The sequence below is a fragment of the Aeromonas sp. QDB20 genome, from assembly GCF_027707805.1.
Taxonomy (GTDB): domain Bacteria; phylum Pseudomonadota; class Gammaproteobacteria; order Enterobacterales; family Aeromonadaceae; genus Aeromonas; species Aeromonas dhakensis.
Map to the genome: position 1 here is coordinate 263,687 of NZ_JAPCJC010000002.1, position 115,343 is coordinate 379,029.

General features: G+C 62.7%; 86 protein-coding genes, 1 tRNA gene and 1 pseudogene (2 of these 88 running past the window's edge). 37 read left to right on the forward strand and 51 right to left on the reverse strand.

The window, feature by feature from the left end; genetic code table 11:
- On the forward strand, positions 1-522 hold the 3' portion of the coding sequence (locus PG897_RS03085; RefSeq protein ID WP_005300262.1) for a LysR family transcriptional regulator. It extends 384 nt beyond the left edge of the window; the window shows 522 of its 906 coding nt (coding positions 385-906); its start codon lies off the left edge, out of view; the stop codon is at positions 520-522.
- A 116-nt stretch (positions 523-638) separates the two neighbouring features.
- Here PG897_RS03085 and PG897_RS03090 read toward each other — a convergent pair whose 3' ends face one another.
- Positions 639-1,379 (reverse strand): SDR family oxidoreductase, encoded by a 741-nt coding sequence (locus PG897_RS03090; RefSeq protein ID WP_010634159.1) that lies wholly within the window; start codon positions 1,377-1,379, stop codon positions 639-641.
- A 186-nt stretch (positions 1,380-1,565) separates the two neighbouring features.
- On the opposite strand from PG897_RS03090, the gene PG897_RS03095 reads away from it, so the two are divergent.
- From PG897_RS03095 to PG897_RS03105, 3 genes are all read left to right on the forward strand, one after another.
- Complete coding sequence (locus tag PG897_RS03095) at positions 1,566-2,543, forward strand: AraC family transcriptional regulator (protein ID WP_201880819.1); 978 nt, start codon at positions 1,566-1,568, stop codon at positions 2,541-2,543.
- Between the two features lie 254 nt (positions 2,544-2,797).
- A complete protein-coding gene (locus PG897_RS03100) occupies positions 2,798-4,942 on the forward strand; it encodes a TonB-dependent siderophore receptor (protein WP_201880821.1) in 2,145 nt (714 codons plus the stop codon).
- A gap of 38 nt (positions 4,943-4,980) precedes the next feature.
- Positions 4,981-5,787, forward strand: a complete 807-nt coding sequence (locus PG897_RS03105) for a siderophore ferric iron reductase (protein WP_201880823.1) — start codon at positions 4,981-4,983, stop codon at positions 5,785-5,787.
- 164 nt (positions 5,788-5,951) lie between these two features.
- On the opposite strand, the gene PG897_RS03110 is transcribed toward PG897_RS03105, so the two are convergent.
- Positions 5,952-6,872, reverse strand: a complete 921-nt coding sequence (locus PG897_RS03110) for a LysR substrate-binding domain-containing protein (protein ID WP_017765461.1) — start codon at positions 6,870-6,872, stop codon at positions 5,952-5,954.
- A 182-nt stretch (positions 6,873-7,054) separates the two neighbouring features.
- On the opposite strand from PG897_RS03110, the gene metE reads away from it, so the two are divergent.
- Together metE and PG897_RS03120 are read left to right on the forward strand one after the other, a co-directional pair.
- On the forward strand, positions 7,055-9,319 hold the full coding sequence (gene metE, locus PG897_RS03115; RefSeq protein WP_201880825.1) for a 5-methyltetrahydropteroyltriglutamate--homocysteine S-methyltransferase: 2,265 nt from the start codon (positions 7,055-7,057) through the stop codon (positions 9,317-9,319).
- A gap of 426 nt (positions 9,320-9,745) precedes the next feature.
- Positions 9,746-10,411, forward strand: coding sequence for a substrate-binding periplasmic protein (locus tag PG897_RS03120; RefSeq protein ID WP_080629056.1), 666 nt, complete (start codon positions 9,746-9,748; stop codon positions 10,409-10,411).
- Between the two features lie 72 nt (positions 10,412-10,483).
- Here the strand turns inward: PG897_RS03120 and PG897_RS03125 are convergent, their stop codons facing one another.
- Positions 10,484-11,605: a glycosyltransferase family 9 protein gene (locus PG897_RS03125; RefSeq protein WP_017765458.1), complete on the reverse strand. Its 1,122-nt coding sequence runs from the start codon at positions 11,603-11,605 to the stop codon at positions 10,484-10,486.
- 284 nt (positions 11,606-11,889) lie between these two features.
- Here PG897_RS03125 and PG897_RS03130 point away from each other — a divergent pair, with 284 nt between their 5' ends.
- Positions 11,890-13,017 (forward strand): HPP family protein, encoded by a 1,128-nt coding sequence (locus tag PG897_RS03130; RefSeq protein WP_201880827.1) that lies wholly within the window; start codon positions 11,890-11,892, stop codon positions 13,015-13,017.
- Between the two features lie 131 nt (positions 13,018-13,148).
- Here the strand turns inward: PG897_RS03130 and PG897_RS03135 are convergent, their stop codons facing one another.
- The 3 genes from PG897_RS03135 to PG897_RS03145 all read right to left on the reverse strand — a co-directional run bounded on the left by PG897_RS03135 (position 13,149) and on the right by PG897_RS03145 (position 16,238).
- A complete protein-coding gene (locus PG897_RS03135) occupies positions 13,149-14,402 on the reverse strand; it encodes a D-amino acid dehydrogenase (RefSeq protein WP_017765456.1) in 1,254 nt (417 codons plus the stop codon).
- A 151-nt stretch (positions 14,403-14,553) separates the two neighbouring features.
- Positions 14,554-16,074: a cryptochrome/photolyase family protein gene (locus PG897_RS03140; protein ID WP_024941571.1), complete on the reverse strand. Its 1,521-nt coding sequence runs from the start codon at positions 16,072-16,074 to the stop codon at positions 14,554-14,556.
- Positions 16,074-16,238 (reverse strand): DUF2256 domain-containing protein, encoded by a 165-nt coding sequence (locus PG897_RS03145; protein WP_080689380.1) that lies wholly within the window; start codon positions 16,236-16,238, stop codon positions 16,074-16,076. Before PG897_RS03145 ends, PG897_RS03140 begins: the two co-directional genes overlap by 1 nt.
- A 470-nt stretch (positions 16,239-16,708) precedes the next feature.
- Between PG897_RS03145 and PG897_RS03150 the strand changes: the two genes are divergently transcribed.
- Positions 16,709-18,094 carry a tryptophanase gene (locus PG897_RS03150; protein WP_024941570.1) on the forward strand — a complete coding sequence of 462 codons (1,386 nt, stop codon included), beginning with the start codon at positions 16,709-16,711 and terminating at the stop codon, positions 18,092-18,094.
- 107 nt (positions 18,095-18,201) lie between these two features.
- Here PG897_RS03150 and pbpG read toward each other — a convergent pair whose 3' ends face one another.
- The 9 genes from pbpG to nrfA form a co-directional block, all read right to left on the reverse strand.
- Positions 18,202-19,122: a D-alanyl-D-alanine endopeptidase gene (gene pbpG / locus PG897_RS03155; protein WP_017782682.1), complete on the reverse strand. Its 921-nt coding sequence runs from the start codon at positions 19,120-19,122 to the stop codon at positions 18,202-18,204.
- A 402-nt stretch (positions 19,123-19,524) separates the two neighbouring features.
- A complete protein-coding gene (locus tag PG897_RS03160) occupies positions 19,525-19,980 on the reverse strand; it encodes an NUDIX hydrolase (RefSeq protein WP_024941569.1) in 456 nt (151 codons plus the stop codon).
- A 137-nt stretch (positions 19,981-20,117) separates the two neighbouring features.
- Positions 20,118-21,308: a heme lyase NrfEFG subunit NrfF gene (gene nrfF, locus PG897_RS03165; protein ID WP_041204644.1), complete on the reverse strand. Its 1,191-nt coding sequence runs from the start codon at positions 21,306-21,308 to the stop codon at positions 20,118-20,120.
- Positions 21,305-21,880, reverse strand: a complete 576-nt coding sequence (locus PG897_RS03170) for a DsbE family thiol:disulfide interchange protein (RefSeq protein WP_024941567.1) — start codon at positions 21,878-21,880, stop codon at positions 21,305-21,307. The genes nrfF and PG897_RS03170 overlap by 4 nt, the downstream gene beginning before the upstream one ends.
- Positions 21,877-23,838, reverse strand: a complete 1,962-nt coding sequence (gene nrfE, locus PG897_RS03175) for a heme lyase NrfEFG subunit NrfE (protein ID WP_024941566.1) — start codon at positions 23,836-23,838, stop codon at positions 21,877-21,879. The genes PG897_RS03170 and nrfE overlap by 4 nt, the downstream gene beginning before the upstream one ends.
- Positions 23,839-24,011: 173 nt before the next feature.
- Positions 24,012-24,965 carry a cytochrome c nitrite reductase subunit NrfD gene (gene nrfD, locus PG897_RS03180; protein WP_024941565.1) on the reverse strand — a complete coding sequence of 318 codons (954 nt, stop codon included), beginning with the start codon at positions 24,963-24,965 and terminating at the stop codon, positions 24,012-24,014.
- Between the two features lie 90 nt (positions 24,966-25,055).
- Positions 25,056-25,748, reverse strand: coding sequence for a cytochrome c nitrite reductase Fe-S protein (gene nrfC / locus PG897_RS03185; protein WP_024941564.1), 693 nt, complete (start codon positions 25,746-25,748; stop codon positions 25,056-25,058).
- On the reverse strand, positions 25,745-26,344 hold the full coding sequence (gene nrfB / locus PG897_RS03190; protein WP_024941563.1) for a cytochrome c nitrite reductase pentaheme subunit: 600 nt from the start codon (positions 26,342-26,344) through the stop codon (positions 25,745-25,747). Before nrfB ends, nrfC begins: the two co-directional genes overlap by 4 nt.
- A 51-nt stretch (positions 26,345-26,395) precedes the next feature.
- Entirely contained in the window at positions 26,396-27,841 is a 1,446-nt protein-coding gene (nrfA, locus tag PG897_RS03195; protein WP_024941562.1) for an ammonia-forming nitrite reductase cytochrome c552 subunit, read from the reverse strand.
- Positions 27,842-28,561: 720 nt separating this feature from the next.
- Between nrfA and PG897_RS03200 the strand changes: the two genes are divergently transcribed.
- Positions 28,562-39,229, forward strand: coding sequence for a retention module-containing protein (locus PG897_RS03200; RefSeq protein WP_024941561.1), 10,668 nt, complete (start codon positions 28,562-28,564; stop codon positions 39,227-39,229).
- Between the two features lie 110 nt (positions 39,230-39,339).
- Here the strand turns inward: PG897_RS03200 and glpC are convergent, their stop codons facing one another.
- The 4 genes from glpC to PG897_RS03220 all read right to left on the reverse strand — a co-directional run bounded on the left by glpC (position 39,340) and on the right by PG897_RS03220 (position 44,204).
- Entirely contained in the window at positions 39,340-40,542 is a 1,203-nt protein-coding gene (glpC, locus tag PG897_RS03205) for an anaerobic glycerol-3-phosphate dehydrogenase subunit GlpC (protein WP_201880838.1), read from the reverse strand.
- Between the two features lie 51 nt (positions 40,543-40,593).
- Positions 40,594-41,874: a glycerol-3-phosphate dehydrogenase subunit GlpB gene (gene glpB, locus PG897_RS03210; protein ID WP_024941560.1), complete on the reverse strand. Its 1,281-nt coding sequence runs from the start codon at positions 41,872-41,874 to the stop codon at positions 40,594-40,596.
- On the reverse strand, positions 41,864-43,543 hold the full coding sequence (gene glpA / locus PG897_RS03215; protein WP_270828732.1) for an anaerobic glycerol-3-phosphate dehydrogenase subunit A: 1,680 nt from the start codon (positions 43,541-43,543) through the stop codon (positions 41,864-41,866). Before glpA ends, glpB begins: the two co-directional genes overlap by 11 nt.
- A gap of 193 nt (positions 43,544-43,736) precedes the next feature.
- Entirely contained in the window at positions 43,737-44,204 is a 468-nt protein-coding gene (locus tag PG897_RS03220; RefSeq protein ID WP_322111627.1) for a YchJ family protein, read from the reverse strand.
- A gap of 119 nt (positions 44,205-44,323) precedes the next feature.
- On the opposite strand from PG897_RS03220, the gene PG897_RS03225 reads away from it, so the two are divergent.
- The 4 genes from PG897_RS03225 to PG897_RS03240 all read left to right on the forward strand — a co-directional run bounded on the left by PG897_RS03225 (position 44,324) and on the right by PG897_RS03240 (position 49,579).
- Positions 44,324-45,991 carry a methyl-accepting chemotaxis protein gene (locus PG897_RS03225; protein ID WP_005300314.1) on the forward strand — a complete coding sequence of 556 codons (1,668 nt, stop codon included), beginning with the start codon at positions 44,324-44,326 and terminating at the stop codon, positions 45,989-45,991.
- A gap of 130 nt (positions 45,992-46,121) precedes the next feature.
- Positions 46,122-47,333 carry an ROK family transcriptional regulator gene (locus PG897_RS03230; RefSeq protein ID WP_005300317.1) on the forward strand — a complete coding sequence of 404 codons (1,212 nt, stop codon included), beginning with the start codon at positions 46,122-46,124 and terminating at the stop codon, positions 47,331-47,333.
- Complete coding sequence (locus PG897_RS03235; RefSeq protein ID WP_024941557.1) at positions 47,330-48,913, forward strand: ATP-binding protein; 1,584 nt, start codon at positions 47,330-47,332, stop codon at positions 48,911-48,913. The genes PG897_RS03230 and PG897_RS03235 overlap by 4 nt, the downstream gene beginning before the upstream one ends.
- Positions 48,914-49,579 (forward strand): response regulator, encoded by a 666-nt coding sequence (locus PG897_RS03240; protein ID WP_017780091.1) that lies wholly within the window; start codon positions 48,914-48,916, stop codon positions 49,577-49,579. It begins immediately after the preceding gene.
- Between the two features lie 78 nt (positions 49,580-49,657).
- Here PG897_RS03240 and PG897_RS03245 read toward each other — a convergent pair whose 3' ends face one another.
- From PG897_RS03245 to PG897_RS03270, 6 genes are all read right to left on the reverse strand, one after another.
- A complete protein-coding gene (locus PG897_RS03245) occupies positions 49,658-51,190 on the reverse strand; it encodes a tripartite tricarboxylate transporter permease (RefSeq protein WP_024941556.1) in 1,533 nt (510 codons plus the stop codon).
- A gap of 9 nt (positions 51,191-51,199) precedes the next feature.
- Complete coding sequence (locus PG897_RS03250) at positions 51,200-51,661, reverse strand: tripartite tricarboxylate transporter TctB family protein (protein WP_024941555.1); 462 nt, start codon at positions 51,659-51,661, stop codon at positions 51,200-51,202.
- A gap of 57 nt (positions 51,662-51,718) precedes the next feature.
- Entirely contained in the window at positions 51,719-52,684 is a 966-nt protein-coding gene (locus PG897_RS03255; protein ID WP_024941554.1) for a tripartite tricarboxylate transporter substrate binding protein, read from the reverse strand.
- A gap of 231 nt (positions 52,685-52,915) precedes the next feature.
- Positions 52,916-54,433 carry a lytic transglycosylase F gene (locus tag PG897_RS03260; RefSeq protein ID WP_024941552.1) on the reverse strand — a complete coding sequence of 506 codons (1,518 nt, stop codon included), beginning with the start codon at positions 54,431-54,433 and terminating at the stop codon, positions 52,916-52,918.
- Between the two features lie 196 nt (positions 54,434-54,629).
- On the reverse strand, positions 54,630-56,315 hold the full coding sequence (locus PG897_RS03265) for an aspartate:alanine antiporter (RefSeq protein WP_010634129.1): 1,686 nt from the start codon (positions 56,313-56,315) through the stop codon (positions 54,630-54,632).
- 774 nt (positions 56,316-57,089) lie between these two features.
- A tRNA-Asn gene (locus PG897_RS03270) sits at positions 57,090-57,165 on the reverse strand.
- Positions 57,166-57,300: 135 nt separating this feature from the next.
- Here PG897_RS03270 and uvrB point away from each other — a divergent pair.
- The 3 genes from uvrB to PG897_RS03285 all read left to right on the forward strand — a co-directional run bounded on the left by uvrB (position 57,301) and on the right by PG897_RS03285 (position 60,387).
- The gene (uvrB, locus tag PG897_RS03275) at positions 57,301-59,313 is read left to right on the forward strand and encodes an excinuclease ABC subunit UvrB (protein ID WP_010634128.1); all 2,013 of its coding nucleotides are present in this window, start codon (positions 57,301-57,303) and stop codon (positions 59,311-59,313) included.
- On the forward strand, positions 59,310-59,567 hold the full coding sequence (locus PG897_RS03280) for a YkvA family protein (protein WP_010634127.1): 258 nt from the start codon (positions 59,310-59,312) through the stop codon (positions 59,565-59,567). The genes uvrB and PG897_RS03280 overlap by 4 nt, the downstream gene beginning before the upstream one ends.
- A 166-nt stretch (positions 59,568-59,733) precedes the next feature.
- Positions 59,734-60,387 carry a DedA family protein gene (locus PG897_RS03285; protein ID WP_010634126.1) on the forward strand — a complete coding sequence of 218 codons (654 nt, stop codon included), beginning with the start codon at positions 59,734-59,736 and terminating at the stop codon, positions 60,385-60,387.
- Between the two features lie 249 nt (positions 60,388-60,636).
- On the opposite strand, the gene dsbB is transcribed toward PG897_RS03285, so the two are convergent.
- Both dsbB and nhaB read right to left on the reverse strand, forming a co-directional pair.
- Positions 60,637-61,158 carry a disulfide bond formation protein DsbB gene (gene dsbB / locus PG897_RS03290; protein ID WP_005300350.1) on the reverse strand — a complete coding sequence of 174 codons (522 nt, stop codon included), beginning with the start codon at positions 61,156-61,158 and terminating at the stop codon, positions 60,637-60,639.
- An 86-nt stretch (positions 61,159-61,244) separates the two neighbouring features.
- Entirely contained in the window at positions 61,245-62,825 is a 1,581-nt protein-coding gene (gene nhaB / locus PG897_RS03295; RefSeq protein ID WP_005300353.1) for a Na(+)/H(+) antiporter NhaB, read from the reverse strand.
- 333 nt (positions 62,826-63,158) lie between these two features.
- Between nhaB and fadR the strand changes: the two genes are divergently transcribed.
- On the forward strand, positions 63,159-63,872 hold the full coding sequence (gene fadR / locus PG897_RS03300; RefSeq protein WP_010634125.1) for a fatty acid metabolism transcriptional regulator FadR: 714 nt from the start codon (positions 63,159-63,161) through the stop codon (positions 63,870-63,872).
- Between the two features lie 65 nt (positions 63,873-63,937).
- On the opposite strand, the gene PG897_RS03305 is transcribed toward fadR, so the two are convergent.
- From PG897_RS03305 to PG897_RS03320, 4 genes are all read right to left on the reverse strand, one after another.
- Complete coding sequence (locus PG897_RS03305) at positions 63,938-65,455, reverse strand: SpoVR family protein (RefSeq protein ID WP_010634124.1); 1,518 nt, start codon at positions 65,453-65,455, stop codon at positions 63,938-63,940.
- A 10-nt stretch (positions 65,456-65,465) separates the two neighbouring features.
- Complete coding sequence (locus tag PG897_RS03310) at positions 65,466-66,737, reverse strand: YeaH/YhbH family protein (RefSeq protein WP_270828733.1); 1,272 nt, start codon at positions 66,735-66,737, stop codon at positions 65,466-65,468.
- 23 nt (positions 66,738-66,760) lie between these two features.
- On the reverse strand, positions 66,761-68,683 hold the full coding sequence (locus PG897_RS03315) for a PrkA family serine protein kinase (protein WP_005300364.1): 1,923 nt from the start codon (positions 68,681-68,683) through the stop codon (positions 66,761-66,763).
- Between the two features lie 566 nt (positions 68,684-69,249).
- Positions 69,250-71,178 (reverse strand): RecQ family ATP-dependent DNA helicase, encoded by a 1,929-nt coding sequence (locus tag PG897_RS03320; RefSeq protein WP_024941548.1) that lies wholly within the window; start codon positions 71,176-71,178, stop codon positions 69,250-69,252.
- Positions 71,179-71,517: 339 nt separating this feature from the next.
- Between PG897_RS03320 and sstT the strand changes: the two genes are divergently transcribed.
- Positions 71,518-72,768: a serine/threonine transporter SstT gene (gene sstT / locus PG897_RS03325; RefSeq protein ID WP_010634121.1), complete on the forward strand. Its 1,251-nt coding sequence runs from the start codon at positions 71,518-71,520 to the stop codon at positions 72,766-72,768.
- A 441-nt stretch (positions 72,769-73,209) separates the two neighbouring features.
- Here sstT and PG897_RS03330 read toward each other — a convergent pair whose 3' ends face one another.
- The 3 genes from PG897_RS03330 to pabB all read right to left on the reverse strand — a co-directional run bounded on the left by PG897_RS03330 (position 73,210) and on the right by pabB (position 76,676).
- Positions 73,210-74,508: a serine/threonine transporter gene (locus PG897_RS03330; RefSeq protein WP_024941547.1), complete on the reverse strand. Its 1,299-nt coding sequence runs from the start codon at positions 74,506-74,508 to the stop codon at positions 73,210-73,212.
- A 216-nt stretch (positions 74,509-74,724) separates the two neighbouring features.
- On the reverse strand, positions 74,725-75,291 hold the full coding sequence (locus tag PG897_RS03335; protein WP_005300376.1) for a CoA pyrophosphatase: 567 nt from the start codon (positions 75,289-75,291) through the stop codon (positions 74,725-74,727).
- 50 nt (positions 75,292-75,341) lie between these two features.
- Positions 75,342-76,676 carry an aminodeoxychorismate synthase component 1 gene (gene pabB, locus PG897_RS03340; protein ID WP_201880882.1) on the reverse strand — a complete coding sequence of 445 codons (1,335 nt, stop codon included), beginning with the start codon at positions 76,674-76,676 and terminating at the stop codon, positions 75,342-75,344.
- 248 nt (positions 76,677-76,924) lie between these two features.
- Here pabB and PG897_RS03345 point away from each other — a divergent pair, with 248 nt between their 5' ends.
- Positions 76,925-78,448, forward strand: coding sequence for a fumarate hydratase (locus PG897_RS03345; RefSeq protein WP_270828734.1), 1,524 nt, complete (start codon positions 76,925-76,927; stop codon positions 78,446-78,448).
- Between the two features lie 547 nt (positions 78,449-78,995).
- Here PG897_RS03345 and PG897_RS03350 read toward each other — a convergent pair.
- Positions 78,996-79,481 carry a cell division inhibitor gene (locus tag PG897_RS03350; RefSeq protein ID WP_017765430.1) on the reverse strand — a complete coding sequence of 162 codons (486 nt, stop codon included), beginning with the start codon at positions 79,479-79,481 and terminating at the stop codon, positions 78,996-78,998.
- Positions 79,482-79,714: 233 nt separating this feature from the next.
- On the opposite strand from PG897_RS03350, the gene PG897_RS03355 reads away from it, so the two are divergent.
- A complete protein-coding gene (locus PG897_RS03355; RefSeq protein WP_005300391.1) occupies positions 79,715-79,912 on the forward strand; it encodes a DUF4250 domain-containing protein in 198 nt (65 codons plus the stop codon).
- A gap of 384 nt (positions 79,913-80,296) precedes the next feature.
- On the forward strand, positions 80,297-82,771 hold the full coding sequence (locus PG897_RS03360) for a glycogen/starch/alpha-glucan phosphorylase (protein WP_005300394.1): 2,475 nt from the start codon (positions 80,297-80,299) through the stop codon (positions 82,769-82,771).
- Positions 82,772-83,145: 374 nt separating this feature from the next.
- Here the strand turns inward: PG897_RS03360 and PG897_RS03365 are convergent, their stop codons facing one another.
- A complete protein-coding gene (locus PG897_RS03365; RefSeq protein WP_024942615.1) occupies positions 83,146-84,534 on the reverse strand; it encodes an SLC13 family permease in 1,389 nt (462 codons plus the stop codon).
- 154 nt (positions 84,535-84,688) lie between these two features.
- Positions 84,689-85,129: a thioredoxin TrxC gene (trxC, locus tag PG897_RS03370; protein ID WP_017782654.1), complete on the reverse strand. Its 441-nt coding sequence runs from the start codon at positions 85,127-85,129 to the stop codon at positions 84,689-84,691.
- Between the two features lie 155 nt (positions 85,130-85,284).
- Between trxC and PG897_RS03375 the strand changes: the two genes are divergently transcribed.
- The 4 genes from PG897_RS03375 to PG897_RS03390 all read left to right on the forward strand — a co-directional run bounded on the left by PG897_RS03375 (position 85,285) and on the right by PG897_RS03390 (position 92,447).
- Positions 85,285-88,086 (forward strand): response regulator, encoded by a 2,802-nt coding sequence (locus tag PG897_RS03375; protein WP_024942616.1) that lies wholly within the window; start codon positions 85,285-85,287, stop codon positions 88,084-88,086.
- Between the two features lie 139 nt (positions 88,087-88,225).
- Complete coding sequence (locus tag PG897_RS03380) at positions 88,226-89,962, forward strand: ABC transporter transmembrane domain-containing protein (RefSeq protein WP_226014469.1); 1,737 nt, start codon at positions 88,226-88,228, stop codon at positions 89,960-89,962.
- Positions 89,963-90,071: 109 nt separating this feature from the next.
- A complete protein-coding gene (locus PG897_RS03385; RefSeq protein WP_201880861.1) occupies positions 90,072-91,823 on the forward strand; it encodes an ABC transporter transmembrane domain-containing protein in 1,752 nt (583 codons plus the stop codon).
- Between the two features lie 150 nt (positions 91,824-91,973).
- Positions 91,974-92,447: a DUF4442 domain-containing protein gene (locus PG897_RS03390; protein WP_005300417.1), complete on the forward strand. Its 474-nt coding sequence runs from the start codon at positions 91,974-91,976 to the stop codon at positions 92,445-92,447.
- A 136-nt stretch (positions 92,448-92,583) separates the two neighbouring features.
- On the opposite strand, the gene ybcJ is transcribed toward PG897_RS03390, so the two are convergent.
- The 4 genes from ybcJ to PG897_RS03415 form a co-directional block, all read right to left on the reverse strand.
- A complete protein-coding gene (gene ybcJ, locus PG897_RS03400; protein ID WP_010674882.1) occupies positions 92,584-92,817 on the reverse strand; it encodes a ribosome-associated protein YbcJ in 234 nt (77 codons plus the stop codon).
- A gap of 189 nt (positions 92,818-93,006) precedes the next feature.
- Positions 93,007-93,411: a MaoC family dehydratase gene (locus PG897_RS03405; protein ID WP_076360855.1), complete on the reverse strand. Its 405-nt coding sequence runs from the start codon at positions 93,409-93,411 to the stop codon at positions 93,007-93,009.
- Positions 93,408-95,192, reverse strand: coding sequence for a class I poly(R)-hydroxyalkanoic acid synthase (locus tag PG897_RS03410; protein WP_270828735.1), 1,785 nt, complete (start codon positions 95,190-95,192; stop codon positions 93,408-93,410). The genes PG897_RS03405 and PG897_RS03410 overlap by 4 nt, the downstream gene beginning before the upstream one ends.
- A gap of 93 nt (positions 95,193-95,285) precedes the next feature.
- Positions 95,286-95,636 (reverse strand): phasin family protein, encoded by a 351-nt coding sequence (locus tag PG897_RS03415; RefSeq protein ID WP_011706254.1) that lies wholly within the window; start codon positions 95,634-95,636, stop codon positions 95,286-95,288.
- 316 nt (positions 95,637-95,952) lie between these two features.
- Here PG897_RS03415 and PG897_RS03420 point away from each other — a divergent pair, with 316 nt between their 5' ends.
- From PG897_RS03420 to pdxY, 3 genes are all read left to right on the forward strand, one after another.
- A complete protein-coding gene (locus PG897_RS03420) occupies positions 95,953-96,519 on the forward strand; it encodes a VC2662 family protein (protein WP_146061760.1) in 567 nt (188 codons plus the stop codon).
- A gap of 78 nt (positions 96,520-96,597) precedes the next feature.
- On the forward strand, positions 96,598-97,353 hold the full coding sequence (locus tag PG897_RS03425; RefSeq protein WP_201880866.1) for a DUF429 domain-containing protein: 756 nt from the start codon (positions 96,598-96,600) through the stop codon (positions 97,351-97,353).
- 489 nt (positions 97,354-97,842) lie between these two features.
- Positions 97,843-98,706: a pyridoxal kinase PdxY gene (gene pdxY / locus PG897_RS03430; protein WP_201880868.1), complete on the forward strand. Its 864-nt coding sequence runs from the start codon at positions 97,843-97,845 to the stop codon at positions 98,704-98,706.
- Between the two features lie 175 nt (positions 98,707-98,881).
- Here the strand turns inward: pdxY and PG897_RS03435 are convergent, their stop codons facing one another.
- The 5 genes and pseudogenes from PG897_RS03435 to PG897_RS03455 form a co-directional block, all read right to left on the reverse strand.
- On the reverse strand, positions 98,882-99,214 hold the full coding sequence (locus PG897_RS03435; RefSeq protein WP_201880870.1) for an antibiotic biosynthesis monooxygenase family protein: 333 nt from the start codon (positions 99,212-99,214) through the stop codon (positions 98,882-98,884).
- A 116-nt stretch (positions 99,215-99,330) separates the two neighbouring features.
- On the reverse strand, positions 99,331-100,449 hold the full coding sequence (locus tag PG897_RS03440) for a glycerol dehydrogenase (RefSeq protein ID WP_201880872.1): 1,119 nt from the start codon (positions 100,447-100,449) through the stop codon (positions 99,331-99,333).
- Positions 100,450-100,687: 238 nt separating this feature from the next.
- Positions 100,688-101,194: a GNAT family N-acetyltransferase gene (locus PG897_RS03445; RefSeq protein ID WP_005300445.1), complete on the reverse strand. Its 507-nt coding sequence runs from the start codon at positions 101,192-101,194 to the stop codon at positions 100,688-100,690.
- Positions 101,195-101,362: 168 nt separating this feature from the next.
- Positions 101,363-101,755, reverse strand: a complete 393-nt coding sequence (locus tag PG897_RS03450; protein WP_024943370.1) for an NUDIX hydrolase — start codon at positions 101,753-101,755, stop codon at positions 101,363-101,365.
- Between the two features lie 9 nt (positions 101,756-101,764).
- Positions 101,765-102,331 (reverse strand): annotated as a pseudogene (locus PG897_RS03455) (class IV adenylate cyclase); the annotation flags it as partial.
- A gap of 358 nt (positions 102,332-102,689) precedes the next feature.
- Between PG897_RS03455 and PG897_RS03460 the strand changes: the two are divergent.
- The 3 genes from PG897_RS03460 to PG897_RS03470 all read left to right on the forward strand — a co-directional run bounded on the left by PG897_RS03460 (position 102,690) and on the right by PG897_RS03470 (position 104,593).
- Entirely contained in the window at positions 102,690-103,535 is an 846-nt protein-coding gene (locus PG897_RS03460; protein ID WP_019838804.1) for a DUF5718 family protein, read from the forward strand.
- 94 nt (positions 103,536-103,629) lie between these two features.
- Entirely contained in the window at positions 103,630-104,121 is a 492-nt protein-coding gene (locus PG897_RS03465; RefSeq protein ID WP_201880874.1) for a GNAT family N-acetyltransferase, read from the forward strand.
- 7 nt (positions 104,122-104,128) lie between these two features.
- A complete protein-coding gene (locus tag PG897_RS03470; protein WP_024943372.1) occupies positions 104,129-104,593 on the forward strand; it encodes an acetyltransferase in 465 nt (154 codons plus the stop codon).
- A 51-nt stretch (positions 104,594-104,644) separates the two neighbouring features.
- On the opposite strand, the gene PG897_RS03475 is transcribed toward PG897_RS03470, so the two are convergent.
- Complete coding sequence (locus PG897_RS03475) at positions 104,645-106,024, reverse strand: DEAD/DEAH box helicase (protein ID WP_024943373.1); 1,380 nt, start codon at positions 106,022-106,024, stop codon at positions 104,645-104,647.
- A 160-nt stretch (positions 106,025-106,184) separates the two neighbouring features.
- A complete protein-coding gene (locus tag PG897_RS03480; protein ID WP_010634097.1) occupies positions 106,185-106,661 on the reverse strand; it encodes a glutathione peroxidase in 477 nt (158 codons plus the stop codon).
- A gap of 264 nt (positions 106,662-106,925) precedes the next feature.
- On the opposite strand from PG897_RS03480, the gene PG897_RS03485 reads away from it, so the two are divergent.
- Positions 106,926-107,534 carry a 2OG-Fe(II) oxygenase gene (locus PG897_RS03485; protein WP_024943374.1) on the forward strand — a complete coding sequence of 203 codons (609 nt, stop codon included), beginning with the start codon at positions 106,926-106,928 and terminating at the stop codon, positions 107,532-107,534.
- Positions 107,535-107,734: 200 nt separating this feature from the next.
- Entirely contained in the window at positions 107,735-108,724 is a 990-nt protein-coding gene (locus PG897_RS03490) for a D-alanine--D-alanine ligase (RefSeq protein WP_005300471.1), read from the forward strand.
- Between the two features lie 60 nt (positions 108,725-108,784).
- Here the strand turns inward: PG897_RS03490 and PG897_RS03495 are convergent, their stop codons facing one another.
- The gene (locus PG897_RS03495; RefSeq protein WP_024943375.1) at positions 108,785-109,198 is read right to left on the reverse strand and encodes a VOC family protein; all 414 of its coding nucleotides are present in this window, start codon (positions 109,196-109,198) and stop codon (positions 108,785-108,787) included.
- Positions 109,199-109,364: 166 nt separating this feature from the next.
- On the opposite strand from PG897_RS03495, the gene PG897_RS03500 reads away from it, so the two are divergent.
- Complete coding sequence (locus PG897_RS03500; RefSeq protein ID WP_270828736.1) at positions 109,365-110,129, forward strand: tRNA-uridine aminocarboxypropyltransferase; 765 nt, start codon at positions 109,365-109,367, stop codon at positions 110,127-110,129.
- A gap of 207 nt (positions 110,130-110,336) precedes the next feature.
- Entirely contained in the window at positions 110,337-111,116 is a 780-nt protein-coding gene (locus PG897_RS03505) for a TSUP family transporter (protein ID WP_010634092.1), read from the forward strand.
- Between the two features lie 59 nt (positions 111,117-111,175).
- Here the strand turns inward: PG897_RS03505 and PG897_RS03510 are convergent, their stop codons facing one another.
- Positions 111,176-112,039: a LysR family transcriptional regulator gene (locus PG897_RS03510; protein WP_024943376.1), complete on the reverse strand. Its 864-nt coding sequence runs from the start codon at positions 112,037-112,039 to the stop codon at positions 111,176-111,178.
- Positions 112,040-112,091: 52 nt separating this feature from the next.
- Positions 112,092-113,009 carry a DMT family transporter gene (locus PG897_RS03515; RefSeq protein WP_024943377.1) on the reverse strand — a complete coding sequence of 306 codons (918 nt, stop codon included), beginning with the start codon at positions 113,007-113,009 and terminating at the stop codon, positions 112,092-112,094.
- A 167-nt stretch (positions 113,010-113,176) separates the two neighbouring features.
- Between PG897_RS03515 and PG897_RS03520 the strand changes: the two genes are divergently transcribed.
- Positions 113,177-114,064 (forward strand): helix-turn-helix domain-containing protein, encoded by an 888-nt coding sequence (locus PG897_RS03520; protein ID WP_017780172.1) that lies wholly within the window; start codon positions 113,177-113,179, stop codon positions 114,062-114,064.
- 261 nt (positions 114,065-114,325) lie between these two features.
- On the forward strand, positions 114,326-115,343 hold the 5' portion of the coding sequence (locus tag PG897_RS03525) for an ATP-dependent endonuclease (RefSeq protein WP_017780171.1). The gene runs 620 nt beyond the window's last position; the window shows 1,018 of its 1,638 coding nt (coding positions 1-1,018); the start codon lies at positions 114,326-114,328; the stop codon falls past the right edge of the window.

The following is a 115,343-nucleotide window of genomic DNA, read 5'->3' on the forward strand; positions in this document are numbered from 1 at the left end:
GACGAGAAGCGGGATCTCATTGCCGAGCGCATCGACGTGGCGCTGCGGGTCGGCACGCTCTCGGACTCCACCCTGGTGGCGCGCAAGCTGGGCCAGACCCGAATGCTGCTGTGCGCCTCGCCCGCCTATCTGGCGCGCAAGGGCACCCCGCGCAGCCCGGAGGCGCTGCTGGATCACGACTGGCTGGCCGCCGATATGCTGAGCGGCGGCCTGACCTTCTTCGACGAGAAGGGGCAGGGGCACAGGGTCAAACCCAAGCCGCGGGTGGTGTGCAACAACGTGTTGCCGCTGCGCCAGTTCACCCTGGCGGGGCAGGGGGTGTCGCTGCAGCCGGAGGGGGAGATCGCCGAAGATCTCGCCTCGGGCCGCCTGCTGGAACTGCTGCCGGGCTTTCGGGTGCCACCCATGGAGATCCACGCCATCACCCCGCAGCGGGAGATCCCGGAGAAGGTGCGCCGGGTGATCGCCGCCCTGCGCAGCCACTTCGCCGAACCGGTGGGGGCCGCGGCGACACGTCCGTAGTCCGGGCAAGGAAGAAGGCCGTTCCGGTTGGCCGGAGCAAACCAGGATCAAACAAAGAGGGCAGCCCGCGGGCTGCCCTCTGTCGATGCGCTATGTCGATTAGACAAGGCCAGGCCTCACTTCATGTAGAGACCGCCGTTGATGGCCAGGGTCTCGCCGGTGATATAGGCACCCGCCTCGCTGGCAAGAAACACCACGGCGGCGGCGATCTCTTCCGGCTTGGCCAGCCGGCGCATCGGTATGTCGGCCTTGATGCTGTCGAGGATGTCGGTGCGGATCGCCTCCACCATGGGGGTGGCGGTGTAGCCGGGGGCGATGGCGTTGACCGTCACCCCGAAGCGGGCTCCTTCTGCCGCCAGCGCCTTGGTGAAGCCCAGCATGCCCGCCTTGGCGGCCGAGTAGTTGACCTGGCCGAACTGCCCCTTCTGGCCATTGACCGAGGAGATGTTGATGATGCGGGCATCACGCTGCTCGCACATGGCGTCGAACAGCGGCTGGGTCACGTTGTAGAGGCTGCACAGGTTGGTGTGGATCACCTCGAACCACTGCTCCGGGGTCATCCGCTTGAAGGCCCCGTCCCGGGTGATGCCGGCATTGTTGACCAGCACGTCCACCCGCCCTTCATCCTGCAGCAAGCGGCCCAGGGCCTCGCGGCACATGGCGGTGTCGGCCACGTCCAGCGCCAGCAGCCGCACCTGATCCGGCCTAAAACCCTGCTCTGCATACCAGTCGTGCGCCGCCGCGCCGTTGGCGCTGGAGTGGGTGGCGATGATGCGATACCCCTGGGCCAGCAAGGCGGTGGTGATGGCGGATCCGATGCCGCCACGGGCTCCGGTGATCAAGGCAACTTTCTTCATCTAGGCTCTCCCTGCATAAAAGATTCGAACGAGGACTTTATGGGCTTTTTGGGGTAATTGATATATTTGTTTTCAAACAATCTGACAGGCAAACGCGTCACTTTTGTGACAGCCTGCCAAGCTGGCTTGACGGACCAGCACTCGAGCCACCTGGCAAGAGGGCGGACGTGACCATATCGCCAGCCCTTGCCGCCAAGGTGGCGGCCATGTTTAATGGGGCCCTTGCGCGCAGCGCCTTGCCGACAGCCCAGATCCGATCTCGCCATGACCAGCTTCTCTTCCGCCCCAGAGGTCGAACCCCGGCCGCACAGCCAGCTGACCCGCATCGAACGGGTGCTCGACTACATCCACGCCAACCTGGATCAGCCGCTGGCGCTGGCCGAGCTGGCGGAGCAGAGCTGTTGGTCGCGCTGGCAGTTGCAGCGGGTGTTCCTCCATGAGACGGGGCTGACGGTGGCCCACTATGTGCGCGAGCTCAAGCTGAGCCAGGCGGCAGAGGCCTTGCTGTCTGGCCGCCAGCGGGTGCTGGATCTGGCGCTCTGTTACGGTTTTGGCTCCGAGGTGAGCTTCAGCCGCGCCTTCAAGCAGCAGTTCGGTTGCTCGCCGCTGGCCTATCGCAAGCGGGGCCTACGGCTGGGGCTGCGTACCCCTCTGGTGCGGGCTACCCTGCCGCAGCCCATGCCTGCCAGGCTGGTACAGGTGCGGATCGAGAGCCAGCCGGGCTTTATCCTGCAAGGGGTGAAGGGGCAGATCCGCGGGCTGTTTGCCGCCGCCCCCGACTTTCAGCAGACGGTGCCCGCCATCTGGCGTGCCCTGCGCACGGCGGGCGCTTTGCCACCCGGGCAGGAGCGGGTGGGGGTGGTGGATGTTTCTGGCGCCGGCGAGTCGCTCCCCTACTGGGCGGGCAGCGTGATGGAGGAGGGGGCCAGCTTGCCTGCCGGTCTGGCGCGCCTCCCGGTACCGGCCCAGACCTACGCGGTGCTAAGCCACGTGGGCCCCGTCAGTCAGCTGGGGCAGACCCTCAACTGGTTTATCCTGCACTGGTTGCCGAGCTCCGGCTATCGCGGGCTGGACGGTTTCGAGCTGGAGCGTTACGCCCCCGATTTTGACGGTAACCAGCCGGATGCCCGCATGGAGTATTGGCTGCCCGTCGACCCTCTCTGACACGGCTATTCCCTTGCCCGGCGGATGCCGGGCGCTGCTATCCCTCTTTCCCTTTTGATTGCGCCAGGCTTTGCTATCCATTCGACATCGCCTGCGTGTCTGCCGTCAGTTGAGGTTGCCGGATGGGGCCAGCTTGGCCGCATTTTCTCCCTCTTTCGCGCCAACATGCCCCAAATTGTTAATTCAAGGGCAAAATGACCCAATAAAATGCAAATGAGATTTGTTACTATTCGCTCATTGCATTCGAGGATCAGATGTACGCCACTCACCCCCCTTTGACCCTGGTCGCCGCGACTATCTGCGCCCTGTTGGCTGGCCCTGTGCAGGCAGCCGCTGCCGAGCGCTCGACACAGACGCGGGCCGACGAGACCCTGACCGTGCTCGGCGAGACCTATCGCAACACCGCGACCAAGACCCGGCTCGACCCCCTGGAGACGCCCCAGGCCATCTCGGTGGTGGAGGGTGACACCCTGGAACAGCGCGGCGTCAGCTCGGTGAGCGAGGCGCTGCGCTACGTGCCCGGCGTCAACACCGAGCTGCGGGGCGGGGCGGTCAACCGGCTGGATCTGTTCAACATCCGCGGCTTTGACAACTACCAGAACTTCTACGACGGCCTGCTGCTGCAGTACAACGACTGGAACCTGCAGCCCCAGATCGATCCGGTGGCCATCGAGCAGCTGGAGGTGTTCAAGGGGCCCACCTCCGTGCTTTACGGCAGCATGCCCCCCGGCGGCATGGTGAACCTCATCGCCAAGCGCCCCCAGCGGGAGGCCAGCCACAGCGTGAGCCTGGCGAGTGGCACCGGTAATCTCAAGGAGCTGACCCTCGACAGCACCGGCGTCCTCAACGATCAGTTTGCCTATCGGCTGGTGGGGCTGGCCCGCCAGAAAGAGGGCCAGGCGGTGACCTCAGAGGAGGAGCGCTACGTGCTGGCGCCCTCTCTCGACTGGCAGTTGAGTGAGCGCACCCTGCTAAACCTCAACCTCTATTACCAGAAAGACCCGCAAGCCGGCATCTACACCACGGTACCGGCCAGCGGCTCGGTCAAGTCCAACCCGCTGGGCCAGCTGGGTAGCGATACCTTCCTTGGCGATGAAAACTGGAACCAATACAGCCGGGAGGTGACCCTGCTTGGCTACAAGCTGAGCCACGACTTCAACGCCAGCTGGCAACTGCTGCAAAACGCCCGCTACATGGATGCCTCGGCCAACCAGCAGAACACCTACAACGCGGCATTGGCGGCCGACCACCGCACCCTGGCCCGCAACGCCTACCTGACCGATGAAGAGTCCCGCGGTTTTGTCATCGACAACCAGCTGGCGGGCAAGGTGCAGACCGGCAAGGCCCAGCACAACCTGCTGCTGGGGGTCGATTACCAGTATCTGGATGCGCGCATTCTCTACCGGGATACCCTCGACTATTCCGCTCCCGCCATCGACATCTTCAACCCGAACCACCAGCAGATAGTGCCGGCAAACCTGGCCTTCAACTATCAGGACAACCGAACCATCCGCCAGTACCAGAGCGGCCTCTATCTGCAGGATCAGGTGCGTCTCGATCGGCTGGTGGCCATCGGCGGCGCCCGCTACGACCGCTACCGGATGGACACCGACAGCCGGACCCTCTATCAGGGGGCGGCGAGCAACACCCTGGCCCAGATCGATCAGGACAACCTCTCGCTGCGCCTCGGCGCCCTCTACGAGCTGGATCACGGCCTCTCGCCCTATGTGAGTTATGCCGAGAGTTTCGAGCCGGTGGCGGGGGCAGACAAGCAGGGCCAGGCGTTCAAACCGGCCACCGGCCGGCAGTGGGAGGGGGGGCTCAAGTTCCTCTCCGAAGACATGAGCAAGACCGCCACTCTCTCGGCGTTCCACATCACCAAGCAAAATTCCCTGGTGACGGATCCGGACAACGTCTACGGGCCCAAGCTGCAGACCGGCGAGATGGTCTCCAAGGGGGTCGAGCTGGAGGGGCGACTCGATCTCACCAGCCGCTGGGGTCTGGCGCTGAGCTATACCCGTCAGCAGATGGAGATCACCCGCGACACCACCAGCCTGCAGGGCAAGACGCCGGTCTGGGTACCCAAGCAAATGGCTTCGCTGTGGAGCAACTACCTGCCGGCCGGCCCGCTGGAAGGGGCGCGCCTGGGGGCTGGCCTGCGCTACGTGGGGGAGGCCCAGCTTGATGCCGCCAACACGGATACGGTGCCGGATTACCTGCTGATGGACATGGCCGCCTCCTACGATCTGGCCCAGCTCAGCCAGCGTCTGCAAGGGGTGGAGGTGTCACTCAGCGCCAGCAACCTGTTCAACAAGACCTACTACTCCTGCTACGACCAGAACAACTGCTGGTTCGGCGCCGAGCGCAGCATGGAGGCGCGACTCAAATACGTATTCTGACCCTGCGTCCCGGGCCGCGCCCGGGACTCTCTCACCCCATGACCGGCGCCGGCCGTCGTGCCCGCAGCCCGGGGGGGCGGCGTGAGCCGGATCTGCAGGCGCTGGCGGATCACGGCGCCCTGTTTGCTGCCGCCGCCGGGCTTATCCCGTCCCTCAAGGGGCGGCTGGTGGCTGCCGGCGAGGCTGAGGCGCTGTTGACGACGACCAAGCAGGCCACGCCGGCCGAGGTGGCGGCTACGCTGCACGAGTATTGGCGACTGGCCCATCCGGAGGCGGGCCCCGCCTACTGGCTCACCCGCAGCTGGGGCATGCTCTGCTGGCAATCCATCTATCTGGCCATGGTGGCCGTCTATCGGCTGCGGGCCGTGCCGGCGCTGGAGAGGCTGGGCCAGGGTTATCAGGATGGGCTGGTATCGGGCTTTACCCTGCCGGCCGAGCCCATGATCAAGGGGGAGCTGGAGCTCTTGATCAAGGTGGCGGGTGAGCGGCTGCAGGCCCATTGGCAGGCGCTGTTCACAGCGCTCGGGCAGGTGCAGCGGCTGCGGCCCGGTTTCGTGCGGCCGCTCTTGGCGGACGATCTGCTGGCGGCGCTGGTGCGGGTGCCCGCGTTCTTTGACGAGATAAGCCCCGCCGAGGTGGCGGCCCATGCGCCGCACTGGCTTGCCGCCTGCGGTCTGCCGACCGAACATCTGGCGGGCTGGCAGCCGGCGCCCTGGCCGCCAGCGGCCGGCTTGGTCGGTTACGTGCGCCAGCGCTGCTGCCTGCACTACAAGCGCCGCGATGGTGAGCTGTGCGCAAACTGCCCTCGGCGGCAGGGGGCGGTGAGCTGTGAAGAGGGGGCTTGAATAAGAAGTCCTGCGTGATGACAAGCCGCCCTCTGGCGGCTTTTTACTGCGCTTTGCAGTGTGGATGACTGCGCTCTTACGTCGCCTATCTTGATACGAATGCACTCGAACAGGCTTTGCAGACAGGCTTGATCCCGGTCGGTGCGGCCCCCTGCTCTTACAAGTTACTGCGTTTTTACGTCGCCCATCTTGCTGCGAATACGTTCAAACAGGCTCTGCAGACAGGCTTGATCCCGGTCGGCGGCGCGCACCGCGCCATACATATGACGGCGGACTCCGCCCCCCAGCGGCCTGGCTTCGAGCAAGCCCTGCCGCACGAATTCCTCGCAGGCCCAGCGCGGCAGGGCGGCGACGCCCAGGCCGGCGGCGGCCATCTGCAGCATCACTGAGGTGTTGTCCACCGGCTTGCAGCGGGCGGGCTCGATGCCGGCCGGCTGCAGGAAGCGGCTGAACACGTCCATCCGCGCCCGCTCCACCGGGTAGACCAGCAGCACCTCGGGGCGCAGATCCTCAGGCTTGATGGTCTGCTGCCCACAGAGGGGGTGGTCCGGCGCCATCACCAGCACCAGCTCGAAGGCGAACAGCGGCTCGAAGTGGAGATCGCCGCGCGCCTGCACGTCCGAGGTGAGCAGCAGGTCGAGCTGGCCGCCGAGCAGGGCGCTGATGGCATCAAAGCCCGGCACAGACTCCACTTCCAGGTCAACCCCCGGCCACTGACGGCGAAAATCTGGCAACAGCGGCAGCAGCCACTGGATGCAGCTGTGGCAATCGAGCGCCAGGTGCAGGCGACCGGCGTCGCCGCTGTGCAGGGCCTGCAGCTGTTTCTCGGTCTGGGCCAGCGCCGGCAGCACCTGGCGGGCCAGCCCCAGCAGCTGGTTGCCGGCCGCGGTCAGCACCAGCGGCCGGCTCTTGCGCAGATAGAGCTCCAGGTTGAGGCGGGTCTCCAGCTCCTTGAGCTGGTGGGAGAGGGCGGACTGGGTGAGGTTAAGGCAGAGCGCCGCCCCGGCCAGCGAGCCCTGCTCGGCCAGCGCGCTCACCGTTTTCAGGTGCTTGATGTCGATCCCCGGGTTGTTTGACACCGCCATGGTATCCCTCCTTGTTATGCCTGGGCGGCGGTTTGTTGCCCGCCTTGAGAATTTCTTGAGAGCCAGTTGAAAAGGATTCAATAGCCAACGCCACCTTATCTTGTCATTTTGGATGTGTAAACATCTGGATGGCTAAATCATCCAGTTCACCATCAGATGAATGAGCATAAGGAATGGAACCTATGACCTGCGCACACACCCTGGGCTTTCCCCGTATCGGCGCCAAGCGCGAGCTGAAATTTGCCCTCGAATCTTACTGGCGCGGCGAAACCAGCCAGGCCGAACTCATCGCCACCGGCAAGAGCCTGCGTGAGCGTCACTGGCAGGCCCAGCAACAGGCTGGTGTGACCCTGCTGCCGGTGGGTGACTTCGCCTGGTACGATCAGGTGCTTGGCACCAGCCTGCTGGTGGATGCCATCCCCGCCCGCCACCGCCATGGCGACACCGATCTCGATACCCTGTTCCGGGTCGCCCGTGGTCGTGCGCCGACCGGTCCGGCCGCCGCCGCCGCCGAGATGACCAAGTGGTTCAACACCAACTACCACTACCTGGTGCCCGAGTTCAGCCGCGACCAGCGCTTCAAACTGGGCTGGAGCCAGCTGTTTGACGAAGTGGAAGAGGCCAAGGCGCTGGGTCTGCCGGTCAAGGCGGTACTGCTGGGGCCCGTCTCCTACCTGTGGCTTGGCAAGGAGAAAGAGAGCGGCTTCTCCCGTCTCGAACTGCTCGACCGCCTGCTCATCGTCTACCAGGAGATCCTGGCGAAACTGGCCGCCCAGGGGGTGGAGTGGGTACAAATCGACGAACCGGCGCTGGCGCTGGACTTGCCGGACGAGTGGCGGCTGGCCTACCTCAATGCCTATGAGCGTCTGGCTGGTCCCTGCAAACTGCTGCTCACCACCTATTTTGGCTCTGTTGCCCATCAGCGCGACATCATCACCAGCCTGAAGGTGGATGGCCTGCACCTGGATCTGGTGGCGGCGCCCGAGCAGCTGGAGACCCTGGTCCCGCACCTGCCGGCCCAGTGGGTCATCTCGGCCGGGGTCATCAACGGTCGCAACGTCTGGCGTGCCAATCTGGCCAAGCTGGTACCGACCCTGAAAGCACTGAAGGCCAGGCTCGGCGAGCGGCTCTGGGTCGGTTCTTCCTGCTCCTTGTTGCACAGCCCGGTGGATTTGACCCTGGAGCACGAGCTGGATGCCCAGACCCGCAGCTGGTTCGCCTTTGCCCTGCAAAAATGCTACGAGCTGGGGCTGCTGGCCGACCATCTCAACGGCGGGGAGCTGGACAAGATCAATGCCTACAGCCAGCCCATCGTGGATCGGGAGTCCGACAGCCGGGTGCACAAGAAGGCGGTGCAGTCACGGCTCGCCAGCCTCACCAACAGCGATTTCGAGCGCCACAGCGCCTACCCGGTGCGGGCCGAGGCACAGCGCGCGGATCTCAAGTTGCCGCTGCTGCCGACCACCACCATCGGCTCCTTCCCGCAGACCTCGGAAATTCGGGTGCTGCGCCAGGATTGGCGGGCCGGCCGCATCGACGATGGTGCCTACGAGGCGGGCATTCAGGCCCAGATCAAGGATGCCATCCTGCGCCAGGAGGCCATCGGACTGGACGTGCTGGTGCACGGCGAAGCGGAGCGCAACGACATGGTGGAGTATTTCGGCGAGCTGCTGGATGGCTTTGCCATCACCCGCTTCGGCTGGGTACAGAGCTATGGCTCCCGCTGCGTCAAGCCGCCGGTGATCACCCGCGACATCGACCGGCCGACCCCCATGACCCTGGCGTGGACCCAGTTTGCCCAGAGCCTGACCGACAAGCCGGTCAAGGGTATGCTGACTGGCCCTGTGACCATCCTCTGCTGGTCCTTCCCGCGCGAAGACGTGAGCCGCGAACAGTCAGCCCTGCAGATTGGCCTTGCCATTCGCGACGAGGTGGCAGACCTGGAAGCCGCCGGCATCAAGATCATCCAGATCGACGAACCGGCGATCCGTGAAGGTCTGCCCCTGCGCAAACAGGATCACCAGGCCTATCTCGACTGGGCGGTGCGCGCCTTCCGTCTGAGCGCGAGCCCGGTAGTGGACAGCACCCAGATCCACACCCACATGTGCTACAGCGACTTCAACCTCATCATAGAGGCGGTGGCGGCGCTCGATGCGGACGTCATCACCATCGAGACCAGCCGTAGCCAGATGCAGCTGCTTGGAGCGTTCGAGCGCTTCAACTACCCCAACGAAATCGGCCCGGGCGTCTACGACATCCACTCGCCAAACGTGCCGAGCCAGGGCTGGATTGAGGATCTGATCCGCAAGGCGGCCAAGCAGATCCCGGCAGAGCGGCTGTGGGTCAACCCGGACTGCGGCCTCAAGACCCGCGGCTGGGAAGAGACCGAGGCCGCCCTCAAGGTGATGGTCGATGCCACCAAGGCGCTGCGTGCCGAGCTGGCCTGAAGACCATCTGCAAACAACAAGAGAGTACGGGCATAACGAACGAGGGAAGGCGCAAGCCTTCCCTCTCTTTTTATGCCGGATCAGCCATTGATGTTGGCCGGGGGAGGGGCTGTAGCAATGACGGCGCGGGCAGGCCGGGTGGCACGTCGGTCCCGGAATACTGGACGCAGCCCCCATAACCCCCCGCCATGTTCCCCCTGTTTTGCAAGGCTGGATCCTCGACCAGCAAGCGTGGCAGCTTGACGATATCACCCCGCCTGCGCCGGCGAGGCCTCGCCCATTTTTGCATTCGATGCGCTTGCGCTAGGCTCAGGGCAGGGTGATGACGGCGGGGCTGACATGATGAAAGCGGGTCTCTGGTTCGGGTGTTTATGGGGGCTGTTGTTGGCGGCATCTCCCCAGGCGGTTGCCATCTCCTCGCTCAACATGGTCTATTTCGATGATTTTGCCCCCTACTCATGGCGTGACGAGGAGGGCAAGATGCGCGGCCTCATGGTGGATGTGATGGACAGGGTAGGGCTCGAGCTTGGGGTTCAGGTGCATCATGAGGGATATCCCTGGTTGCGGGCGCAGAAACTGGTCCGTGCCGGTCAAGCCGACGGCTTCGTCACCGTGCCGACCCGGGAGCGGCGAGCCTATACCCGGGTGGTCGAAGCCCCGGTGGCCTTCTCACCCTTGACCCTGTTCACGCAAACCGGGCATCCGGCCCTGGCTCGTCTCAACCAGGCCCGCGCCTTGAGCGATCTCAAGGCGTTCACCATTCTCGACTACATCGGCAATGGCTGGGGCAAGGAGAACCTGGTCGGTTTCAAGGTCCATCTCACCAGCAATGTGGACAATGTCTTCAAGTTGCTGGCGGCCGGTCGGGGGGATCTGATGATCACGGATCCTCTGGTGGCGCGCTTCAAGCTGGCTCAGCTGGGATTGGCGGGAACGATCACGGAAGTCCCCCTGCAACTGGAGCTGACACCGCTTCACCTCTGTATTGCCAACTCATCCCCCTTCGCCGCCAGGGTGGACGAGTTGACTCGCATCTTGGCGCGATTGCGGCAAAGTGGCGAGCTGGCCAAGATGGAGGCTCACTATCGTTGACGCTGATGATGAAAAGAGGAATGGAACGGCAGGACGAGCTGAATCGCCCTGCCGGTGTGGGCGCAGGCTGGATCAGCCCGCAGCAGGGATTGGCAAGGGCGCACCTGACAAGCAAGGGGCCGGGGTTGGCGCAGGTAACCTCTCCTGATTGAGCGGGGTGCGTGCCATGACCCCGGCCAGCCAGTGGTGATCGAGGGGGATGGCATTGCGATCGCCGATCACCAGATTGAGGTGCTGGGCACCGAGGCAGCCGTAGCGGGCGGGATCGGTCTGGGTAAAGAGACCGAGGCAGGGCACGCCGCTGGCGGCGGCCAGGTGCAATGGCCCGGTGTCGCCGCTGACGAAGAGGGAGAGGCCGCCGGCAAAGCGGGCCAGCTCGCTCAGGCTGGAGAGGGAGACCTGCACGTCGCCGAGCTGGGGCTGGGGATCGGCGGGATCCTCGAGCTGGATCAGCAGGGCGGCGGGATAGTGGCGGCGCAGATCCCCGAGCAGCCGCTGCCACTGGGGCAGGGAGAGCCCCTTGCCCTTGCGGGCACCGGTGAAAAAGCCGATGAGCGGCCGTTCCGGGTAGTCCTGCCTGAGCGCCAGCAGCCGTGGGCTGGCGCTGTGCAACAAGCTGCCGAGCTCAATCTGATCGGCGAGATGACCGTGCATGCCGAGCAGTTGCAGCGGCTGGTGGGCGTAGTGGCAGTGATCGTTGGGAGTGAGGGGCTGGGGGAACAGGGCATCCCCCTTGGCATCGTCAAAGCCCAGCTTCTCGCGGGCCTTTACCCAGCCGGCGATGAGGTGATCGGTGCTGGAGGCAAAGGGCACATAGACCCGATCGTAATGCTGACGGCGCAGCTGCCATAGCACCGACAGGGAGGCCAGCAGACGCTTGCCCTGCAACCTGACCGGGTGAATGCGCTGCAGCTGCAGATCGGCCAGGAAGGGGAGCAGCTGGCCGCCGATGCACACCAGCTCTATCTCGGCATGGGGGTGGGCACTGCGTACCTTTTGCAGGAAGGGCAGCAGAAACAGGTTGTTGCCGATGCGGCAGGTGCTGCGAATGACCAGGATCCGCTGGGGAGGCTGGCTGGCTGCCGGCAGTCGGCCTTGACGCGCGAGCCAGGCGAGGGCTGCCCGCTCCAGCCCGGCGGTCCAGCAGCGGCGCTGACCGTCGAAGCGGCGCAGGGCATCTCTGATAGTGCTCATAAGTAGTGGCTCCGTGCATGAATATGGCCTCAAGGTGACACGACATTTCTTAAGCCGAGGTTAAGAAAAGATAAAAATGAGGGGGGGACGCCATTTTTTGTAAAAATTTGTTGCTGAGTCACAGTTTCAGAGTGCTCGGATGGAACAGGGGTGTTTCCGTATGATTCCTGTTTTACTGGGGCGGGATGGTTGAGCGGAGTAGATCGCACCTCCTGGTGGCATTTGGCGGCGGTATGTCGTTAAAATCGCGCATTTGAAATGAATGTTATCCTCGCAGGAGCCCCATGCAGTTCAGGGATTTCTTTCCGGTATCCACCAATACCAGTCTCAAAGAGAGTTGTTACGGCGCCCTGGGCGCCTTCGTCGGGCTGTTGGGCACCGCCCTCTTGTGCCGCTGGGGGCTGGGGCTTGAGGTCCACTGGCTGATCGCCCCCATGGGGGCCTCCGCCGTGCTGCTGTTTGCCGCCCCGGCCAGCCCGCTGGCCCAACCCTGGTCCATCCTGGTGGGCAACGGGGTGTCGGCGCTGATGGGGGTGCTGAGTGCCAGCCTGGTGGCGGATCCGGCGCTGGCTGCGGCTCTTGCCGTGATGCTGGCCATCGCCGCCATGTTGCTCACCCGCAGCCTGCATCCGCCCGGCGGCGCCGTGGCCTTGACCGCTGTCATCGGTGGCGAGGGGATCCGCCAGCTCGGGGTCGGCTATGTGCTGCTGCCGGTGCTGCTCAATTCGCTGTTGTTGCTGCTGCTGGCGCTCTGCTACAACCGGCTGCTGGGGCGCCGTTACCCCAACAGCGGTCAGGCCCGGCCCAACCGCCATCAGACCGCCGATCCCCAGCCGAGCGAGCGGGTGGCGACCCAGGCGGCGGACATCGATTTTGCGCTGGAAAAGCACGGCGAGCTGCTCGACATCAGCCGTCAGGATCTGCAGGCGCTGCTGCAGGAGGCCCAGCTGCACGCCCTGCGGGCCAGGGTGGGCACGGTGCGGGTGCAGGAGGTGATGTCGCGGGATCTGATCCTGATAGCGGCGCAGCAGCCGGCCATGGCGGCCTGGCAACTGCTCTCCCACCATCAGGTCAAGGCGCTGCCGGTGGTGGACGAGGCCGGTCGGCTGACCGGCATCATCACCCTGCACGACCTGATGATCGACCGGGTACTGCAACAGCCGCGGGGCGCCGCGGATCTGGCTGAGCTGCGGGTCGCAGACCTGATGACCCGCAAGCTGTCGACCGCCCGCCACGATCAGCAGCTCTACGATCTGGTGGGTGCCTTCTCTGATGGCGGCCTGCACCACATGCCGGTGGTGGATGGCGAGCAGCTGGTGGGGATCCTGACCCAGTCAGACATGGTCGCTGCGCTGTTCAACCTGGCGCTGCACCCGGCGCAGGGTGAAACCGGTGTACCGGTCAGTACATAAGAAAGGCCCCTCGCGGGGCCTTTTTGTTGTCTGTGCCTTGGCACTGCATGGCTGAACAAACCGAACAAGGTCAAAACAAGAGGGAGTGCTAGGCACTCCCTCGTTGGGATAAGAGAGACGGGGGACAAGGCTCAGCCGTAGCGGGCCAGGGTGAGCCCTTCGTCGCTGATGGCGGTGTCGCTGCCGCTGATGAGATCGCATAGCAACTGGCCCGAGCCTGCCGCCATGGTCCAGCCCAAGGTGCCGTGGCCGGTGTTGAGCCAGAGCCCGGGGATGGGGCTTGGGCCCACCAGCGGGGTGCCGTCCGGCGTCATGGGGCGCAGTCCGGTCCAGAAGTCGGCGCGGCTGATGTCGCCCCCCTCGGGGAAGAGATCACCGACCACCATGGCCAGGGTGTCGTGCCGTTTCGGGTTGAGGGCCAGGTTGTAGCCCGACAGCTCCGCCATGCCTCCGACCCGGATCCGCTCATCGAAACGGGTGATGGCCACCTTGTAGGTTTCGTCCAGCACAGTGCTGCGCGGCGCGGCCTCGGCGTTGATCATCGGCAGGGTGAGGGAGTAGCCCTTGACCGGGTAGACCGGCAGATCGAGCCCGAGCGGGCGCAGAAAGCCGGTGGCATAGCTGCCAAGGGCACAGACGATGGCGTCGGCCTTGAAGCGCTGCTCGCCGGCCCGCACCGCCACGGCGCGTCCCTGCGCCAGCTCGATCTCGTCGATGGCGCAGTTGAACACGAACTTGACCCCCAGTCGCTGCGCTTCTGCTGCCATGGCCTTGGTGAAGCGGAAGCAGTCGCCGGTCTCGTCCCCCGGCAGGCGCAGACCGCCCACTATCTTGCCGCGTACCCGGGCCAGCGCCGGCTCTGCCCCTTCACAGCCATCGGCATCGAGGGACTGATAGGGCACACCGTACTCTTCCAGCACCTCGATGTCGCGCTTGCTGGCATCGAGCTGGGCCTGACTGCGGAACAGTTGCAGGGTGCCGAGCTGGCGCCCCTCGTAGTCCAGTGCCAACTCGTCGCGCAGCAGCTTCATGCAGTCGCGGCTGTATTCGGCCAGACGTACCATGCGCCCCTTGTTGACCGCATAGGCCGCCGGGGTGCAGTTGGCAAACATCTTCAGCATCCAGCGCAGCTGGAAGGGATCCGAGGTCGGCCGCACCGTGAAGGGGGCGTGTTTTTGCAGCAGCCACTTGGCGGCCTTGAGGGGAATGCCGGGAGCCGCCCAGGGGGCCGCGTAACCGGGGGAGATCTGGCCGGCATTGGCGTGGCTGGTTTCAAGGGCCACCCCGTCACGCCGCTCCAGCAGGGTCACCTTGTGACCCGCCTTGGCCAGATACCAGGCGCTAGTCACGCCGACCACGCCACCACCGAGTACCACTATGTCCATCTTGTCTCTCCTTGACTGGGGCCCTCACATTAATCAGCCGCCACAGGATATTCAACTGGTGTAGATATAATTGGGATATATATCTATTTACAATTATTTAACTGGTTTTCAATGTTGAAATTTGTGGACTTGCTGGCATTAGATGTGGCAGTCAGAGCTGCTCCAGCCGGATCAGGTACTGCTCCGCCGTCGCCAGGATGGCGTGCTGCTGGTCGGCGGCCTGGCCATCCCAGTTGGCATAGGGCAGGGCGAGGCGAGGATTGCTGCCAAGTTTGTCCCGGTTGCGCCATAAAAAATGCCAGTAGAGGCTGTTGAAGGGGCAACTCCCGTCGCCGCTGCGGGCCTTCACCTGATAGTGACACCCCTTGCAGTAGTGGCCCATCCGCTCGAGATAGGCGCCACTGCTGGTGTAGGGCTTGCTGCCCATCAGGCCGCCATCGGCAAACTGGCTCATGCCGCGGGTGTTGGGCAGCTCCACCCACTCGATGGCATCCACATAGATACCGAGATACCAGGCATCCACCTCGTCAGGATGGATCCCCGCCAGCAGGGCAAAGTTGCCGGTCACCATCAGCCGCTGGATATGGTGGGCGTAGGCGTGATCCAGAGACTGGCGAATGGCGTGACGCACGCAGGCCATGTTTGTTTCGCCGCTCCAGAAAAAACCGGGCAGCGGCCGCTCAGCCTCGAGAAAATTGCTGCGCTGATAGTCGGGCATCTGCTCCCAGTAGAGGGCGCGCACGAACTCGCGCCAGCCGAGGATCTGGCGAATAAAGCCCTCCACCTGCGCCAGGGTGATAGTGGCCTGATTGGCCTGCCAGTGGGCCTCGGCTGCGCGGATCACCTCGAGGGGGTGGAGCATCTTGCTGTTGAGGGAAAACGACAGGCGGCTATGAAACAGGCTCCAGCCCCGCTCGCTCAGGGCATCCTGATAGCGGCCAAAGTGGGGCAGGCAGTGGGCCAGAAAATGGGCCAGCAGCTCGCGACTCTGGCGCCGGCTGATGGGCCAGGGCAGTCTGCTGGCATCTGCCTCGCCGATGGTGCTGACGCCGTGACGGGTCAGCATGGCATCGATGTCGCTCACCTCATTGGCAAAGGTGAGGGGCGCCGGGATGGGCTGACGCTCCGGCAGCCTGGCGCGGTTCTCGGCATCGAAGTTCCAGTGTCCGCCAAGGGGCTGGCCGTGCTCATCGAGCAGCACCCTGTATTGTTTGCGCAGGGCGCGGTAGAAGAACTCCATCCGGCTGTGGGGGTAGCGCTGCCAGCCATCGCGGGGGGTGAGAAAATGCTCGCTCTCCACCTCGGTGGCAGGGATGGTCAGGCCCGCCGCCCAGCTTTTCAGCTGGCTGGCGAGGCGCCACTCATCCGGGCTCTGCCAGGCGAAGCTGTCAGCCTGATGCGCTTCGAGCTGGGCAGCCAGCAAGCTGGGCAAGTCGGGCCAGCGGGCGCTCTCATCGAGAGTCAGGTAACAGATGCGATGGCCCGCCTTGCCGAGGGCCGCCGCGAAGGCGCGCATGGCGGCAAAGAAGGCCAGCACCTTCTGGCGATGGTGGCGGCAGTAGTCGGTCTCCTGGCGCAGCTCCGCCATCAGGTAGCAGACCGCCGGATCCGGGGTGCGAAACCAGCTGTGTGCGGCGTTCAGCTGATCGCCGAGCACCAGGCGCACTTCCATCAGGCTGGCTCCCCATTATCTTGATGACTGCGGTGACGAGCGCGGCGACAGCGCTCGCTGCAGTAACGAACCTCCTCCCAGCTGTGTGCCCACTTGCGCCGCCAGCTGAAGGGGCGCTGGCAGACGGGGCAGATCTTCTCGGGCAGATGGGTTTTGCGATGCATGGAACTTCCGATGGTTGGCAAGGAGCGGCGTGAACAGGATCAAGTCACCGGGATAACAGCTTAACGAAGCGGGGCACAGGGGGGATCACTGTCGCCGGTATCGAGTCCGCTGAGTGGGCGCTTTGTGAGCAGACGCACAACCCGTTGACACTCGGATTGTTTGCATGGCAACCAGTTGTTAACTTGGCGAGGCTGCCTGCTAGCAGCATCCATCAATGGATCTTATTGGCCACCGACTGGTTACAACCGACATGGAGGGGAGTGATGCCAATCGTGACAGCTACGCCCCGGGCAGCTTGCCTGCTCGCCCACTGGTACACCCGGGATCCCATTCTGACCCTCGACTTTCCTCACCGCTGATTGGCTGCACCCGCCGTTTGAATTTGCCAGCCGGACGACCCTGAGCGTACCGGTCTTTTTGCCAATTCCAATTTCAAACACACTGGCCTTGCGCCGGTGAGGAGTCTTTTATGCGTCGTATACCCGAACCGTTTCGTATCAAGATGGTCGAGCCCATCAAACAGACCACTGGCGCCGAGCGCCGCGCCGCCCTCGAGGCCGCTGGCTGGAACCCCTTCCTGCTGCTGGCCGAGGATGTCTACATCGATCTGCTGACCGACAGTGGCACAGGTGCCATGTCCGATCGTCAGTGGGCGGGCATCATGATGGGGGATGAGGCCTATGCGGGCAGCCGCAACTTCGTCGAGCTGGAGCGCACGGTGCGCGAGATCTTTGGTTACCAGCATGTGATGCCCACCCACCAGGGGCGCGGGGCCGAGCAGATCCTCTTCCCCGAACTGGTCAAGCGTTGCAAGGGCAAGGCGCCGGTCTTTATCTCCAACTACCACTTCGACACCACCAAGGCCCACGTGGAGTTGGCCGGCGCGCGGGCCATCAACCTGCTCACCCCGAAAGCCCTCGACACCACGGCCCCCTACGCTTGGAAGGGGGATTTTGATCTCCCTCGCCTGAGCGACACCATCGAAACCCTGGGGGCCGACAACGTGGCCGGCATCATCATCACGGTCACCTGCAACAGCGCCGGTGGCCAGCCGGTCTCCATGGCCAATATGGAGGCGGTCGCCGAGCTGGCCCGTCGCCACTATATTCCGGTGGTGATCGATGCCGCCCGTTTTGCCGAGAACGCCTGGTTTATCAAGGAGCGGGACCCGGCCTATGCCAAGTGCAGCATCCAGGAGATAGTGCGCCAGATGTTTGCGCTGGGGGACATCTTCACCATGTCGGCCAAGAAGGACGGGCTGGTCAATATCGGCGGGCTCTGCTGCTTTAAAGAGGATCTCGAGCTGTTTCGCGCGGTGCAGGTGCGCTGCGTGGCGATGGAGGGGTTTGTCACCTATGGCGGCCTTGCCGGGCGGGACATGGCGGCGCTCGCCATCGGCCTGCGCGAGGGGATGGATGAAGAGTATCTGACCTATCGCATCAGTCAGGTGGCTTATCTGGGCGAACGGCTGGCCGAGGCAGGCATCCCCATCCAGACTCCCACCGGCGGTCATGCGGTGTTTGTGGACGCCAAGAAGCTGCTGCCCCATATTCCGGCCGAGCAGTTCCCGGCCCATGCGCTCGCCTGCGAGCTCTATCTGGAAGGGGGTGTGCGCGGGGTGGAGATAGGCTCCCTGCTGCTGGGGCGCGATCCCGTCACCGGCAAGCAGGAGGCGGCGGACTTTGAGCTGTTGCGACTCACCATTCCGCGTCGGGTCTACACCCGGGATCACATGGACTATGTGGCCGACTGCCTGATCGCGGTCAAGGCGCGGGCCAGCGACATTCGCGGGCTCACCTTCGACTACGAGCCGCCGCTGCTGCGCCACTTCACCGCGCGGCTCAAGCCGATCTGATCGCCAGCACTTCGGCGCCGTAGCCAGCAGGCTTGACCACAAGGCTCAACAACAAAAGCCCCCGCACCTTGGTGCGGGGGCTTTTTTGAGGATGATCGCCGGGAGCCTTACTGGCTGCTGAACAGCTTGGTCCGGGGGCTGGACTGGGCGGTCAGGCTCATGCGACCGGAAGTCTCCAGCCAGGATTTGATCCGCTTGGCATCGGCCACCCGGGCGTTGGGGGTGTCGGCGTTGAGCAGCACCATGATCACCGGCTCGCGGTTGATCTGGGTGGCCATCACCAGGCAGCGCCCCGCCTCGCGGATGTAGCCGGTCTTGGAGAGGGAGATGGGCCAGCTCCCTTCGCGTACCAGTCGGTTGGAGTTGAGGTAGTGCAGCTGACGCTTGCCGTTGCGCACCATGCGCTCCTCGGTGGAGGAGTACTGGCGAATGAGCGGATAGGTGGATGCCGCCGCTACCAGTTTGGCGAGATCGTGGGCGCTGGAGACATTGCGAGGGGTGAGGCCGGTACTGTCGGAGAACTGGGTGCTCCACATGCCTAGCATGCGGGCCTTGGCATTCATCGCCTCGATGAAGGCGCGCTGGCCACCCGGGTAGTTTCTGGCCAGCGCCGACGCGGCGCGGTTTTCCGACGACATCAGGGCGATGTGCAGCATGTCGGCCCGGCTCAGGCGCGAGCCCACCGCCAGCCGCGACCCGGTGCCCTTGAGTCTGTCCACGTCGGCCATGGTAACGGTCAGCATCTCGGAGAGACGCTGGTTGGCATCGAGCACCACCAGCGCCGTCATCAGCTTGGTGATGGAGGCTATCGGCATCACCCGGTTGGCGTTGCGCTCCGACAGCACTTCACCGGTGCGCGGGTTGGCCACCACGAAGGCGGCGGAGCTCAGCGCCAGATCGTTGCGCTGCTCCAGAAAGCTGTTGGGGGAGTGGGACTGGGCTGAAAACGGATTGGCCTGGGCGCTCTCCATGCTGACGGGAACGAGGAAGGCACCGAGCAACAGGGTAAGAAAAGGGCGAGTAATCATGATTTGACGCTACCGTACGGCTGACAGGGATATTTGGCTAAGTTATATGACGGTAATTGACGCTTCACAACGTCTAATGGCCCGATATTTCAATTTTATGGGATGGCGCACCTTGAAATAACGGTAATGAGCGCTATGGGCGGCTTCATACGAGTAATGATAGGGGTGGTCGGCGTGAGAAACATGGCTGCAGTGTGCGGCTGGTGGCGCCCTCTTGCCGTCAGATGATCGATCTTTTAGCTGTCTCTATTGCCTGCGTCCCTATCTTCACTCATTCCTGGTGATCATCTCTGTTGAAAACGGCCTGATCAGGGGCGGCTACATGTGCTGATGGCGGCCATGGCCGGCGACGGATCACCACAGGATCAAGAAGATAACGAGAGGGCTCCTGGCATTTGCACGCTATGGCGTCATGGCTACCCGCATCAGCGCCGAGGGGCTGTTTTCGACAAAGTAGTGCCAGAGGTGATCATAGAGTGCCTGCTGGCCGGGGAAACTCACCAGTGCCTTGGCCTCGGCCAAGGTGCACCAGCGATATTCGGTGTGCTCATCATTGAGGGTGACCACCTGATTGGGCGGGCAATAGACCACAAAGACCGGCACTACCTCCACCGTATTTGAAACGCTTTCGTAAAATTGTTCCAGATAATGGGCTGTGTATAACTCGCAAACTCTGATACCCGTCTCCTCGCCAAATTCGCGAATAATGGTCTGCCAGCCGGTTTCCCCCGCCTCGACCGTGCCCGCCACATGGCACCAGAAACCACCCTTTACGCGTTTCATCACCAGCAGCTTTGTTTCACCATCAATCGTTGAGAGGGCGACACCGGAGACGGTTTTACAGCGAATGGGGATCATGGGATAGGCTCTAATAACAGGTTCAATGGACGCCTATTGTTCGGCCACCGACGGGAGGCTGGCAAGTGATTTCCTTGCCGATACCACCGGTGCTGGCCAAACGTGACAGGGGCATTCAGCCCCGGTCACGCGTGCGGTCAGCCTCCCATCATGCGGGCGGTCTGGATCGCCTCGATCAGCGCGGCCCGGTTGATGCGGGGGCGCTCCTCGTCCAGCAACTGCTGCCAGAGGGCGATGGCCTGGGAGTAGCGGCCGTGCAGGAAGTGATCGGAGGCGAGCAGCATCAGGGCGCTCACCTCGCCCTTGTCCTGCTTGAGCGCGCTACCCAGCAGGCGCTGCGCCTCCGGGGTCAGCTGCTGGCCTGCCTGGTAGTAGAGCACGGTGGCTTGCGCGGCCTGGGTCGCGGCGCTGGCGCCCCCTTCTTGCAGGGCGAGGCGCTGGTAGGCGAGCAAGGCGTTGTCGTACTCGTCCCGGTAGAGATAGAGCTGACCGAGCGCCGCCCAGCCGTCGAGATCGGCGGGGTTGGTTTGCAGGCGCTGGTGCAGGGCGCCCAGCTCCTTGTCCTGCAGATCCCGCGGGCTCAATCCCGCCAGCGGATCGGGGCGTGACTGATAAGCCTGCCACGCCTGATAGCGGCCGGTGCCGGCATAAATGCCGGCCATCAGCGCCAGCAACAGGGCCCCAAGCAGTATCCATGACCGCAGCCTACGCTGCGGACGAGCGGTGCGGTCCTTGGCCAGCCGCTCGCGCAGGGCCTGCTCGGCAGGTGGGGTGGCGTTGGCGAGGCGGGCCAGCTCCAGCTCCCGGTAGAGGCGGCTGTGGGGGGCAAGACCCGCCTGCTGCTCAGCCATGATGAGGCGGTTCAGCTCAGCCCTGGGGTCGTGGAGACGGGTCCCCTCGGCTCTGTCGCCGACAAGCGGCACCCACGCCGGTTGCCGGCGATGCAGGCTCCTGCGCAGGCGACTGAGCGCCAACAACAGCAAGAGGGCGGGGCCGCCCCACAGCAGGGCCGTGCTGCGCTTGAAGGGGGGATCGTAGCGCACGAAATCGCCGAAGCGCTCCGTCATGCGGGCGATCACCTGCTCATCAGACTGTCCTTCGTCCACCCAGCGATAGACCTCGAGCCGCAGATCCCGGGCAATGGGGGAGTTGGACTCCACCAGGTTCTGGTTCTGGCACTGGGGGCAGCGCAGGGCGCGAGCCAATTCCTGAGCACGGGTCTGCCGCTCTGGGTGGCGAAACTCATAGGTGTCGACCCCACTGGCAAGGGCCCCGAGGCTCAATGTCAGCAAGAGTGGTGCGATCAGGGCGTGGCCGAGACGGCTCATTGCTTGCTCTCCTGCACTTCTTTCTCCACTTCGGGCTGGCTGGCGGTGTTGCTGCGGGCCTTTGCCAGCAAGGGAGCAAACTGGCGTTGCCAGACTTCCCGGGTGAGCTCACCCGTGTGGCGGGTCAGCAGGGTGCCGTCGCCGGCAAAGAGATAGGTCTCCGGCGTGCCGTAGACGCCGAGCTCCAGCGCGAGTCGGCCGTCGGGGTCGGCCAGCACGGCGCGATAGGGGTTGCCCGCCTCGGTGAGCCAGGCGCGGGCGGCGTTCCCCTTGTCCCGGTAGTTGAGGCCGTAGAGGGGCACGGCGCTAGCCAGCTCACCCAGCAGCGGATGCTCGGCGCGGCAGTTGGGGCACCAGCTGGCCCAGACGTTGAGCACGAAGGGCTCCCCCTTGAGCGCAGCAGTGTGGATGGAGGGGCCACCAAGCAGATCGTCACTCTGCCAGGCGGGCAGGGTACGCCCGGCGACGGCCTCATCCTGGCTGTAGGGATTGTTGCCAAGGCCGAGCCAGAGCAGAGCACCGAGCACCAGGGTGAGCACGAGCGGCACGAACAGGCGCAGACGGGCGTTCATAAGGACTCCTGTTCAAGCCGAGGGTAAGGGGCGGTCGCTGGCGCAAGATGGCTAGCCAGCAGCGGTCGGCGGGCGAGCAGACGCAGGGCGCCGCCCGCCATCATCAACAGGCCGCCGAGCCAGATCCAGCGCACCAGCGGCTTATGGTGCAGCCGCATGGCATAGGCGCCGGGCCCCATCTTCTCGCCAAGCACCACGTAGAGGTCGCCAAACAGCCCCCACGCGATGCCGGGCTCGTTCATGTTCATGGTGCGCACGCTGTAGTGGCGCCGCTCCGGGGTGAGCCTGGCCACCTCTTTACCGTTCTTATGCACGCTGAGAGTGATGCGCTCGGCGGTGTAGTTGGGGCCGATGATGGGCTCGCTCCCATCATAGCGAAACTCGAAGGCGCCGAGCCGATAGGGCTGGCCTGCGGCGAGTACGGCGCCCCCCTCCTGGCTGTGGTGACTCACCTGCGCGATGCCGAGGGCGCACACCGCCACCCCGAGGTGGGCCAGCAGGCTGCCGAACCGATTGAGGGTGAGCTCGCGCAGCGACGTCGGTTGCAAGAGCGGGAGCAGCAGGCTGGCCATCAGCCAGAGGCTCAGCACGTTGGCCGCGAGCCCCAGCCAGCTTGCCCGCAGCGGCTCTGGATAGGCGAGGCTCAGCAAGGCGCCCCCCAGCAGGCCGAACAGGCATGGGAGCAGCACCTTGATGCGGCGCTGGGCTGCCAGATGCTGCCAGCGCAGGCGCGGCAGCTGGGTCATCAGCGCCATCAGGCAGAGGGCCAGCGGCACGAAGATGGTATTGAAATAGGGGGCGCCCACCGAGAGTGAACCCAGATGGAGCGACTGGAACACCATGGGGTAGAAGGTGCCGAGCAGCACGCTGGCGCAGGCCACGCTGAGCAGCAGGATGGCGGCGCCGAGCAGCCCCTCTTTTGACAGCAGGCCAAAGCGGGCATAGGGGGCGCGAATGTCCGCCCGCAGGGCAAACAGGGTGAGGGCGCAGGTCAATAGCAAGCCGAGCAGCAACAGCAGGGTGAGGCCGCGGCTGGGGTCCACCGCAAAGGCGTGTACCGAGGTGAGCACCCCGGAGCGCACCACGAAGGTGCCGAGCAGGCTCAAGGAGAAGGTAAAGATGGAGAGCAGCAACACGGCGTGGCCGTAAGCGCCGCGCTTCTCGCACACCACCAGGGCGTGCAGCAGGGCGGTGCCGAGCAGCCAGGGCAAGAGGGAGGCGTTTTCTACCGGATCCCAGAACCACCAGCCGCCCCAGCCGAGCTCGTAATAGGCCCACCAGGAACCCAGCACGATGCCGGCGGTGAGAAAGACCCAGGAGCCGAGCGCCCAGGGGCGGCTCCAGTGGGCCACGGCGCCATCGAGCCGGCCCGAATGCAGCGCCGCCATGGCGAAGGCGAAGTTGACCGCAAAACCGACGTAACCGAGATAGAGCAGGGGCGGGTGGAGGATAAGGCCGATATCCTGCAGCATGGGGTTGAGATCGCGCCCCTCCAGCGGCCCCGGGAACTGGCGGTCAAACGGGCTGGAGAAGATCAGGGTATAGAGGCCGAACAGCCCGACGATCAGCCCCATGATGGCCAATACCCGGGTGCGGATCAGCGGATCGACCCGCTTGGAGCAAAGAGCTACCAAAGCGCCCCACAGCCCCAGCGCAAAGACGAAGAACAGCATGGAGCCCTCGTGGCCGCCCCACACAGCCGCCAGCTTGAAGCCCAGAGGCAGGGCGCTGTTGGCGTGCTGGGCCACATAGACCAGGGTAAAGTCATCCTGGCCAAAACAGCTGGCAAGCAGCAGCAGGGCGGCCCCGAGCAGGAGCGCGACCAGAAGGGCCAGCGGTGTTGCGCAGCCGAGCAGCGGGCGTGAGGCGAGCCGCAGCCCCAGCCAGGGCAGCAGCCCTTGCAGCAGGGCGAGCCCGGTCGCCAGCAACAGTGAGAGATAGCCGAGCTCCGCCAGCACACAACCTCCGTTTCAATCTTTGATGTCATTCATGTCATGCCACACACGCCGCGTCGTCTTCCTTTGGGGAAAAACATTGCCAAGCAACGGGTGTGGCATCACCAGAAATTCATTGGGCCAGCAACAAATCAGCGCCAGTCACCGGAGGGCGGCTGGCGCTGGTGGTCATGCCTTTAAATTACTGTCATCTGGCCGGCGTATAGCACGAAGTAGCGCAGCAGCAGGATCCCTACCAGAGTCAGGCTGCAGACCAGCACCAGATAGCCGTTTTTGGCCCGCAGCGGCGCGGGGGCCAGCAGGGTCAGCAACTGGGGCAGCAGCATGCCGATGCCCACCACCCCGAGCCAGAACACCTGAGCCCAGAAGCCGCTGCCGATGGCGGCCCACATGGCTGCCTCCTTCTGGCCGCCACCGAAGTAGAGGCCGGTAAAGAAGCAGACCAGCAGCAACACCTCCACCGCCAGCACCGGCCGCTCGAAGCGATGGACGAAGCTCACCCCCTGGCTGTGATGGTTCTCCTTGAACAGGGTGACCGCCAGCAAGATGGTGGAGGCGATGCCAGAGCTGACGCCGGAGATGAGGAACAGCACCGGCAGCACCGGGTTGTTCAACAGCGGATAGGTCTTGAGCGCCGACAGCAGAAAGCCGGTGTAGGCACCCAAGAGCACGGCAAGCAGCAGCAAGAGCGGTGCCAGCAGCCGCTCGATGCGGGCGAGCCAGCCAATGAGGCCATCCACAAAGGCGAACTTCTCTTGCAGCAGGTGACTGCGCAAGGTCTCGATCTCGGAGCGAAACACCACCGCCAGCCAGGCGAACAGCACCGCCATGTAGACCTGAAACAGCATGACCCCCATCGACATCACGGAGTCGAACTGGTAGTGGAACATCAGCTTCCAGAAGGTCCAGGGGCGGGCCAGGTGGAAGATGAGGATCAGTAACCCCAGCACCACGCTCACCGGCGCCAGGATGGCGGTCGCCTTGATGATGCCGCTCTCGCTGCCGGCCCCCTTGCGGCGCAACAGCACCGAGAGGGTGGTGGCCCCGGCGGAGATGCCGAGCAGGAACAGATAGATGGCGATCGGCCAGTCCCACACCAGAGAGGGGAAGTGAAATGCGTCATGCCACATGGTCATTCCCTCCATCGGTTATTGCTGTGGTAGATGGCGATGGGGCAAATCCCCACACCAGGGAGGGGAAGTGAAACGCCGCTTGCATGGTCATGACTTTATCTCCCCTTTGGGCACGCGGTACATCTTGGGCGAAGTGCCGAGTGCCTGCTTGTAGCGATAGGTGGTCTCCTTCACCAGCCGTTTGGCGATGGGACTGTCCGGGTCATCCAGATTGCCAAACACCAGCGCCTTGGTGGGGCAGGATTCCACGCAGGCCGGCTCCTTGCCTTGGGCCAGATTGGTCTTGCGGCAAAAGTCGCACTTGTCGGCAACCTTGGTCACAGGGTTGATAAAGCGCACCTGATAGGGGCAGGCGGCCAGACAGTACATGCAGCCAACGCAGAGATCCGGGTTGACGTCGACGATGCCATCCTCCTTGCGGATATGGGAGGCACCGGTCGGGCAGACGTGCACGCAGGGGGCGTTGTCGCAGTGTTGGCAGGACTTCCGAAAGAAGTGGTACTCGGCGTCGGGATACTCGCCGACGGGGCCGGAGCGGATGATCTCGAGGCGCGAGACCCCCTCCGGCACCTGGTTCACTTCCCGGCAGGCGTCCATGCAGGCAGTACAGCCGATGCAGGCCGTCTCGTCGTGGATCATGCCGTAGCGGATCCCGTCGATGGTCTGGCTGTGGGCGAGGGTGGTGGCAAGGGAGCGGGTGTTGGCACGAGCAGCCCCCGTCATCATGATGAGGGCCCCCGCACTCATCCCCGCCATGAATTGACGGCGAGAGCAGCTCATTGTGCCTCCTTGCCCGAGGTTGTGTTCGCCTTGGCCGCCTTGACGGTCTCATGCTGCTTGCTGTGGCAGTCGACGCAAAGCTTGATGCGGGACTTTTCCTGAATCGACTCCATGGGCTCCTTGGCCGGGTGCAGAGCGTGGCAGCTGGTGCAGGTGAGCTTGGTGGCGTGCACATCGTGGGCCCAGAGCGCTTCGCGCAGCACTTTGGGCTCGTGACAGCTCATGCAGACCCCGTTCTGCTCGGCGATGGGGTAGCGCTCGGTACTCTGTTTGTTGTTGAAGCTGTCGCTAAAGCGCATCACATCCTTGACCCCTTCCCGGTGTTTGGGCGAGGGCTGGCCGTGACAGTTGGTGCAGGTCACCGGTTTGAGGTTGTTGGGATTGGTCGCCTGGCCATGCTTGCCGTGCATGACGTCGTCCTGATCCTTATGGCAGTCGGTACAGGCCTTGTCGGCGCTGCGCAAGAATTCCACCTCGTGGGTGGGGGGCACGGCGGCGGGAGCGGTTGTCTGCTCGGCGGCCTGGCCCTGTACGCTGGTCAGCAGCATGGCCGCTATCAGCATCAGTCGTAAGAAATCCATCGTCAAATCACCCATATGAAGCCTCCATCCTGCTGCGGGCCCGACCGGCGGGCCCACAAGCATCGGTTACTGTGCCAGCCGGCCGGCCGCTTTGGCCTCGGCATCCCAGGCGGGAACAGTGGTCTTGAGGAACTGGGCCTTGTCGCTGTTGAACTGCTTCATGTCCATGCCAAGGGCGGCCTGGGCCTTCTCCTTGGTGGAGATGTCAGGAATGGCGATCTCCTGGCTGATCCCCTTGGCGGCCAGGAGGCGTGCCAGCTTGGTGCGGGCGTCGGCGGCCTTGTCGAGGGCACTGCCCAGGACCTTGAGGGCTACTTCCGGGGCATGCATCTGTACCCCGTGGGAGGCGATGGCATAGTCCCAGCGCCACTGGGCGTGCCGGATGTCTTGCAGGATATCTTTCATCTCGGCGTCGGTCGCACCGGCATCCCAGGCAGCCTTGGCTTCAAAGTGGGCGCGCACCAGCTGCTTCTCGACCTTGAGCTTGGTCTCGACAACGGCGTCTTTGCGCTGCTTGACGATGCCTTGCAGCATCTCCTTGCTCTGGGTGTGGCAGTTGCGGCAGGTCTGCTCGAAGCGATCAAACGGGTTGCCAATCTTGTGATCCGTATAGACCTTGCCCTGTTCGTTTTGCACCTTGGGCATGTGGCAGTCGACGCAGGCCACGTTGTTCTGGCCGTGAATGCCGGCGCGCCAGGTTTCGTACTCGGGGTGCTGGGCTTTGAGCATGGGGGTCCTGGAGACGGCGTGGGTCCAGTCGGCGAAGCCCTGCTCGTCGTAGTAGGCCTCCATCTGCTCGACCGAGGTGCCATCATCCCAGGGGAATTTCACCGCCTTGGTGGGGCCGGTGAAGTAGTACTCCACGTGGCACTGGCCGCACACCTGGGACTGCTGATCGAAGCGGCCCTGCTCCTTGAACGGCTTGCCGATGGCGGTCATGGCCCGATCGGCATAGGGACGGGAGAGGTGCAGGGCGGGTTTGCCCTCCTTGAACTCTTTCGAGGCGGTGTCGTGGCAGTCGGCGCAGCCGATGGTGTTGACGATCTCGGGTCCACCTTTTGCCCACATCCCCTTGAAGTAGCCATCCTCACCCTTCTCGTCGATGACGCGGGCCACGTCCGGGCCTTTGCAGCTCCAGCAGGCCATGGGCAGGGGGCCATCCTCGGCGCTCTTGGGGGCGCCGGTGCGCAGGGTTTCCCGCACGTCGGTCAGCGCATAGAAGTGGCCACGCGGCTTGTTGTAATCCTTGGCGAAGGCGTAGCCGGCCCAGAGCACCACCATGTTGGGGTCCTCGGCCAGGGCATCGGTGCGCTCGCGGCTCTCGCCGGTCGCCTTCCAGCTGCTGAACTGATCGGCGTGATCCTTGGCGAACAGCTCGCTGCGCGCCTCTACTTTGCCCTTGGGCTGAGCTTCGTCGGCCGCTTGTGCCCAGCCGCTGGTGCCAAGGCAGGTGGTAAGCAGCAGGGCGGCGAGGCCCAGCCTGGTCTGTCTGTTGTGTGAACTCACGATCATCACTCCCAAATCGATCTCATTGCCAAGCCTGACCGTTCCATCCTGGAGCTGGGCATCAGCCCCCGCGCAAGGCAGGAGCAGGCAGGCCGATTAATTGTTATTAGTGAATAAAACCCATGTATTTATGCGATTGCTCGAGTTGGATATTACCAAATGGGTAAAACGAATGATGATTTATCGGGGGCGGGATTGCGCTAGATCAATTGGCGGAGCCAGCAACAAGCGGAAATGAGATCCCGGTTAAATTATGAGGAAACTCAACTTATTGCACCATTGTTAACGCCGCTGTCTGGCGACAGTGGGCACAGTTGCCCGCCAGCCCGCGTCAGGCAAGGGGACGTCTTCAACGCGGCCGGTTTTCTATCCATTTGGGGATAATAAAATCCATGTGAATAAATATGCTGTATGAGCGGCGCGGAAGAGGGCGTCAAGGTTCCCGTTGGCAGTCCGATTCAATCAGGGGGTGTGGGGGAAGATGCGTCAGCCTTTGCCATACTGGATCCGGCAGGAGAGAGGCAGATCCTGCCTAGTGGTCTTCAATTGGGATCTTGTTTCGGTATTGAAACGTTTTACGTGCAAAAAAGCGGATGGATCCGCTACGTGAGCGCATTTTCTATCGAAATTATGGGGAGATCCGCAAGTAACATGCTTATAAAATAAGCGCTCAAAATTTGACTCGAATTGGCATCCGGGGCCCGCTCACTATTTGCTGGAGGTTGTATGGCCGAGCTGCGTATCGAAAAACCCACCATCATGACCCAATTGGAGGGAACCGTCTTCGTCATTCATGACGATGGCACTGTGGTGCGCGCCAGGGCCGGCGTCTTGTTGCAACCGGGCGACCGGATCCTCAGTGGTGAAGGCAGCTACCAGCTGACCGACGCCATCGAGCTCTTCCATCAGGAGGAGGCTGCGGCTGGTGAGGCGGCGGCGCCCACCGCGCCGCCCGCCGATCCCGCAGCAGCGGCTGACGGCGAGCTGGCCGCCCTGCAGGCGGCGATCCGCGCAGGCACCGATCCCACCGCCCAGTTCGAGGCGAGCGCTGCCGGCAACCCGGCGGCAGGCGGCACCATCGGCGGCGTGGCCGGTTCCAGTTCGGGGGGCTTCGTGGTGGTCGATCGCACCAATGACGCCACCCTGGCCGAGGCCGGCTTCGATACGGATCACGCCGATATGCCGCGGGGCGACGAGCCGCTGCTGGAAGGCGAGCGGGATCTGTTTGCCGCCATCACCATCACCGAGCCGCAGACCGACGACAACATCATCAATGCCGACGAGGTGACCGGCGTCATCATCCGCGGCACCGTGGAGGATGTGGAGGTTGGCCAGCCGGTCACCGTTACCCTGCTGGATCAGGATGGCAACCGGCTCACCGTCACTACTGTGGTGCTGCCCGGCCGGGTCTGGGAGGCAAACTTTGGCGACCTTACCGGCAAGCTGGTGGATGGCCCCCTCATCATTCAGGCCGATACCCAGGATGCCGCCGGCAACCGCGCCAGCGATCTGGGTCAGACCCTGCTCGACACCATCACCACCATTACCCTGGATCTCGCCGATGAGAGCGACACCGGCGCCAGCCAGACCGATGACCTGACCCGCGACAATACCCCGCTGCTGCAGGGCAAGGGGGAGCCCGGCGCCACCGTCACCCTGTCCCTTGGCGGCAAGGTGCTCGCCACTCTCACCGTCGATGGCAACGGCAACTGGCAATATCAGCTGCCCGATGCGCTGGCTGACGGGGCGCATGATTTTCGGGTCGATTCGGTGGATATCGCCGGCAACCGGGCCAGCGACATTCTCACCATCGAGGTCGATACCCAGGCCGCCATCGATATCGATGATCTCGACGCCGCCACCCTCTTTGGCAACGGCAATGCCACCCTGAGCGGCACCACCACCAATGTGGAAGCAGGCCAGAGCGTGACCATCACCCTGGTTGGCAGCAACGGGCAGGCGCTGCTCACAACCTCCGTACTGGTGGGGGCCGATGGCCGCTGGCAGGTATCAGATCTTGATCTCTCTGGTGTCACGCAACCTTTTGAGGTGCGCGCCAGCGTTACCGATCTGGCAGGCAACTCGGCCTTGGACGGGGCGCCGCTGATCGGCCAGAGCGAGACGCTCACGCTCTCCGAAGCCGGACTGGCCGATGGCCCGATCGGCGCGACCGGCAGCCTCAACACCGGCGCCGGCATCGATGGCAACCTGCAGGTCACCTTCGCCGCCGACCAGAGTGCTTTCGAGGGGTTGGGACTCACCAGTCAGGGGGTGGCACTGGATTATGTCTGGGGTGGCCAGACCCTGACCGCCAGCGCCGCTGGCGTCACCGTCTTTACCCTGACCCTTGGCAATGACGGCAGCTATCGCATCGTCTGGCACCAGAGTTTGGATCACACTCAGGATGATGCCCTGCGTCTGCCGTTCAACCTCGAATACCGCGATGGCGACGGTGATCTGGTCAAAGCGCCGCTGGTGATCACTCTGCTGGACAGCAACCCGCCGAGCTTCGAGATCCCGGCCATTACCCTCAACGAGGATGATTTCACCAATGGCGCCGCCGTAGTCGGGGAGAGCCGTTTCGTGGTTGGCCACACCGCCGATCCCCTGCTGGTCGACTCGCTGGTGTTCAGCAACCAGAGTGACACCCTGGCCAGTCTCAACAGTGCAGGCCTTGCCAGCGATGGTCATCCGCTTGCCTTCGAATTTGCCGATGATCGTACCCTGCTGGGTTACTACCCGGGCAGCAATGGTCAACGGGTTGAAGTATTGCGTGCCCAACTGCTGGCCGACCAGCAGGGGAGCGATGTGGGCGGCCGGGTGGTGGTCACCCTCACAGGTCCGCTCGATCATCAGAGCAGCGACAGCCTCTCGCTGGGGTTGCAGGTGAGCGCCAGCGAGATTGATGGTGACACCACCAGTGCCAACCTGACCCTGACCATCGACGACGGCCGCGATCCTTCGCTCGGTCTGGACAAGGGGATCTCGCTGCAAGAGGGGGGCCAGCAGAGCATCGATGGTCAGCTGCCGGTCACGGTGGGCAGCGATCGCCTGGTCTCCCTCAGCTTTGAGGCGAGCCAGCCGGCTCTGGCGGGCCTCACCAGCGGTGGCAAGCCGACCAGCTATCAGGTGAACGGCAACCTCATCACCCTGCTGGACGCAGACGGCAAGGGCATTCTGACCGTTACCCTGGATCTCGATGGCAAGTACCATCTTGAACTCGACGGCGTGCTGGATCAGCCGGTGGCCACCGACAGCGTCAATCTGGGGCTGCAGGTGGTGGGCCGCGACTTTGACGGCGATCGGAGCAACCTCGGCACCCTCAACATCACCATCACCGACGGCGCCTTACCGCAGGTTGACCCTGTTTCCCTGACCCTCACCGAGGACAGCGACTGGCAGCTGGGTCAGACCCTTGGCGGCGAGCTTGCCATCACGGCGGGCAGCGACCCGCTGGTGAGCATCGTGTTTGATGTCAATCAGCCGGGCCTGCAGGGGCTCAGCTCGGGCCAGCAGAGCGTCACGGTCATGGTGGCCGATCACCTTATCGAGGGGCGTACCCCAGATGGCGAGCTGGTCTTTACCCTGACTCTGGGTAACGACGGCAAGTACAGCTTTACCCTCCATCAGCCGCTGGACCAGGGCAGTGCGGATGCACTGCTGACGGCGGGGCTGACCCTGACCGACAGCGACGGTGACAAGGTGGCCACGACCATCACGGTGGCGGTAGGTGATGGCGCCAACCCGACCATCTCCGCCGTCACCGGTACCGCCATCACCGAGATGGCGCAAGGGGAGGCGGCAGCGGTCAGCACCATGAGTTTCGTGGTGACCCACGGCAGCGATGCACTCGATCCTGCCTCCCTCGGTTTTCACATTGCCACCATCCAGCGCACCCTGATCGGGCTCACCAGCCAGGGCAGTCCGGTAAGCTTCTCCCTCGCGGCCGATGGCCAGCTGGTGGGCATCACGGCGGATGGACGCGAGATCCTGCGCGCCGAGTTGAGCCTGGTCGAGCAAAGCGGCAACTGGAGCGTGAGCGCCAGGGTCACCCTCGCGGGTGAGCTGGATCATCTGGGGAGCGATGCCCTCTCGCTGCCGCTGGCGGTGACACTGGCCGACCAGGATGGCGACGAGATCGGCACCACGTTGCCGCTCACCATTCACGATGGCCGCGCCCCCACCTTTGTGGCTGGTAGCGGCGTCACCCTGAATGAAGGGGAGCTGACCGGCAGCAACAGCCTGAGCCAAACCGGCCATTTCGATGTGCAGGCAGGGTCAGATCGGGTGGTCGAAGTGGCCTTTGCCGATGCCGGCCAGCAGCCGGCGCTCACCGCGCTCGGTCAGCCGGTGCAATATCAGCTGGTGGATGGGGATCCGAAGATCCCGGGCAGCCAGCTGCTCAAGGGCTTCGTGATGGTGGATGGCCAGCGGGTCGAGGTGTTTGAGGTGCGGCTGGTCGGCACGCTGGATCAGGCGGGCAAGAACGGCTTTGACTATCAGGTGACCCTCTATCAGGGGCTCCATCAGGGCGTCAACGCCGTGACCGAGCTGCCCATCAAGGTGATCGTCAACGACTACGACAAGGCGGGCGGCAGCAACGACAGCACCAGCGGCACCCTCACCATCCGGATTGGCGAGGGGGATAAACCGACGCTGACGCTGACCGGCGTGACCCTCGGTGAAGGGCGCTTCGATGGCGCCGCCAATAACCAGAGTGCGGACGATCAGCAGGCCACCGGCAAGATCACCATCACCGCCGACTCCGACCCCGTGGTCGATGTGCGTCTGACCTTGGCGGGCCAGGTAGTGGATTCCAATGGCAACCCCATCACCCATAATGGCGAAGCCTTGACCTGGCAGGCGGTGGGCAGCGACGGCCACCGCTTCCAGGCGATCACGGCCGACGGACTGGTGGTGATGACGGTGACCCTGATGCAGGTGCCGGCGACTATCGGCGCTCACACCACTGCGACCCTCGACTATCAGGTGACGGTGCATACCAACCTGGATCACGGCGCCGATGACCAGCTTGAGCTGACACTGCCGGTGCAGGTCACCGACAGCGACGGCAGCCAGAGCCAGGGGTCTGCCACCATCAGGGTGACGGACGGCGTGGATCCCCTCATTTCGGCCATCGACGCGGTCGCGGTGAAGGAGTCTGCCCTCGATGGCTCCGCCAGCCAGCATCCCGGCACCACACCGGCGGATCAGGGCGAGGTGGCCAGCGGCAAGGTGACCATCAGCGCTGGCTCGGATCGGGTCGCCTCCCTCGAGCTTGACGTGGCGGTCTTCAATCAGGCAAACCACCTCACCTCGGGTGGCAAGGAGGTAACCCTGGCGGCCCACAGCCCGGGCTGGTATCTGGCCACGGCAGAGGGTGGCAAACCGGTCTTCTGGGTTCACCTCGACGTCACCGGCAGCTACAGCGTCTATCTGGTGGGGCAGCTCGATCACGGCGTGCAGGGTAAAGATGATCTTGCCATCGAGGTGCCGCTCTTTGTCACCGATCACGATGGCGATCGCAGCCCCAATGTGAGCGTGACCGTGACGGTAGAGGATGACATGCCCATCGGTACCGTGCTGGCGCATACCCTGAACGAGGGGAGTTCCCCCGTCAGCGGCGATCTGCTGCCGGCAGCCAACGAAGGCGCCGATGGTGCCCGGGTCGAGTCGATCACCATCAACGGCCAGACCCATGCCGTCAATGACTCCCTCACTCAGGAGGTGATGAGCCCGGATGGCAAGCAGGTGATGGGCTCTCTCACCATTTCGGCCGATGGCAGCTACTGTTTCACCCCGGCGGCCGGGTTTGATCACGACAATGCACAGCTGAGCCAGGTCATCACCGCCCATCTGGTGGATGGCGACGGTGACCGTGCCGACAGCACCCTGACTCTCCATCTGCAGGATGAGCCGGTGAGCTTTACCGTCACTGCGGCCCTGGGCAACGAAGATCAGGGGGCGCAGGATCCGAGCGCCGGTATCCCCATCCAGATGCAGCTCGACATCGGCGATTTCGACCGGGGCGAGCATGTGGAGCAGCTCCTTGTTCAGGCACCCGCCAATACCCACGGCAGCTTCTATTACAACGGAGTGGCACTCACCACCACGGCCGATGGCAAGTGGTTTATCGTGCCGCCCGAGGCCATGGTCACCAGCGATAACGTGCACTACCGCACCCAGGGGGTGACCTTTGTGCCGGCGGCCGACTGGTCCAGCTGGAGCAATCAGGGCCAGCCGCTCCACTTCCAGGTGCAATTGCAGGTGGGGGTGGCCGAGGGGGATGCCCCTGCGCCGGTCACCGGCGATCTCGCCATCACGGTACGCGGCGTGGCCGACAAGCCGCTGTGGGATACCGACCATACCAGCCAGCACTACGACACCCATGAGGACAGCAGCGGCATCAGGCTCAATGTGCAGGCGGGCCTCACCGATACGGATGGCTCAGAGACCCTGAGCTACCAGATCCGGTGGGAGGCAGGTCAGGGCACCCTCATGCTCAACGGGGCCGAGCTCAAGCCAAACGCCAGCGGCCTCTACAGCGTCTCGGCCGGCAACATCAACAAGGTGAGCGTGGCCCCTGCCAAGGATTTCAGCGGCGACATCAAGCTCTCCATCACCCCGGTCAGTACCGAGAAGGCGCCGGTCGCCAGCGGCCAGAACAAGGCGTTTGGGGATGCCATCGAGCTGGTGATCAACGTCAATCCGCTGGCGGATGACGCCAAGCTGACCGTGCGCGACATTCAGGGCAAGGAGGACACCCTGATCGATCTGGGCAGCAAGATTGGCCTGGCCCACCTGGGGGACACCACAGATGGCTCCGAGCAGCTGTTCGTGCGCATCGGCGGCCTGCCTGCCGGGGCGACCCTGTGGCTCGGCGGGGTGGCGGTCACCCTGGATGCCAACGGCTACTACGAGGTGCCCTTCGATCGCATCAATGACCTCAAGCTGCTGCCGCCAAAAAACAGCAACGTCGACTTCGATCTCACCATCAAGGGGGTAGTGAAGGACACGGCCACCCTGACCGATGCCAACGGCCAGCCCCACACGGTGGTGAACGAGAATGAGACCGGCGCCCAGACCCTGCATGTGGATCTGGTGGGGGTGGTGGACGAGCCCCATTTCGACCTCAATACCTCCGGCTGGAGCCAGGATGGCAACGGCTACACCATCACCATCCAGGAGGATGGTCGGGCACCGCTGGACTTCAAGCTCACCTCCGGGGAGTGGACCGACACCCCGCTGGATCACTCGGAAACCTTGAACCTGGTGCTGGAGGGGCTGCCGGCAGGGGCCAAGGTGTTCGACGGTAATGGCAAGGCGCTGACCCTCACCTTCGCCGGGCTAGACGGCAAGGGCAACCCCCTCTATCAGGTGGATGTGTCGAGCCTTGGCAACCTGCAGATCCAGCCGCCGGCCAACAGCACCGCCGATCTGCACCTCATCGGTCACGTGGTGGTGACCGAGAACGACGGCGACAGCAAGAGTTTCGAGGTGCCGCTCACCATCAAGGTGGAGCCGGCCATCGACGCCACCGACTATGCCAAGACCAGCCATGGCCTGGAGGATCAGTTCACCGTCCTCGACTGGCAGCCTGACCTGACCGACAGCGCCGAGAAGGTGACCCACCTCAGCCTCTCCGGTATCGAGCCCGGGTATGAAGTCTGGATCCGCGTGGGCAGGGTCGAGACCCAGCTGACCGTGAGCGGCGGCGCCGTGGAGTTGAGCGACGGCGAGCTGCAGAGCCTGCTCGGCGGCGGCCAGCTGCTGGTGAAAGGGCCCGAAGACAGCGACAGAGACACCCGCATCCAGAGCCATGTCACGGTGACGCAGGTGGATGTGGACTCCAGCGCCACCGCCCAGAAGGTGATCGAGGGCACCCTGCATCTGGATATCCAGGCAGTGGTGGAGCCCGATGGCAACCTGGTGCAGACCGGCCAACTGGAGAGCCCGGACGGGCACGACATCCCGCTGGACGGCGTCTTCGTGTTCGAGGATCTGGACCCCAGCAGCGTCGAGACCATCGATTATCTGGTGATCAGCGACCTGCCGCCGGGCTTCGTGGTGGTGGGTGGGATCAACGACGGTCAGGGCAACTGGACCATCCCCCACGACGCCCTCGACAGCTATGCCTTGCGCTCGCCGGATGGCTTCACCGGTACCGTCACCTTCAAGGTCAGCGCCAGGGTGATCGACCTTGGTGACAACAACGAGGGGGATGTGAGCGCACCGGCCTATCGGGAGCTCACCGCCAGCGCCGACTTTAATGGCGCGACCCACTCGGGCCAGGTGGCCGCCGACGTCGATTTCGACAACAGTGCCCCCATCACAGGGGTGGAGGATCAGAGCGTCAATTTCGGCAGTCAGCTCAAGCAGATGGTGACCCTGGGCACGGCAGACAGCGGTGACGACGAGCTCAGCATCGTCATCACCGGACTGCCCGCCGGCGTCAACGTGCAGGGGCTCACCTTCGACTTCGTCAACGGCGAGTACCTGATCAAGTTGCCGGGTGGCCTCGATGATCTCGACCGGCTCACCCTGACCTTGCCTGAGGATTACGCCGGCGACGGCCTGGGCTTCAAGGTGCGTCTGGTCAACACAGACACCGTCAGCGGTGACACCAGGATGGTAGAGAAAGAGATCACCCTCTCCATCACCCCGGAGGTGGACATCAATGGCGGGGCGGATGGCCTGCCCGAACTGCAACTGAACGTGAAGGATATGAACGGCGACGGCCAGCCGGACAACCTGGAAGACACCGAGATCCGCCTCGATCTGTCGGTGAAACTGGCCGATATCAGCCCCTCGGTCGCCAACGGCGGTCTGGAAACGGTGGAGCGGGTGGTCGTGACCGTGGATCCCCAATATGGTCACTTCCTCGACAAGCACGGCCAGCCGGTCTCCACCCTCACGGTGAACGACCCGGCGGATCTCAAGGATCTGGTGTTCGTGCCCAAAGAGCACTTCAGCGGTCAGGTGCCGCTCGACGTGACGGTGGATATTCTCGACACCGCCACCACGGGTACGGATCGCGGCAGCTGGAGCGGGCAGGTCGGCTTTGAGGTGCGACCGGTCAACGATCCGGCCGTGCTCACGCTGCACGATGTGGCGGGCGACGAGGATGGCGCCATCAGCCTGGCGGGCCTCGGGGCTGCCCTCATCGACACCGATGGCTCCGAGCAGATAGTGGCGCTGCAGATAAAAGGAGTGCCGGACGGTTTCACCCTCTCGGCCCCGGCGGTCAACAATGGGGGCGGCGTCTGGCAGGTACCGGTAGGCACCGATTTTGCCAAGCTGACCCTGATCCCGCCGGCCGATTTCAGCGGCACCGTGGATCTCACCCTGAGCGCCTTTACCCTCGACCAGGGGTTGACCTTGCCGCTCGAAACCAGCGGTAGCTTCACCGTGACCGTCAATCCGGTGGGGGATGCGCTCATCAGCGATCTGGTGCCCACCGCCAGCGGGGTGGAGGGCGACAGGATCCTGCTCAATCTGGGGCTGGAGACCCGCGATACCCAGGCCACCGGCGGCAGTGCGAGCAATGTGCATGAAAATGGCGCCGAGCAGGTGCGGGTGACCATTCGCAACGTGCCGGAAGGGGCCGCCATCGCCCTGCCAGACGGGGTGGCCGGTGAGGCCATCAGACTGCCGAACGGCGACTGGCAGGTGACCACGGTGGGCGGCAACCTGGCGAGCCTGCTGTTGGTGACCAACGACGTCAATGGCACCCTGAACCTCGAGGTGATCGCCCAGAGCCTGGACAACGGCGCGCTGGGACCAGAGGTGAATGGCAGCATCGATGTCACCATAGCGGCGGTCAACGACGCGCCCGAGAACATTCTGCCCACGACGCCGCTGGTGGCCGAAGAGGATGTGCCCTATCGCATTGACGGTCTGCAGGTCAAAGACGTGGATGCGGGCAACAGCACCATAGAGGTGCGCCTCTCGGTGGAGCACGGCACCCTCACCCTGGCGGATGGCAGCGGCGTGACCCTGACCGGCAACGGTACGGGAACCCTGGTGCTGAGCGGGTCGCTCGATGCCATCAATGCATTGCTGGCGGGCGGCGTGACCTATCTGGGTGAGCAGGACTTCAACGGCCAGGATCGGCTCACCATGGTGACCGATGATCGCGGCAACACCGGCAGCGGCGGCCCCTTGAGCGACACCGACGTAGTGCCCATCGAGGTGCTGGCGGTCAACGATGCGCCGGTCAATCAGCTGCCGGGCAGCATGACGGTGAAAGAGGATGGCTCTCTGTCGCTATCCGGCATCAGCGTGAAGGATGTGGATGCCGGCAGTGCGCCCATGGCCATGGTACTGAGGGTCGAGCACGGGGTGTTGACCCTGCTGGGAGCGGCGGGCGCGGTCTCGGTACAGGGGGCGGGCAGCAACGAGATGACCCTGGTGGGGTCGCTTGCCGATCTCAACCAGCTGCTGGCCGGCAACCTGCACTATGAACCGGCCAGGGATTTCTGGGGTGAGGACAACCTCACCATCACCACCTCGGATCAGGGCAACAGCGGTGCGGGCGGGCCCTTGAGCGACACCGATCAAGTGATCATCACGGTGACGGCCGAACCGGATCTGCCGAGCCTGACGGTGGGGCCCCACGAGCTCCATGCCCTGCAGGGGGCCATGGTGCCGCTCAATCTGACCGCCAGCGTGGTCAATCCGGCACCGGGCGAGCTGTCGCTGCGCATCAGTGGTCTGGCGGGGGCCCAGGTGCTGGATGAACTGGGGCAGCAGGTCGGTCATGCCGATAGCAACGGTGACTGGCTCATTCCGGGTGGCCACTCGCTGCCGTTTTATCTGGACGGCCTGACGGCGGGAGACCATGTGCTGGGACTGAGCGCAGAGTCGAGTCTGGGGGGCACGACCATCAGCTCCCCCCTCGATACCGTGACCATCCATACCCAGGCCGGTCATACGCTGACGGGGTCGGATCAGGGGGATTGGCTGTTTGGCAGCGCGGGGGATGATCGCTTGCTGGGCGGTAAGGGTGACGACATCCTGACCGGCGGCGCCGGCAGCGATCTCTTCGTCTGGCAGCAGGGGGATGCGGGGAGCGCAGGCCAGCCCGCCATCGACACCATCACCGATTTCAGCCCGCAGGCGGGTGACAGGATCGATCTGGCGGACCTGCTCAAGGGGGTGACCGACAGTAGCGTGGACGGCCTGCTGGGCCATCTGCAGGCGTCGGTGACCAGCGCGAGCAACGGCCTGAGCGATGTGAACCTCTCTGTGTCGCCGGCGGGGGATGGCCAGGTGACCCAGCAGATCACCCTGAAGGGGGTGGACTTGAGCAGCTGGCAGCTTGGCGGCACCTCGTCCCACGACATCCTGCAGAGCATGCTGGATCAGCACAGCCTGATCGTCCAGCACCCTTGATGGGGCGGATGTGAATAAAAGAGCCGGCAATTGCCGGCTCTTTTTCTATCTGGTGTTTGCTTGTCGGCCTCTTTGCCGAGCGGGCCGTCTGGCCTAGCGTGGCAAGGGGATCAAGCCAGGGCCCGGGCCAACAGGTGGATGGGGTGTTCGCAGCGGAACGCCGTGCTCATCTCGATCTGCCATTTGCAGGTTTCGCAGTCGGTGATGACCAGATCGGGCTTGAGCCGGTTTATCTGATCAAACAGCCCCTCGCCGATGGCCTGGCTGGTCTGGTAGTTCTCCGACTTGAAGCCGTAGGTGCCGGCGATGCCGCAGCACTGGGAGTCCAGCACGGTCACCTTGACCCCTGGGATGGCGCGCAGCAGCTCCAGGGTATAGATGACGCCCCCCATCTTCTCCATGTGGCAGGGGGTGTGGTAGGCGATGTGCAGATTGAGCGGCTTCATCGCCGGCTTGTTGCCCTGGTAGAACTCGTTCCACAGGAAGCGGGTCACCAGCGAGATGCGATCGCGCACCTTGTGGTTGTCCTGCTCCAGCAGGTGGGGATATTCGTCGCGCAGGGTGAAGCCGCAGGTGGAGGAGGTGGCCAGTAGCGGCATCTCGTTGCCGAGCAGGGTGTTCTCCAACTGCTGGATGTTGAAGGCCGCCTGCTGCTTGGCCTTGTCCATGAAGCCGTTGGCAATCAACGGCACGCCGCAGCACTTCTCCCGCTCCAGCAGTTGGACGCCGATGTTCATGGCGTTGAGCACCTGTACCAGCTCCTTGCCGAGCTGCGGGTGGTTGTAGTTGACGTAGCAGCCGTGGAAGTAGGCGATTTGGCGCGCAAAGCGGGCCTGACTCGCTTTCTGCTTTTTGTACCAGCCGCGGAAGGTGCCCTGGGAGTATTTGGGCAGGTCGCGGTGGGAGGAGACCCCCAGCGCCTTGTCCAGCACCAGTTTCATCGGCTTGAGGCCGGTGGTGAAGTTGACCACAGGGGCCATCAGGGTGGACATGCTGCCCATCAGGTCGGTGTGGGAGAGCACGAACTCGCGGATCCCCGGTTTGAAGCCGCTGTACTGGTGCTTGGCCTTGGTGATGATGTCGCCGATACGCACCCCGCTCGGGCAGGCCACTTCACAGCGCTTGCAGTTGGTGCAGTACTTGAGGGCGCTGTCAAAGAGCTCCGGGCTCTTGATGCGCAGCCGCTCCCCATCCGGGCCCGCCTGCTTGGGGCCTGGGTAGGCCGGGTTGGCCTTGGCCACCGGGCAGTAGGCGGTACAGACGGTGCATTTGATGCACTGATCGAAGGTTTGGTTGGCATGATCCAGTAGCATGTCAGTTCTCCTCCCGTTGGGTGTGAAGGCACGGGATATGGGTCGAAATCATCATTGGGCTGAACTCAAAATGTGACCGGCAGCCTGCCAGCCGGTGGCAACCGCGACACCTGAGCCTGACCCTTCTTTTATGGGGTCATAGTGCGCCAGCACGCTACCGGCGCCGTAGAGGTTGGTGAGTGGCTTGCCGCCACGCAGCACTCTGAGCTTGTCGTCGGTCTTGACCCCGAAGCCCATGAAGGGGTGGTGGTCGAACAGGCGGCGACCGGCCCAGGCGTCACGCTCCGGCAGGCTCAGCACATCGGCGTTGAAGATGGGCTCACGAATGCCGCGCAGACGCGACTCCAGCCCGCGGCTGAAGAAGCTGCCGGAGGCGAGTACAAAGTTATCCGCTTCAAAGAGTTGATCGTCGCCATTCTGGCTGTGCACGCCAATCACCCGATCGCCGTCGTAACGGGCTCCCAGCACCCGCTCGCTGGTGAGGAAGGTGCCGCCAAGGGCCATGAAGCGGCGCTTGAGGGCCTCCTGCATCCGCATGCCGATAAGCGACGGCGGCATGGTGGCCACCTCCTTGATGATGCAGCCAGTGCGCTGCTCCAGCTCCGTCAGGCGCGGGCCGACCAGCCCCAGCGACAGGCAGGCGGGCAGCACCAGGTGGTGGCAGCGCGGCTCGCCGCTCTCCTGCACCATGCGGCTGATCTCGCGGGCCAGATCCGTCAGCAGGTCATGCTGGCCATTGCCCTGCTTGTCAAACAGGCGGGCGATGTCGGCGGAGCGAAACTCGTGGGGATTGCGGCTGAACTCGGCCAGCTGTGGCAGGCGAATTTCCCCGGTCAGGATACGGCAGTGGGCGAAGCGCGCGTGGGTCGCGAGATTCGCTGCCGCGAGCTCGGGGTGAAAGTCGCGAAATCCCTCCAGGGTGGCCAGCAGGATGGCGTCGGGGGCCGGCGCATCGGTCACGCAGGCGCAGGTGTCGGGGGAGAGCCAGGTAGATTTCAGGGTGCCGATGGGGGTCAGCCGCTGGTGGTTGCGCTCCTGGCGAAACAGCGGCAAGCCCTGGGCGGCGCAGTGGCGTTGCAGATCATCGAGGCTCGCCGCGATATGGGCCAGTCCCACCTTGCTGTAGGGGTGTTCGGGGTTGGCGGCCATAAAGGCGGGCAGGGCGGTGCGGGGATCCCCCTCGCTATCCAGCAGATCCACCGAGCCGGAGGAAAAGTGCAGGGCGCTCTGGCCGGAGGCCATCAGCAGGGTCTTCTGGCCGGCCTCGGCCAGACGCAGGGCCGCGGAGAGGCCCGCCATGCCGCCGCCGATAACGATGCTGTCAAATTTCATGGCTGCGCTCCTTGGTGGGATTGGCGGTGCTGGCGTCCTGCGGGAAGGGCGGCTCGGCCACCAGGTGGGGGGCCGTCCACTCGCCAAGGCCGAACAGCCCCTCGTAGATCCAGTAGGTAAATTCGGCTTCGCGCAGGGCATCGCCCCACAGCACCGGCCGAGTACCCTTGTAGCGCTCTTCCAGGAACTGGCGCAGCATGACGCAAGCCTGGCGGCCGTCGGCCTTGCCATACTCCTGCATCAGGCCGGCGGCGCGATAGGCGCACAGCTCCCCCTGACAGGGGCCCATGCCCAGACGGGTGCGGCGGCGCAGATCCACCAGGTTGCCCACGTCGAGCTCGCGCAGGGCGTACTCTATCTCGCCCGCGGTCACCATCTCGCACTCGCAGATGAGGGCGTTGGCCTTGGGATTGTCGCGGAAAAAGGCGATGACCCGCTCGCCGTGACGGTACTGGGCCGAGCCTTCGGCCGGCACCGAGAGACCGGGGGCGGAGACCTTCTCCGGATCCCGCGAGCCGGGCAGGCTCAGTTCGGCGGTGCGGCACGGCTTGCTGTTGCCGAGTTTCTTGGCCAGCAGATCGGTTGCCCATTCGGCCATCAGCCGGTAGGTCATCAGCTTGCCGCCGGTGATGGTGTTGAAACCCTTGAGACCGTCCCGCTCGGCGTGATCCAGCAGCACTATGCCGCGGCTGATGTTGCGGCCCGACTCGTCGCCATCCACCGCCACCAGCGGGCGAACCCCGGCATAGGCGCGCAGCAGACGGGTGCGGGCCATGATGGGGGCCAGTTTTATCCCTTCGCGCAGCAGCACCTCCACCTCTTCGGGCTCGACGGTGAGCTGGTCAATCTTGTGGTAATCGATGCGGCTCGAGGTGGTGCCGATGAGGGAGATGGTATCGCCCGGCACCAGGATGTCCGCATCCGCCGGTTTGCGGCAGCGGTTGAGCACCAGCTGGTTGATGCGGTAATCCATGATGAGCAGGGAACCCTTGGCCGGGAACATGCGGATGCCGAGATCGGCGTATTCGCAGATCTGCTGGCCCCAGATGCCGGCGGCGTTGATCACCTCCTGGCACTCCACCTCGAACGCTTCACCGGTGCGGGTGTTGATCGCCTTGACCCCGTGCACCCTATCCTGGGTGCGCAGCAGCCCCAGCACCTTGCTGTGGGTGAAGATGCGGGCGCCGTGCTCCTTGGCATCCAGCACGTTGGCGGCGGCCAGGCGGAACGGATCGACCGTGCCGTCCGGCACCTGGATGGCACCGATCAGCGCCGGGTTGACGTTGGGTTCGAGGCGCAGCGCATCGGCGGGATCCAGCTGGCGGGCGTCGATGCCCGCCAGGGAGCAGGCGTCCATGAAGGTAGTTTGAAAATGGATGTCATCTTCCGGCAGGGTGATGAAGAGGCCGCCGGTGTCCTCGACGCAGTGGCTGGCGATCCGCTTGAGGATGCGGTTCTCCTGAATGCACTCGCGGGCGGACTCCTGATCCGTCACCGCGTAGCGGGCGCCGGAGTGAAGCAGGCCATGGTTGCGGCCCGTGGTACCGGCGGCGATATCGTCCCGCTCAAGCAGGATGCAGTCGATGCCGCGCAGTGCGCAATCGCGCATGATGCCGGCTCCGGTGGCGCCACCCCCTATGATGACGACTTGTGTGGTTATTCTTTTCATTCTTGCCCGTCTCATCTCTTCCAGATGGTGCCAGTGTGGCCTGTCTCTGGGCAGAAATGTTTGATATGGGCCAAATTAATGTTCGCAAACGCTCATTGGTAGGGGTGTTAATGAGCAAATCGTGATTGTTGTCACACTCTCATAACAGCAGAGGGGACCGCTGGGCCCCCTCTGTCGACACGAGTCACGGCGCTCAGCCGCAGCACTTCTTGAACTTCTTGCCGCTGCCACAGGGACAGGGGTCGTTGCGCCCCACCCGCAGCGGTGCCGGATCCTGTTCGCCATCGGTATAGACCCAGCGCCCCTGATGGCGTACGAAACGGGATCGCTCATGGAGGCAGTGGCGCTCTTCACCCTCCATAAACCAGGCCTTGAACTCCACCATGCCAAGGGTGTCAGCGGGGCCGCCCTGGCTGGCGAGGATCTCGAGCCCGTCCCATTGGGTGTCGGTCTGGGAGAGCTGCTCCGCGGTCAGCCCGTTCAGATAGTCAGGGTGCCAGCTGTGTACCAGATACTCCCCCAGTCCCAGCACGAAGGCGCTGTAGCGCGAGCGCATCAGCTGCTCCGGGGTCTGGGGGGCGGCCCCCTGGTGCAGTGATCCACAGCACAAATCGAGAGAAAGAGTTGAACTGCAAGGGCATTTGTTCATGTGACTGGCCATCTGAGTCGATAGAGATAGAGGGCGGGGATTGTAGCGAAAGCGGGTCCCCGTCGACCAGCATCCTATACTGGTCTGGTAGGAACGGAACACTCATAAAAACAGCTGCAAGGATGTAAAAGATGACGCTAAAGCAGAAAATCCTGTTGTTGGGAGCCGTCCCCGTGCTCCTGATGGCCCTGGTGGTCAATCTCAGCAACTACATGATTGCAAAGAGTGATCTGGAAGCCGATCTGGTGGTGGCGCGGGAGAATGCGATCAAGGATCGCAAGGAACTACTCAGCAGCTATCTGATGCTGGCCAAGACGGCCATCGATGCCGTCTACAGCCAGCCGGACAGCCCGGCGGTGCGCAAGCAGGTGATCGAGATGCTGCGTCCACTGCGCTACAGCAGCGACGGCTACTTCTTCGTCTATGACTTTCAGGGCACGGCGATACTCTTGCCTCCCCGTCCCGAGATGGAGGGCAAGAACCGCTGGCAAGACAAGGATGCCAAGGGCAAGCTGCTGATCCAGGAGATCGTCAAGGCGGCGCGCCAGGGGGATGGTTTCTCCGAATACTGGACCGCCAAGCCCTCCATCGGTCGGGACGCCCCCAAACTCTCCTTCAACCTGGTACTCGACAAATACCAGTGGATCATCGGCACCGGTTTCTATATCGACGACATCGACAACGAGCTGGCGGCGCTGCGTACCGTACGCGAGAGCAACATGCGTGACTCGCTGCAGAGCAGCGTGCTGCTCATTCTGGTCATTCTGGGGGTGACCCTGGCCGCCACCGTGGTGATCGGCAACCGGGTCACCCGGCCGCTGGCGGACGCGGTATCGGCCCTCAACGACATCGCCGACGGGGAGGGGGATCTGACCCAGCGCCTCAAGGTACAGAGCCACGACGAGATTGGTCAGCTGGCCACCGCCTTCAACCGTTTCGTGGCACGGATCCAGTCGGTAGTGAGCCAGGTGGGGGAGACCAGCAATCACCTGTTCAGCGCGGTGGAGAAGCTGCACCACCTGAGCGAGCACTATGACCATCAGATGCACGGCCACAGCCGGGAGACGGATCAGGTGGTTACCGCGGTGACCGAGATGAGCTCCACCGCCCAGGAAGTGGCGGCCAGCGCCTCCAACGCCGCTACCGCCACCAGCGATGCGGCGCGCGAATCCGATGCTGCCCGCGGCGTGGTGGGCACCGCCATCAACAGCATCAACCGGCTGGTGGGCGAGGTGCACACCGCCTCCGGCGTCATCGAGCAGCTGGCGCAGGAGACCGCCAAGATAGGATCCGTGGTTGAGGTCATTCGCGGCATTGCCGAGCAGACCAACCTGCTGGCGCTCAACGCGGCCATCGAGGCGGCCCGGGCCGGCGAGCAGGGACGCGGCTTCGCGGTGGTGGCGGATGAAGTCCGTTCGCTGGCCGGTCGCACCCAGCAGAGCACCAAGGAGATCAACGAGATGCTGCAGCGTCTGCAGGGCGGGGTGAAACAGGCGGTTGACGTGATGCAGGCCAGCGAGGATCGCAGCCAGGAAACGGTGCAGGAGGCGAGCCACATCGCCACCTCCCTCGACAGCATGGTGATGGCGGTCAGCACCATCAACGACATGAACATCCAGATCGCCACCGCCGCCGAGGAGCAGCATGCGGTCTCCGAGGAGATCAACAAGAACCTGGTGGCCATTCAGCAGATCGTCAGCGAGCTGACCGATGCGGCGGTCGAATCCAACAGCACCACCCGCGATCTCGCCAGCACCGGGGACAAGCTACGCAAGCTGGTCTCCCAGTTCCGCTACTGATGGGATGACAAGAGGGAATATCCCTCACAAGATGCGGCCTGACCCCCGGTTCAGACCGCACTTTATTTGGGGATTGATCAATAATGTGTGAAAATTGTCGCCCTCTGTGTCAGCTGTTGCCCCTTACCCTATGAATGAGATCGTGAAAGGCAGTATCGATTTGATCCGTCAGCTCAACTATGGCCTGGTCTACGCCAGCCTGGAGGAGCACAAGGAGCTGTCCCGTACCGATCTCTCCCGCCTGACCGGTCTCTCGCCTGCCAGCATCACCAAGATCACCCGCGAGCTGCTGGACGGCGGTCTGGTGGTCACCTGCGGCGAGAGTTCGGTGGGGCGCGGTCGCCGCCAGACCCTGCTGCGCATCAACGAGCGCCGCTTCCAGTTTCTCTCCATGCGCCTTGGGCGCGGTTATGTGGACATGGCGCTGTTCGACCTGGCCGGTCGCTCCCTCGCTCGCCATCGCCATGTGTTCAGCGAAGGGGAGCGCGCCGACCTGCTGGCCAGCCTGGTGCGGGCCATCGAGGGCTTCTTGCCCAAAAAAGCGCTGCGTCTCGCCTGCATCGCCCTCTGCCTGCCGGGGCAGGTGGAGCGCCACTCCGGCATGGTCAAGCACTTTCCCTTCTACGATCTGCGAAACTGGCCGCTCGGCCCGACCCTGCAGGAGGCTTTCGCGGTGCCGGTGCTGGTGAGCGGCGACGTGCGCACCTGGATCCAGGCCGAGCGTGAGTGGGGAGCCGCCAAGAACTGCGCCGATGCGGTGCTGGTGTTCGTACACAACGACATCGGGGTCGGCATGGTGGTCAACGGCCAGCTCATCGAGAGCGAGAACGCACTGCTCGGCGATCTCAGCCACCTGCAGCTCGAGCCCTACGGTCAGCGCTGCTACTGCGGCGGCTTCGGCTGTGCCTGCACCCTGGTGACCAATCAGGCGCTGGAGGCGCAATACCGGGATCTGCGCGAGCGGATGCAGGAGCACGATTTGCCCGAGAGCGTCACCATTCGCGAGCTGTGCGAGCTGGCGCTGGCGGGCAACAGCCTCTGTCAGGACATCCTCCATCAGGCGGCGGGGCGGCTCTCCCGGGTGCTCTCCAACCTCATCTGTCTGCTCAATCCGGGCAAGTTGCTGCTGGGGGGGGAGATCACCCGCGCCGATCGGCTGCTGTTCCCCATGCTGCACCAGTCGCTGGCCAGCCAGTTGCCGGCCGAATACCTGGTGCGCCTGCAGATCGAATCCACCCACTTCTACGAAGATCCCACCAAGCCCACCTCGGTACAGGTGCACAAGGCCCTGCGCGACGGCAGCCTGCTGCTCGACTTGTTGCGAGGCGACAAGGAGGCATGAGGCTGGGGTTGCAAGGACGCATCCTGCTCATGCTCTGTCTGGTCAGTCTGCTGCAACTGGTGCTGCTGAGCGGGGCCAGTTACTACTATGTGTCCGAGCAGCGCTACCGAGAGGTAGGGGATCAGGCCCTCGACGTGGCGCGACTGGTGGCGCGAGAGTCCGGCGTCATCGCCGGGGTGAAACGGGCCGACACCGCCCGCCTTAACGTGTTGGTGGAGCGGATCCGCGCCGAGGTCGGTGCCAGCTACATCGTCGTCGGCGATAAGGAGGCGCGCCGGTTGGTGCACCCCAATGCGGATCGCATCGGCCAGCCCATGATGGGGGATGACCCGCAACGGGCCTTGCAGGGGGAGTCCTACATCTCCCGCGCTCAAGGATCCCTCGGGGTCTCGGTGCGTGGCAAGAGCCCCATCCGCGATGAGCTCGGCCAGATCATCGGGGTGGTCTCGGTCGGTTATCTGGTGCGGGATATCGAGGCGGATCTGCAGGGTTTTCTGCATTTCGGTCTCGCCATGACCTTGCTCATCGTGCTGCTCAACAGCCTGGCCGCCACCTGGTTGGCACGCCGCTACAAACGGGCGCTGCTCGGCTTCGAGCCCGAACAGATGGGGCGTCTCTACACCGAACTCGACTGCACCCTGCGCACCGTGCGCGAGGGGATCCTCACCATCGACGAGCAGGGGCGGCTCACCTCCCTCAACCCCAATGGCATCCGCTTGCTGCGTCTGGATGAAGCCACCGCCCGGGCCGCCATCGGCCAGCCGGTCACCCGGCTGCTGCCGGAGAGCCGCATGCTCTCCCTCATTCAGGATCCGCGCCCCCAGTTTGATGAAGAAATTGTGCTCAACGGCCAGTCCCTCATCGTCAACCGGCTGCCGCTGGTGCGGGACGGCAAGCTGATCGGCGCGGTGTCGAGCTTTCGGCGCAAGGACGAGCTGGCCGAACTCAGTGCCCAGCTCTCCCAGGTGCAGGCCTACAGCGATCTGCTGCGGGTGCAGACCCACGAACACCACAACCAGCTCGGCACCATCGCCGGGCTCATCGAGCTGGGCGCCACCAGCGAGGCGCTCGCCTTCATCGGACGGGAGGCGGCCACCGAGCAGAGCCTGCTCAACTTCCTGCTGACTGCCATCGCCAAGCCCAAGGTGGCCGGCCTGCTGCTCGGCAAGTACCACAGGGCCCACGAGCTGGGGCTGGTGCTGGAGGTGGACCCGGATTCTCGCCTGCACGACATCCCCCTTCGCGTCAGCGGCTCCCAGCTGGTGACTGTGCTCGGCAACCTCATCGACAATGCCTTCGAGGCGACCCGCCGCCACGGCGCCCCCTACCAGCCGGTGCGGGTGGCCCTGAGCGATCTCGGCCAGGATCTCATTCTGGAGGTGGAAGACGGGGCCGGCGGCATCGATCCTGCGCTGGCGGATCGGCTGTTCGAGCGGGGGGTGAGCAGCAAGGCGGAGCCGGATCACGGCATCGGCCTCTCTCTGGTGCGCAAGACCCTGGATGCCCTGCAGGGGCAGATCACCATCGAAGCCACGGCGCAGGGAAGTTGCGTCGTCTGTTACATTCCCAAGGAGGTGTGAGTGATCAAGATCCTGATCGTCGAGGACGATCCGGCCATCGCCGAGATCCACCGCCGCTTCGTGCAGCGGCTGGCAGGTTTCGAAGTATTGGGGGTGGCGCTCACCCTGTTTGATGCCAGGGAGCAGATCGCCATCCTCAAGCCCGATCTGGTGCTGCTGGATGTCTGGCTGCCCGATGGCGAGGGGTTTGCCCTGTTGCGCGAGCTGCGCCAGGCCGGGGCGAGTCTGGACGTCATCCTGCTCACCGCGGCGCGGGAGGCCGGTGCCCTGCAGGAGGCGATGCGGCTCGGGGTGGTGGATTTCATCTTGAAGCCCGTGGTGTTCGAGCGGCTGCGCGACACCCTCGACAAATATTGCCAGAGCCGCGCCGCCCTGGCGGCCCTGGCGGACATCGATCAGCAGGCGGTGGACGCCCTGTTTGGCACGCCGTTGCAGCAGGTGGCGGCGGGTGGCCTGCCCAAGGGGATCGACGGCCTCACCCTGCAGCGGGTGCTGGCGGCCTTGACCCAGCAAGGAGCCAGCGCCGAGGAGATCGGCGGCCGGGTCGGGGTGAGCCGCACCACGGCGCGCCGCTATCTGGAGTTTCTGGTGGGCCAGCAACTGGCGAGTCCGGAGCTGGAGTACGGCACCGTCGGCCGGCCGGAGCGGCGTTATCGCCAGCCCTGACTGGCGTAACTCCCCATCCTGTCTTGCCAATAAAAAGAGCGCCTGTCGGCGCTCTTTTGCTGTGTGAGATCCGCCAACTCAGCTTGGCTCGGATTGCAGGGTGGCAGCCGGTGCGCGGCGTGCCTGCCACCACTGCCAGAGCGGCAACAGCAGCATCACCAGGGTGATCAGCGTGAAGGCCAGGGTGATGGGGCGCTCCCACAGGAAGCTCAGGGAGCCGTCGTTGATCACCAGGGCGCGGCGCAGGTTGTCCTCCAGCATGCCCCCCAGGATAAAGCCGAGCAGCATGGGGGCCATGGGGAAGGTGAGCAGGCGCAGGCCGATGGCGATCAGCGCCACCAGGGTCATCACATGGATGTCCATGGTGTTGAAGGAGACCAGATAGACCCCGGTCAGGGAGAACAGCAGCACCATGGGGATCAGAACGGGGCGCGGCACCGCCAGTACCTTGGCCAGATAGGGGATGAGGGGGAGGTTCAGGATCAACAGCACCACGTTGCCCAGGTACATGGAGATGATCACCGACCAGAAGACGTCTGGATGCTCCATGAAGAGGCGCGGGCCCGGCTGGATGCCGTAGGCCACCAGGGCGCCCAGGATGAGGGCCGTGGTGCCGGATCCCGGGATCCCCAGGGTCAGCAGGGGCACGAAGGAGCCGGTGGAGGCGGCGTTGTTGGCCGCTTCCGGCGCGGCTAGACCGCGCAGGCTGCCTTGGCCGAACTGCTCCTGGCGCTGCTTGCCGGCGATGTTGCGCTCGGCGCCGTAGGCCATGAAGGCGGCGATGGTGGCGCCGGCCCCCGGCAGCACGCCGATGAGAAAGCCCAGCACCGAGGAGCGGGCGATGGGGGGCGCTATCTCCCTGACCTCCTCCTTGCTGAGCTTGAGGCTGCCGAGCTGCTGCATCTGCCTGGCTTCTTCCTCGCTGTTGTCCTTGCCGGGGCGCAATACCGCCATCAGGATCTCCGCCAGAGCAAAGGTGGCCATGGCCAGCAGCAGGAAGGAGAAGCCGTCACGCAGGTCCGGCAGGCCGAAGGTGAACCTGTCCACCCCGACGCTGCGGTCGATGCCGATGGTGGAGATCATGATGCCAAACAGCGCCATGATCAGCGCCTTGAGCACCTGCCCCTTGCCGGCAAAGGCTGCCACGGCGGAGAGCCCCAGCACCATGAGGGCGAAGTAGTCCGCCGACTGGAAGGAGAGGGAGACCTTGGCCAGCAGGGGCGCTGCCACCATCAGCATGATGGCGGAGAGGGTACCGCCGGTGAAGGAGGCGTAGGCGGCGATGGCCAGCGCCTTGCCCGCCTGTCCCTTGCAGGCCAGGGGGTAGCCGTCGAAGGCGGTGACCACGGTGGCGGAGCAGCCGGGGGCGTTGATCAGGATGGAGGAGGTGGAGCCACCAAAGATGGCGCCGTAATAGACGCCGGCCATCAGGATGATGCCGGAGGAGGGATCCAGGCCATAGGTGATGGGGATCATCAGGGCGATGGCGGTGACGGGGCCAAGGCCCGGCAGCATGCCGATAAAGGTGCCGATGAAGCAGCCAAGCACCACCATCATCAGGTTGACCGGCAGCAGTGCGGTGCCGAGTCCTTGCAAGATTCCGTCTAACATGGTGACTCCTTAGAAACCGAGCAGGGTAAACAGGCGACCCGGCTCCAGATAGACGTTGAGCCCCTTGGTGAGCAGGGTCCAGAAACCGATGGAGAAGGGGACGCTGATCATCAGGCCGTAGCGCAGGCTGGGCTCACCCAGTACCCGGATGCCCACGCTCAGGAAGGCGATGGTCGAGAGCACGAAGCCAAACCAGGTGAGCCCCAGTCCGTAAATGACCATGAGCCCGAGCAGGATAAAGACCCGGCGCCAATCCCCCTCTTCCCGGCGCAGGGGCTCACCCCCGGGAAAGAGCACCAGCAGCAGGGAGAGCAGCGCCCCGATCCCGGCCAGGGCATAGGGCAGGGTACTGGCGGTGAAGGGTTCGTATTCGTCGCCGGGGTAGCCCGGTATCTCGGTGGCGTAATAGCCATAGGCGAGGGAGAGCAGCAGAAACAGCAGGCCCCCCAGTCGCTCCTTGGTGATGTTCATCTCTTGACTCCAACATGAGCGGCGGGCCTGCGCCCGCCTGCGATGTGACAACGAGGGTTACTTGATGAAGCCGAGCTCGCGCATCAGGCCGCCGATCTGCTGTTCCTGGCCGTCGAGGAAGGCGGTGAACTCGGGACCGGACTTGTAGAGGTTGGTCCAGCTGTTGCGGCTGCGGACCACTTCCCACTCCGGCTTGTCGTACATCTGCTTGAGCAGGGCGGCAAACTCGGCGGACTTTTCCGGGCTGATGGTGGGGGAGGCGAAGTAACCGCGCCAGTTGGCGAAGACGGTGGGGTTGTTCTGCTCGCTGAAGGTGGGGATCTGCTCCGCCCCTGGCAGGCGCTTGTCCGAGGTGACCCCGAGGATCCGCATCTGGCCCGACTTGACCGCTTCCATCGCCTCGCCAAAGCCGGTGGAGATGGCCTGGGTCTCCCCGGCCAGCACGGCGGCCATGGCGCTGCCGCCGGCATCGTAGGCGACGTAGCGCAGCTTGCTGGCGTCGGCACCGGCGTTCTTGAAGGTCAGGGCGGCGACCAGGTGATCCAGGCTGCCACGGGCCGAGCCACCGGCGATCTTCACCTTGGCCGGGTTCTCCTCGTAGGCGGCCAGCAGCTGGGCCCAGTTCTGATAAGGGGAGTCCGCCTTGACCGCCAGCGCCTGGTAGTCGGCGATGATGGCGGCCACCGGGGTCAGATCACGGAAGGACTGGGGCAGCTCCTTGGAGAGGGATTTGACGATGATGGGGGTGGAGTTGACCATCAGAGTCTTGTCGGACTGGGCCGAGGTCTCGATGAGGTGGGCGATGGCCTTGGCGCCGCCACCGGCGGACATGTTCTGATAGGAGACGGTCTTGACCAGACCGGACTTGGCCAGCACTTCACCGGTGCCGCGGGCCGTGGTATCCCAGCCGCCGCCGGCGCCACCCGGGATCAGGAAGTGGACTTCGTTGATCTGGGCCTGGGCGCCGAAGCTCAGTGCGAGCAGGCTACCGATCAGGGGGCGCTTGAAGGTTCCTTGCAACATGGTGCTCTCCTTGTGATTGTTGCAGGAAGGTTAATTAATCATGTCTGGCTGGAAAACAATCTGACCGTAATGGCTATTAAGGCTGTTGTGGCCATTTTGTTCATTCTGGTCACGACAGGGAGTACTGCTCGCTCATGGCAGGCCGGAAGGGGGCAGGTTGCACTGCGCCTCCGGCTGAAAAGGCGCGAGGTTCCCCGTCAGAAGGGGAGCCTCGCGAAAGAGGGGGCTGACTTATCCCTGTGATGCGGGGGCGGCGGAGACCTGGTCGCCGCTGGCTCCCTGCTGCTTGAGGGCCTCGCTCGCCTGCTGCTTGCGCTGCAACTGCTCCACTACCAGCTTGTAGGCGATGTAGTACTTGTAGATGTTGCCCACGTAGGTCACGGTCTCGGGCCCTATCTTCTCCGCCGCCACGTACTCGACGTTGTGAAACCAGACGTTGGGATCCAGTCCTCGTTTCTTGGCCTCGGTGCGCAGCCGTGCCACCCGGGCGGGACCGGCATTGTAGGAGGCGAACGAGAAGAGCGCCTTGTCGAGGGCGGTCATGGGCTCGTCCGCATAGTAGTGGTCGATCATCCAGCGCATGTATTTGACGCCGCCATGGATATTGGGCTCAAGCTGGCGGATGTCGCCCACCTTCAGGCCCTTGCCGGTGGCGGGCATGATCTGCATGATGCCGATGGCGCCGACGTGGCTGCGCGCCTGATGGTTGAGGGCCGACTCCTGGTAACCCTGGGCTGCCATCAGCAGCCAGTCCACCTCGTATTTCTCGCCATACGCGCGAAACAGATCCACCACCTGCAGAAACTTCTTGCGCTCGGCCTCGGCGGCGGCGCTCTTGACGAACTTGTTCTGCTTGAGATAACGGGCGAGGAGCTCGTCCCCGGTCGCCTTGCCGCGCAGCGCCTTGATCTGTTCGTTGAGCATGGCCAGCAGTTGCGGGCTCTCCTTGCGCACCGCCCAGGCGATGATGCCCCCCTCCCGGAACACGGGGTCGTCGTGGATGGTGACCTTGGGGAAGATCTTCTGCCAGAACCGGGCCTTGTGCTCGTCCATGACGATGAAAGGGAGCAGGCCGGCGTTGACCATCTCCACCAGATCTTCGTCCTCCAGTGCCTCGGGGGCCGGCTGAATGTCGATGAGCGGCTCTCCCGCCGCCTTGAGTGCCTGGTTGTAGGCCATGAGGCTCTCGAAGTAGCTGGAGGAGGGGCGCACGTAAATGCGCTGGCCGGCCAGGTCGGCGGCACTTTCCACCTTGGGGGAGAGGGGGCCGGAGATGAGCAGCTCCCGCACGTTGTCGAGCAGGGGGGCGGTGAATGCCACGCCCTGCTCCTTGCGCTTGTCCGTGATGGTGAGGTTGGCGGCGGCGATGTCACCCTTGCCCGCGATGAGGGCATCCAGCAGGGCTTCGCGCGCCACCGGGATGAAGATCAGGTGCAGCTTGAGATGGCGCTTGAGGTTCTTTTGCTTGCGCAACTGCTCGTTGAGCCGCTTCTCCAGCAACATGAAGGCGTCGTAGGTGACGCCCCGCTGTATCCCCTTGTCGATGAAGTAACCTGTCTTGTTGTAGGTGGTGAGCACCCGGATGGAGCGCCGTGCCAGCATGGCATCGAGATCGCCAAGCTGGGGCTGGGCCAGCTGGTCGCTGTTGAACGTCAGTGCGGCCGGTTCAGCGTCGGCCTGCGCTGGCGTTGCGGCCTGCAGCGGGCCGCACAGCAGTCCGCACAGGAGGAGGATCCATAACCGCGTCATGATACTGCCCTCGTCTGTTTCATTGAGTGTAAGCGGCATGGGGCGGGCGCTTTAGCTCATTGGGTTTGCTCGGCGGGGGGTGGATAGCACCATAGGCCCTATCCGATGAGAGGGCAGGCAGCGGGGAAGTGGGGAACAGAGCAGAGAATAAAAAGGGGAGCCTCAGTGGCTCCCCTTTGAGGGTACTTGGTCGGCGCTAGAACCAGAAGCCGATGATGAAGGAGCCTGCCAGGGTCAGCATGACGTTGGCCACCGCATAGGTGCCGGCATAGCCGAGCGCCGGGATGGAGCTGTTGGCCGCCTCGTTCACCACGTCCATGGCCGGGGCGCAGGTACGGGCCCCGGTGATGGCGCCGAGCAACAGGGCCGGGTTCATCTTCAGCACCCAGACGCCGAACAGGTAGCCCACCAGCACCGGCAAGGTAGTCACCAGCATGCCGGAGAAGAGCACCACCATCCCCACTTCGCTCAGGTGATCCAGGATGCCGCCCCCCGCCTTGAGGCCGGTGCTCACCATGAAGACGGCAAGGCCGAGATCCTTGGCCAGTCGCAGGGCGCCCGGCGGCACATAACCCACTGTGGGGTGGTTGGCGCGCAGGTAGCCCATCAGGATCCCCGCCAGCAGCAGGCCGACGGCGTTGCCGAGGCCAAACTCCAGCTGGCCGAACACCAGGGAGACGGAGCCAATCAGCAGGCCCAGCACGAAGAAGGTGGTGAAGGCCACCAGATCCGTGGTCTGGCTGTGAATGCTGATGAAGCCGATCTTGTTGGCCAGCAGCTTGACCCGCTGCTTCTCGCCGCTGATCTGCAGCACGTCGCCCTTTTGCAGCATGATGTTGCGATCGAACGGCATCTCGATCTGGGAGCGCACCACCCGATTGAGGAAGCAGCCCTTCTCGGTGAGGTTGAGCTCCACCAGGTGGCGGCCCACCACAGCGTCGTTCTTCACCACGATCTCTTCGGTGACGATCTGCAGGTCAAGCAGGTTGCGGTCGAACACCTCCTTGCCGTTGCGGTAGTTGACGTCGAGCTTCTCGTGACTCTCGGGGTAGCCCACCAGGGCGATCTCGTCCCCTTCCTGGATGACGGCGTCACCATCCGGACTCGCCAGGATGCCGTTGCGGCGGATCCGCTCCACGTAGCAGCCGGTGTGAGGATAGATGCCGGTCTCGCGCAGGGTGCGGCCGCCGATCCAGGCCGCCAGCTCGGGGCCGACCCGGTAGGCGCGGATGATGGGCAGGTAGGTCTTGCGGCTCTCGTTGTCGGAGAGACCGCGCTCGCGGGCGATCTTCTGCGCCTCGGTGTTGAGGTCGAGCCGTGCCAGCGAGGGGAGGTAGCGCACCACCATCATCAGGCCCACCAGTCCTACCAGGTAAGTCAGGGCATAGCCGATGCCCATATTGTCGAGCACCGACTGCATGTCGGTTTGATGGGGGAGGTTGAGCAGGCCGCTGCGCAGGGCATCCTGGGCCCCCACCAGCGCCGGGGTCGAGGTGAGCGAACCGGCCAGGATGCCGGCGGCCATGCCCGGCCCCAGGTTGAAGAACTTGGCCAGTCCCACGGTGAGGAAGAGGGCGGTCAGCAGGATCACCAGGGTCAGGGTGATGTAGTGGATGCCGTCGCGCAGGAAGACGCTGAAGAAGTGCGGCCCCGCTTCGATCCCCACGCAGAAGATGAACAGCATGAAGCCGACGTTCTCCGTGGTGGTGCTGAATTCGAAGCCCATCTGGCCGAACAGCAGGGCGGTGAACAACACGCCTATGGTGTTGCCTATCTGGAAGTTGCCGACCCTGACTTTGCCGAGCAGCAGGCCGAAGGCCAGTACCACGAACAGCAGCAGGGAGTCGCTTTGATGTAGCAGTGTCACGAAATCTATGGTCATGCCCGGAAAAACCGAGGAAAAAAGTGGGGCCGACATTGTGCCGGATCCCTCACCAATAAAGAAGCGTCAAAGGCGCATTAATCGGTACTAACCCGCCACCGCCCTCGGGGTCATGAGGGTAACTGGGGGGCACCTGCGGCAATGACCTCTATTTCCCTCTGCCAGCCCCGCTGTCAATTAGTGATTCCTGCTATCTGTGATCCTCGTCTTTGGGGGCTGCTTGAAATTTTACGCTCTGCTGTTTGGTCGGTCGATTTGGCTCTCTGGCAGCATTTTTGACTAATGGGGATGGGATGAGTCTGGCGGTTGGTCGCGGCCCGCCCGTGCAGGGTGACCCATCTGTGGCGGGATGGCGAAAAGATATCTGTAAAAAGCATCTGATGGGAGCACTGGCGACCCATTCGGGGGGCGCGGCAAAAACAGCAGAAAATGAGGTGGGCGAGTCAAACGTGCCGGCCTTGCCGGCAATGGCCTGCCAGCCTAGGCCGTCATTGGCTTTGGCCTACTTACCCACAGAAACTGTGGATAACCCTGTTCATGAAACTTGGTGATCAGGCTGTAGCCCGCGCCAATACTGGGCTGCAAGGGCTGTTCAAAAAATACCGGATAAAGATTGTTTCTATAAAAATCAAATAGTTACGCGCAGCAGAACAAAACGCTGTCGAGGCGGATGGGGGACAAAAAGGGAGAGGTCACCGCAGGGTGCGGCTTGTGCATTAAAATTGGTAGAGGAAAGCACTAAAGTGGATAACTTGCACCGAGATGGTGAGGAATTGGCTCCCCCGACTGGACTTGAACCAGTGACATACGGATTAACAGTCCGCCGTTCTACCGACTGAACTACGGGGGAACATCAGGCAAGGAGGAGCATCATACAGAGGTCGCATTTCGAGGTCAATAGCCGCTTCTGCTGCCAGAGTGGATACCCAGGCCACCCCATCTCGGAGTACACTTCTGCTCTTGCGTATTTTTGCCGGGAGTCGTCATGAGCAAGTTATTCAAGCTGGCCAGCCAGTTTCAACCCGCCGGGGATCAGCCGAGGGCCATCGCCCAGCTGCTCGACGGTATCGAGTCTGGCCTCGCCCATCAGACCCTGCTCGGGGTGACCGGCTCGGGCAAGACCTTCACCATGGCCAACGTCATCGCGACCCTCAATCGTCCCACCATGATCCTGGCTCCCAACAAGACCCTGGCGGCCCAGCTCTATGGGGAAATGAAGGAGTTCTTCCCCGACAACGCGGTGGAGTATTTCGTCTCTTATTACGACTACTACCAGCCCGAGGCCTATGTGCCGACCACCGACACCTTCATCGAGAAGGATGCCTCCATCAACGATCACATCGAGCAGATGCGGCTGTCGGCCACCAAGGCGCTGCTGGAGCGGCGTGACGTGGTGATCGTTGCCTCGGTGTCGGCCATCTACGGCCTGGGGGATCCGCAAGCCTACCTCAGCATGATGCTGCACCTCAAAGTGGGGGATGTGATCAACCAGCGGGACATATTGCGCCGCCTCGCCGAGCTGCAGTACACCCGCAACGACATGGCCTTCCAGCGCGGCACCTTCCGGGTAAGGGGGGAGGTGATGGACATCTATCCCGCCGAGTCGGACAAGCTGGCCCTGCGGGTAGAGCTGTTTGACGAAGAGGTGGAGCGGCTCTCCCTGTTCGATCCGCTGACCGGCGCCATCGAGCAGACGGTGGTGCGCTACACCATCTACCCCAAGACCCACTACGCCACCCCGCGCGAGACCATCCTGGGGGCCATCGAGCACATCAAGGAGGAGCTCAAGGGGCGGCGCGAGCAGCTGTTGTCCCTCAACAAGCTGGTGGAGGAGCAGCGCATCAGCCAGCGCACCCAGTTCGACATGGAGATGATGCAGGAGCTGGGCTACTGCTCCGGCATCGAGAACTACAGCCGCTACCTCTCCGGCCGCGCGCCGGGGGAGCCGCCGCCCACCCTGTTCGACTATCTGCCGGGGGACGGTCTGCTGATCATCGACGAATCCCACGTTACCGTTCCGCAGATCGGCGCCATGTTCAAAGGGGACAGGTCCCGCAAGGAGACCCTGGTGGAGTACGGCTTCCGGCTGCCGTCGGCGCTGGACAACCGGCCGCTCAAGTTCGACGAGTTCGAGGCCCTGATGCCGCAGACGGTGTTCGTCTCGGCGACCCCGGGCCCCTACGAGCTGGACAAATCCGGCGGCGATGTGGTGCAGCAGGTGGTGCGCCCCACCGGTCTGCTTGACCCCGAGGTGGAAGTGCGGCCGGTCAGCACCCAGGTGGACGATCTGCTCTCCGAGATCCGCAAGCGGGTGGCGGTGGAGGAGCGGGTGCTGGTCACCACTCTCACCAAGCGGATGGCGGAGGACTTGACCGAATACCTGGCGGATCACGAGGTGCGGGTGCGCTATCTGCACTCGGACATCGATACCGTGGAGCGGGTGGAGATCATCCGCGACCTGCGTCTGGGCAAATTCGACGTGCTGGTGGGCATCAACCTGCTGCGCGAAGGCCTCGACATGCCGGAGGTCTCCCTGGTGGCCATCCTGGATGCTGATAAAGAGGGCTTTCTGCGCTCCACCCGTTCGCTTATCCAGACCATAGGCCGGGCGGCGCGCAACCTCAACGGCAAGGTGATCCTCTACGGGGATACCATCACCAACTCCATGAAGGTGGCGATTGAAGAGACTGAACGGCGCCGCGCCCTGCAGCACGCCCATAACCTAGAGCACGGCATCACGCCGAAGGGGCTCAACAAGTCCGTCGGCGATGTGATGGACATGGGGGGCAGCCGCACGGCGGGCAAGGCCGGCAAGGGGAGTCGCAAGGCCGCCGAGCCGCAAGGGGAGTACCACGCCCGCTCCGCCAGCGAGATCGCCAAGGAGATCAAACGGATGGAAGAGCAGATGTTCCAGCATGCGCGAGATCTGGAGTTCGAACAGGCGGCGGCGCTGCGGGATCAGATCCAGCGGCTGCGCGGCGAGCTGATCGAGTCATGAGCGCCCGACGCTGGCTCATCTGGCGGCGCCTGCGTCGCCTCTATCAGGGTTTTCGCCATCCTGCCACTCCCTGGTGGGCCAGGGGGTTGGTGATCCTGGTGCTGCTCTACGGCATCAGCCCGGCGGATCTGGTGCCCGACCTGGTGCCGCTGGTCGGTTGGCTCGATGATGCCACCCTGTTGTTGCTCCTCCTGTGGGGCTGGGAGCGCTGTCTGCCGGCGCCGGTGCGCAAGGATCTGGAGAGCGTCTCCTGAGCGGTCAGGGCACGACAGGTTTGCGATGTCGGGGGGAGGCCGAGGCGGGATAAACGGTTTCATTCGAGCGACGCCAAGCGGCGAGTACAGGAGGCAGTCCACAGCGATTGTGGCTTGCCTGGCATTGGCGTAGACTCCACGCCGTTCACATCATGAGTATGGAAAAATGGATCTGATCCTCTTTGCAATCGACTTTATCCTGCACGTTGACGTGCATCTGAAAGAGCTGTTTGAAAACTACGGTATCTGGGTTTACGCCATCCTGTTTCTTATCATCTTCTGCGAGACCGGACTGGTGGTCACCCCCTTCCTGCCGGGTGACTCCCTGCTGTTTGCCGCCGGTGCCCTCACCGTGGGCAGCGTGCTGGACGTGCACACCCTGGCGGCCGTGTTGATCATCGCCGCCGTGCTCGGCAACGTGGTGAACTACACCATAGGCCACTTCTTCGGTGAGCAGCTGTTTCACAACCCGGACTCCAAGATCTTCCGGCGGGACTATCTGGACAAGACCCACGCCTTCTACGCCAGACACGGCGGCAAGACCATCATCATCACCCGCTTCCTGCCCATAGTGCGCACCTTCGCCCCCTTCGTGGCGGGCATGGGGGCCATGACCTATCCGCGCTTCCTGGCGTTCAATCTGGTGGGGGGGCTCTTGTGGGTGATCTCCTTCGTCTACGCCGGCCACTTTTTCGGCAACCTGCCGGTGGTGCGGCAGAACTTTACCCTGCTCATCTTCGGCATCATCGGCATCTCGCTGCTGCCCATGGTGATCGGCATGGTGAAAGCCAAGCTCAACGCCGGCAAGGTGGCTTCCTGAGTCAGCCTTGTTGGCCGTGTCATGAGAGGGAGCCGCAGGCTCCCTTTTTTGTTTGAGCATGGTTCTGATTGCTGATTTCTCACTGATGAGCCAGGAGAAAAGGCTAGTAGGCGAGCAAGCGGTCACCAGGATGGCTGGCAGGGGAGCGAGACATTGAAGAACGATATCAGGGGGCAAGGTGCCACCCGCTATCTTCATGAAAAAGGGAGCCACTGGCTCCCTTTTCGCGACGGATGATGTTGCTCCGACCTAGTTGCAGCAGCGCCCCTTGACCAGGTTGCCGATGGCCACCACCACGAACACCAGCAGGTAGGCGGCGAAGATGGCCACCAGCCACTGGGGCATGGAGAAGCTCAGGAACTGCCAGCTGACCTCGCTGCAGTCGCCATCCGGGAAGAACATCCAGGGGATCCACTGATCCAGCGGTGCCCAGCTCGGGAAGTCGACAAACCCTTCGCAGACATTGAAGGGAGAGGGGTTTACCTGATAATCCACATGCTTGAGCGCCAGTTTTAGGCCCCAGAAGGCACTGGCGCCCCACATCAGCAGGGCGCTCCAGCGCACATACCATTTCTGCGGAGCCACCATGCCGAGCAGCGCCGCCATGAGGACCCCGAGGGTGGCAAGCCGCTCATAGATACACATGACGCAGGGATGCAGACCCAGCACGTGCTGGAAGAAGAGGGCGCTCAACTCGAGGAACAGGGCGGAGGCTGCAAGCAGGCCCCATGCCAGGCGATGGGCGGCTATACGTCGCAGAAACTCTATCATCTGGTTGATCTCACAGAAAAAACAGTGGCTGAATTAGAGCAGAGCAGGGGCCAAAAAGAAAGGGCCCTGGCGGGCCCTCATGGCACTCAGTAGAGTGCGGACAGTACCGCAGGCGCGGCGTTGTCGAGCGTCAGCCAGCCGGCCTGATAGTACCAGTCGGTGAGCGGGCCGAGCAGAAACTCCACCGAGAAGAAACCCACCAGACCCAGCACCAGGGTATAGGGCAGCGCCATCCACACCATCCGGCCGTAGGAGAGGCGCAGCAGCGGCGCCAGTGCCGACGTCAGCATGAACAGGAAGGCGGCCTGGCCGTTGGGGGTGGCTACCGACGGCAGGTTGGTACCGGTGTTGATGGCCACCGCCAGCAGCTCAAACTGCTCGCGGCTGATGGCATTGTTGAGCAGGGCGGTCTTCACCTCGTTGATGTAGACGGTGCCGACGAAGACGTTGTCACTGACCATGGAGAGCAGGCCGTTGGCCAGATAGAAGAGCGCGAGCTGGGCGTCCGGCTCGGCCGCCAGTACCCATTGGATCACCGGCTTGAACAGCTGCTGATCGATGATAACGGCGACCACGCTGAAGAAGACGGCCAGCAGGGCGGTAAAGGGCAGTGCCTCCTGGAATGCCTTGCCGAGGGAGTGTTCTTCGGTGATGCCGGTGAGGGAGGTGGCCAGTACGATGACCGACAGACCGATGAGACCCACCGCCGCCAGGTGCAGGGCAAGCCCCAGAATGAGCCAGAGGGCGATCACCGCCTGCACGATCAGCTTGGCCTTGTCCTGAGCGGTGCGCTCGGCCTCTTCATAACGGTTGTAATCCTCCATGATGCGACGTACCGCGTCCGGCAATTTGGCGCCATAGCCAAACCAGCGACACTTTTCGACCAGGACGCAGGTCAGCAGACCGCAGATAAACACCGGAACCGTGACCGGAGACATGCGAATGGCGAATTCGACGAAATTCCAGCCGGCCTGTTCACCGATGATCAGGTTCTGGGGCTCTCCCACCAGGGTGCAGACGCCACCGAGGGCAGTACCGATGGCGGCATGCATCATCAGGCTGCGCAGGAAGGCGCGAAAGTCATCCAGGTGCTGACGATTGAGCTCGTTGACGGTGCCATCATCGGTGTAATCGTGGGAGTGGCCAAACTCCTTGCCGGAGGAGACCTTGTGATAGATGGCGTAGAAGCCGGTGGCGACGCTGATCACCACGGCAATCACGGTGAGGGCATCGAGGAAGGCTGACAGGAAGGCGGAGACCAGACAAAACGCCAGGGATAGCATCGTTTTGGAGCGGATCCGGATCAGCAGCTTGGTGAACACGTAGAGCAACAGCTGCTTCATGAAGTAGATGCCGGCCACCATGAAGACAAGCAGCAGCAGCACTTCGATATTGGCGACCAGTTCGTGTTTTACCTGCTGTGCCGAGGTCATGCCGATCAGCACTGCCTCAATGGCCAACAGGCCGCCGGGTTGCAGCGGATAGCACTTGAGGGCCATGGCCAGGGTGAAAATGAACTCGACGACCAGCAGCCAGCCGGCCATGAAGGGATCGAGATAAAAGGCGATCGGGTTGATCAGCAGGAATAGAAGAATAGCGGCCTTGTACCACTGGGGGGCGTTGCCCAGAAAGTTCCTGGCAAAGGCTTGCCCTAAGCTGATTGGCATAATAATGGGTCTCTGTTTTGTGGTTGGTATCTGCGTCTATGCAGTCAAGACAGGCTCGACCAGAACATCCGGATGTTGTCCCTTATCAGATTGATTCCTCATGATTTTAATCAAAAAGAGCATTAACTATAAATAACATAGTCGCGCTTGCCCATGAGTATGGTGGTTTTATGGGCAATCCAGGGGTTGGCTGGCACCTATTGCCGGCTTAAATACATTTTTTTAACAAAATCACCCGCTGATGTGAGCAGAGGACTGACCTTCTGCTTGCCAGCCCTCCCTGCTTTGCTATTATTCGTGAGCCTTTTTTACGTACTACAACAGAGTCACTACATGGTCATAAAAGCGCAGAGCCCCGCAGGGTTTGCCGAGGAATACATCATCGAGTCCATCTGGAACAATCGCTTTCCTCCAGGATCCATCTTGCCGGCCGAGCGCGAGCTGTCCGAGCTGATTGGCGTGACCCGAACCACCTTGCGTGAAGTGCTGCAGCGTCTGGCCCGCGATGGCTGGCTCACCATCCAGCATGGCAAACCGACCAAGGTGAACAACTTCTGGGAGACCTCGGGACTCAACATTCTGGAGACCCTGGCTCGCCTCGATCAGGACAAGGTACCGGATCTGGTGGCTCAGCTGCTGTCGGCGCGTACCAACATCTGCACCATCTTCATTCGTGGCGCGATCCGCAACAACCCGGAGCAGGCCGCCGAGATCCTGCGCGGCGCCGCCGAGGTGGAGAACAGCGCCGAAGCCTATGCCGACTTTGATTACCGGTTGCACCATCAGCTGTCGTTCGCCTCGGGCAACCCCATCTACGCCTTGATCCTGAACGGTTTCAAAGGGCTGTACAGCCGGGTTGGCCGCTACTACTTCTCCGACAAGCAGGCGCGTGAAACCGCGGATGCCTACTACAAGACCCTGCTTAACCTGGCCGAGACCAAGAATCACGAGGCCGTGTTCATGACGGTGCGCCAATACGGCATCGAGTCCGGCAGACTCTGGACCCGCCTGCGCCAGGACATGCCGAGCAATCTGTGCGACAACTGAGCCTGCTCTGATGCAAGAAAAACGCGCCGATTGGCGCGTTTTTTATGGCTGCAAGGTGAGGGGGATCAGAGCGGCTTCTTCTCCGGGCAGCGCCCGATGATGTCGGGAGGCAGTTCGCCATTGTCCTGCTCCAGTATTACGTCGAAACCCCACAGCTGGTGCAGATGCTTGAGCACCTCGTGACGGGAGTCCCCTAGCGGGATCCGGTTGTGTGGCACATAGCGCAGGGTGAGGGAGCGATCCCCCTTCACCGCCACGTTGTAGACCTGGATGTTGGGCTCCAGATTGCTCAGGTTATACTGGGCTGACAGGGTATTGCGCACCTGACGATAGCCTTCATCATTGTGGATGGCCGAGACCTTCAGGTAGTTCTTCAGGTCGTCGTCATCGATAGCGAACAGCTTCATGTCGCGCATCACCTTGGGACTCAGGAACTGGCTGATGAAGCTCTCGTCCTTGAAGTTCTGCATGGCGAAATGCAGCGTCTCCACCCAGTTGCTGCCGGCGTAGTCGGGGAACCAGTATCTGTCCTCCTCGGTCGGGTGCTCGCAGATGCGGCGCAGATCGGTGAACATGGCAAAACCGAGGGCGTAGGGGTTGATCCCCGAGTAGTAGCGACTGTTGTAGGGGGGCTGATAGACCACGTTGGTGTGGCTGTGCAGCACCTCGATCATGAAGCGATCGCTTATCTTGCCCTCGTCATAGAGGTGGTTGAGGATGGTGTAGTGCCAGAAGGTGGCCCACCCTTCGTTCATCACCTGGGTCTGTTTCTGGGGGTAGAAGTACTGGCTGATCTTGCGCACAATGCGCACTATCTCGCGCTGCCAGGGCTCCAGCAGGGGGGCATTCTTCTCGATGAAATAGAGAATGTTCTCCTGTGGCTCGGCAGGGTAGCGGCGGTCTTCCACCCCGGAGGCCTTGTGCTGTTTGGGCAGGGTGCGCCACAGTTCGTTGACCTGGGTTTGCAGATAGTCTTCCCGTGCCTTCTGGCGTCGCTTCTCTTCGGCCATGGAGATCTTCTGAGGCCGCTTGTAACGATCCACCCCGAAGTTCATCAGCGCATGGCAGGAGTCGAGCAGTTTCTCCACCGCGTCGATGCCGTGCTTCTCTTCGCATTCGGTGATGTAGTTCTTGGCAAACAGCAGATAGTCGATGATGGAAGAGGCATCGGTCCAGGCCTTGAACAGGTAGTTGTTCTTGAAGAAGGAGTTGTGGCCGTAGCAGGCGTGGGCCATCACCAGGGCCTGCATCGGCATGGTGTTCTCCTCCATCAGATAGGCGATGCAGGGATCGGAGTTGATGACGATCTCGTAGGCCAGCCCCATCTGGCCACGCTTGTAGTTGCGCTCGGTGTGGATGAAGCGCTTGCCGAATGACCAGTGCTGATAACCGATGGGCATGCCGACGCTGGAGTAGGCATCCATCATCTGCTCCGCCGTGATCACCTCTATCTGGTTGGGGTAGGTGTCCAGTCGATAGAATTTGGCGACCCGGGCTATTTCTTGATGGTAAATGTCCAGCAGGTCGAAGTTCCAGTCCGGGCCATCGTCCAGCGGCGCTACTTTTCTTGCGGTTTCTACCATATGACCTCCCTCAAGCCGCTTGCTTCTTGAACAGCTCCCGGAATACCGGATAGATATCCTCGACCTTGCGAATATGCTCCATCGCAAAGTGGGGGAACTGGCTGGCGACCGACTCATACTCGTGCCACAGGGTCTGGTGGGCGCGGGTGGTGATCTCGATGTAGGAGTAGTACCGCACCCGCGGCATGATGTCCAGCACCAGGATCTCCCGGCACTGCGGCGAGTCGTCGGCCCAGTTGTCACCATCTGACGCCTGTGCCGCGTAGATGTTCCACTGGTTGGCGGGGTAACGTTCGTTAATGATGTCGTTCATCATCTTGAGCGCACTGGAGACGATGGTGCCGCCCGTCTCCTGGGAGTAGAAAAATTCGTGCTCGTCCACTTCCTTGGCCTGGGTGTGGTGACGGATGTAGACCACTTCGACGTTCTTGTAGGTCCGGCTCAGGAACAGATAGAGCAGGATATAGAAACGCTTGGCCATCTCCTTGGTGGCCTGATCCATGGAGCCTGACACGTCCATCAGGCAGAACATCACCGCCTGGCTGGAAGGCACGGGCCGCTTGACGAAGTTGTTGAACTTGAGATCGAAGGTGTCGATAAAGGGCACCGCATCGATCCGTCTCTTCAGCTCACGGATCTCTTTTTCGAGCTGGGCCATCTCCGCAAAGTGTTCGGTAGGATCGGCGGCCAACAGGGCGAGACGATCCTCCAGTTCGTGCAGTTGGCGTTTCTTGCCCGCCTGCAGCGCCATGCGGCGGGCCAGCGAGTTTTGCAGTGAACGCACCACGTTGATGTTGGCGGGCACCCCGTTGGAGGTGTAACCCGCCCGGTAGGTTTTGACTTCCATCAGCTGATTGAGCTGGGTTTTTTGCAGCCTCGGCAGTTCCAGATCTTCAAACAGCAGGTCCAAATACTCATCCTTGGAAATCTGGAAGACGAAGTCGTCCGCCCCCTCTCCCTGATTGGAAGCCTGCCCCTCGCCGGAGCCCTGACCACCACCTCCTCCCTTGGGGCGGTCAATCTTGTCGCCGGAGACAAATTGATCGTTGCCGGGGTGCACCATCTCCCGTTTACCGCCTTGCCCCTGATGGAAATGGGGCTCGCCGATGTCCTTGGTCGGGATGCTGATGCTCTCGCCGGTATCCACGTCCTGAATGCTGCGCTTGGAGACAGCATCAGAGACCGCTTGTTTGATCTGCTTCTTGTAGCGGCGGATGAAGCGCTGCCGATTGACAGCGCTTTTGTTTTTGCCGTTGAGCCTGCGGTCGATAAAATGCGCCATAACTCCCCCTTGAACAGTCAGGGTCAGGATGACTTGCGTACCCTGAGATACCACTCGGAGAGCAGGCGCACCTGTTTGCGGGTGTAGCCTTTCTCCATCATCCGTTCGACAAAGTTATCGTGCTTCTTCTGCTCCTCGGCCGAGGTTTTGCTGTTGAAGGAGATAACCGGCAGCAGCTCTTCCGTGTTGGAGAACATCTTCTTCTCGATCACGGTGCGCAGCTTCTCGTAACTGGTCCAGTTGGGGTTACGGCCTGCATTGTTGGCGCGGGCACGCAGCACGAAGTTGACGATTTCGTTGCGGAAATCCTTCGGATTGCTGATCCCGGCGGGTTTTTCAATTTTCTCCAGCTCGCTGTTGAGGGAGGCGCGGTCAAACAGCTGGCCGGTCTCGGGGTCACGGTACTCCTGATCCTGGATCCAGAAGTCGGCGTAGGTGACATAGCGATCGAAGATGTTCTGACCGTACTCGGAGTAGGACTCGAGGTAGGCGGTCTGGATCTCCTTGCCGATGAACTCCACGTAGCGCGGGGTCAGATAGCCCTTGATGAACTCAAGGTAGCGGTCGTGCAGCTCCTGCGGGAACTGCTCGCGCTCGATCTGCTGCTCCAGCACATAGAAGAGGTGTACCGGGTTGGCCGCCACTTCCGCGTGGTCGAAGTTGAAGACGCGGGAGAGGATCTTGAACGCGAAGCGGGTGGAGAGGCCATTCATCCCCTCGTCGACGCCGGCGTAATCGCGGTACTCCTGATAGCTCTTCGCCTTGGGATCGGTGTCTTTGAGACTCTCGCCATCATAGACCCGCATCTTGGAGTAGATGCTGGAGTTTTCCGGCTCCTTGAGGCGCGACAGCACGGAGAACTGACCCAGCAGCTCCAGGGTTCCCGGCGCGCACTTGGCATCGGTCAGCTCACTGTTGACCAACAGCTTCTCGTAGATCTTCACCTCTTCCGACACCCGCAGGCAGTAAGGCACCTTGACGATGTAGACCCGGTCGAGGAAGGCCTCGTTGTTCTTGTTGTTGCGGAACTGCTGCCACTCGGATTCGTTGGAGTGAGCCAGCAGGATGCCGTCGAAGGGGAGGGCGGAGAGCCCCTCGGTCCCGTTGTAGTTCCCCTCCTGAGTGGCGGTCAGCAGCGGGTGCAGCACCTTGATGGGCGCCTTGAACATCTCGACGAACTCCATGATCCCCTGGTTCGCCTTGCACAGCGCGCCCGAGTAGGAGTAGGCGTCGGCGTCATCCTGGGCGAAGTGCTCCAGCATACGGATGTCCACCTTGCCGACCAGAGAGGAGATGTCCTGGTTGTTGTCATCGCCCGGTTCTGTCTTGGCGATGGCAATCTGGTCGAGGATGGAGGGGTTGACCTTCTCCACCTTGAACTTGGTGATGTCGCCACCAAATTCGTGCAGCCGCTTGGCGACCCAGGGGGACATGATGGGGCGCAGGTAGCGGCGCGGGATGCCGTACTCTTTTTCCAGCAGCTCGCCATCTTCCTCAATGTCGAACAGGCAGAAGGGGTGATCGTTGACCGGTGACCCCTTGATGCGATAGATAGGCACCTTCTGCATCAGGGATTTGAGTTTTTCTGCCAGCGAGGATTTACCGCCGCCGACCGGGCCCAGCAGATAGAGGATCTGTTTCTTCTCTTCCAGCCCCTGGGCGGAGTGTTTGAGATAGGAGACGATCTGCTCGATGGCCTCTTCCATGCCGTAGAAGTCTTTGAAGGCGGGATAGCGTGCCACGACGCGGTTGGAAAAAAGACGACTGAGTCTGGGATTGGCAGAGGTGTCGACCATCTCAGGCTCACCGATGGCGGTCAGCAGACGTTCGGCGGCAGAGGCGTAGCAGGACTTGTCCTGTTTACACATATCCAGGAACTCCTGGATGCTGTATTCCTCTTCCCTGGCTTTCTCATATCGCTGTTGATAATGCTCGAAGATGCCCATAACTTTGCCCTCGTTATAGTCGCTTACCCTGAAAAGAGTGGATCACTACTTTTGTTCTGTTTACCTCATTAAGCCTAGTCAACAGCCCCCAGTAATCCATCACCAACTATTGGTTTAAATTTGCAAGGGTACTTCCCGACCCGATGCGGGAAGGCGCAATCAGTGACACACCTATGTTACTGACTGTTAAATTATTTTTGCCATGATAGTGAGGCAAATGTCAAAGACATAAAAAATAAATGTTTGTCAAAAAATGGAAACTGCACCGCATTGTTCCTGGCCGGCTGCCGCAAGCGCAGTCAGGGCAAGGGGGAGCGCGCCACGCAGCAGAAATGGCATTGCGTTTACGTGCACGTAAAGTTAATTGTTTGGTGTTTTAGCTCTAATTTTTACATTGACGCTACATTGCGACTGCTCTAGATTGGCCTTGTGTCGGGCAGTCAGCGCTTTAGCAAGAGAGTGGCTGGTTGCCGATACAAAGCTCTGTTTAAGCACGTTTCCGTTGGCTTGACCCTCGCAAATGCGAGGGTCTTATTTTTTCAGCGCAATCGGCGCTGCTTGGTGAGCTAGTGATCGTGGTGGACCGGATAAATGCGGGAAACCGCCGCCAGGACGTCGGCGAAGGGGTGGGATGCCAGCTGGCCAAATCCGGCCAGGCTTTTCGCCTTGACCCGGGTGGTGAGCGGCGTGGCGATGCCGCACAGAAAGCGGGTCAGGACGCGCGGATGCCGGGTGTGACACAGGGCAACCAGGGGATCGCACCAGGCTTTTAGCCCCTGTTCATTGGGCAGTGTCCGGCCAGGCAAGGGAGGGAGCTCTGCCACCTCGCCCCGACAGACCGAGCAGTGCCCGCAATGAGTGGGGGCTGCCTGATCGGCAAAGTAGCGCGCCAGTTCATGGCTCAGGCAACTGCTTGAGGTAAAGAAACCCAGCAATGCCTGCAGACGGGCCAGCTCGCTGTGTTCTTTCTTTTCAAACAAGTTGTGCAGCTCATCGGCCAGGGGAGTTACGTCAATCTCCTGGCGCAGCACCCGGTAAACCTCGGTCATCTGCTTGCTTTCCAGTTCGATCCAGCCCTGCTGCTGCAGATAGTCCAAGGCCGCCGCCGCGCGGTGCCGCTCCCCCTGATAGCCTTGCCAGAGCGCATCGAAGTCCATGGTGCACCAGCTGCGGGCCTGCGGGGCGCAGGCGAACAGCTGCTCCAGGAACAGGCGTCGCTCCGGATTGAAGCGGGCCAGGATCTCCGCTTTCTCCAGCACGAATTTGAAACGGTACTCGGCAAAGTAGCTGTAGGCCGGGGCTGTGATGCCCGCCATCTCCAGATAGACCAGCAGGGTCTTGAGAGGCAGTTGGCGGATGTTGGTCTCATTGGACAGACGCAGCAGGCTGAATTCCCACTCGCTGCCGCTTTGCAGCAGGATCTCGAGCAGCGCGACGATGGCCGAGCGATCCGGAGTGTCGCCATAGACGAAATTCTCCAGCACCGGCAACTGGCTGCGATTGGCCAGCACGATGCAGCGGGAAGGCTGGCCGTCGCGGCCGGCACGGCCTATCTCCTGGCTGTAGTTTTCGATGGACTTGGGCAGATCGTAATGGATCACCCGGCGAATATCGGCCTTGTCGATGCCCATGCCAAAGGCGATGGTGGCCACGATGCAATCCAGCTTGCCGGTCATGAAGTCGTGCTGGATCTGGCTGCGCAAGGTGGCGTCGAGCCCGGCATGATAGGCTCGGGCCCTGATCCCGCGCTGCTGCAACTGGGCGGCACAGATTTCGGCAGTGTGTTGCAGGGTGACGTAGATGATGGTAGGGGCGGCGGGATCGCGCGCCAGTTCCCCATGCAGCCAGCTATCGCGCGCCTCGGTGGGCAGGGGGACGACGGCCAGGTCCAGGTTGGCGCGATAAAAGCCGGTGACGATGAGCCCGTCATCCTCGATGTCGAATTTGGCCTGCATGTCGGCCATCACGGCCGGGGTGGCGGTTGCCGTCAGCAGCAGCACCTGGGGAATGGCAAGTTCGCGGCGATAGTCAGGCAGCTTGAGGTAGTCGGGGCGAAAGTTGTGGCCCCATTCCGAAATGCAGTGAGCCTCGTCCACCACCAGCATTGACAGCGGCACCTGCTGGATGAAGCGGCGAAAGCGCTCGTTCTTGAGGCGCTCCACCGAGATCATCAGGATCTTGAGCTGGCCGTCGTTGGCCTGCTGCATCACCCGGCGGCTCTCCTCCGCTGTCAGGCTGGAGTCGAGGGTGGCGGCGGCGATCCCCTTGCTGCGCAAAAAGGCGAGCTGATCGTGCATCAGTGCGATCAGGGGGGAGATCACCAGGGTCAGGTGGGGCAGGGCCAGTGCCGGCAACTGATAGCAGAGGGATTTGCCTGAACCGGTGGGGAAGATGGCGGCGGCGTTCTTGCCCGCCAGCAGCCGGCTGATCACCTCTTCCTGTCCTGGCCTCAACCGATCGAAGCCAAAGTGACGGGTCAACAGGGATGAGATCATGGCAAAGGCTCCGCGGCAAAACCGTCATGATACCACCGCCGGGTGGAGGCTGGCGGCCAATCGGGAGGGAAAATGGCATCCATTTGAGCGTTGTTGATATTGTGTTATCTCGGTGTTGTAGATTTTTTGTGAGGCGAAGCGGATATTTTTCAGTGATTCTGTGGAAAAAAGCGGCTGCAGATGGGATATTCCTTGTCCGCAACCCCGTGTGTTTCCGGACAGGCTCGACAGAAGGCTTGCCGGGGCAGACGACGCCAGCCCGTGACATGGGTGTCGCCTGGTGTAGCGGTTGCCAACAGGACTAATGATTCACGCACTTAGGTGCTCAGGGACTATTTGATGACACAACAACACCCCCTCATAAGACTGGTCAACAGCACCAGCCTGGTTAGCCAGATCCTGGTCGGTCTGGTCTTCGGTATCCTCCTTGCTATGTTCATGCCGGAATGGGCCAAAGCGGCGGGTCTGCTCGGCAGCCTGTTCGTCGGCGCCTTGAAGGCGGTGGCGCCGCTGCTGGTCTTCGTACTGGTGATGGCGGCGATCATCGGCCACAAGCAGGGTCAAAAAACCAACATGAAGCCGATCCTGCTGCTCTATCTGCTGGGAACTTTCCTGGCGGCTGCGGTGGCCGTGGTTGCAAGCTTCCTGTTCCCCACCAACCTGCACCTGGTGGCCAACAGTGCCGAGATCACCCCGCCGGGCGGCATCACCGAGGTACTGCAGACCCTGCTGTTCAACGTGGTGACCAACCCGGTCAAGGCGCTGCTGGACGCCAACTACATCGGCATTCTGGCCTGGGCCATCGGCCTTGGCATCGCCATGCGCCACGCCAGCGAAGGGACCAAAGCGGTGATCACCGACCTGTCCCACGGCGTCTCCACCATTGTGAAAGCGGTGATCCGCTGCGCACCGCTCGGCATTCTGGGTCTGGTAGCCTCCACCCTGGCGGAAACCGGTTTTGAGGCCCTGTTTGGCTATGCCCAACTGCTGGTGGTGCTGATCGGCTGCATGCTGTTCATCGCCTTCGTGGTCAACCCGCTCATCGTGTTCTGGAAGATCCGCCGCAACCCCTATCCGCTGGTGCTGACCTGCCTGAAAGAGAGCGGCGTCACCGCCTTCTTCACCCGCAGCTCAGCCGCCAACATTCCGGTCAACATGACGCTGTGCGAAAAACTGCGTCTCCCAGAGGATACCTACGCGGTCTCCATCCCGCTGGGGGCCACCATCAACATGGCCGGTGCGGCCATCACCATTACCGTGCTCTCCATGGCGGCGGTCCACACCCTGGGGATGGACGTGGATCCGGCGACGGCCATTCTGCTCTCCGTGGTTGCGACCGTCAGTGCCTGCGGCGCCTCCGGTGTGGCCGGCGGCTCCCTGCTGCTGATCCCGCTGGCATGCAGCCTGTTTGGTATCAGCAACGACATCGCCATGCAGGTGGTGGCGGTCGGCTTCATCATCGGCGTGCTGCAGGACTCCGCAGAGACGGCCCTCAACAGCTCCACCGACGTGCTGTTCACCGCCGCGGCCTGCATGGCCGAAGATGAGACCCTGCTGGACATCTCGCCGGTGCCCAACAGCGAAGCCTGATAGCCGTATCTTTCTATTCACAACGACAACGCCCTCATTTGAGGGCGTTTTTTATTGCCGCCCGGATGGGGCGGGTAGCTGTCGTGACTCCTGGCAATCCTCCCGGCAAACAGAGAAGAAGGCTTCACGACCTGAAACCCGGCAGCCGTCACTGGGTCGGGATGAAGGGGTGTGCGAGCGTGGAAGAGGGAGGGCTTTGCCGTCTCGGATGATGCGGGCAGGAGTTGATCGGCTTGACGGCGGCTCGATACACCAGCCCGAGCAGGGTGGGTCGTCAGAGCGAAAACGTGAGCAGGCATGGCCGGGTTGTTGTGGCTTGCCAGCCAACTCGCTCTCAAGGGTTCCTCTCTTTTTGCCTCGCGAAGAACTGCAATCAGCCCTGCACCATAAAAAAATGCCAGCCGGTTACCCGGCTGGCATTGTTGCTGGTCTCTGTCAGCGTCAGCCGATCAGCTGGTAAAGAATGGCGGAGATGGCGGTCATCCCCATCAGGGCCACGAAGACGTTGCTGATGTGGCCCTGATACTTCGCCATGGCCGGCACGCGCTTGATGGCGTACATCGGCATGATGAACAGGATGGTGGCGATGATGGGGCCGCCCATCGACTCGATCATGCCGAGGATGGAGGGGTTGATCACCGCGGTGCCCCACAGGGTCAGGATGAAGAAGGCGATGATGAAGATCTCGACCTTCTTGTGGTTCGGCTCCTTGCCGGACTTGCGCAGGTTCTGGACGATCATCCCCTTCAGGCCTTCACGGGCACCCAGGTAGTGGCCGAAGAAGGAGGAGACGATGGCCACGAACGCCACCAGCGGACCGAAGTAGGAGATGATGGGGCTTGAGTGCTGGTTGGCCAGGTAGGAGAGCACGGCAATGTTCTGGGACTTGGCCTCGGCCAGCTGTGCCGGGGTCAGGCTCATCACGCAGGAGAAGACGAAGAACATCACGAAACCGAGCAGGATGGTCGCGGTGCGCTTGAGGATGGCGTCAGACTTCTCGACCGCCTGCTCGCCGTGATCGCGGCGCTGGGCCAGGGAGAAGCTGGAGATCGCCGGGCTGTGGTTGAAGGAGAACACCAGCACCGGGATGGTCAGCCACAGGGTGATGGCAAAGTCCTTGCCGGACGGTACCTGGGAGAGGGCGGCACCGGTCCAGTCCGGGATCAGGTAGAAGGAGATCCCCACCAGGATGGCGATGAGCGGGTAGACCAGGAACTCGGTCACTTTGAGCATCAGCTTCTCGCCAGCCAGCATCACCGACATCATGCCCATGATCAGCACGATGGAGAGGATCCAGCGCGGCGGCGCCGCCATCTGCAGCTGGTTGACCATGAAGCTTTCCACGGTATTGGTGATGCCCACCCCGTAGATCAGCACGATGGGGTAGATGGCGAAGAAGTAGAGCAGGGTGATTAATTTGCCGGCACCCACGCCGAAGTGCTCTTCCACCACTTCCGTGATGTCTGCATTGGGTTTGCTTGACGAGAGCACGAAGCGGGCGAGGCCGCGGTGTGCCAGATAGGTCATGGGGCCGACCAGCAGCGCCATGACCACCAGCGGCCAGAAGCCGCCCATGCCGGCGTTGATGGGCAGGAACAGGATGCCGGCGCCGACGGCGGTACCGAACAGGCTGATTACCCAGCGAGTGTCTTGTTTGGTCCAACCACGCGATTGGACTGAGCGGGTTCCTTGCTCCTGTGAGGTCGCAACATCCTGTGCGCCGGTGACAGTATTAGACATGTGTCTCACCCCTGAATTGTGGTTTTTATAGAATCGGCGCAAGGATACGGGTTTTTTAATCAAAAATGTTGATCAAATTCACCTTTATGGGACTGAAAACCGCACTCTTTTATGGAAATGTGATCGAAAGAAGAATTAATCAATTATTTTTTATAAAATACCACGTTATTTTAGTGTTAACGCATGAATATTGCACAGGCATTTGTTGGCAATATGTTATCTGGAGAGTTGCCGTGACAGCTGGCGGATCATGCTGGCGGTTGCACCCCAGATAAAATGATCCTGCCAGGGGATCCAATAGATGGTGTGCAGGTGATCGGCTCTAGGAATGGTCAGGGCGATATGGTGGCGCGGATCCAGCAGGTGGTTGAGCGGCACTTCGAAGGCCTGGTCGACCTCGTCCCGGCTCAGGGTGAGCTGATAGTCGGCCGCTACCAGTCCCAGCACCGGCAGCACGTCATATTGTGAGACGGTGTTGAGGGGAGCGAGGGTGCCAAGCACCTCTATCTGGGCCGGGACTATGCCGAGCTCCTCCTGGGTTTCCCGCAGCGCCGTGTGGATCAGATCCCGGTCATCCGGATCCTGTCTGCCACCGGGGAAGCTTATCTGTCCCGCGTGGTGACGCAGGTGCGGACTGCGCCGGGTCAGCAGCAATTGCAGGCCGTCGGCCCGTTCAACCAGCGGCAGCAGCACGGCGGCGGGCTTGAGCCCGGCTACCGTCAGCCGGTGAGCGGGGGCGGGGCGTTGCAACAAAAAGCGGGTCAGCAGTTCTGCTCGTTCCATCTCGATTCTTCTTCACTCCTTCAAGTCGCTGAGATCATTTTGTCAGGTTTTCAACGCAGTGCGTCCAGCAGTGGCAGGATGCGGGCCACCTTGTCATAGGTTTCCTGATATTCGTCGTCCACGTCGGAGTCGGCGATGACGCCGCCGCCGGCCCAGCAGTGGAGCTGGCCCTGTGCGGCGATCAGGGTGCGGATGCAGATGCTGGTGTCCATTCGGCCGTGCTGGCTGAGGTAGCCGATGCTGCCGCAGTAGGCGTTGCGCCGCTGGGGCTCCAGCTCCTCGATGATCTCCATGGCCCGGATCTTGGGGGCGCCTGTGATGGAGCCACCGGGGAAGCAGGCACGCAGCAGATCCACGCCCTGCCAGCGGGCATCCAGTTCGCCGTGAATGGTGGAAACCAGATGGTGCACCGCCGGGAAGGATTCCACCGCAAACAGGCTGGGCACGCTGACCGAACCGGGCCGGCTCACCCGGCCGATGTCGTTGCGCAGCAGATCCACGATCATCAGATTTTCCGATCTGTCCTTGTCGGCCTCCGCCAGCTCGCGGGCACTGGCCTGATCCAGCGCAGGGTCGGCCAGCCGCGGACGAGTGCCCTTGATGGGCTTGGTCTCGATGTGGCGCTGGTCGAGCAGCAGGAAACGCTCGGGCGAGAGGCTCAGGATGGCCCCTTGCGGCAAGCGCAGGAAGGCCGAGAAGGGAGCGCGGTTGGCCCGTGACAACGCCTGGTAGGCTTGCCACTCGTCACCCCGATAGGGGGCGCTGAAACGCTGGGTCAGGTTGATCTGGTAGCAATCCCCTGCCGCCAGATAGGCCTGCACCCGGGCAAATTTGTCGCCATATTCGGCGCGGCTCATGTTGCTGCGCCAGGGGCCAGCAAGGGCGAAGGGGTCTGCGGCAAGCTCGTGCTGCGCCTCCAGCCACTGCAGCCGGCGGGCAAGGCCGGCCTCGTCGCCCCAGTGCACCAGCAGCCATTTGCCTGTTGCCACTTCCCGCAGCAGGGCCCAGTCATAGATGCCGACCGCCATGTCAGGGATGGTGACGTCGCGGGCGGCCAGGTTCGGCAGACGCTCGAAGCGGCGGCCCAGATCATAGCCAAACAGGCCGAGCGCCCCGCCGATGAAGGGCAGGGGGGGCGCTTGACTGGTGATCTCTCCCAACAGATCGCGCTGGTACCGGGCCAGCAGGGTAAGCGGATCATCTTCACTGGACTCGTGTTGATCTCCCTGCTCGATGCGGGTCAGCGCCCCGTCGGTCTGCAGGGTGGCCAGCGGATCGGCGGTGATGATGTCAAAGCGGTTGTCCGCACCCAGCGGGCCGGCGGATCCCAGCAACATGGCCCAGGGCAGGTGGTGAAGGCGGGCGAACAGCGCATGGAGCGCCATCTGGTGTTCAAAATGGTGGATATGCAGCGTTGGTTTCATTTTTTGTTACACAGGCAACAGTTTGCAGCCTGCTCCCTAGCCGGTACGGGGGTGGCAAGCGTATCATAGGCGCCGGAATTTTTAGAAAAAACGCGCCGTTGTCTTATCGGGCAGACAGGCAGACCGCCTGGCATCACCCCACCGAAGCACGGCTCATATGGAAGCCCTTGCTCCAACCAACACGGGAGACAAGGACCAGTGAGGATGATATGAGCATCATTAAAAAACAGGATTTTATCGATTCCATCGCCGACGCCCTGCAGTACATCTCCTACTACCACCCCCTCGATTTCGTGCATGCCGCCAAGGCTGCCTATGACCGGGAGATCAACCCGGCCGCCAAGGATGCCCTGGCCCAGATCCTGATCAACTCCCGCATGTCCGCCGAAGGTCATCGTCCGCTCTGCCAGGATACCGGCATCGTCACCTGCTTCGTCAAGATCGGCATGCAGGTGCAGTGGGACAGCGGCATGACGGTGCAGGAGATGGTGGATGAAGGGACGCGCCGCGCCTACACCAATCCGGACAACCCGCTGCGCGCCTCCGTGCTGGCCGACCCCGCCGGCAGCCGCAAGAACACCAAAGACAACGCCCCGGCCGTGGTACACATCGACATGATCCCGGGCAACAAGGTGGAAGTGAGCATCGCGGCCAAGGGCGGCGGCTCCGAGAACAAATCCAAGATGGTGATGCTCAACCCCTCCGACGACGTCGTCGAGTGGGTGCTCAAGACAGTGCCGACCATGGGGGCCGGCTGGTGTCCGCCCGGCATGCTGGGCATCGGCATCGGTGGTACCGCCGAGAAGGCGGCCGTGCTGGCCAAGGAAGCGCTGATGGAGCACATCGACATCCAGGAGCTGATCGCCCGTGGTCCCGAGACCACAGAGGAGAAGCTGCGGGTCGAGCTCTACGACAAGGTCAACAAGCTCGGCATCGGTGCCCAGGGCCTCGGCGGCCTCACGACCGTGCTGGACGTGAAGGTGAAATCTGCGCCGACCCATGCCGCCTCCAAGCCGGTGGTGATGATCCCCAACTGCGCGGCCACCCGCCATGTCCATTTCGAGCTGGATGGTTCCGGCCCGGCCGAGCTGACCCCGCCGAAACTGGAAGATTGGCCGGAGATCACCCGCTCGGCCGGCGGCAACGTGCGCCGGGTCAATGTCGACGGCATCACCAAGGCAGAGCTTGCCAGCTGGAAGAGCGGGGATACCGTGCTGCTCTCCGGCAAGATCCTCACCGGTCGCGATGCCGCTCACAAGCGCATTGCCGACATGTTGAAAAAAGGTGAGGGGCTGCCGGAAGGGGTCGATTTCACCAACCGCTTCATCTATTACGTGGGCCCGGTCGATGCCGTGCGTGACGAGGTGGTCGGCCCGGCCGGCCCGACCACCTCCACCCGGATGGACAAGTTTACCGACATGATGCTGGGGGAAACCGGCCTCATCGGCATGATCGGCAAGTCCGAGCGGGGCCCCAAGACGGTCGAGAGCATCAAACAGCACCAGGCCGTCTATCTGATGGCCGTCGGTGGTGCCGCCTATCTGGTGGCGAAGGCCATCAAGAAGGCGCGGGTGGTGGCCTTCGCCGATCTGGGCATGGAAGCCATCTATGAGTTCGAAGTCGAGGACATGCCGGTGACCGTGGCGGTCGACTCCCAGGGCAACAATATCCACGAGACTGGGCCGGCCTACTGGTCTGCCAAGATTGCCGAGCTCGATGGCAAGCTGGCGTGAGTTGAAGATGCCTGAGGGCTGTTCACCTACGGTATGGAGCCGGGTCATTATGCCCTGAGTGCATGGGCGCGATGCGCGACTGCCATGGATGTGGCCGTCATGCAGCCTCAGCCATAACAAACAAAACGAAGGCGACCCCAGGGTCGCCTTTTCTTTTCGTCTGCGTGTCTGTCGTGCGAATTTTAACTGCCAACTGCCAACTGCCAACTGCCAACTGCCAACTGCCAACTGCCAACTGCCAACTGCCAACTGCCAACTGCCAACTGCCAACTGCCAACTGCCAACTGCCAACTGCCAACTGCCAACTGCCAACTGCCAACTGCCAACTGCCAACTGCCAACTGCCAACTGACGCTCTCTGTGCGTGGTGCACAAGGCTGTCAACGCTGGATCCCACGTCCGCCAGTTGGCTGGCGCCTATTCACCCTTGCCACTGTTGTCTGGTAGCAAGGGCTTTTATTAATCGGTGATTGGCAAACGATTCATCACCCAATTAAAAAGTCATCATCAATCTACCTGAACAACCCATCTCCTCACACGGTTGGGGGTCAGTGATTGAGATAAACATCCTGTCCGCCATAGACCAGCGAGCCACCATGAGCGGGAGAGGAGGCGACTGGCTCGAAGAAACGGGTCAATACACCACAGCGTTGCCCCAGCGTGCTCAGCTTGGCCCGATCCAGCGTGACCTGTTCCGGCAGCCAGGTCAGCACGGCGGCGCAGCGGCCGTTGCCCAGACTCTGCTCCAGCGTGGATTGCCAGTTCTTGATCTTGGGGCTGTGTACCACCAGTACCCGAGCCGGATTGATCCCCTGTGCCTGCAACTGCTTGGCCACGGGCAGACCGGGTGGCGCAATGAGCAGGATCCAGCCCGTGTCACCCTGGCTCAAGCGCACCAGCTCATCGAGCAGCGGCGGCTCCCGGGTGAGGCTCGCAGAGTGGCGATATTCGTCCTGCTTGCCCTGATGGCGGGTGGGCCAGGGGCTGCTCATGCTGGCGACGGAGACAAGGGTGTGGCTCATGGGCTGGCTCATATGCTTTCCTGTATGAATAACCATGCTGTATGTGTATACAGTAGTTGTTGTTCGCAGCAGTGACAAGCCGTTTGTGGCCAAAAATGTGATCTGAACGGTAATGAAAGAAGTTAACCAATTGATTTTAAAGTATATAAACTTCAATCTTTAAGTGGGTGTTTTTCAGGCTATGGACAAAGCGGGCAGGGGCGCCCATGGTTATACAGTATGTCCTGTACAGAGGAGAGATGAGGATGGACGTCAGCACCTTGCAACGACTGGATGCCAATATCCTGCTCGGGATCATCAATGAGAAGCTGCGGCTGGAGTGCGACGGGCTGGAGGAATTGCTGGCCTATTACGACATGACGGAAGACCAGCTTGCCACTCGCCTGTTGCAGATTGGCTACCACTACGATCCCATGAGCAACCAGTTCAAGGCCCACGGTTGAGCGGCGAACACTCCCCGAATGGCACTGTTCTATTTTTTCATGAATGGCGCACATTGAAATCGTTTTCAATGTGCGCTGAATTTTCAGTTATTTTCATGGATTTTCAGCGCTTGGCAATCGTTGAAAACCTATTCATGAATTTATATTTGCGATATAGACTTAAGATTTTGATTTTAAAGGAAATGATGGGTTTGTATTTGCAGGTTTCAGGAAAGGGTTTTCAAACTTGAACTGTCATTTTTATACGTTAAAGTGTGACTTGCGTTAACTTTTCAAGCTGCGGCTTTAGCTAGTATGCCCACGCCGGAACATATTCTCAGATAACAACAGCACCGGTCCCTGATGGGATAACAATTTATTATTCTGTAACGAAGGAAATGGTTTATGGCTACCAAGAAGAAGACAGACCAGGATCTCCAACTGGATAAAGATCAGCTCAAGGCGAGTATCGTGCGTCACCTGCGTTCTACCTTGGGTACAAGCGAACAGAAAGCCTCGCCAGAAGCGTGGTGGAAAGCGACCGCAGCCGCCGTCAACGAACAGGTGTACGAGCGCCTGACCCGCACTCAGCAGACTCACTTCAAGAAAGATACTCGTGCAATTCACTATCTCTCTGCTGAATTCCTGATGGGGCGCCTGACCTCCAACAACCTGCACAACCTCTCCCTGTACAAGATTTGCGAAGAGGCGTTGGGCGAACTCGGTCTGGAACTGACCGATCTGTGTGAACAAGAGCCCGACATGGCACTCGGCAACGGCGGCCTGGGCCGTCTGGCCGCCTGCTTCATCGATTCGCTGGCGACCCTGAACTACCCGGCGGTCGGCTATGGCATCCACTACGAGCACGGTCTGTTCCGTCAGGAAATTCAGGATGGCCGTCAGATTGAGCGTCCGGACTCCTGGCGCGAATATGGCAACCCCTGGGAGATCTGCCGCCCGGAATCGGTGCAGGAGATCCCGCTCTACGGTTACGTGGAGACCGTCTTTGGTGACAACGGCGGCCTCAAGAAGGTGTGGCACGCCGGTCGCAAGATCAAAGGGGTGCCCTGGGATATTCCGGTAGTCGGTTTTGGCGGTCATACCGTCAACATCCTGCGCCTGTGGGAGTCTCGCGCCTCCGAGTTTTTTGACTGGGACGTGTTCAACGCCGGTGGTTATATCGACTCCCAGGCGGAAAAAGCCCAGGCCGAGACCATCTCCAAGGTGCTCTATCCGAACGACGAGACCGACGCGGGCAAAGAGCTGCGCCTGATCCAGCAGTACTTCTTCTGTGCCTGCTCCATCAAGGACATCATGCGTCGCTACAAGCGGGTGCATGGCGCCGATTTCAGCAACTTTGCCGCCCAGATCGCCATTCAGCTCAACGATACCCACCCCACCGTCGCCATCCCCGAACTGATGCGGGTGCTGGTGGACGAAGAGGGGCTGACCTGGGAAGCGGCCTGGGCCATCAGCTACCAGGTGTTCTCCTACACCAACCACACCCTGCTGCCGGAAGCACTGGAGAAGTGGTCGGTCAGCCTGTTCGAGAAGGTGCTGCCGCGCCATCTCGAGATCATTTACGAAATCAACGCCCGTTTCCTGGGCGAGCTGGTGGAGCCCAAGTGGCCGGGCAACGACGCCATCAAGGCCAAGCTCTCCATTATCGAAGAGGGAGCGGTGCGCAAGGTGCGTATGGGCAACCTGTGTGTCATCGGCTCCTCCAAGGTGAACGGCGTGGCCGAGATCCACTCCAAGCTGGTGAAGGAAGATCTCTTCCCCGAGTATGCCGAGCTGTGGCCAGAGAAAATGTGCAACGTCACCAACGGCGTGACTCCGCGTCGCTGGCTGCTGGCCTGCAACCCGGAACTGGCCGAACTCTACAACGAAGTGGTGGGCAAGGAGTGGCCGCTGCAACTGGACAAGCTGCGCAGCGTCACCAAGTTTGCCGACGACAAGGCCTTCCAGAAGCAGTTCATGACCATCAAGCGCCACAACAAGGAGAAGCTGGTCAAGGTCATCAAGGCGGAAACCGGTATCGAGGTCAGTGCCGAGGCGATCTTCGACGTCCAGATCAAGCGTCTGCACGAGTACAAGCGCCAGCAACTGAACCTCATCCACATCATGGCGCTCTATCGTCGTCTGCTGGCCAACCCCGACTACGACATGCATCCGCGGGTATTCATCTTCGGCTCCAAGGCGGCGCCCGGTTACAAGCTGGCCAAGGACATCATCTACGCCATCAACAAGCTGGCGGAGCGGGTCAACAATGACACCCGCATTCAGGGCAAGCTGAAAGTGGTGTTCATGCCGAACTACCGGGTGAGCCTGGCCGAGAAGCTGATCCCGGCGGCCGACGTCTCCGAGCAGATCTCCACTGCCGGTTATGAAGCCTCTGGTACCGGCAACATGAAGATGGCCCTGAACGGTGCCATCACCATAGGTACCCTGGACGGCGCCAACATCGAGATCGCGGAAGAGGCGGGGGCCGAGAACTGTGCCATCTTCGGTCTGAACGTGGACGAGGTGAAGGCACTGAAGGGGCGCGGTTACAACCCGTATGACTTCTACTACGCCAACTCCGAGCTCAAAGCCGTGCTGGACTGGTTTGATACCGACTACTTCACGCCGGGTCGTCCGGGTGAGCTCTCCTCCATCAAGCGCTCCTTGCTGGAAGGGGGGGATCCCTACCTGACGCTGGCCGATTTTGCTTCCTACTCGGAAGCACACAAGCTGATCGATACCTGGTATCGGGATCCGGCACTGTGGGCCAAGAAGGCCATCATCAACTCGGCCACCATGGGCAAGTTCAACTCCGACCGTTCCATCCAGGACTATGTGGATCGGATCTGGAACCTGAAGCCCTGCAGCATCGGCTGACAAGAGAGCAAACCCAAACCCCCGCCATGCGGGGGTTTTTTATTGGGTGTGGGCGGTGTTGGTTGTGTGAACGCGGGACAAAAGCAAACTGCCCAACTGCCCAACTGCCCAACTGCCCAACTGCCCAACTGCCCAACAGCCCAACTGCCCAACTGCCCAACTGCCCGACTGCCCGACTGCCCGACTGCCCGACTGCCCGACTGCCCATTGCCACCCTCTGCATACAGTTCTGCTATTTGAGGACGTGTGACATCGAATGAGGGGGGGGCTGAGGGCGGGAGAAAAAGGTGTGCACTCGAGAATCGGCAGGCAAGTGAGACAATAAAAAAGGCCCCGTCAGGGGCCTTGGTATTCGGCATATCAGTGAATATGTCTCAGTGCAGTATGTCGCCCATGAAGTAGGCGAGCATGGTCAGAATGACGGTGAAGACCAGGTTCAGCACCAGGCCGGCCCGCATCATCTCACGTTGTTTGATGTAACCGCTGGCGAACACGATGGCGTTGGGCGGGGTGGCCACCGGCAGCATGAAGGCGCAGGAGGCGCCGACGGCGATCAGCACGGAAACGACGATGGGGGAGACACCCAGCGCCTCGGCGACCCCGGCAAACAGCGGCACCAACAGGGCGGCGGTGGCGGTGTTGGAGACCAGTTCGGTCAGGAACACCACGAATGCGGCCAGGCAGAGCAGAATGATGAAGATAGGCATGGTGGCCAGACCGTTGGAGAGGTGTTCCGCCAGGAAGGCGTTGGCGCCGGTCTGCTTCAGGATGGCGCTTAAGGTGAGGCCACCGCCGAACAGCATCAGCACGCCCCAGTCGGTGTTCTGGTTGATGTCATCCCAGCTGGCCACCCGGCTGATGGCAATGGCCACGATGGCGCCCATGGCGATCAGGGTATCGAACTGGGGAATGCCCCCCATTGCCTTGGCGATGGGTTGGGAGCCGATCCACAGCAGTACCGTGGTCAGGAAGATGAGCAGGGTGATCTTGCGTTGACCGGTCCACTGGATGGTCACCTTCTCGGTGCTGACCTGATGGGAGAGGTCGGGGCGCGTCACCATATACAGCAGGCCGATGCCCACCGGCATGAAGATGAGCACAACCGGGATGCCAAACTTCATCCAGTCGGTGAAACCCAGCCCCATCTGGGCGGCCGCGATGGCGTTGGGCGGGCTGCCCACCAGGGTGCCGATGCCGCCGATGCTGGCGCTGTAGGCGACCCCCAGCAGGACGAAGACCAGGGTGCGACGCTCCTTGTGGGCGTCGATGCCTTTGAGCATGCCGAGGGCCAGCGGCATCATCATGGCGGCGGTGGCGGTGTTGCTGATCCACATGGAGAGGGCGGCCGTGATGGTGAAGAGCACGATGGCGGCCCAGCCAAGGTGACCCTTGGCAAGTTGCATCACCTTGGCGGCGATCTGGGTATCCAGCCCTTGTTTGGAGAGGGCTGCAGCCAGTGCGAAGCCGCCGAAGAAGAGAAACAGCACCGGGTTGGCGAAATCCGTCAGGGACTTGCTCATGTCAAACACCCCGAGCAGGGTGGCAAGTACCGGGATGGAGAGGGCCGTGATGGTGATGTTGACTGCTTCGGTCAGCCAGAGAATGGCGATGAAGACCAGTATCCCCAGCCCCTTGTTGACGTTGGGGTCAAACGGCAGCCAGGCGAGCATGGCACAGAGCAGCAGGACATCCAGGATGACGATCCCGGATTTGACGTCCAGCCAGCGTGATGGGGTAGTAGAGGGTACTGCAGATGTGTGCATATCGTTCTCTCGGTTAATTTATGGTTGTTGTTGTGTTGCCGAGATTACATTCATCCCCCCGTTTGAAACAGGGGGATCTGGTCAAAGCATGCCGAGACTCACAGAGTCAAGACAAGTTAAAACATAAATAAAACACAAATTAAACAAATTGGTATCATTTGTGGCTGTTCAGGAAGGAGGCAAGCCACTCCTTGAACAGACTGGGGGGCAGGGAGCCGCTGCGCTGAGCCAGCATCTTGCCCTGCTTGAATACCATCAGGGTGGGAATACTGCGAATGGCGTAGCGGGCCGCGATGGCGGCCTGTTGCTCGGTATCGACCTTGACGAAGCGGATTTTTGGCTCAAGCTCACTGGCAACTTGTTGAAAAACAGGTGAAAATTGAAGGCATGGTCCACACCAGCTGGCCCAGAAGTCGACCACGACCGGGATGTCGGACTGGATCAGGGTATCGAATTGCTGCTCCTGACCGGTGACCGGGGTGGTGGCGAACAGTCCGCTCTTGCAGCGACCACACTTCGCGTTTGAATCCACCTTCTCCTCGGGCAGGCGGTTCCTGGTGAAGCAATGGCTACAATAGGTAGTGATAAATGACATAATTGATTCCTGTATGCATAAGCCCTGCAACATCTTTATTGCACTGTCAGGGCAGAGTAACGGTAACATAGCAGTCAATTATCTTTCACAGCCAGTGATCCCGTAGCGACGTGATGTCGGTGGATGCATGGCCATGACATGAGAATCGAGACGGGATGAATAATGTGACACGGGTCAATCGTGTTGTACTTAGCCTGATCATCGTATCGCTGCTGGCGTTTTCCGGCTATTGCTGGCAACTGCTCAGCCAGCAGCAGAAAGCCTCGGAGCTCAGCGTGGCGGCGGAGTTGATCCTCAACCGGGTCAATACCGATACCGTCTATCTGCTGGGGCGCGAGAAGGCCAACGACGGCAATGTACAGCAGCGTCTCAATCAGCTGTCGAGCAACCTCGACAGTTTCGTACGCCAGGTGCGCAACGACCCCGACTCGGCCGACAATCCCCACTCTCAATCGTTGTTGCACGATATCGACAGCTATCTGCTTGATCTCGCCAAGCTCTACTCCATGGAGATGGCGATCGAGTACATAGAGCAGCCCTTTCAAAAGCAGCTGAACGGCTTGCTGTCAACCCTGCCGGCGGACGCTCCGCTGGCCATCGATCTGACCGAGCTGGCCCAGCTCAGCAATTACCTCAAACGCAGCTGGGACAAGGGCGAGCAACAGCAGTTACAGGCCCTGCAGCGCCGTCTCAAGACGGCCTATCCCGCCTATCCCGAAGTGGTCGGGTTGGCCCAGCTGAGCGAGGATGTCAGCCATCAGGTCGTGGCGTATCACGTGCTGCGCAACCAGGTCATCGACATGCATGAACTGGAGGGATTGTCGCGCTGGAAACAGAGCAAGATGGAGCAGGCCTCCTCCCTCAAGAGTCGCTTCTATCTGATGGTGCTGGGGGGGGCCATGCTCTGCTTCGGACTGGTGGCGGTGACCCTGTGGCGGCGCAACCAGAAGCTGAGCGAGTTGTCGCGTCAGACCGGTTTGCTGGCCCAGGCCAAGAGCGACTTTCTGGCCAACATGAGCCACGAGATCCGCACCCCCATGAACGCCATCATCGGCTTCAGCTCGCTGGCGCTGCAGACCGAGCTGGACCAACAGCAACGGGATTATCTCAGCAAGATCAAATCTTCATCGGATACTTTGCTGCTGCTCATCAACGACATTCTGGATCTGACCAAGGTGGAGTCCGGCAAGCTGACGCTGGAGGAGATCGACTTCGATCTCAGCGAGCAGATCGACTCGCTGGCGGGCATGTTCGCCGATCTGGCCGAGCGCAAGCATGTCGAGGTCATCATCAACAAGTCGCCGGCGGTGCCCGACTTTCTGCGTGGCGACCCGCTGCGTCTCGGTCAGGTGCTGGTCAATCTGGTCAACAACGCCATCAAGTTTACCGAGCGGGGCGAAGTGGAGGTGTCCATCACCCTAGTCAACCCCCATCCCATGCAGGTGCGTTTCAGCGTGCGCGACACCGGCATCGGCATTGCCGAGGAGAAACAGGCCCAGCTGTTCCAGCCCTTCACCCAGCTGGAGGCGGGCAACACTCGCAAATATGGCGGCTCCGGGCTTGGCCTCAACATCTCCCAGCGGCTGGTGGAGCTGATGGGAGGACGGATCACGGTGCAGAGCAAACCGGGTGCGGGCTCGGTGTTCCAGTTCGAGATCCCCATGACCAAGGCGGTGTACGGCGTCTCCGGGCGGCGGGTCTTCTTTGAGAATCAGCCGCTGGTGCTGGTGATGGATGACAACGAGCTGGTGCTTGACCTGGCCAAGGATATCCTGGGCCGGGCCGGGGCCAGGGTGATGGCGGTCAACAGCCTCTCGCGGGCGCGGCAGGTGCTGCGGGAAGAGGGGCAGAACGTCCGGCTGGCCATTCTCGACTGGCGCATGGGGCAGGAGGATGGGCTGGATCTGGCGCTCGAGATGTATCAGCACAGCCAGTGGCGCCGGCTGCCCATCCTGATGACCAGTGCCTGGGCCAAAGAGGGACTGCACGGGCGGATGGAGAGCATGGGGCTGACCCATTTTCTGCCCAAGCCGATGACCGAAAATGCCCTGCTGGCCAAGGTGGACGAGCTGCTCAACGGCAGTTCACACGATCAGCAGTTCCGCCAGGCCGAGGTGCAGGGCGATCAGCAGCATTTTCGCGAGCTGCTGCAAGGCATCCGGGTGCTGCTGGCGGAGGACAATAGGGTCAACCAGCAGCTCATCATCGAATATCTGCGCCGGGTCGATGCCCTGGTGACCGTGGTGGGCAACGGCCGGGAGGCGGTCGAGCGGGTGGCCGAGCAGCCGTTCGACGTGATCCTGATGGACTTGCAGATGCCGGTGCTGGACGGGTTGGATGCCACCCGTCAAATCCGCAAGATGGTCGACAAGCACGATGTGCCCATCATCGCCCTGACGGCCAGCGCCATGCCGGGAGACAGGGAACGCTGTCTCGGCGTGGGGATGAATGGCTATGTCACCAAGCCGGTCAGCAAGCTCGATCTCTACAACAACCTGTTGCAGTGGGTGAAGAGCGCCAGCGGCGAGCGGCTGGTGCCGCTGGAGGTGAAGCCGCCTGATCTGATGGGGGTGCTGGATCTGGAGGATGCCCTTAGACGGCTGGAGCAGGACAAGGAGGCGCTGCAGATCCTCTTCAAGCTGTTCATGTCGGAGCACAAGGACGATCTGTGGGAGATCCGCTCCGCCCTGCGTCGCCAGCAGCCCGACATCGCCTGCCGGTTGCTGCATACCCTCAAGGGGGTTTCCGCCAACATCTCCGCCTCCCGCCTGCAGATCCTCGCCGGTGAGCTGGAGTGGCGACTGCGCCAGCAGGAAGAGCTCACCGAGCAGGATCTGGAGCAGTTGCAGCAGGTCTTCAGTCTGACCCGGGAGGAGGTGTCTCACTTCCTGCTGACCGGAGAACAGCATGAAGCATCGTATGGTGCCTTTGAACAGCGCGATGATCGTTTGTTGTAATAAGTGAAATAGCAATAATTCTCAAGCCTTCTGCTTCAGGCTATCATGACCTCCTCGTATCGCCCCCAGCCGGGGGCGATTGCATTGGGCTTTCCATGACGGGCGGCAGCCTCGGCCTGCCGCGACAAAGGATATCTACGTGAGCGTATTTGCAAGGCTGGGCTGGTTCTTCAAGGAGCAGTGGCAGCGTTACCTGGTTGCCATCTCGCTGTTGATGATGGTGGCCCTGTTGACCGTGATCCCGCCCAAGGTGGTGGGCTGGGTGGTGGATGGTATCGCCAAAGGGTCGCTGGACAGTACCACCCTGACCGGTTATCTGGCCGGCTTGTTCGGCCTGGGTCTGCTCATCTATCTGCTGCGCTACGTGTGGCGGGTCATGCTGTTTGGTGCCTCCTACCGGCTGGCTTATGTGCTGCGCAACCGGCTGTTCAGCCACTTCACCCGCATGAGCCCGGACTTTTATCAGCGTCACCGAACCGGCGATCTGATGGCCCATGCCACCAACGACATCCAGGCGGTGGAGATGACCGCCGGGGAAGGGGTGTTGACCCTGGTGGACTCCATCATCGTCGGGGTGCTGGTGCTCTCCATCATGTGCAGCCAGTACTCCTGGCAGCTGACTCTGCTCTCCCTGTTGCCGTTGCCGGTGATGGCGTTCTTCATGAACCGCTTCGGCACCCAGATCTACAAGGAGTTCAAGGCGGCGCAGGGTGCCTTCTCGCGGCTCAACAACAAGACCCAGGAGGCGCTATCCGGCGTGCGGGTGCTCAAGTCCTATGCGGTAGAGTCGCTCGAAGATCGCGGTTTTGCCGAGCTGACCCGGGAGGCGGGTGCCTGCAACATGGCGGTGGCCCGCATCGATGCCAAGTTCGATCCCGTGATTTACCTGTGCATCGGCTGCTCCTACTTTCTGGCGGTGGCCGGCGGCAGCGCTCTGGTGCTGCGTGACGAGTTGACCCTGGGGGAGCTCACCAGCTTCACCATGTACCTCGGTCAGCTGATCTGGCCCATGTTCGCCATCGCCTGGTTGTTCAACATCATCGAGCGTGGCAGCGCCGCCTATTCACGGATCGAAAGCCTGCTCGGCGAGCGTAGCGACATCGAAGAGCCGGCCCAGCCGGTGGCGCTGGCCTCGGCCTTTCCGCTGCGCGCCGTGGCGCTCAGCTACCAGCTCGAGCTGCGCACTCTGCTGCGCAATGTGGATTTCACCCTGCAAGCCGGTGGCATGCTCGGAGTCGTCGGGCGTACCGGCGCGGGCAAGAGTTCTCTGCTCAAGCTGTTGATGCGACTGGCCAACCCCACTACGGGGGAGATCCGCATGGGAGAGGTGCCCATCTCGCAACTGGCGCTGGGTGAGCTGCGCGGCCAGTTTGCCTATGTGCCGCAGGAGCCGTTTCTTTTCTCCACCACCATTGCCGCCAACATCGCCCTCGGCCGTCCCGATGCCAGCCGGGAGGAGATTGAGCAGGTGGCGCGCATCGCCTGCGTGCACGACGACATCAACCGTTTCCCCAAAGGCTATGAGACCGAAGTGGGGGAGAAGGGGGTGACCCTCTCCGGCGGCCAGAAACAGCGGCTCGCCATCGCCCGTGCCCTGTTGCTGGAGGCGCCCATCCTGGTGCTAGACGATGCCCTCTCGGCGGTGGATGCCCACACCGAGCAGCAGATCCTGCACGCTCTCAAGGCCCACAAGCGTACCCTGATCCTGGTCAGCCACCGGATGACGGCGGTGGAGCAGGCCGACGAGATCCTGGTGCTGGATCAGGGTCATGTCAGTGAGCGGGGTCGCCACGGCGCCCTGATGGCCTACAACGGCTGGTATGCCGACATGGTGCGTTACCAGCGTCTCGAGCAAGACGTGGAGGAGAGCCTGTGAGTCCACTCATCAAGAGTGCCTTCACTCGGTATGGCGCAGAGCCTGAGTGCTGGTATGTCGGCCTGGAGTCTCATCATCAGCGGCTGAAACAAGACGTGGAGGAGCGCCTGTGAACCCGACCATCAAACGACTGCTCGGGTACTGCGCCCGTTACCCGCGCTGGCTCATTCAGGCGGGGATCTGCCTGCTGTTGGCCACCGGCGCCGAAGTGGCCGGTCCCTTGCTCATCAAGCTGTTCATCGACGACTATCTGGCGCCACGCCAGCTGGTGTGGCCCGCCATCGCGGCCATCGCAGCCGGCTATCTCGGCTTGCAGGTATTGTCTGCGGCCGGTTTCTACCTGCAGTCCCTGCGCTTCAACCGCATCGCCCAGGCGGTGGTGCAGCGGCTGCGCGAGCAGGTGTTTGCCACCGCCATCCGGCTGCCGGCCCGTTACTTTGACCAGCATCGCTCCGGCTCGCTCATCTCGCGCATCACCAACGACACCGAGGCGATCATGAACCTCTATGTGCAGGTGATCGGGCTGCTGGTGCAGAAGGTGGTGCTCTTGTGCGGCATCCTCATCTCCATGGCGCTGCTGGATCTGCGGCTGATGCTGGTGTGCGCCTGTCTGTTGCCGGCAGTGGGCGGAGTAATGTGGCTTTATCAGAAACTGAGCGTGCCTGTGGTGCGGGCGACCCGCAGCCTGCTCTCCGACATCAACAGCCGTCTCAACGAGTCGCTGCAGGGGATGCCGGTCATTCAGGCCATGGTGCAGGAGCGCCATTTCGCCAACGCCTTTGCCGAGGTGAATCAGCAGCACTGGGCGGCGCGGCTCAAGAGCCTCAAGATCAACGGCATCCTGCTGCGCCCGCTCATCGATCTCTTCTACATGATGGTGCTGATTGGCCTGTTGGCGCTGTTTGCCCGTGAGGGGCTGAGTGCGGATGGCGCCATCCAGGTGGGGGTGCTCTACGCCTTCATCAGCTATCTGGGGCGGATGATCGAGCCGCTTATCGAGATGACCAACCAGCTCAACCAGTTGCAGCAGGCCATGGTGGCCGGGGAGCGGGTCTTTGCCCTGCTCGATGAAGCGCGCGAGAGCACCGAGGGCGAGATGCGGCCGCTTCAGGGGCAGGTGAGCTTCGAGCGGGTGAGTTTCTCCTACGATGGCGAGCAACAGGTGCTGCGGGATGTGAGCTTTACCGCCAAACCGGGCCAGATGCTGGCGCTGGTGGGTCACACCGGCAGCGGCAAGTCCACCATCATCAGCCTGCTGATGGGCTTCTACCCGCTGGATCAGGGCACCATTCGCTTCGATGATCATCCGATGGCGAGCCTGTCGCTCTCGGCGGTGCGCCGCAGCATCGGGCTGGTCCAGCAAGATCCTTTTATCTTCGTCGGTACCTTGGCGGAAAACCTGCGGCTCGGTCGCGACGGCATCGACGAGGCGCGCCTCTGGCAGGCGCTGACCGAGGTGCAGCTGGCCGAGTTCGTGCTGAGCCTGCCGGAGGGCTTGAACACCCTGATGGAGGAGGGGGGCAAGAACCTCTCCGCCGGCCAGCGCCAGCTGCTCTCCTTTGCCCGCGCCCTGGTGGGGGATCCGCGTATCCTCATTCTGGACGAGGCGACCGCCAGCGTGGACTCCCAGACCGAGCTGGCCCTCTCTTCGGCGCTGGCGGCGGCACGGCGCGGCCGTACCACCATCGCCATCGCCCACCGCCTCTCGACCATCGTCGATGCGGACGAGATCCTGCTGCTCTCTCGCGGTCAGGTGAACGAGCGGGGTACCCATGGCGAGCTGATGGCGCTGGGTGGCCATTATGCCCAGTTGTTCGAGATGCAGAGCCAGGGAGCCTGGCTGGAAGAGAAGCGGGCCTGAGCGACCGCCACAGGAATGAGCAGAGGGAACCCGTGCGGTTCCCTCTTTTTTTGGGTGGTGAAAAGGTGGCAAGCGTGATCCGCGTCCTTGTCGAACGCCAGTCATGCTGGCAACATGCTGTTTACATCAACTCATCGGATCAGTTCGCATATGGATTTGCAACGTTTGAAGGCCAACCTGGCACTACGGCTCTTTGCCTGGCGCTACATCCCCGTCATCGGTTTTTGTGCCCCCGTCATCGAAGAGATGAGCGCCAAGGCGCTGCGCATTCGCATTCCGCTTGGCTGGCGCACCCGCAACCACCTGGGCAGCATGTACTTCGGCGCGCTGGCAACCGGTGCCGATCTGGTTGGCGGTCTGCTGGTGATGGAGAAGGGGCGGCAGCGGCGCAAAAAGGTGCACTTCGCCTTCAAGGATGTGCAGGGGGAGTTTCTGAAACGGCCCGAGGGGGACGTGCAGTTTGACTGCGCGGCTGGGGAGGAGATCGACGCCATGATCGACGAGTCGCTGGCCAGCGGTCAGCGCATCAACCGTCCCATCCAGGTGGTGGCCACCTGTCCGTCACTGAACGGAGATGAGGCGATGGCACGCTTCGTGCTGACCCTGTCGATCAAGGCCAGCTGAATACCAAAGGGCGCGTCGGCGCCCTTATGCAAGCGAGATCAGAGGATCTCGGGGCTGATGCCTTCTTTCACCACGACCTTCATGTCGTTGAAGTTGACCACTTGCTCGGTAGCACTTGCGTGGCAGAGCGTCGGGATCAGAGGATCTCGGGGCTGACGCCTTCTTTCACGACCACTTTCATGCCATTGAAGTTGACTACTTGCTCGGCCACGATCTTGCAGCGTTTGCGGGTCTCGACCTGACCGTCCACCTCTACCAGCCCTTCGGCGACCAGCGCCTTGGCCGCACCGCCACAATCGGCCCAACCCTGATGTTTGATAAGGTCGCACAAGGCAACGAAGGGGTGGCCTTCGAGCAGAAACGTCTCCATGGGAAATCCTCTAGTGGATGAATGGCTGAAACAGCAGGGCGATTATTCTAGGCAGTTCGGGCCGTCAAGGAAAGGGCAAGGGCATCTGTCTGCAGGCAATTGTGGCTTGCAAGACCATTTTTGGGGCACACACCATAGCAGTCAGCCCGGCTGTGGCCGGGCTGACTGAGATCATGGGGCAAACCCTTTTCAGCCGAACTTCACCACGGCTTCACCGCTGACGGCGATGGCGCCGGTGGCCGTCAGGATGCGGGTGGCCAGGGTGATGATGGGCTTGTCGCTGCGCAGGGCGATGATCTCCACCTCTGCCGTCACCTCATCCCCCACAAACACCGGCTGCTTGAAGGCGAGGCTCTGACCGAGGTAGACGGTGCCCTTGCCCGGCAGTTGCTGGCCCAGCAGCCCCGAGAAGAGGCTGGCCAGCAGCATGCCGTGCACGATGGGGCGCTCGAACGGCGTGGTAGCGGCGAAGGCGGGATCCAGGTGCAGCGGATTGAAATCCTCCGACAACCCGGCAAACACCTCGACCTCTGCCGCCCCGAACCGCTTGGTCAGTCTGGCCTTTTGGCCCACCTCGAAGGGGAGTGTGCTCATGCGGGCTCCTCCTCGGGGGTCTGTGCAAAGACCGGGTTGAGCCGAACCTTGACGTAGCTGCCGGGCGCCGCTTCCAGCCCTTCGCTCGGGATGCGGGCAGGGAGGGGGACGGGATCCTCTTCCCGGCTCTGGATGAAGGCGGCCATCTGCGGCCACCAGGAGCCGGAGGTGTGGCTTGCGCCGGCAAGCCACACCTCGGGGCTGGCGGCCTCGGCGTCGTTCTGCCAGAAGCCGTACTTGTTGGCGTCCGGTGGATTGACGATGCCGGCGATGTGGCCCGATTCAGCCAGGATGAAGTGCTGCTCGCCACCGAACAGCTTCATGCCCTGCCAGGTCCCTTGCCAGAGGGCGATGTGATCGTCCATGGCCGAGACCAGCAGCACCGGGGTCTTCACCTTGCCGAGATCGATGCGGGTGTGGCGGATCTTGAGCTCTCCCTTCACCAGCTGGTTCTCCAGATAGAGCCGGCGCAGCAGGCTGCTGTGGGTCTTGCCTGCCACGTTGGTGCTGTCGCTGTTCCAGTGCAGCAGATCGAACGCCACCGGACTCTGCCCCTTGAGGTAGCTGTCGATGTAGTAATTCCAGTAGAGGCTGTTCTCCCGCAGCAGGCTGAAGGAGACCGCCAGCTGGCGCCCGTCCATGATGCCCTTGGCCTCGTTCTGGGCTTCCAGCGCCGCAATGATGGGCTCGTGGATGAAGATGCCAAGTTCCCCCGGTTGGGAGAAGTCGAGCAGGGTGGTGAACAGGGTGGCGGAGCGAACCCGCTGCTTCTGGCGCCTGGCGGCCAGCCAGCCCATGGCCAAGGAGAGGGCGGTGCCGCCGATGCAGTAACCGATGCCGTGCACTTCGCGTTCGCCGGTGGCCGCCTCCACACCATCCAGCGCGGCGATGACCCCGTCCACCACGTAGTCGTCGAGATCGATGTCGGCCTGGGCCGGACCCGGGTTGCGCCAGGAGATCATGAACATCGTCTGGCCCTGGGCGACCAGCCAGGCCACTAGGGAGTTCTGGGGCCGCATGTCCAGGATGTAGTACTTGTTGATGAAGGGCGGCACGATCAGTACCGGCGTCCTGGCCACCGTTTCCGTGGTCGGGCTGTACTGAATGAGCTCATACAGCTCGGTGCGCTGCACCACCCGGCCCGGCGTCAGCGCCAGATCCCGCCCCAGCTCAAAGGCGGACTCGTCGGTCAGCCGGATGTTGAGTTGATCGGCGCTGCGCTCGAGATCTTCGGCCAGCAGCGCCAGCCCGCGCACCAGATTCTGGCCGTCAGACTCCAGGGTCAGCTTGAGCAGCTCCGGGTTGGTGGCCAGAAAGTTGCTTGGCGCCATGGCGTTGATGTACTGGCGGGTAAAAAAACGCAACCGCTCCCGGCTCTTCTGGGGCACCCCCTCGAGGGCATCCACCGAAGCCAGCAGGTGCTTGGCGGTCAGCAGATAGGATTGTTTGAGGTAGTCATAAATGGGCTGCTCGCTCCAGGCGTCGGCCTTGAAGCGGCGATCGCTGCGCTCCGGGGCGATGAGCGGTTCGCTCTGCTGGCCTGCGCTTTTGAGCAGGGTGTGCTGCATCAGCTTGAGCTGATCCTGCCACCAGTTCATCTGGGCATTGATCAGTTGCCAGGGCTGCTGGCTACCCTGCTCCAGCACCTGGCCGAGGTCGTCGAGATTGGTCTGCAGCAGGGCCTGGGCGGTACGCTCGGTCTGCGCCTTGGCCATGTCCAGCAGCTTGTCGTTGTAGTGGGCCAGGGCCTCGAACAGCGGGCCGTAAGATGATTGGCTCATGTTCTCTCCTTCACCCATCCCCGGCGCAGGGCGAGCCTGTCGTGACGGAGCATGGGGAGATGTGGCTGCCCGTCGCGGGCAGCCAGGGGGATATCAGGCCTTGCCCGTGCTCTTTTTGATGCCGTCGGCAGCCAGGGCGTCGAGGTCGTCCTTGAACTGCTGGCCGAGGGTATTGAGCTTCTGGATGTCGTCCAGCATCTGGCGGGAGAGCTGGCTGGCGGTCTCCAGCTGGACGGTGCCGAGGGCCGCCAGGCTCTGGGCATCCTGCACCTTGCCGGCGGCCTGCAGCTGGTTCAGTCCCAGCTCGGCATAGGCGTTGGCGGACGCCAGCTGCAGCCGGGTCAGCTGTTCGATGTTGCTGGCCAGCAGCTGGTTGTAACGGGTGAGGGGGGCGGCAAAGCCTTGCATCTGCTCGGTAAAGGTCTTGATTACGTCCATATTCATCGCGCGTCTCCGTGGTTGGCAGAAGGTATTGCAAAAGGGCCGATGGCCCGGGTTGGGTTACAACTGTGCGACTACATCCTTAAGTCGTTACGTATCATTTGCTCTGTTCAAACGTACGTTTAAGCATTGTGTTATCAAATGAGGCTTGATGTAAATCATATAAATGTTAATTTTGGGCTAAACATTGATTCTGGTCTGTCCAGTTTGATTGGCCCGACTCAGACGAGGGGTGACGCAGCCACGTCCGTTTGGTCTCGTTCCCAGGCCGCGGGGCTGGTAGGCTGACGCCACTCCCTGAGTCTTGAGGAATGCATCGATGAAACCTGCTCGCCTGCTGCTTGCCCTGGGGGCTGCGACCTTTGGTGGCGGCGTTGCCCACGCCAGTACCCCTGTTCAGCTCTCCTTGCCCGGCGTCAATCTGCCCGCGTCCCATCAGGTCGAGGGGGCCAGAGCCTCTGTTCTCTATGGTCGCACCGGTCAGGTGAAGGGGATCGATCTGCCTGTCTTCGCCCTTTCCGACGTGGATCAATTCACCGGTCTGCAGCTTGGCATCTTTCTCGGCGCCAGCCGGGTACGCCACCAGTTTGGCGGGGTGGCGATCAACGCGGTCAACTGGCACGAGGGTCAGGACAAGGGCGTCAACCTTGGCTTCGTCAACCTGACCAACAATGTGCAGGGCCTCAACTGGGGGGCCGTCAACATCGCCAAGGGCAATGCCCTGGCCAACGTCGGCTTCGTCAACTATGCCGAGCGCACCACCTTCCAGCTGGGGTTCATCAACGCCACCAAGCACCTGGACGGTCTGCAGATTGGCCTCGCCAACTACGCCGAGAACGGGGTTTTCCCCATCTTGCCACTGATCAATTTCAAGAAATCCTTCTAAGTCGCGCCGCCAACCTTGCTTTAGGGGCTCCAGCCATTACCCTGTGCTGCATTGATAGCGTGCAGAGGTGACACTGGCATGACAATGGAACACATGGATGCCATCGGCATCGGCTGGGACGTAAGAGGCTGGCAGGGCAGCGCCCAGGCGGTGGCCGTGGTGGGGTGGCAGGCGCGTGAACAGCGGCTGCACTGGTTTGGGGTATCACCCCTGTTTCGACTGAGCTCACGGGTTGCGCCGGATCTGGATGCCTTGCTGCGCCCGGCATTGCACGACGAGATCCACCTGCTGCAGGTGTTGGCCTGCCCGCAGCTGGCGCTGGGGATCGACGCGCCATTGGCGTTTCCTCGCGCTTTGAGCGAGCTGCTGGCGGGGAGGGCGACCGAGTGCGCCGTGCCCCAGCGCGAGATAGACAACCCTTATGCCTACCGGGACTGCGAACGCTGGCTCCATGAGCAATACGGCAAGAAGCCGCTCTCGGCCACTTTCGACCGGCTCGGCAACAACGCGACCCTGGCGCTCGCCATGCTGCCCCGATTGGCCGACTTGCAACTGGTGCCCAGGCAGCAAGCGCAGGCCGATCGCGCCGTGCTGGAGGTCTATCCCGCCCTTGCCAAGGTAGGGGGCAAGGCATCGTCGGTGCGCGCCGAGCTGCTGGCGCATCTGCCGGCCGATGTGACGGCGGGGACCGATCGCTACGATGCCGCCATCTGCGCCCTGATGGCGCTGCAATACGCCGCCAAGGGGAGCGTCTCCCTGTTGCCGGCTCTGGTGGCTCCGCCCGCCGATATGGCTCTGGACGAGGGTTGGGTCTACCACTTCGCTCGCCCCTGATAAACCGGATCGGGCCGATCAGCCCGCTCCGGTGTTTGGTCGGCTGGTGATACCTTCACTTGCACCGACGCCGTTGCCTCCTTCCACAATTGCCTTGCTGCCTTGCTGCCTTGCTGCCTTGCTGCCTTGCTGCCTTGCTGCCTTGCTGCCTTGCTGCCTTGCTGCCTTGCTGGCTGACGGACAAGGCTGCCACAGGTATCTGCCGGTTTACTCGCCATTACATGGCTCTGCGCACAAAAAGCTCACTTGTTAATCTCATATGCCATCAAACAAGAGCCTTGTATCACTTTATCAGGCCATTACAGCCATGCTCGCGGTTGCAAACTACGGCATGCCAGCGAAGAAGGGGCCGGTGATGGTGGTGGCAAGCAGCGCGTCATCGAGGATTTTGCCGACCAAATAAGGGTTTGTGCTGATCAAGGGTGGAAGATCAATATCTTCATCCGATATATTGCGCCTTTCCCCTGACTCTTCTCTGCGGTGATGTTGATGAAACGCATTCTCTCTATCCAGTCCCACGTGGTGTTCGGCTGTGCCGGCAACAGCGCTGCCGTGTTTCCCATGCGCCGTCTTGGTATGGAGGTATGGCCCATCAACACGGTGCAGTTCTCCAACCACACCCAATATATGGCCGGTTGGCAGGGAATGGCGATGCCCGCAGGACATATCAGCGCCCTGTGCGAAGGGCTCTCGAATATCGAGGTGCTGGCCCACTGTGACGCCGTGCTGAGCGGTTATCTGGGCTCGGCGGAGCAGGGAGACGAGATCCTAGCGGTAGTGGCCGCGGTCAAGGCCGCCAATCCTGCCGCCATCTATTTCTGCGATCCCGTGATGGGTCACCCGGAGAAAGGGTGCATCGTCGCTCCTGGGGTGACCCGTTTCTTGACCGAGCAGGCGCTGCCGGCGGCCGACATCATGGCCCCCAATCTGCTGGAGCTGGAGACCCTGTGCGACGTCCATCTGACGGATTTGGCGCAGACGCGGGCCGCCGCTCATCAGCTGCTGGCGCGCGGGGTGAAGATGGTGCTGGTCAAGCATCTTGGACGCGCCGCTCGCGAGCCGGGTCGTTTCGAGATGCTGCTGGCCACCACCGAGGGAGATTATCTGATCGACCGCCCGCTCTACGAGTTTGCCCGCCAGCCGGTGGGCGTGGGGGACCTCATCAGCGCGCTGATGCTGGCCAATCTGCAGGCGGGTTACGATGCCGTCAGCGCGTTCGAGCGCACCAATGCGGCGGTGGATACGGTACTGCTGCACACCTGGCAGGCCGATGCCTATGAGTTGCAGCTGATCGCGGCCCAGGAGGCCTTTGCCTCCCCTATGATCAAGGCGCGGGCCGAACGGTTGGCCTGATCTGGCCATCAGGGGGAGGGCCTGGGCGCGGATGATCCGCGCCCAGCTTGGCCCCCTGATCACTCTTCCTCATCTATCAGTTACCAGCTCCCCGCTGCGCCGCTTATCTGCTTGCACACCGAGCGAGGCAATGCCGCCTCAGCCGTCACCTTGGTCCTGACGCCGGGCATCCGGTTCAGATCTGGCCGTTGCCCTGTTCCCGCTGCTCTGCCTCATCGAATACTACCTGCTGGTAGTGCTCGACCGTGGGGAAGGGATCGTAGAAGTGATGGAGCAGGGCCTTCCACTGCTGGTACTGGGGTGAGCCACGAAAGCCCTGGGTGTGATCTTCGAGGCGCTGCCAGTGGACCAGCAGCAGATAGCGGTGGGGATCGGTCAGCGAGCGCTGGAGCTGGTGTCCGCCGTAGCCCGGCATGGTGCTGATGATGCGCTGGGCCCGGGAGAATGCCAGCTCGAAGGCGGCAGCCTGACCGGGGATGACCTGCAGAGGGGCGACTTCCAATATCATGGTGACTCCTTGTCCCAAGGATAAAGGGGCCATTGCAGCAGGTCGGGCAGGGAATGACAAGGCCGGCCGCTGGGGCCGGCCTTGTCGGCGTGATCACGGCTTTGCTTGAGTGCTGATCAGGCGCGTGGGTGGCGGGCCCGGTAGCGCTCGGCCATGGCGTTGGCCGCGATCATGGCGTGGTAGACATCCTGCTCGCTGACGCTCATCGGCATGTTGCCCATGGTGTCGAGGGGATCGCAGGCAAGTTTGGCCACCTGGCGCCACTCGCTCTCCACGAAACGGCTCAGCCCCATCTCCTGCAGGGTCATGGGCAGGCCGGCCAGCTGGATGATGCGCATCACCTCGTCCAGCTCGACCTGGGGCGCGCGCTCGAGTACCAGCTGGGTGAGCAGGCCAAACACCACCTTCTCGCCGTGCTGGGCCCGGTGCAGATCCGCCACCACCGACATGCCGTTGTTGACCGCATGAGCCGCCGCCAGGCCGCCCGCTTCGGCGCCCACGCCGCTCAGATAGATGGTGGCTTCGATGGTCTGCTCCAGCGCCGGGGTAGTGACATGGTGGCGCACCGCGTCCATCGCCAGCTCGATGTTCTCCCCCAGCAGCTCGTAGCAGAGCCGGGCCAGCCCGAGACCGGTGCGGGAGGGGCGCTTGCCCACGAGATTGATACCGTCCGCCCGGTAACAGGCACGGGCCTCGAAGTAGGTGGCGAGCGCATCGCCCACACCGGCGGCGAAGAAGCGGGCAGGGGCCGCCGCTATGATGGCGGTGTCGGCGATCACCACATCCGGGTTCTGGGGCAGGAACAGATAGCGCTCGAACTCGCCCGCCGGGTTGTAGATCACCGCGAGGGCGGTGCAGGGGGCATCGGTGGAGGCGATGGTGGGAAACAGCACCACGGGGCGGCGCAGGTAGAAGGCGACCGCCTTGGCGACATCCAGAGTCTTGCCGCCGCCGATGCCGACGATGACATTGGCCCCCTGTTGTTCGGCCAGATCACACAGACGGCGGATCTCGATGTCGGTGCATTCGTAGTTGAACTTCTCGACCGCTCCCTTCAGGCCTGCCTGCAGCAAGCCGGCGAGCGCCTCCTCTCGCACTCGCTCCAGAATGAATTCGTCGCTGACGAGCAGGGCATTGTCGCCGAAATCTTTTACGTGATCATGGAGTTGGGGCAGCAGATCGTGGCCGATGATGAACTTTTTGGGGGAGGTGACGGTACGAGGCAGGATAGGCATGCAGTATTCCTCAAGGCAGTGAGCGGCATCCGATTGGTATGCAAACGGGTCTTTCTGCCACACCATACGCCTCGTCTGGCGTGAGGTGAAGGAAAAATGGCGCTCAAATGGGGCTGAAGTTGGATCGGAATTAATCCATCTGACCGATTTGATTGTTTTGGAAGGGCAAAATGCAGGGAAAAACTGCACGCCCTCCATAGGGAGGGCGCGGCAGTTCAGTGGAGGTGTGGTGCGAGCCTCAGAGCTGCTTGTAGAAGAAGAGGGTGGCCGCCAGGGTGCCATCGGCACTGCGGGCAAAGGCGGGGATCTGGCCCGCCTCCTGATAGCCCAGCTGGCGATAGAGGCGGGAGGCGGCATCACCCACCCGGGTGTCGAGCACCAGCAGGCTACGGCCGGCCTCTCTGGCCCCTTGCTCCATGCTGGCCATCAGGGCACGGCCGACCCCCTTGCCACGGTGGAGACTGTGCACCATCAGTTTTTCCACCTCGGCGCGGTGACGGCCATTGGCCTTGGTGCACAGCGAGAGCTGGAGGGCACCGACCAGCTGGTGTTGCTCAAAAGCGACCCAGAGCCGGCGGCTGCCCGCGGCCAGCTCCGTCTCTATGCCCTGCCAATAGACGAGCCCCTGCTCTTCGGTCAGCGGCGGCAGGAAGCCCACCGAGGCCCCACTGGCCACGCTGTCTTGCAGCAAAGTGATGAGGGCAGGCTTGATGCCCTGGGTGGTATCAACCTCAACTATGTCCATCAGAAGTCCTTGTCAACGAAGTTCACGCCGCCGGCCCGGTCTGCCGCGGCGCCTGCCGCCAACGGGACCGGCGGCAGGATGACTGGCTAGACTCGCCGTTTCCGCCGCCACTTTCAAGTCGTTGCCATTCGTCGGGTGCGCCCGATCACGCCACCCGGGCAGTTTCCCCTAGCGCATAAGCTTCTGTTCGACCAGCCAGGCAAACAGCAGCCGGGAAACCGGGGAGATCTCGGCCAGATGGCGGCTGTCGAGCCAGCGCAGCTCGGCGATCTCCGCCGAGGCGACGGGCTTGCCGTCAGCCTCGCCGGTGTAGCAGCGCAGCCTGACGTTGACCCCCTCTGGCTTGCCGTCGGCCTGGGCGCTGAACTCGCAGGCAAACGCCAGGGTGTCGGGCTTGAGGGCCACGGCCAGCTCCTCCTCGATTTCGCGCATCAGCGCCGCCTCGTCGCTCTCTCCCGCTTCGCGCTTGCCGCCGGGAATGTAGTAGATGTGTTTGCCGTGGGAGCGGGCACAGAGCAGTTGCTGATCCTTGAAGGTCAGCCAGGCGAGTTTGTCGATCATGAACGTCTCTCTGGTGATTGGTGATGGGGTGGTGGCTTGTTCGCACAGGGTGCGGTAGGAGCGGGTTTCCAGCCGTTCTGGATCCAGCCCGAGCTGGGCGGCTAGGGCCAGCAGTTGCTGGCGATAGCCCGGCAGCAGGGCCTCGTCATCGGTCATGATGGCCAGCTCGGCAAAATCGCCGAGTTCTGCCAGGTGATCCAGGGTGACATGGAAGGGGCCGACGAAATAGATGCTGCGCACTTTGCGAAGGGTCAGTATCGGCTGGTAACCCAGGGTGTGCAGCATGCTGATGGCCTTGCCGGCGTCGGTGATGTTGACCGCCTCACAGCGATCGGGTTCGGGCCCCTTCACGATCCAGAGCCGGATGCCGGAGGGCTGCATGGCGCGGATCAGCAGGCTCTTGCCCGCCGCGCTCAGGCTGCGGTCCGGGGTGTCGAAGTAGGTGTCCTGCTCCTGGTTGCGCTCCAGCATCACCTCGGGATTGAGGGCGGCGAGGGCCGTGGTGAAGGCCGCGACATCGCTGAGCCTGTATTTGAACTCGACCTCGAAGCGGCCCTGAAAGTGCTGCGCTGACATCGACAGGCATCCTTGAGTGTTGCGGATTGGCATGGCGGGCAGCCTAGCAAAGTTGGTGGGCTGGCCCAAGGGGCAAGGCGGCAGGATGTGGAAACGATCTGTTTCCGGGGCGCAGGGTTGATCAATGCGCCGCATATTGCCGTGATCAAGGGTGGGCGCCGCACATGGTCGAGCCAGTTCGGGCATGGCGGTTGCTCACAAGCTCGCCGAGCGGCCGGCAAAAGTTCGCGCTGGCGCACAGGATGGGGCGTGCAGGCTGGGCGATGGCAGACCCTTGTGTTTTAATCCTCGCCACGTTTGCGGCAGCCGCCCCGTGCCGGGCCGCTGCCTTCGCTTTGGCAAGATGCAGGTGAGCAAGATGCAAGTGACAGCAGAGAGCAAGTTTATCGGACTCGGGGTGGCGGGCAATTTCGCCGGTCATCTGGAGCAGGCCGGCGAGGCCTCGGATTTCGTGGCGGTGGTGGTGCGCGACACCAGCGCCCCCAAGGCGCTGTTCCCCTTCTACGTGCCGGGCCACCCCGGCCAGCTCGGCGTCTTCCCCTTGAGCGGCGATGCCATCTTCTTGCCGGAAGCGGCGGTGAGCGGCGATGAGAAAGTGCAGATAGAGCCGGAAGTGGCGCTCTGGTGCGAGCTGGAGTACGCGGGGGAGCAGGTGGTGGCCATCCATCCGCGCGCCTTTGGCGCCTACAACGACTGCTCCATCCGCCGTCCCAACGCCAAAAAGATCAGCGAGAAGAAGAACTGGGGTGAAGAGAGCAAGGGGCTGGCCCCCGCGTTGCTGCCCCTGTCCCATTTCGCCGCCGGCTGCGAGCTCGATGACTACCGCATCGCCTGCTATCTGGAGCGGGACGGTGAGCTGCACCCCTACGGGGTCGACAGCGCGGCGGTGGATTACAGCTACTTCCACGGCCAGCTGCTGACGTGGGCCATCGACAAGTTCAACCATCAGCAGGACGAGGGGCCGGCAGAGCACATCCAGGGGCTGCTGGCCCAGGCCGGGCGCCCGGCCCATGCCCTCATCAGCATCGGGGCCACCCGCTATACCCCGTTTGGCGAAACCCACTTTCTCAAGCCCGGCGACACCGCTTGCGTGCTGCTCTATCCGGCCAGCCGTTATAGCGAAAGTGATATCCGTGAGGCCATTCGCACCCGTCAGTTTGGGCCGGATCTGTCGGTGCTGCTGCAAGCGGTCAAGACCCGCTGATGCGCGTTTGCCGATTTGCAGGGATGGTGCCCCCGAGGTTTGCGACCCTCGTCCAGGGTGACGACGTGTCGCCATGGTTCAAGGAGAAGGAAGGATGACGCTCATAAGGCGCTGTACTCTGCAGGATATGGCCGGCCTGCTGGTACTCTATCGGGAGTTGCGCCCCCATGACACCGCGCTTGCACCGGATGCTGCCCGCACGGCACTGACGGCCCTGCTGACCCAGCCGCACCTTCACCTGCTGGTGGCGGAGGTGGATGGCCAGCTGGCGGCCACCTGCCAGCTTGGCGTGGTCGCGACCCTGACCAACAGTGGCCGGCCGTTTGGCATCATAGAGCACGTGGTGACGGCCTCTGCGTTTCGGCGCCGGGGCATCAGCCGGCAGTTGCTGAGCCATGCGCTTGAGCTTGCCTGGCAGCAGGATTGCTACAAGGTGATGCTGCTGTCGGGGGAGGGGCGCGATGAAGCCCACCGTCTCTATGAAAAGCTGGGCTTCAAGGCCGGCATCGAGAAGGGGTTTGTCCTCAAGCAGGTCGACGCCATGGCGTCGGCTCGGCAGACCCCGAACAATCAAGCGATTGAGTGAGCACGATATGAGACTGGAGCAGGTATCGCGCGGGGATTATCAGGTCCTGATCGCGCTGTGGGAGGCGTCGGTGCGCGCCACTCACCACTTTTTGCCGGAGAAGGAGATAGCCACCCTGCGCGAGCTCATCCTGGCACACTACTTTGACGCCGTGGCCCTCACCTGCGCCCGCAGCGAGCAGGGGATCGCCGGCTTTTGCGGGGTACAGGAGGGCAACATCGAGATGCTCTTCATCGACCCTGCGCTGCGTGGGGGCGGGGTGGGTCGCCTGCTGGTGGCCGATGCCATCGCCCGGCTGGGGGCGACCCGGGTGGACGTCAACGAGCAAAATGAGCAGGCGCTCGGTTTTTATCGCCACCTGGGCTTCGCGGTGGTGGGCCGCTCGGCGCTGGACGGGCAGGGCAGGCCATATCCGTTGCTGCACATGTCCATTGCGACAGAGGGCACTGACAGGCCAGTGACGCCATCATGAAAAAAACCGCCCTCAGGCGGTTTTTTGTTATGACGGGTTCAGGACTGTGTCTTACTCCTCGTTGGAGTTGTCCTGATAGTCGCCGCGCTGGGCCTTCGGCAGGCGGCGCATGGGGGCAAAGCCGATATCCTCGCCCACCACTTCCCGCTTGCGCGCCGGGGCGGGTTTCTTGGCACCATCCCCCTTGCCTTTGCCGGCGGCGGGCTTGCCCTTGCCACCCTTGGCATTGGCGGCGCCACGGGCGCGCGGCGGGTTTTGCACCGGCTTGCTGCCGGGCAGGGTCTGCCGGCTCGGTTTGCCGCTTGGCTCATAGCCGTCCAGGATCTCGACGGAGAGGGATTGGCCGATCAGCGCCTCGATGGCCTTGAGCTGACCCAGCTCGTCCTGGCTCACCAGCGAGATGGCCTCGCCGCCACGACCGGCGCGGCCGGTGCGGCCGATGCGGTGGATGTAATCCTCCGCCATCTGGGGCAGCTCGAAGTTGATCACGTGGGGCAGCTGATCGATGTCCAGACCTCGGGCGGCGATGTCGGTCGCCACCAGCACTCGCACCTTGCCCTCGCGAAAATCCGCCAGCGCCCGGTTGCGGGCACCCTGGCTCTTGTCGCCGTGAATGGCGACGGTATCCAGGCCATCCTTTTGCATCTGCTGGGCGAGCCTGTCGGCAATCTGCTTGGTGCGTACGAACACCAGCACCCGCTGCCAGTTGCCGCGACCGATCATGTGGGAGAGCAGCTCGCGACGCCGTTCCCGGTCGACCTGGATGATGCGCTGGGTCACCTGTTCGGCGGCGGTGTTGCTGGGGTCGACCTCGATCAGGGCCGGGTCGCTCAGCAGGTCATCCGCCAGCGCCTTGATGTCGTCCGAGAAGGTGGCGGAGAAGAGCAGGGTCTGCCGCTCGGTGGGCAGGGCCTTCATGATGCGGCGGATGTCGTGGATGAAGCCCATGTCGAGCATGCGATCCGCCTCATCCAGCACCAGCACTTCCAGCTCGGTCAGGGTCAGGGCGCCCTGGGTCAGCAGGTCCAGCAAGCGGCCCGGGGTGGCCACCAGGATGTCGATGCCGAGCTTGATGGCGTCCAGATTGGGTTTGATGCTGACACCGCCGTAGGCGATCAGGGTGCGAAACGGCAGGTGGTGGGCATATTTGATGATGCTCTCGCCCACCTGGGCGGCCAGCTCGCGGGTCGGGGTGAGCACCAGGGCGCGCACCTGACGACGGCCACGGCCATGGTTGGCCAGCAGCCGCTGCAGCATGGGCAGGGTGAAGCCGGCCGTCTTGCCTGTGCCTGTCTGGGCGCCGCCGAGCACGTCCTGCCCGGCCAGAATGGCGGGAATGGCTTGCTGCTGGATGGGGGTTGGCTGTTCGTAACCCAGCTCCTTGACGGCCCGCAGGATGTGCGGGGACAGACCCAGTTCGTTGAATGACATGTTCGAGAGAGACTCCTCTGGTGAGCCTTGGGCTCAGCGGGTGACCGGCGCACGGGGCCGGCCACGGGATGAAAGTGATAACGGGGGCGTAATATAGCAAAAGCGCGGCCGCTGCGCAGTAGCTGTCGCACCGGCCGCTCAATTAGGCAGGTTCAGGCAATCAGAGCAGATCGCGGATGGGGGCGACCAGGTTTTCCGGTTTGGTGGTGGGGGCAAAGCGATCCACCACCTGGCCGTCCCGGTCGATCAGGAACTTGGTGAAGTTCCACTTGACGTTCTCCAGCCCCAGCAGACCCGGCTTCTCCTTCTTGAGCCACTGATAGAAGGGGTGGGCCTGTTCGCCGTTGACCTCGCACTTGGCCATGATGGGGAAGCTGACCGGATAGTCGAGGGAGCAGAAACGGGCGATCTCCTCGGCATCGCCCGGCTCCTGGTGGCCGAACTGATCGCAGGGGAAGCCCAGGATGACCAGCCCCTCGGGCCCCAGCTCCCGATAGAGTGCCTCCAGCCCCGTGTATTGAGGGGTAAAGCCGCAGCGGCTGGCCACGTTGACCACCAGAATGACCTGGCCCGCGAGGGAAGCGAGCGGCAGTTCGCTGCCGTCGAGGCGTTGCAGGGTGAGTTCGGGCAAAGACATAAAAGACTCCTTTGAGTGGGCCCATTCAGGGCACATTGCACCACGTTAACGGGGGCGGCGGCGGGGAGCAAGCCGGAGTGCTCCCTTGGTGGGAGCAGATTGAGTGCGCCGGATCACAGAGTGGCAATCGCGCCGAGATAATGGGGGTCTTGGCGGCCCGGATGGCGTATTGATGGTGGGACTTCTCAAGAGAAGCAAACCGGTTTGTGTCTTGGCCGGGAAGTCGCTAAAAAGCGCCCTCTTTCCACTTGTTGCGAGTCAATCTTGGACTATCAAGCCGTCATGGACGCCATATACACCCGGGGATGGGTGATAGTGGATGATTTTTTAACCGCCGCCGAGGTGGATGCCCTCAGGGCCTGTCTGCCGGACGAGTGGCGACCGGCGGGGATCGGCCGCGATACCCTGCATCAGGACAACCGCGACATTCGCCGGGATCAGATCCACTGGCTCGACGCCTCCCTCGGCGCGCCGGTGACCGACTACCTGGCCCGGATGGAGGCGCTGCGCCTGGCCGCCAACCGGATGCTGATGCTGGGGTTGTTCGACTACGAGGCCCACTTTGCCCGCTACCGCAGCGGTGACTTCTATGCCACCCATCGCGACGCCTTCGCCGGGCGCTCCAACCGCCGCCTCACCTCGGTGTTTTACTTGAACAACGACTGGCAGCCAGAGGCGGGCGGGGTGCTGCGCATGTACGGTGACGACGAGCAGTTTCTGATGGACGTCTCCCCCCGGGGCGGGCGACTGGTGCTGTTTCTATCCGAAGAGTTCCCCCACGAGGTGCTGCCCGCCAACCAGGAGCGCTACAGCATCGCCGGCTGGTTTCGGGTCAACGGCAGCGGCAATGGTCGGCTCGATCCGCCGCGCTGAGCTCTTTTCATCCAATTTCTGACACAGGCGGGAATTTTTATGGCTCTTGTCGGCGGATGGGGCGCCCATCGGCTGACAAGGCTCGATCTCCCTTGCTACACTGGCCCGCACTTATCTTCGTATCTGGCTTCGTCCGGTTTTAATGCGGTTGGGTTTTAAATGGTGATGGCGAAGCCGCTTTTCCCAAGGGATCACATCTAATGAAGAACATCCATGTCTTGCTGCTGTGTGGCGGCGGTGGCTCCGAACACGAAGTCTCGCTGCGCAGTGCCAATTTCCTCGAAAAACAGCTATCTCTCCTGCCCGGCGTGGAAGTGACCCGGGTCGAGATGTTTGCCGACCGCTGGCTCAGCGCCGACGGCCGCGAGTGCAAGCTGGGGCTGGACAAGCTGCTCTCTTTCGACAGCGTGGCCCGTCCGGTGGATTACGTGGTGCCCTGCATCCACGGCTACCCGGGTGAGACCGGCGATCTGCAATCCTTCCTCGAGCTGGCCGGCCTGCCTTATCTGGGCTGCGACGCCGAGGCGAGCAAGGTGTGCTTCAACAAGATCACCACCAAGCTGTGGCTCACCGCCCTCGGCATCCCCAACACCCCTTATCTGTTCCTGACCGAGCAGGGCGAGGCGAGCCTGACCGAGGCGAAAGCGGCGCTGGCCAAGTGGGGCAAGGTCTTCATCAAGGCAGCCTCCCAGGGCTCTTCCGTCGGCTGCTACTCCGCCAGCAACGAAGCGGATCTGGTGAAGGGCATTGCCGATGCCTTCGGTTACTCCGAGCAGGTACTGATCGAAAAAGCGGTCAAGCCCCGCGAGCTGGAAGTGGCGGTCTACCAGTACGGTGACGAGCTGGTGGCTACCTACCCGGGCGAGATCTGCGTGCCGCAGGACAAGTTCTACACCTATGAAGAGAAGTACAGCAGCGCCAGCCACACCGAGACCGCGCTGCGTGCCGAGGGGCTGACCCAGGCCCAGGCCGATGCCATCCACGAGTACGCCCTCAAGGCGTTCCGTCAGCTCAAACTGACTCACCTGTCGCGCATCGACTTCTTCCTGACCGAAGAGGGGGAGATCCTGCTGAACGAGATCAACACCTTCCCGGGCATGACCTCCATCTCCATGTTCCCGAAACTGCTGGAGCATCACGGCCACAGCTTCGCGCACTATCTGGAGCAGATCCTGCGCAAGGCGGTCTGATGGCTTGCCGAACGCGACAGAGGGGCCCGCGGGCCCCTCTGTCGTTGTTGCGGTGGGATATCACATGGGGTCGGGGGTGAACAGCCAGATGTGCGCCCCTTGCGGATCCGCAATCAGGGCCATGCGCCCGACCCCCGGGATGTTCATGGCGGGCACCACCACGTTGCCGCCGTGCTGGTTGACCCTGAGCACCCTGGCATCTACGTCATCCACCGCGATATAGGTTGCCCAGTGGGGTGGTATGCCGGCCATCTCGGGATTGCCCCGGGTAGCCTGCACGCCGGCGATCGGCCTGCCATTGGCAACCAGCATGGGGTAGTCGCCGCCTTCCATCGCCATGGTCTGGCTCTCCCAGCCGAGCACCTCGGTGTAGAAACGGATCCCGGCCTCGGCATCGGGGAGATAGAGCTCGTGCCAGGTGAAGGTAGTGCCTTCGGCCAGGGCGTGCTCGCGGGCAATGTCTTGTTCTGCCATCGTCGTCCTCCTGTGTCCCATGCGTGGGTGCATGGATTGACGACCAAGTATCAAAGAGGCGCAGCATCCCGGCTTGCCCCAGATGGGGGGCCTTGCTGCGCAGAGGGCGCGCCGTTACAATCTGCCCCCTTTTGTCCCGCCACAGGCACCGTCAGAGCCGCGTTCCATGAAGCCAATCCCCGATCACGCCGTCAATCGCCTGCGCATCTGGCGCAAGAGCGTCTCGACCCGACCCTTTCTCGCCCGTGGCGGCAGCGTGCCGCGCTGCGAAGCCTGCCAGCTGCGCCACGACTGGTGTGCCTGCGAGTGGCGCCCCGAGCTCAAGGCCGAGGCCGGCTTCTGCCTGCTGATGTACGACAGCGAACCGATGAAGCCCTCCAATACCGGGCGCCTCATCGCCGATGTGCTGCCGCAGACCACCTGGGCGTTTCTCTGGTCGCGCACCCAGCCCCATCCCGAGCTGCTGGCCCTGCTGGCGGATCCCGCCTGGCAACCCTATGTGGTGTTTCCCGCCTGCGAGAAGGAGCCGGCCCGGCTCACTTCTGTGGTGACCCCGGTTCCCGGCAAGAAGCCGCTCTTCATCCTGCTGGACGGCACCTGGCCCGAGGCGCGCAAGATGTTCAACAAGAGCCCCTATCTGGACGGTTTTCCGGTGCTCTCCATCAAGCCGGATGCGCTCTCCACCTATGGCATGCGAGTGGCCCACTGCGACGAGCACCTCTGCACCGCCGAGGTGGCAGCCTGCGTGCTGGAAGTGGCCGGCGAGCTGGCGGCGGGGCAGGCGCTGCAGCTGTGGTTCAATCTCTTCAGCAGCCGCTACATGGTGGGCCGGGTCAGCCGGGCTCCCGGCGAGGATGAGGCCCATCTGCAGCAGGCGCTGGCCGACCTCAAGGCCGATGGAGTGACCTGCTGCGCGCCCGACGCGGCCTGATCAAGGCGGGCGAGGGGACCGCACGCGTGCCAGCCACTTCATGGGGCGGTTGACTGATGAAAATCAGGAATCAATTGCCTGCCACCGTTTCGTTGGCGTCATGAGCCAAGCCCCATTAGGATAGCGACCTGCGGTGTTTATCAGGCTCATGGCGAGCCTGCGCTGTGCGGGCCCTTGCGGGCCCCGGTCAATTTCGCGAGGCGATGGATGGAACTGGAACTCTTTACCCTGCTTGCCCTGTTTGGCGTGGCCCTGGTGGCCGGCTTCATCGATGCCATTGCCGGCGGCGGGGGCCTGCTGACGGTGCCCGCCCTGCTCGCCACCGGCATGCCGCCGGCCCTGGTGCTTGGCACCAACAAGCTGCAGAGCAGTTTCGGCTCCTTCTCCGCCACCTGGTTTTATGCCCGCAAGGGGCTGCTGGAGTGGGCCATCATCTGGCCGGCGGTCATCTGCACCTTCATCGGCGCGGCCATCGGCACCCTGGCGGTGCAGACCATAGATGCCGCCATCCTGGAGCGGCTGCTGCCCTTCCTGCTGATGGCGTTTGCCTGCTACTTCTACTTCTCCCCCCGGGTGAGCGATGCGGAGAGCCAGCGCCGCCTCACTCCCATGGCATTCGCCCTGCTGGTGGGCGGTGGCGTGGGTTTCTATGACGGCTTCTTCGGGCCGGGCACAGGCTCGTTCTTTGCCATCGGCTTCGTGGCTTTGGCGGGCTTTGGCATGGCGCGGGCCACCGCTCACACCAAGCTGCTCAACTTCACCTCCAACATCGCCTCCCTGCTATTCTTCACCCTGGGGGGCAAGGTGGTGTGGAGCGTCGGCCTGTGCATGGCGCTGGGGCAGTTCATCGGGGCCCGCATGGGCTCCAAGCTGGTGCTCAAGAAGGGGGTCAAGCTCATCAAGCCGCTGCTGGTGACCGTCTCCCTCTTGATGTCCGTCAAGCTGGTGTGGAGCCAGTATCCCGAGCTCTTTGCCTGGCTGGGCTGACGCCTTGCACAAGGGATCATAGAGAGGGCCCGATCCGCTGGATCGGGCCCTCTTGTTTTTCAGCCCTGCGCCGTCAGCTGCCGGAAATGGGCCTGCAGGGCCTGCACCAGGCGGGCAATGCGCTCGCGCTTGAGGCTGTTTGGCCGGTAGACCAGGTGGAGCGGGCGCCCCAGCCCCGGCAGGGGACGGGCCTGCGCCCCTTGCTCGCCCACCAGGGCCAGCAGGCCGGCCGGCAGCAGCACGGGGCCTATCCCCGCCTTGGCCAGCTCGATCAGCGCCAGGTAGGAGTCGAGCTCCATGGCCGGGGTCAGGCCAAGGGCCGCCAGCGGCTCACGCAGATAGCGGTTGGAGGGGTTGTCCAGATCCATGGTGAGGATGGGTTGCAGCCGCTCGGCACTCTCTTCTTGGTGCTCGGACGCCGCGTTCCCCACCAGATAGAAGGGCTCCTCCAGCAGCCGCTCGGTGCACAGGCCGTGGCCGGGGGGCAGGCGCCCGGCGCAGATGCCGAGCAGGGCGTCGCCGCCGCGCACCCGGGCCAGGATCACCGGCGTGTGGTGGGTGGAGAGGGCGATATGGGGATCCTGCTCGAGGTAGTCGTGCATGAAGCGGGCGAGGTAGCCCGCCAGCAGGGTCTCGGAGCAGGCGACGGGCAGGGGGGTCTGGTCGGTGAGGATCTGGCTGTCCGTCAGCACCCCCTTCATCTCGGCCAGGCTCGGGGCCACCCGGGTGAGCAGCTCCCTGGCCTGGGGGGTGAGGCGGGTGTGGCGTCCATCCGGCTCGATGAGCTTCTTGCCAAGGCGCTGTTCCAGCTGGGCGATGCGCTTGCTGACCGCCGACTGGCTGATATAGAGGCGGCTGGCCACCTTGGCCATGGTGCCCTCGCTCGCCAGCAGGCAGAGTGTCTCCAGCCCTTCCAGTAACATGCTCTCTCCCGTCCTCGTCTGTTGAAAGCGGTTACCTTAGGGGCTGGTGGCATCAGGGGCAAGTACCGTTTGTAGCCCGTGCCAGCGGCCAGCGCCACGCCTTGACGGGCGGGGCGAAGATCACCAGGTTGCCGATGAGGCTCACCACCACGCCGACCACCGACACCGGCTGCCAGACGAACCCCTCGTAGAAGGTGGACAGGGTCAGCGCCACCAGAGGGAACAGCACGGTGGCGTAGGCCGCCTTGCTGGGGCCGATGCGCCCCACCAGGGTGAGGTAGGCGGTGAAGGCGATGACGGAGCCGAAGATGGCCAGATAGACCATGGCCGCCAGGTAGCGCGGATCGGTGGGCAGCGTCAGCGACTGACCGAGCAGGGTGACCCAGCCCAGCAGCAGCCCCACGCCGTAGACCATGCCCCAGGGCACCATCTGCAGCACGTGATAGCCCTGGCGCTGGCCGCGGGCCGAGACCAGGTTGCCGAGCGAGAAGCAGAGGGTGCCACCGCAGGCAAACAGCAGCCCCTTCCAGCCGTTTGCACCCAGTTGCGCATCCGCCAGCACGGGCCAGAACAGCAACAGGGTGCCGACAAGCCCCAGCAAGGATCCTTGCAACCAGCGCAGGCCGGGTCTTTTACCCTCGAACAGCCAGAGGTTGAGGCCGTTGAAGATGCTGGCGCTGGCGAAGATCACCGCCGACATGCCGCTCGGGATATAGAGGGTGGCGTGGTAGAAGCAGAGAAAGTTGGTGGAAAAAAGCAGGGCGCCGAGCAGGGCGGCATAACGCTGGCCCGCCCAGGGCAGGCGCGGGAACTTGCCGCTCACCGTGAGCAGGGCAAACAGCGCCAGCGCCGCCAGGGCGAAACGATAGAGCACCGAAACCTCGATGGGGATGGGGCCGAGCTGCCAGGCGATGGCGATCCAGGTGCTGCCCCAGATAAGGACGGTGGCAAGATAGAGCATCAGGTTCATGGGGTATCCGGTGAGATGAGTACGACATGGGATCAGCATGCAGCGGGCGGTGGCGGCGGGCTTACACCATCTTGCGGTTTTTTACGGGCAGCCGCAGCCTTTGCCGCCGCGCCGCGTTAAGATGGCGCACAGGGGCCATCAGGCAAGCAACAAGAGGAACAGAGCGGGTGCTGCAGACTAAGCCGGCGGGAGTATTCGATGCACTGGTCAGCACGGGCGCGCGACTGGAGAACGCCTGCTGGCTGGAACCTGGCCTTGGCGTCGCCAGCTGGCGCAACTGTTACGATCAGACCCGCTATCACAAGCCGGGCCACCATACCCTGAGCGTCTACCTGCAGGGGGGCGAGCAGACCGAGCGGCTGGACGGCCCGGGCGGTCACGGCGGTACCGGCAAGGTGTGCATCATGCCGGATCACCACAGGTCCGAGTGGCTGGTGCGCGAGGAGTTTCGCTTCTTCCACCTCTACTTCACCCCGGCCCACCTGACTCGCATCGCCGAAGAGGTGTGCGACAAGGAGGGGCGCCACCTGCTGCTGGAGGACAAGACCTTCATCGACGATCCGCTGGCCGCCAGCCTGGTGCAGGGCCAGCTGATGCAGCTGGACTGGCAGCACCAGGTGGACAGGATGGCGCTCTCTCACGGCGCCTGGATGCTGATGCTGCACGCCTATCGCCACCACACCCGGGAGGCGCCGCCGCTGCCCGAGGTGCGCGGCGGGCTGGCACCGGCGGTGATCCGGCGGGTGCAGGAGTACCTGCTGGCCCATCTGGCGGAGCCTGTCACCCTGGCCGAGCTGGCGCAGGAGGCGGGTCTGAGCGAATACCACTTCGCCCGCATGTTCGGCCAGAGCCTGGGCTGCCCGCCCCACCGCTACCTGCTGGGGCTGCGGCTCAAGCGGGCCAAGCAGCTGCTGGCCGGCGCCGACTCCCTGGCCAGCATCGCCATCCAGTGCGGTTTCTCGTCCCAGGCCCACCTTGGCAACCGCTTTCGCGAGGCGTTTGGTCTCACCCCGGGTCAGTGGCGCAGCCAGCTGTCATCCTCCTGTCACAGATAAGCGGCAGATTGGTTGGCAACGAGGGGGAGCCTCGTTCCTTCAACCCGCACAGGAGATGCCCTTGAATCATCGCAAACGTCAGACTCGCACCCGCCACCTCTGGTTCAGCCACTGGAACGCCCCCCAGGGCCGACTTGCCGGCGCCCCCGTCCCCGAACCGCTCGTTCCTCACAGTTCCCGCTGAAAATCGCCACGACCCGATAGGATTTTCCCGACAACTTTGCCACTATTGCGCCATCAGGATGGACTGGATATGGCCGCATGTTTCTGGAACGCATTGAAGTCAAAGGTTTTCGCGGAATAAATCGCCTCTCGCTCGGGCTGGACCACACCACAGTGCTCATCGGCGAGAACGCCTGGGGCAAGTCCAGCCTGTTGCGCGCCCTCTGGTGTCTGCTAGGCCAGGATGCCGAGCCCTACCAGTTCAGCAGCGATGACTTCCATCAGCCCGAAGATCCCGAGCTCGAGCCGGCCCGCCACCTGCAACTGGTGCTCACCTTCAGCGAGCACAGGCCCCAGATGTGCCTGCATTCCCAGCGACTGGCCCGCCTCGGCGCCGCCTGGATCAAGCACAAGGACAAGTTTCACCGCATTCACTACCGCGCCAGCGCCGAGCTGCAGAGCGACGGCTCCGTCACCACCACCCACGACTTTCTCGATGGCATCGGCAAGAGCCTGGCCATCGACAATGCCCACGAGCTGGTCTGTCTGCTCATCACCATGAACCCGGTGTTCCGGCTGCGAGATGCCCGTACCGCCCGCAACGGGGTGGAGACCCTGCAGTGGGGGGATCTCTCCGAGCTGCGGCTGAGCGAGCTGGCCGACAAGCTGATCGATGAGCCCCAGCGCATCGGCGAGCCCGAGCTCAAGGAGGCGCTGCAGGCGGTACGCCAGCTGATGGATCACTACTTCAACGCGCTGGCCCCCATCAAGAACAAGCCGCGCAGCCAGCGGGAGATCGTCAACCGCCCCATGACCCTGCGCAATCCCGGCAATCTGCAGGCGCTGCTGCGCAATGCCGACAACCGGGCGCTGCAACTGGCGATGGCGGGCATGGCGGCCACCCTGCTGCAGGCGCGGGGCAACCGGGAGCTGGAGCAGGGGGCGCGCCCCATCATGATCCTGGAAGATCCGGAGAGCCGCCTGCACCCCACCATGCTGGCGCTGGCCTGGGGCCTGCTGGAACAGCTGCCGGGGCAGAAGCTGCTCACCACCAATTCGGGGGATCTGCTCTCCTCGCTGCCCCTCAACCAGATCCGCCGGCTGGTGCGCCGCCAGC

Bases quoted from the DNA above. Each gene is read 5' to 3' on its own strand.
- PG897_RS03130 (WP_201880827.1), top strand. From the start codon at position 11,890: ATGCAGTTCAGGGATTTCTTTCCGGTATCCACCAATACCAGTCTCAAA.
- PG897_RS03200 (WP_024941561.1), top strand. From the start codon at position 28,562: ATGGCCGAGCTGCGTATCGAAAAACCCACCATCATGACCCAATTGGAG.
- glpB (WP_024941560.1), bottom strand. From the start codon at position 41,874: ATGAAATTTGACAGCATCGTTATCGGCGGCGGCATGGCGGGCCTCTCC.
- PG897_RS03150 (WP_024941570.1), top strand. From the start codon at position 16,709: ATGCGTCGTATACCCGAACCGTTTCGTATCAAGATGGTCGAGCCCATC.
- trxC (WP_017782654.1), bottom strand. From the start codon at position 85,129: ATGTCATTTATCACTACCTATTGTAGCCATTGCTTCACCAGGAACCGC.
- PG897_RS03515 (WP_024943377.1), bottom strand. From the start codon at position 113,009: ATGAACCTGATGCTCTATCTTGCCACCGTCCTTATCTGGGGCAGCACC.
- PG897_RS03090 (WP_010634159.1), bottom strand. From the start codon at position 1,379: ATGAAGAAAGTTGCCTTGATCACCGGAGCCCGTGGCGGCATCGGATCC.
- PG897_RS03280 (WP_010634127.1), top strand. From the start codon at position 59,310: ATGAGCGCCCGACGCTGGCTCATCTGGCGGCGCCTGCGTCGCCTCTAT.
- PG897_RS03390 (WP_005300417.1), top strand. From the start codon at position 91,974: ATGGATTTGCAACGTTTGAAGGCCAACCTGGCACTACGGCTCTTTGCC.
- PG897_RS03125 (WP_017765458.1), bottom strand. From the start codon at position 11,605: ATGAGCACTATCAGAGATGCCCTGCGCCGCTTCGACGGTCAGCGCCGC.
- nrfA (WP_024941562.1), bottom strand. From the start codon at position 27,841: ATGATCGTGAGTTCACACAACAGACAGACCAGGCTGGGCCTCGCCGCC.
- pbpG (WP_017782682.1), bottom strand. From the start codon at position 19,122: ATGATTACTCGCCCTTTTCTTACCCTGTTGCTCGGTGCCTTCCTCGTT.
- sstT (WP_010634121.1), top strand. From the start codon at position 71,518: ATGACACAACAACACCCCCTCATAAGACTGGTCAACAGCACCAGCCTG.
- glpA (WP_270828732.1), bottom strand. From the start codon at position 43,543: ATGAAAAGAATAACCACACAAGTCGTCATCATAGGGGGTGGCGCCACC.
- PG897_RS03310 (WP_270828733.1), bottom strand. From the start codon at position 66,737: ATGGCGCATTTTATCGACCGCAGGCTCAACGGCAAAAACAAAAGCGCT.
- PG897_RS03330 (WP_024941547.1), bottom strand. From the start codon at position 74,508: ATGTCTAATACTGTCACCGGCGCACAGGATGTTGCGACCTCACAGGAG.
- PG897_RS03250 (WP_024941555.1), bottom strand. From the start codon at position 51,661: ATGAACATCACCAAGGAGCGACTGGGGGGCCTGCTGTTTCTGCTGCTC.
- PG897_RS03360 (WP_005300394.1), top strand. From the start codon at position 80,297: ATGGCTACCAAGAAGAAGACAGACCAGGATCTCCAACTGGATAAAGAT.
- PG897_RS03505 (WP_010634092.1), top strand. From the start codon at position 110,337: ATGGAACTGGAACTCTTTACCCTGCTTGCCCTGTTTGGCGTGGCCCTG.
- PG897_RS03140 (WP_024941571.1), bottom strand. From the start codon at position 16,074: ATGGAAGTGCGCCTGGTGCTCGGCGATCAGCTGAACGCCGCACACAGC.
- PG897_RS03355 (WP_005300391.1), top strand. From the start codon at position 79,715: ATGGACGTCAGCACCTTGCAACGACTGGATGCCAATATCCTGCTCGGG.
- PG897_RS03135 (WP_017765456.1), bottom strand. From the start codon at position 14,402: ATGGACATAGTGGTACTCGGTGGTGGCGTGGTCGGCGTGACTAGCGCC.
- PG897_RS03260 (WP_024941552.1), bottom strand. From the start codon at position 54,433: ATGACGCGGTTATGGATCCTCCTCCTGTGCGGACTGCTGTGCGGCCCG.
- PG897_RS03375 (WP_024942616.1), top strand. From the start codon at position 85,285: ATGAATAATGTGACACGGGTCAATCGTGTTGTACTTAGCCTGATCATC.
- PG897_RS03225 (WP_005300314.1), top strand. From the start codon at position 44,324: ATGACGCTAAAGCAGAAAATCCTGTTGTTGGGAGCCGTCCCCGTGCTC.
- PG897_RS03120 (WP_080629056.1), top strand. From the start codon at position 9,746: ATGGTCTATTTCGATGATTTTGCCCCCTACTCATGGCGTGACGAGGAG.
- PG897_RS03100 (WP_201880821.1), top strand. From the start codon at position 2,798: ATGTACGCCACTCACCCCCCTTTGACCCTGGTCGCCGCGACTATCTGC.
- PG897_RS03415 (WP_011706254.1), bottom strand. From the start codon at position 95,636: ATGAATATGGACGTAATCAAGACCTTTACCGAGCAGATGCAAGGCTTT.
- PG897_RS03245 (WP_024941556.1), bottom strand. From the start codon at position 51,190: ATGTTAGACGGAATCTTGCAAGGACTCGGCACCGCACTGCTGCCGGTC.
- PG897_RS03170 (WP_024941567.1), bottom strand. From the start codon at position 21,880: ATGAACGCCCGTCTGCGCCTGTTCGTGCCGCTCGTGCTCACCCTGGTG.
- PG897_RS03305 (WP_010634124.1), bottom strand. From the start codon at position 65,455: ATGGTAGAAACCGCAAGAAAAGTAGCGCCGCTGGACGATGGCCCGGAC.
- nrfB (WP_024941563.1), bottom strand. From the start codon at position 26,344: ATGGGTGATTTGACGATGGATTTCTTACGACTGATGCTGATAGCGGCC.
- PG897_RS03445 (WP_005300445.1), bottom strand. From the start codon at position 101,194: ATGGACATAGTTGAGGTTGATACCACCCAGGGCATCAAGCCTGCCCTC.
- PG897_RS03425 (WP_201880866.1), top strand. From the start codon at position 96,598: ATGACAATGGAACACATGGATGCCATCGGCATCGGCTGGGACGTAAGA.
- PG897_RS03500 (WP_270828736.1), top strand. From the start codon at position 109,365: ATGAAGCCAATCCCCGATCACGCCGTCAATCGCCTGCGCATCTGGCGC.
- metE (WP_201880825.1), top strand. From the start codon at position 7,055: ATGACCTGCGCACACACCCTGGGCTTTCCCCGTATCGGCGCCAAGCGC.
- PG897_RS03350 (WP_017765430.1), bottom strand. From the start codon at position 79,481: ATGAGCCAGCCCATGAGCCACACCCTTGTCTCCGTCGCCAGCATGAGC.
- PG897_RS03160 (WP_024941569.1), bottom strand. From the start codon at position 19,980: ATGATCCCCATTCGCTGTAAAACCGTCTCCGGTGTCGCCCTCTCAACG.
- nrfF (WP_041204644.1), bottom strand. From the start codon at position 21,308: ATGAGCCGTCTCGGCCACGCCCTGATCGCACCACTCTTGCTGACATTG.
- PG897_RS03235 (WP_024941557.1), top strand. From the start codon at position 47,330: ATGAGGCTGGGGTTGCAAGGACGCATCCTGCTCATGCTCTGTCTGGTC.
- nhaB (WP_005300353.1), bottom strand. From the start codon at position 62,825: ATGCCAATCAGCTTAGGGCAAGCCTTTGCCAGGAACTTTCTGGGCAAC.
- PG897_RS03105 (WP_201880823.1), top strand. From the start codon at position 4,981: ATGACCGGCGCCGGCCGTCGTGCCCGCAGCCCGGGGGGGCGGCGTGAG.
- glpC (WP_201880838.1), bottom strand. From the start codon at position 40,542: ATGCTACTGGATCATGCCAACCAAACCTTCGATCAGTGCATCAAATGC.
- PG897_RS03470 (WP_024943372.1), top strand. From the start codon at position 104,129: ATGAGACTGGAGCAGGTATCGCGCGGGGATTATCAGGTCCTGATCGCG.
- PG897_RS03320 (WP_024941548.1), bottom strand. From the start codon at position 71,178: ATGATCTCATCCCTGTTGACCCGTCACTTTGGCTTCGATCGGTTGAGG.
- nrfD (WP_024941565.1), bottom strand. From the start codon at position 24,965: ATGTGGCATGACGCATTTCACTTCCCCTCTCTGGTGTGGGACTGGCCG.
- fadR (WP_010634125.1), top strand. From the start codon at position 63,159: ATGGTCATAAAAGCGCAGAGCCCCGCAGGGTTTGCCGAGGAATACATC.
- PG897_RS03410 (WP_270828735.1), bottom strand. From the start codon at position 95,192: ATGAGCCAATCATCTTACGGCCCGCTGTTCGAGGCCCTGGCCCACTAC.
- PG897_RS03435 (WP_201880870.1), bottom strand. From the start codon at position 99,214: ATGATATTGGAAGTCGCCCCTCTGCAGGTCATCCCCGGTCAGGCTGCC.
- uvrB (WP_010634128.1), top strand. From the start codon at position 57,301: ATGAGCAAGTTATTCAAGCTGGCCAGCCAGTTTCAACCCGCCGGGGAT.
- ybcJ (WP_010674882.1), bottom strand. From the start codon at position 92,817: ATGGAGACGTTTCTGCTCGAAGGCCACCCCTTCGTTGCCTTGTGCGAC.
- PG897_RS03475 (WP_024943373.1), bottom strand. From the start codon at position 106,024: ATGTCATTCAACGAACTGGGTCTGTCCCCGCACATCCTGCGGGCCGTC.
- PG897_RS03220 (WP_322111627.1), bottom strand. From the start codon at position 44,204: ATGGCCAGTCACATGAACAAATGCCCTTGCAGTTCAACTCTTTCTCTC.
- PG897_RS03465 (WP_201880874.1), top strand. From the start codon at position 103,630: ATGACGCTCATAAGGCGCTGTACTCTGCAGGATATGGCCGGCCTGCTG.
- PG897_RS03440 (WP_201880872.1), bottom strand. From the start codon at position 100,449: ATGCCTATCCTGCCTCGTACCGTCACCTCCCCCAAAAAGTTCATCATC.
- PG897_RS03315 (WP_005300364.1), bottom strand. From the start codon at position 68,683: ATGGGCATCTTCGAGCATTATCAACAGCGATATGAGAAAGCCAGGGAA.
- PG897_RS03480 (WP_010634097.1), bottom strand. From the start codon at position 106,661: ATGTCTTTGCCCGAACTCACCCTGCAACGCCTCGACGGCAGCGAACTG.
- PG897_RS03365 (WP_024942615.1), bottom strand. From the start codon at position 84,534: ATGCACACATCTGCAGTACCCTCTACTACCCCATCACGCTGGCTGGAC.
- dsbB (WP_005300350.1), bottom strand. From the start codon at position 61,158: ATGATAGAGTTTCTGCGACGTATAGCCGCCCATCGCCTGGCATGGGGC.
- nrfC (WP_024941564.1), bottom strand. From the start codon at position 25,748: ATGAGCTGCTCTCGCCGTCAATTCATGGCGGGGATGAGTGCGGGGGCC.
- PG897_RS03145 (WP_080689380.1), bottom strand. From the start codon at position 16,238: ATGCATCGCAAAACCCATCTGCCCGAGAAGATCTGCCCCGTCTGCCAG.
- PG897_RS03490 (WP_005300471.1), top strand. From the start codon at position 107,735: ATGAAGAACATCCATGTCTTGCTGCTGTGTGGCGGCGGTGGCTCCGAA.
- PG897_RS03420 (WP_146061760.1), top strand. From the start codon at position 95,953: ATGAAACCTGCTCGCCTGCTGCTTGCCCTGGGGGCTGCGACCTTTGGT.
- PG897_RS03510 (WP_024943376.1), bottom strand. From the start codon at position 112,039: ATGTTACTGGAAGGGCTGGAGACACTCTGCCTGCTGGCGAGCGAGGGC.
- PG897_RS03450 (WP_024943370.1), bottom strand. From the start codon at position 101,755: ATGATCGACAAACTCGCCTGGCTGACCTTCAAGGATCAGCAACTGCTC.
- PG897_RS03405 (WP_076360855.1), bottom strand. From the start codon at position 93,411: ATGAGCACACTCCCCTTCGAGGTGGGCCAAAAGGCCAGACTGACCAAG.
- PG897_RS03285 (WP_010634126.1), top strand. From the start codon at position 59,734: ATGGATCTGATCCTCTTTGCAATCGACTTTATCCTGCACGTTGACGTG.
- PG897_RS03495 (WP_024943375.1), bottom strand. From the start codon at position 109,198: ATGGCAGAACAAGACATTGCCCGCGAGCACGCCCTGGCCGAAGGCACT.
- PG897_RS03345 (WP_270828734.1), top strand. From the start codon at position 76,925: ATGAGCATCATTAAAAAACAGGATTTTATCGATTCCATCGCCGACGCC.
- PG897_RS03230 (WP_005300317.1), top strand. From the start codon at position 46,122: ATGAATGAGATCGTGAAAGGCAGTATCGATTTGATCCGTCAGCTCAAC.
- pabB (WP_201880882.1), bottom strand. From the start codon at position 76,676: ATGGCGCTCCATGCGCTGTTCGCCCGCCTTCACCACCTGCCCTGGGCC.
- PG897_RS03460 (WP_019838804.1), top strand. From the start codon at position 102,690: ATGCAAGTGACAGCAGAGAGCAAGTTTATCGGACTCGGGGTGGCGGGC.
- PG897_RS03110 (WP_017765461.1), bottom strand. From the start codon at position 6,872: ATGGCGGTGTCAAACAACCCGGGGATCGACATCAAGCACCTGAAAACG.
- PG897_RS03255 (WP_024941554.1), bottom strand. From the start codon at position 52,684: ATGTTGCAAGGAACCTTCAAGCGCCCCCTGATCGGTAGCCTGCTCGCA.
- PG897_RS03335 (WP_005300376.1), bottom strand. From the start codon at position 75,291: ATGGAACGAGCAGAACTGCTGACCCGCTTTTTGTTGCAACGCCCCGCC.
- PG897_RS03265 (WP_010634129.1), bottom strand. From the start codon at position 56,315: ATGACCATAGATTTCGTGACACTGCTACATCAAAGCGACTCCCTGCTG.
- pdxY (WP_201880868.1), top strand. From the start codon at position 97,843: ATGAAACGCATTCTCTCTATCCAGTCCCACGTGGTGTTCGGCTGTGCC.